Origin of the sequence: Arthrobacter glacialis (assembly GCF_002909445.1) — a bacterium.
Classification (GTDB): domain Bacteria; phylum Actinomycetota; class Actinomycetes; order Actinomycetales; family Micrococcaceae; genus Specibacter; species Specibacter glacialis.
The window spans coordinates 113,852-229,194 of sequence record NZ_PPXC01000007.1 but is presented as its reverse complement, the minus strand read 5'-3'; the positions used below and the strand labels follow the sequence as shown (position 1 = coordinate 229,194).

The 115,343-nt window shown below is 59.7% G+C and carries 105 protein-coding genes (1 of these 105 cut by a window edge); 67 read left to right on the top strand and 38 right to left on the bottom strand.

Features of this window, described 5'->3' with window-relative positions:
- Positions 1 to 468, bottom strand: the start of a protein-coding gene (locus CVS27_RS11270; protein ID WP_370739504.1) for a sugar-binding transcriptional regulator. It extends 471 nt beyond the left edge of the window; only the first 468 of its 939 coding nucleotides appear in the window; its start codon is at positions 466 to 468; the stop codon falls past the left edge of the window.
- Between the two features lie 191 nt (positions 469 to 659).
- On the opposite strand from CVS27_RS11270, the gene CVS27_RS11265 reads away from it, so the two are divergent.
- The 17 genes from CVS27_RS11265 (at position 660) to CVS27_RS11185 (ending at position 18,283) form a co-directional block, all read left to right on the top strand.
- Positions 660 to 2,435 carry a glycerol-3-phosphate dehydrogenase/oxidase gene (locus tag CVS27_RS11265; protein WP_370739503.1) on the top strand — a complete coding sequence of 592 codons (1,776 nt, stop codon included), beginning with the start codon at positions 660 to 662 and terminating at the stop codon, positions 2,433 to 2,435.
- Positions 2,436 to 2,517: 82 nt separating this feature from the next.
- Positions 2,518 to 3,267, top strand: a complete 750-nt coding sequence (locus tag CVS27_RS11260; protein ID WP_103465827.1) for an MIP/aquaporin family protein — start codon at positions 2,518 to 2,520, stop codon at positions 3,265 to 3,267.
- Between the two features lie 42 nt (positions 3,268 to 3,309).
- Positions 3,310 to 4,824, top strand: coding sequence for a glycerol kinase GlpK (gene glpK, locus CVS27_RS11255; RefSeq protein ID WP_103465826.1), 1,515 nt, complete (start codon positions 3,310 to 3,312; stop codon positions 4,822 to 4,824).
- A 316-nt stretch (positions 4,825 to 5,140) separates the two neighbouring features.
- Entirely contained in the window at positions 5,141 to 7,648 is a 2,508-nt protein-coding gene (gene leuS / locus CVS27_RS11250; RefSeq protein WP_370739505.1) for a leucine--tRNA ligase, read from the top strand.
- Between the two features lie 219 nt (positions 7,649 to 7,867).
- Positions 7,868 to 8,743: a DegV family protein gene (locus CVS27_RS11245; protein ID WP_243400141.1), complete on the top strand. Its 876-nt coding sequence runs from the start codon at positions 7,868 to 7,870 to the stop codon at positions 8,741 to 8,743.
- A gap of 60 nt (positions 8,744 to 8,803) precedes the next feature.
- Complete coding sequence (locus tag CVS27_RS11240) at positions 8,804 to 9,610, top strand: ComEA family DNA-binding protein (RefSeq protein WP_165788297.1); 807 nt, start codon at positions 8,804 to 8,806, stop codon at positions 9,608 to 9,610.
- Entirely contained in the window at positions 9,610 to 10,659 is a 1,050-nt protein-coding gene (locus CVS27_RS11235; protein ID WP_103465823.1) for a ComEC/Rec2 family competence protein, read from the top strand. Before CVS27_RS11240 ends, CVS27_RS11235 begins: the two co-directional genes overlap by 1 nt.
- A complete protein-coding gene (locus CVS27_RS11230; protein WP_103465822.1) occupies positions 10,637 to 12,190 on the top strand; it encodes a recombinase family protein in 1,554 nt (517 codons plus the stop codon). Before CVS27_RS11235 ends, CVS27_RS11230 begins: the two co-directional genes overlap by 23 nt.
- A 305-nt stretch (positions 12,191 to 12,495) precedes the next feature.
- On the top strand, positions 12,496 to 12,711 hold the full coding sequence (locus tag CVS27_RS11225) for a helix-turn-helix transcriptional regulator (RefSeq protein ID WP_103465821.1): 216 nt from the start codon (positions 12,496 to 12,498) through the stop codon (positions 12,709 to 12,711).
- A complete protein-coding gene (locus tag CVS27_RS11220; protein WP_103465820.1) occupies positions 12,711 to 13,025 on the top strand; it encodes a helix-turn-helix domain-containing protein in 315 nt (104 codons plus the stop codon). The genes CVS27_RS11225 and CVS27_RS11220 overlap by 1 nt, the downstream gene beginning before the upstream one ends.
- Positions 13,026 to 13,276: 251 nt before the next feature.
- A complete protein-coding gene (locus tag CVS27_RS20540) occupies positions 13,277 to 13,597 on the top strand; it encodes a hypothetical protein (RefSeq protein WP_133162923.1) in 321 nt (106 codons plus the stop codon).
- A 114-nt stretch (positions 13,598 to 13,711) separates the two neighbouring features.
- Positions 13,712 to 14,020, top strand: a complete 309-nt coding sequence (locus CVS27_RS11210) for a hypothetical protein (RefSeq protein WP_103465818.1) — start codon at positions 13,712 to 13,714, stop codon at positions 14,018 to 14,020.
- Between the two features lie 217 nt (positions 14,021 to 14,237).
- Positions 14,238 to 14,648 (top strand): MobC domain-containing protein, encoded by a 411-nt coding sequence (locus CVS27_RS11205; protein WP_103465817.1) that lies wholly within the window; start codon positions 14,238 to 14,240, stop codon positions 14,646 to 14,648.
- 2 nt (positions 14,649 to 14,650) lie between these two features.
- Positions 14,651 to 15,961: a relaxase/mobilization nuclease domain-containing protein gene (locus tag CVS27_RS11200; RefSeq protein WP_103465816.1), complete on the top strand. Its 1,311-nt coding sequence runs from the start codon at positions 14,651 to 14,653 to the stop codon at positions 15,959 to 15,961.
- On the top strand, positions 15,942 to 16,469 hold the full coding sequence (locus CVS27_RS11195; protein WP_103465815.1) for a hypothetical protein: 528 nt from the start codon (positions 15,942 to 15,944) through the stop codon (positions 16,467 to 16,469). Before CVS27_RS11200 ends, CVS27_RS11195 begins: the two co-directional genes overlap by 20 nt.
- Before the next feature lie 866 nt (positions 16,470 to 17,335).
- Positions 17,336 to 17,674, top strand: coding sequence for a hypothetical protein (locus CVS27_RS11190; protein ID WP_103465814.1), 339 nt, complete (start codon positions 17,336 to 17,338; stop codon positions 17,672 to 17,674).
- A 282-nt stretch (positions 17,675 to 17,956) separates the two neighbouring features.
- A complete protein-coding gene (locus CVS27_RS11185; RefSeq protein ID WP_103465813.1) occupies positions 17,957 to 18,283 on the top strand; it encodes a hypothetical protein in 327 nt (108 codons plus the stop codon).
- 109 nt (positions 18,284 to 18,392) lie between these two features.
- Here the strand turns inward: CVS27_RS11185 and CVS27_RS11180 are convergent, their stop codons facing one another.
- Entirely contained in the window at positions 18,393 to 19,049 is a 657-nt protein-coding gene (locus tag CVS27_RS11180; RefSeq protein ID WP_103465812.1) for a hypothetical protein, read from the bottom strand.
- A gap of 866 nt (positions 19,050 to 19,915) precedes the next feature.
- On the opposite strand from CVS27_RS11180, the gene CVS27_RS11175 reads away from it, so the two are divergent.
- A complete protein-coding gene (locus CVS27_RS11175; RefSeq protein WP_103465811.1) occupies positions 19,916 to 20,212 on the top strand; it encodes a hypothetical protein in 297 nt (98 codons plus the stop codon).
- A 537-nt stretch (positions 20,213 to 20,749) separates the two neighbouring features.
- A complete protein-coding gene (locus CVS27_RS11170; protein WP_103465810.1) occupies positions 20,750 to 21,046 on the top strand; it encodes a hypothetical protein in 297 nt (98 codons plus the stop codon).
- A 345-nt stretch (positions 21,047 to 21,391) separates the two neighbouring features.
- Here CVS27_RS11170 and CVS27_RS20535 read toward each other — a convergent pair whose 3' ends face one another.
- The 4 genes from CVS27_RS20535 to CVS27_RS11155 all read right to left on the bottom strand — a co-directional run bounded on the left by CVS27_RS20535 (position 21,392) and on the right by CVS27_RS11155 (position 24,411).
- Positions 21,392 to 21,622 carry a hypothetical protein gene (locus CVS27_RS20535; RefSeq protein WP_133162921.1) on the bottom strand — a complete coding sequence of 77 codons (231 nt, stop codon included), beginning with the start codon at positions 21,620 to 21,622 and terminating at the stop codon, positions 21,392 to 21,394.
- A 77-nt stretch (positions 21,623 to 21,699) separates the two neighbouring features.
- Positions 21,700 to 22,629: a hypothetical protein gene (locus tag CVS27_RS11165; protein WP_133162920.1), complete on the bottom strand. Its 930-nt coding sequence runs from the start codon at positions 22,627 to 22,629 to the stop codon at positions 21,700 to 21,702.
- A 470-nt stretch (positions 22,630 to 23,099) separates the two neighbouring features.
- Entirely contained in the window at positions 23,100 to 23,345 is a 246-nt protein-coding gene (locus CVS27_RS11160; protein ID WP_103465808.1) for a hypothetical protein, read from the bottom strand.
- Between the two features lie 418 nt (positions 23,346 to 23,763).
- Positions 23,764 to 24,411, bottom strand: a complete 648-nt coding sequence (locus CVS27_RS11155) for a helicase associated domain-containing protein (protein WP_103465807.1) — start codon at positions 24,409 to 24,411, stop codon at positions 23,764 to 23,766.
- A 360-nt stretch (positions 24,412 to 24,771) separates the two neighbouring features.
- Here CVS27_RS11155 and CVS27_RS11150 point away from each other — a divergent pair, with 360 nt between their 5' ends.
- Entirely contained in the window at positions 24,772 to 25,614 is an 843-nt protein-coding gene (locus CVS27_RS11150) for a hypothetical protein (RefSeq protein ID WP_133162919.1), read from the top strand.
- 56 nt (positions 25,615 to 25,670) lie between these two features.
- Here the strand turns inward: CVS27_RS11150 and CVS27_RS11145 are convergent, their stop codons facing one another.
- The 4 genes from CVS27_RS11145 to CVS27_RS11125 form a co-directional block, all read right to left on the bottom strand.
- Positions 25,671 to 26,540, bottom strand: a complete 870-nt coding sequence (locus CVS27_RS11145) for a GIY-YIG nuclease family protein (protein ID WP_103465805.1) — start codon at positions 26,538 to 26,540, stop codon at positions 25,671 to 25,673.
- Between the two features lie 18 nt (positions 26,541 to 26,558).
- Positions 26,559 to 27,266, bottom strand: a complete 708-nt coding sequence (locus CVS27_RS11140; RefSeq protein WP_103465804.1) for an 8-oxoguanine DNA glycosylase OGG fold protein — start codon at positions 27,264 to 27,266, stop codon at positions 26,559 to 26,561.
- 752 nt (positions 27,267 to 28,018) lie between these two features.
- Positions 28,019 to 28,993, bottom strand: a complete 975-nt coding sequence (locus CVS27_RS11130) for a hypothetical protein (protein WP_103465802.1) — start codon at positions 28,991 to 28,993, stop codon at positions 28,019 to 28,021.
- A gap of 1,999 nt (positions 28,994 to 30,992) precedes the next feature.
- The gene (locus CVS27_RS11125) at positions 30,993 to 31,598 is read right to left on the bottom strand and encodes a thermonuclease family protein (protein ID WP_165788296.1); all 606 of its coding nucleotides are present in this window, start codon (positions 31,596 to 31,598) and stop codon (positions 30,993 to 30,995) included.
- A 113-nt stretch (positions 31,599 to 31,711) separates the two neighbouring features.
- Between CVS27_RS11125 and CVS27_RS11120 the strand changes: the two genes are divergently transcribed.
- The 4 genes from CVS27_RS11120 to CVS27_RS11105 all read left to right on the top strand — a co-directional run bounded on the left by CVS27_RS11120 (position 31,712) and on the right by CVS27_RS11105 (position 38,256).
- Entirely contained in the window at positions 31,712 to 31,969 is a 258-nt protein-coding gene (locus tag CVS27_RS11120; RefSeq protein ID WP_103465800.1) for a helix-turn-helix domain-containing protein, read from the top strand.
- A 666-nt stretch (positions 31,970 to 32,635) separates the two neighbouring features.
- Positions 32,636 to 34,624 (top strand): site-specific DNA-methyltransferase, encoded by a 1,989-nt coding sequence (locus CVS27_RS11115; RefSeq protein WP_103465799.1) that lies wholly within the window; start codon positions 32,636 to 32,638, stop codon positions 34,622 to 34,624.
- Positions 34,621 to 37,215, top strand: a complete 2,595-nt coding sequence (locus tag CVS27_RS11110; RefSeq protein ID WP_103465798.1) for a DEAD/DEAH box helicase — start codon at positions 34,621 to 34,623, stop codon at positions 37,213 to 37,215. The genes CVS27_RS11115 and CVS27_RS11110 overlap by 4 nt, the downstream gene beginning before the upstream one ends.
- A gap of 321 nt (positions 37,216 to 37,536) precedes the next feature.
- The gene (locus CVS27_RS11105; protein ID WP_103465797.1) at positions 37,537 to 38,256 is read left to right on the top strand and encodes a hypothetical protein; all 720 of its coding nucleotides are present in this window, start codon (positions 37,537 to 37,539) and stop codon (positions 38,254 to 38,256) included.
- A 126-nt stretch (positions 38,257 to 38,382) separates the two neighbouring features.
- Here CVS27_RS11105 and CVS27_RS11100 read toward each other — a convergent pair whose 3' ends face one another.
- Positions 38,383 to 39,357 carry a hypothetical protein gene (locus CVS27_RS11100; RefSeq protein WP_103465796.1) on the bottom strand — a complete coding sequence of 325 codons (975 nt, stop codon included), beginning with the start codon at positions 39,355 to 39,357 and terminating at the stop codon, positions 38,383 to 38,385.
- Between the two features lie 138 nt (positions 39,358 to 39,495).
- Between CVS27_RS11100 and CVS27_RS11095 the strand changes: the two genes are divergently transcribed.
- Positions 39,496 to 40,986, top strand: a complete 1,491-nt coding sequence (locus CVS27_RS11095; protein WP_103465795.1) for a hypothetical protein — start codon at positions 39,496 to 39,498, stop codon at positions 40,984 to 40,986.
- 297 nt (positions 40,987 to 41,283) lie between these two features.
- Here CVS27_RS11095 and CVS27_RS11090 read toward each other — a convergent pair whose 3' ends face one another.
- The gene (locus CVS27_RS11090; protein ID WP_133162918.1) at positions 41,284 to 42,591 is read right to left on the bottom strand and encodes a hypothetical protein; all 1,308 of its coding nucleotides are present in this window, start codon (positions 42,589 to 42,591) and stop codon (positions 41,284 to 41,286) included.
- 577 nt (positions 42,592 to 43,168) lie between these two features.
- On the opposite strand from CVS27_RS11090, the gene CVS27_RS11085 reads away from it, so the two are divergent.
- The 4 genes from CVS27_RS11085 (at position 43,169) to holA (ending at position 48,653) form a co-directional block, all read left to right on the top strand.
- Complete coding sequence (locus tag CVS27_RS11085; RefSeq protein WP_103465793.1) at positions 43,169 to 43,570, top strand: hypothetical protein; 402 nt, start codon at positions 43,169 to 43,171, stop codon at positions 43,568 to 43,570.
- Between the two features lie 184 nt (positions 43,571 to 43,754).
- Positions 43,755 to 45,734, top strand: a complete 1,980-nt coding sequence (locus CVS27_RS11080; protein ID WP_103465792.1) for an ATP-binding protein — start codon at positions 43,755 to 43,757, stop codon at positions 45,732 to 45,734.
- A gap of 770 nt (positions 45,735 to 46,504) precedes the next feature.
- The gene (locus tag CVS27_RS11075) at positions 46,505 to 47,530 is read left to right on the top strand and encodes a ComEC/Rec2 family competence protein (protein ID WP_103465791.1); all 1,026 of its coding nucleotides are present in this window, start codon (positions 46,505 to 46,507) and stop codon (positions 47,528 to 47,530) included.
- A 115-nt stretch (positions 47,531 to 47,645) separates the two neighbouring features.
- On the top strand, positions 47,646 to 48,653 hold the full coding sequence (gene holA, locus CVS27_RS11070; protein WP_103465790.1) for a DNA polymerase III subunit delta: 1,008 nt from the start codon (positions 47,646 to 47,648) through the stop codon (positions 48,651 to 48,653).
- 113 nt (positions 48,654 to 48,766) lie between these two features.
- On the opposite strand, the gene rpsT is transcribed toward holA, so the two are convergent.
- Positions 48,767 to 49,027 (bottom strand): 30S ribosomal protein S20, encoded by a 261-nt coding sequence (gene rpsT / locus CVS27_RS11065; RefSeq protein WP_103465789.1) that lies wholly within the window; start codon positions 49,025 to 49,027, stop codon positions 48,767 to 48,769.
- A 180-nt stretch (positions 49,028 to 49,207) separates the two neighbouring features.
- A complete protein-coding gene (locus CVS27_RS11060) occupies positions 49,208 to 49,795 on the bottom strand; it encodes a type II toxin-antitoxin system PemK/MazF family toxin (protein ID WP_103465788.1) in 588 nt (195 codons plus the stop codon).
- A gap of 165 nt (positions 49,796 to 49,960) precedes the next feature.
- On the opposite strand from CVS27_RS11060, the gene lepA reads away from it, so the two are divergent.
- On the top strand, positions 49,961 to 51,817 hold the full coding sequence (gene lepA / locus CVS27_RS11055; protein ID WP_207767500.1) for a translation elongation factor 4: 1,857 nt from the start codon (positions 49,961 to 49,963) through the stop codon (positions 51,815 to 51,817).
- On the top strand, positions 51,814 to 53,043 hold the full coding sequence (hemW, locus tag CVS27_RS11050) for a radical SAM family heme chaperone HemW (RefSeq protein ID WP_103465786.1): 1,230 nt from the start codon (positions 51,814 to 51,816) through the stop codon (positions 53,041 to 53,043). The genes lepA and hemW overlap by 4 nt, the downstream gene beginning before the upstream one ends.
- Before the next feature lie 88 nt (positions 53,044 to 53,131).
- On the opposite strand, the gene CVS27_RS11045 is transcribed toward hemW, so the two are convergent.
- Positions 53,132 to 53,521 (bottom strand): DUF4870 domain-containing protein, encoded by a 390-nt coding sequence (locus CVS27_RS11045; RefSeq protein WP_243399831.1) that lies wholly within the window; start codon positions 53,519 to 53,521, stop codon positions 53,132 to 53,134.
- A gap of 55 nt (positions 53,522 to 53,576) precedes the next feature.
- On the bottom strand, positions 53,577 to 54,425 hold the full coding sequence (locus CVS27_RS11040; protein ID WP_103465785.1) for a DUF3097 domain-containing protein: 849 nt from the start codon (positions 54,423 to 54,425) through the stop codon (positions 53,577 to 53,579).
- A gap of 251 nt (positions 54,426 to 54,676) precedes the next feature.
- On the opposite strand from CVS27_RS11040, the gene hrcA reads away from it, so the two are divergent.
- From hrcA to CVS27_RS11025, 3 genes are read left to right on the top strand one after another with little or no spacing between them, the layout of a single operon-like run.
- The gene (gene hrcA / locus CVS27_RS11035; protein WP_103465784.1) at positions 54,677 to 55,690 is read left to right on the top strand and encodes a heat-inducible transcriptional repressor HrcA; all 1,014 of its coding nucleotides are present in this window, start codon (positions 54,677 to 54,679) and stop codon (positions 55,688 to 55,690) included.
- Positions 55,691 to 55,723: 33 nt separating this feature from the next.
- On the top strand, positions 55,724 to 56,860 hold the full coding sequence (dnaJ, locus tag CVS27_RS11030; RefSeq protein WP_103465783.1) for a molecular chaperone DnaJ: 1,137 nt from the start codon (positions 55,724 to 55,726) through the stop codon (positions 56,858 to 56,860).
- A gap of 5 nt (positions 56,861 to 56,865) precedes the next feature.
- Positions 56,866 to 57,642, top strand: coding sequence for a 16S rRNA (uracil(1498)-N(3))-methyltransferase (locus CVS27_RS11025; RefSeq protein ID WP_103465782.1), 777 nt, complete (start codon positions 56,866 to 56,868; stop codon positions 57,640 to 57,642).
- 154 nt (positions 57,643 to 57,796) lie between these two features.
- On the opposite strand, the gene CVS27_RS11020 is transcribed toward CVS27_RS11025, so the two are convergent.
- The gene (locus tag CVS27_RS11020; protein WP_103465781.1) at positions 57,797 to 58,795 is read right to left on the bottom strand and encodes a GerMN domain-containing protein; all 999 of its coding nucleotides are present in this window, start codon (positions 58,793 to 58,795) and stop codon (positions 57,797 to 57,799) included.
- A gap of 344 nt (positions 58,796 to 59,139) precedes the next feature.
- Between CVS27_RS11020 and CVS27_RS11015 the strand changes: the two genes are divergently transcribed.
- From CVS27_RS11015 to CVS27_RS10995, 5 genes are all read left to right on the top strand, one after another.
- On the top strand, positions 59,140 to 60,213 hold the full coding sequence (locus CVS27_RS11015) for a PhoH family protein (RefSeq protein ID WP_103465780.1): 1,074 nt from the start codon (positions 59,140 to 59,142) through the stop codon (positions 60,211 to 60,213).
- A complete protein-coding gene (ybeY, locus tag CVS27_RS11010; RefSeq protein ID WP_103465779.1) occupies positions 60,210 to 60,683 on the top strand; it encodes an rRNA maturation RNase YbeY in 474 nt (157 codons plus the stop codon). The genes CVS27_RS11015 and ybeY overlap by 4 nt, the downstream gene beginning before the upstream one ends.
- Positions 60,680 to 62,044, top strand: coding sequence for a hemolysin family protein (locus CVS27_RS11005; RefSeq protein ID WP_103465778.1), 1,365 nt, complete (start codon positions 60,680 to 60,682; stop codon positions 62,042 to 62,044). The genes ybeY and CVS27_RS11005 overlap by 4 nt, the downstream gene beginning before the upstream one ends.
- Complete coding sequence (gene era / locus CVS27_RS11000) at positions 62,037 to 63,005, top strand: GTPase Era (protein ID WP_103465777.1); 969 nt, start codon at positions 62,037 to 62,039, stop codon at positions 63,003 to 63,005. Before CVS27_RS11005 ends, era begins: the two co-directional genes overlap by 8 nt.
- A gap of 131 nt (positions 63,006 to 63,136) precedes the next feature.
- On the top strand, positions 63,137 to 64,720 hold the full coding sequence (locus CVS27_RS10995; RefSeq protein WP_103465776.1) for an LCP family protein: 1,584 nt from the start codon (positions 63,137 to 63,139) through the stop codon (positions 64,718 to 64,720).
- 96 nt (positions 64,721 to 64,816) lie between these two features.
- On the opposite strand, the gene CVS27_RS10990 is transcribed toward CVS27_RS10995, so the two are convergent.
- Positions 64,817 to 66,781, bottom strand: coding sequence for a M13 family metallopeptidase (locus CVS27_RS10990; RefSeq protein ID WP_103465775.1), 1,965 nt, complete (start codon positions 66,779 to 66,781; stop codon positions 64,817 to 64,819).
- Between the two features lie 251 nt (positions 66,782 to 67,032).
- Between CVS27_RS10990 and leuA the strand changes: the two genes are divergently transcribed.
- The 3 genes from leuA to CVS27_RS10975 all read left to right on the top strand — a co-directional run bounded on the left by leuA (position 67,033) and on the right by CVS27_RS10975 (position 70,498).
- On the top strand, positions 67,033 to 68,772 hold the full coding sequence (gene leuA / locus CVS27_RS10985) for a 2-isopropylmalate synthase (RefSeq protein WP_103465774.1): 1,740 nt from the start codon (positions 67,033 to 67,035) through the stop codon (positions 68,770 to 68,772).
- Positions 68,773 to 68,901: 129 nt separating this feature from the next.
- On the top strand, positions 68,902 to 69,654 hold the full coding sequence (gene recO, locus CVS27_RS10980) for a DNA repair protein RecO (RefSeq protein ID WP_103465855.1): 753 nt from the start codon (positions 68,902 to 68,904) through the stop codon (positions 69,652 to 69,654).
- A 10-nt stretch (positions 69,655 to 69,664) separates the two neighbouring features.
- Entirely contained in the window at positions 69,665 to 70,498 is an 834-nt protein-coding gene (locus tag CVS27_RS10975) for an isoprenyl transferase (RefSeq protein WP_370739502.1), read from the top strand.
- On the opposite strand, the gene CVS27_RS10970 is transcribed toward CVS27_RS10975, so the two are convergent.
- Complete coding sequence (locus tag CVS27_RS10970) at positions 70,499 to 71,620, bottom strand: alpha/beta hydrolase (protein WP_165788294.1); 1,122 nt, start codon at positions 71,618 to 71,620, stop codon at positions 70,499 to 70,501.
- Positions 71,617 to 73,290, bottom strand: coding sequence for an FAD-binding dehydrogenase (locus CVS27_RS10965; RefSeq protein WP_103465771.1), 1,674 nt, complete (start codon positions 73,288 to 73,290; stop codon positions 71,617 to 71,619). Before CVS27_RS10965 ends, CVS27_RS10970 begins: the two co-directional genes overlap by 4 nt.
- Positions 73,291 to 73,383: 93 nt before the next feature.
- Here CVS27_RS10965 and CVS27_RS10960 point away from each other — a divergent pair, with 93 nt between their 5' ends.
- The gene (locus tag CVS27_RS10960) at positions 73,384 to 74,451 is read left to right on the top strand and encodes a quinone-dependent dihydroorotate dehydrogenase (protein ID WP_103465770.1); all 1,068 of its coding nucleotides are present in this window, start codon (positions 73,384 to 73,386) and stop codon (positions 74,449 to 74,451) included.
- A gap of 265 nt (positions 74,452 to 74,716) precedes the next feature.
- Here the strand turns inward: CVS27_RS10960 and CVS27_RS10955 are convergent, their stop codons facing one another.
- Together CVS27_RS10955 and CVS27_RS10950 are read right to left on the bottom strand one after the other, a co-directional pair.
- The gene (locus CVS27_RS10955) at positions 74,717 to 75,721 is read right to left on the bottom strand and encodes an aldo/keto reductase family protein (protein ID WP_103465769.1); all 1,005 of its coding nucleotides are present in this window, start codon (positions 75,719 to 75,721) and stop codon (positions 74,717 to 74,719) included.
- A 107-nt stretch (positions 75,722 to 75,828) separates the two neighbouring features.
- Positions 75,829 to 76,431: a DUF3043 domain-containing protein gene (locus CVS27_RS10950; RefSeq protein WP_243399830.1), complete on the bottom strand. Its 603-nt coding sequence runs from the start codon at positions 76,429 to 76,431 to the stop codon at positions 75,829 to 75,831.
- Positions 76,432 to 76,501: 70 nt separating this feature from the next.
- Between CVS27_RS10950 and CVS27_RS10945 the strand changes: the two genes are divergently transcribed.
- The 5 genes from CVS27_RS10945 to CVS27_RS10925 all read left to right on the top strand — a co-directional run bounded on the left by CVS27_RS10945 (position 76,502) and on the right by CVS27_RS10925 (position 81,586).
- On the top strand, positions 76,502 to 77,956 hold the full coding sequence (locus tag CVS27_RS10945; protein WP_103465767.1) for a dipeptidase: 1,455 nt from the start codon (positions 76,502 to 76,504) through the stop codon (positions 77,954 to 77,956).
- Between the two features lie 65 nt (positions 77,957 to 78,021).
- A complete protein-coding gene (locus tag CVS27_RS10940) occupies positions 78,022 to 78,408 on the top strand; it encodes a HesB/IscA family protein (RefSeq protein WP_103465766.1) in 387 nt (128 codons plus the stop codon).
- 184 nt (positions 78,409 to 78,592) lie between these two features.
- Positions 78,593 to 79,471 (top strand): aa3-type cytochrome oxidase subunit II, encoded by an 879-nt coding sequence (ctaC, locus tag CVS27_RS10935; protein WP_103465765.1) that lies wholly within the window; start codon positions 78,593 to 78,595, stop codon positions 79,469 to 79,471.
- A gap of 13 nt (positions 79,472 to 79,484) precedes the next feature.
- The gene (gene ctaD, locus CVS27_RS10930; protein ID WP_103465764.1) at positions 79,485 to 81,188 is read left to right on the top strand and encodes an aa3-type cytochrome oxidase subunit I; all 1,704 of its coding nucleotides are present in this window, start codon (positions 79,485 to 79,487) and stop codon (positions 81,186 to 81,188) included.
- On the top strand, positions 81,185 to 81,586 hold the full coding sequence (locus CVS27_RS10925; RefSeq protein WP_103465763.1) for a cytochrome c oxidase subunit 4: 402 nt from the start codon (positions 81,185 to 81,187) through the stop codon (positions 81,584 to 81,586). Before ctaD ends, CVS27_RS10925 begins: the two co-directional genes overlap by 4 nt.
- 115 nt (positions 81,587 to 81,701) lie before the next feature.
- Here the strand turns inward: CVS27_RS10925 and CVS27_RS10920 are convergent, their stop codons facing one another.
- Positions 81,702 to 81,989, bottom strand: a complete 288-nt coding sequence (locus tag CVS27_RS10920; RefSeq protein WP_103465762.1) for an HPr family phosphocarrier protein — start codon at positions 81,987 to 81,989, stop codon at positions 81,702 to 81,704.
- Between the two features lie 80 nt (positions 81,990 to 82,069).
- Between CVS27_RS10920 and CVS27_RS10915 the strand changes: the two genes are divergently transcribed.
- The gene (locus CVS27_RS10915) at positions 82,070 to 82,849 is read left to right on the top strand and encodes a GntR family transcriptional regulator (protein WP_207767499.1); all 780 of its coding nucleotides are present in this window, start codon (positions 82,070 to 82,072) and stop codon (positions 82,847 to 82,849) included.
- Between the two features lie 144 nt (positions 82,850 to 82,993).
- Here CVS27_RS10915 and qcrB read toward each other — a convergent pair whose 3' ends face one another.
- The 4 genes from qcrB to ctaE form a co-directional block, all read right to left on the bottom strand.
- Positions 82,994 to 84,664 (bottom strand): cytochrome bc1 complex cytochrome b subunit, encoded by a 1,671-nt coding sequence (gene qcrB, locus CVS27_RS10910; RefSeq protein WP_103465761.1) that lies wholly within the window; start codon positions 84,662 to 84,664, stop codon positions 82,994 to 82,996.
- Positions 84,665 to 84,666: 2 nt separating this feature from the next.
- A complete protein-coding gene (gene qcrA / locus CVS27_RS10905; protein WP_103465760.1) occupies positions 84,667 to 85,695 on the bottom strand; it encodes a cytochrome bc1 complex Rieske iron-sulfur subunit in 1,029 nt (342 codons plus the stop codon).
- A 98-nt stretch (positions 85,696 to 85,793) separates the two neighbouring features.
- Complete coding sequence (gene qcrC, locus CVS27_RS10900) at positions 85,794 to 86,582, bottom strand: cytochrome bc1 complex diheme cytochrome c subunit (protein WP_103465759.1); 789 nt, start codon at positions 86,580 to 86,582, stop codon at positions 85,794 to 85,796.
- A gap of 90 nt (positions 86,583 to 86,672) precedes the next feature.
- Positions 86,673 to 87,311 (bottom strand): aa3-type cytochrome oxidase subunit III, encoded by a 639-nt coding sequence (gene ctaE, locus CVS27_RS10895; protein ID WP_207767498.1) that lies wholly within the window; start codon positions 87,309 to 87,311, stop codon positions 86,673 to 86,675.
- A gap of 186 nt (positions 87,312 to 87,497) precedes the next feature.
- Between ctaE and trpD the strand changes: the two genes are divergently transcribed.
- A complete protein-coding gene (gene trpD, locus CVS27_RS10890; protein WP_243400140.1) occupies positions 87,498 to 88,568 on the top strand; it encodes an anthranilate phosphoribosyltransferase in 1,071 nt (356 codons plus the stop codon).
- A 110-nt stretch (positions 88,569 to 88,678) separates the two neighbouring features.
- Here the strand turns inward: trpD and CVS27_RS10885 are convergent, their stop codons facing one another.
- From CVS27_RS10885 to CVS27_RS10875, 3 genes are all read right to left on the bottom strand, one after another.
- A complete protein-coding gene (locus CVS27_RS10885; protein ID WP_103465757.1) occupies positions 88,679 to 89,413 on the bottom strand; it encodes a copper homeostasis protein CutC in 735 nt (244 codons plus the stop codon).
- 8 nt (positions 89,414 to 89,421) lie between these two features.
- On the bottom strand, positions 89,422 to 89,703 hold the full coding sequence (locus CVS27_RS10880) for an Lrp/AsnC family transcriptional regulator (RefSeq protein ID WP_103465756.1): 282 nt from the start codon (positions 89,701 to 89,703) through the stop codon (positions 89,422 to 89,424).
- Between the two features lie 102 nt (positions 89,704 to 89,805).
- Positions 89,806 to 90,198, bottom strand: a complete 393-nt coding sequence (locus CVS27_RS10875) for a DUF3054 domain-containing protein (RefSeq protein WP_243399828.1) — start codon at positions 90,196 to 90,198, stop codon at positions 89,806 to 89,808.
- 94 nt (positions 90,199 to 90,292) lie between these two features.
- Between CVS27_RS10875 and CVS27_RS10870 the strand changes: the two genes are divergently transcribed.
- The 4 genes from CVS27_RS10870 (at position 90,293) to CVS27_RS10855 (ending at position 93,441) form a co-directional block, all read left to right on the top strand.
- Complete coding sequence (locus tag CVS27_RS10870) at positions 90,293 to 90,514, top strand: hypothetical protein (RefSeq protein WP_103465755.1); 222 nt, start codon at positions 90,293 to 90,295, stop codon at positions 90,512 to 90,514.
- Between the two features lie 138 nt (positions 90,515 to 90,652).
- Positions 90,653 to 91,126: a VOC family protein gene (locus CVS27_RS10865; RefSeq protein WP_103465851.1), complete on the top strand. Its 474-nt coding sequence runs from the start codon at positions 90,653 to 90,655 to the stop codon at positions 91,124 to 91,126.
- 146 nt (positions 91,127 to 91,272) lie between these two features.
- Positions 91,273 to 92,955 carry an MFS transporter gene (locus CVS27_RS10860; protein ID WP_103465754.1) on the top strand — a complete coding sequence of 561 codons (1,683 nt, stop codon included), beginning with the start codon at positions 91,273 to 91,275 and terminating at the stop codon, positions 92,953 to 92,955.
- 39 nt (positions 92,956 to 92,994) lie between these two features.
- Entirely contained in the window at positions 92,995 to 93,441 is a 447-nt protein-coding gene (locus CVS27_RS10855; RefSeq protein WP_103465753.1) for an SRPBCC family protein, read from the top strand.
- Positions 93,442 to 93,487: 46 nt separating this feature from the next.
- Here the strand turns inward: CVS27_RS10855 and CVS27_RS10850 are convergent, their stop codons facing one another.
- Positions 93,488 to 93,961: a DUF1990 family protein gene (locus CVS27_RS10850; RefSeq protein ID WP_103465752.1), complete on the bottom strand. Its 474-nt coding sequence runs from the start codon at positions 93,959 to 93,961 to the stop codon at positions 93,488 to 93,490.
- Positions 93,962 to 94,124: 163 nt separating this feature from the next.
- On the opposite strand from CVS27_RS10850, the gene CVS27_RS10845 reads away from it, so the two are divergent.
- The 6 genes from CVS27_RS10845 (at position 94,125) to CVS27_RS10820 (ending at position 98,466) form a co-directional block, all read left to right on the top strand.
- Entirely contained in the window at positions 94,125 to 94,811 is a 687-nt protein-coding gene (locus CVS27_RS10845; RefSeq protein WP_103465751.1) for a DNA alkylation repair protein, read from the top strand.
- A 292-nt stretch (positions 94,812 to 95,103) separates the two neighbouring features.
- Positions 95,104 to 96,567, top strand: coding sequence for an amino acid permease (locus CVS27_RS10840; protein ID WP_103465750.1), 1,464 nt, complete (start codon positions 95,104 to 95,106; stop codon positions 96,565 to 96,567).
- 160 nt (positions 96,568 to 96,727) lie between these two features.
- Positions 96,728 to 97,267 carry a hypothetical protein gene (locus tag CVS27_RS10835; protein ID WP_133162916.1) on the top strand — a complete coding sequence of 180 codons (540 nt, stop codon included), beginning with the start codon at positions 96,728 to 96,730 and terminating at the stop codon, positions 97,265 to 97,267.
- Complete coding sequence (locus CVS27_RS10830; protein WP_103465748.1) at positions 97,264 to 97,455, top strand: hypothetical protein; 192 nt, start codon at positions 97,264 to 97,266, stop codon at positions 97,453 to 97,455. Before CVS27_RS10835 ends, CVS27_RS10830 begins: the two co-directional genes overlap by 4 nt.
- A gap of 238 nt (positions 97,456 to 97,693) precedes the next feature.
- Positions 97,694 to 98,149: a DUF6325 family protein gene (locus CVS27_RS10825; RefSeq protein WP_243400139.1), complete on the top strand. Its 456-nt coding sequence runs from the start codon at positions 97,694 to 97,696 to the stop codon at positions 98,147 to 98,149.
- Between the two features lie 47 nt (positions 98,150 to 98,196).
- Entirely contained in the window at positions 98,197 to 98,466 is a 270-nt protein-coding gene (locus CVS27_RS10820) for an SHOCT domain-containing protein (protein ID WP_103465747.1), read from the top strand.
- Between the two features lie 1,592 nt (positions 98,467 to 100,058).
- Here CVS27_RS10820 and CVS27_RS10815 read toward each other — a convergent pair.
- Positions 100,059 to 100,838 (bottom strand): type 1 glutamine amidotransferase domain-containing protein, encoded by a 780-nt coding sequence (locus CVS27_RS10815; protein WP_103465746.1) that lies wholly within the window; start codon positions 100,836 to 100,838, stop codon positions 100,059 to 100,061.
- A 600-nt stretch (positions 100,839 to 101,438) separates the two neighbouring features.
- Positions 101,439 to 102,512, bottom strand: coding sequence for an Ig-like domain-containing protein (locus tag CVS27_RS20785; RefSeq protein WP_165788293.1), 1,074 nt, complete (start codon positions 102,510 to 102,512; stop codon positions 101,439 to 101,441).
- Positions 102,513 to 104,020: 1,508 nt separating this feature from the next.
- On the opposite strand from CVS27_RS20785, the gene CVS27_RS10795 reads away from it, so the two are divergent.
- Positions 104,021 to 104,860 (top strand): PhzF family phenazine biosynthesis protein, encoded by an 840-nt coding sequence (locus CVS27_RS10795; RefSeq protein ID WP_103465742.1) that lies wholly within the window; start codon positions 104,021 to 104,023, stop codon positions 104,858 to 104,860.
- Between the two features lie 396 nt (positions 104,861 to 105,256).
- Here the strand turns inward: CVS27_RS10795 and CVS27_RS10790 are convergent, their stop codons facing one another.
- The 4 genes from CVS27_RS10790 to CVS27_RS10775 all read right to left on the bottom strand — a co-directional run bounded on the left by CVS27_RS10790 (position 105,257) and on the right by CVS27_RS10775 (position 108,895).
- Complete coding sequence (locus CVS27_RS10790) at positions 105,257 to 105,826, bottom strand: DapH/DapD/GlmU-related protein (protein ID WP_103465741.1); 570 nt, start codon at positions 105,824 to 105,826, stop codon at positions 105,257 to 105,259.
- Positions 105,827 to 106,128: 302 nt separating this feature from the next.
- On the bottom strand, positions 106,129 to 107,085 hold the full coding sequence (locus CVS27_RS10785) for a COX15/CtaA family protein (protein ID WP_103465740.1): 957 nt from the start codon (positions 107,083 to 107,085) through the stop codon (positions 106,129 to 106,131).
- Positions 107,076 to 107,852: an ABC transporter permease gene (locus CVS27_RS10780; protein ID WP_103465739.1), complete on the bottom strand. Its 777-nt coding sequence runs from the start codon at positions 107,850 to 107,852 to the stop codon at positions 107,076 to 107,078. The genes CVS27_RS10785 and CVS27_RS10780 overlap by 10 nt, the downstream gene beginning before the upstream one ends.
- On the bottom strand, positions 107,849 to 108,895 hold the full coding sequence (locus CVS27_RS10775) for an ABC transporter ATP-binding protein (protein ID WP_243400138.1): 1,047 nt from the start codon (positions 108,893 to 108,895) through the stop codon (positions 107,849 to 107,851). Before CVS27_RS10775 ends, CVS27_RS10780 begins: the two co-directional genes overlap by 4 nt.
- Positions 108,896 to 109,046: 151 nt before the next feature.
- Between CVS27_RS10775 and CVS27_RS10770 the strand changes: the two genes are divergently transcribed.
- The 6 genes from CVS27_RS10770 to CVS27_RS10745 are packed head-to-tail and all read left to right on the top strand — an operon-like array spanning position 109,047 to position 114,163.
- Positions 109,047 to 109,820 carry a helix-turn-helix transcriptional regulator gene (locus CVS27_RS10770; RefSeq protein ID WP_103465738.1) on the top strand — a complete coding sequence of 258 codons (774 nt, stop codon included), beginning with the start codon at positions 109,047 to 109,049 and terminating at the stop codon, positions 109,818 to 109,820.
- On the top strand, positions 109,820 to 111,295 hold the full coding sequence (gene sufB / locus CVS27_RS10765; RefSeq protein WP_103465737.1) for a Fe-S cluster assembly protein SufB: 1,476 nt from the start codon (positions 109,820 to 109,822) through the stop codon (positions 111,293 to 111,295). The genes CVS27_RS10770 and sufB overlap by 1 nt, the downstream gene beginning before the upstream one ends.
- Positions 111,296 to 112,612 (top strand): Fe-S cluster assembly protein SufD, encoded by a 1,317-nt coding sequence (gene sufD / locus CVS27_RS10760; RefSeq protein WP_103465736.1) that lies wholly within the window; start codon positions 111,296 to 111,298, stop codon positions 112,610 to 112,612.
- Positions 112,609 to 112,965 (top strand): non-heme iron oxygenase ferredoxin subunit, encoded by a 357-nt coding sequence (locus CVS27_RS10755; RefSeq protein WP_103465735.1) that lies wholly within the window; start codon positions 112,609 to 112,611, stop codon positions 112,963 to 112,965. Before sufD ends, CVS27_RS10755 begins: the two co-directional genes overlap by 4 nt.
- Positions 112,966 to 113,007: 42 nt before the next feature.
- Entirely contained in the window at positions 113,008 to 113,775 is a 768-nt protein-coding gene (gene sufC, locus CVS27_RS10750; RefSeq protein WP_103465734.1) for a Fe-S cluster assembly ATPase SufC, read from the top strand.
- Positions 113,776 to 113,812: 37 nt separating this feature from the next.
- Positions 113,813 to 114,163: a metal-sulfur cluster assembly factor gene (locus CVS27_RS10745; RefSeq protein WP_103465733.1), complete on the top strand. Its 351-nt coding sequence runs from the start codon at positions 113,813 to 113,815 to the stop codon at positions 114,161 to 114,163.
- 228 nt (positions 114,164 to 114,391) lie between these two features.
- Here the strand turns inward: CVS27_RS10745 and ypfJ are convergent, their stop codons facing one another.
- A complete protein-coding gene (ypfJ, locus tag CVS27_RS10740; protein WP_103465732.1) occupies positions 114,392 to 115,297 on the bottom strand; it encodes a KPN_02809 family neutral zinc metallopeptidase in 906 nt (301 codons plus the stop codon).
- Positions 115,298 to 115,343 lie beyond the last annotated feature (46 nt).

The window sequence follows — 115,343 nt, the reverse complement described above, 5'->3', positions numbered from 1 at the left end:
AAAGAACGCGGGGACGGGGAACTGCTCCACCTTTGCGCCGTAGGCCGTGCCAAAGCGGCGGATGATCTCCGAGGCGTAGGTGATGCCCGAGGTTTGGGTGTTGCCAGCCCCGTTGAGCTGGACAATGGTGGTTCCGTGGGTGGTTTTGCGGGTCAGGTGGCGACTGACGGTGCTCACGGTGGATCCCCAAGCCACACCGATGACGGCGTTGGACCCCACCAGGGGGCCAATGGTGCGGGCCGCCTGCATGCTGACACGTTCCAGCACCTCCACTTCGCTGAGCATGTCCGATACCGGCACCACGTGAACCTCCACCTTGTGCCGGTTGCGGATGACGCGTTCCAACTCTGGAGCCCGGTCCGAAGGGGTCTTGATTTGGATCTGGACCAAACCGCTTTCCCGGGCTAAAGATAGGAGCCTGGAGACAGTGGATCGGGAGGTCCGCAATTCGCGTGCAATGGCGTCCATTGTCTGGTCCTGCAAGTAGTACATTTGTGCAGCCCGGAGCGCATCTTGCTGTCTCGTTCGCTTGGAAGCCATGGGATATCAGCCCTTTCTGCACATTTGTGCATCCCTGTTGACTATATTTTCCATCTGTTCAAACAATAATGGGAATAGGCGCGCAAGGCGCAAACCAACAGGACTCGAATGAGGTCGATGTGAGAATCCTAGGCAACGCTGGCAAGAACCATGATTCACAGGAGGTGCACCCGGCGGTGCGCGCCCAGGTGGAGGCTTTGAAAGAGCGTCCACGCGCCAGCGTGTTGATCATTGGCGGCGGCATCAACGGTGTTGGCACCTTCCGCGATCTTGCCCTGCAGGGTGTTGACGTGGCGTTGGTGGAACGCGGCGACTACTGCCAAGGTGCCTCCGGCGCCTCCTCCCACATGATCCATGGTGGCATCCGCTACCTGGAAAATGGTGAGTTCCGCCTGGTCAAGGAATCAGTCATGGAGCGCAACGGCCTGCTGAAGATCGCGCCCCATTACGTCAAGCCGCTGCAGACAACCATCCCCATCTTCAGCACCTTCTCCGGCATCCTCAGTGCCCCCATGCGTTTTTTGACCCACAAGCAGGGCAAACCCCAGGAGCGCGGTGCCTTCCTGATCAAGGTTGGCCTGTCACTGTACGATGCGTTCTCCCGCGACGGTGGCACGGTTCCCCGCCACGATTTCAAGGGCCGCAAGAAGGCCCTGACGGAGCTTCCCCAGCTGCACCCGGGCATCAAGTACGCAGCCACGTACTATGACGCGTCCGTGCACAACCCCGAGCGTCTTACCCTCGATGTCCTCCAGGACGGGGAAAAGGCAGGCCTGAGCACGGCCGGAAATTCCAAGGCCCGCGCCACCAATTACTTGGCAGTCACGGGAGTCAAGGACGACGGCGTCGAACTCACCGACCAGCTCACCGGCGAATCCTTCACCTTCAGCGCCGACGTCATCGTCAACACCACAGGTGCGTGGGTGGACATGACCAACGCGGACATGGGTGCGGCCACCCGCTTCATGGGCGGCACCAAGGGTTCACACATTGTGCTGGACCACCCCGGACTGTTGGCAGCCTGCAACGGCCGCGAAATTTTCTTCGAACACACAGATGGCCGCATCGTGTTGATCTACCCCATGGGTGACAGGGTCCTGGTGGGCACCACGGATGTCAACGCGGACATGAACGCGGATGCTGTCTGCACGGAAGAGGAGATCGACTACTTCTTCGATTTGGTGGGCCATGTGTTCCCCAATGTTCTGGTCACCCGCGAAGACATTGTCTACAGCTTTGCCGGCGTGCGGCCCCTGCCCCGCCATGACGAGACAGCCCCGGGCTTCGTATCCCGCGACTACCGCATTGAACGCGCAGACCGCACCATCGCCGGCTCAGCCGTTCCGGTGCTCAGCCTGGTGGGCGGCAAGTGGACAACGTTCCGTGCCCTGTCCGAGCACATGACCAACGACGTCCTGGCCATTCTGGGCAAGAGCCGCAAGGTCAGCACAGCGAAGCTGCCTATTGGCGGCGGTGCCAACTTCCCTGCCACCGACGCAGCCATTGAGGCCTGGATTGCCGCTCACACCAGCGAGTCGGTTGACGCCGCACGGGCCGGGGTGCTGCTGACACGCTACGGCACACGCGCCCAGGATGTTCTGACATACCTCAACGCAGGCGTTGATACTGTCTTTGATTCCACCCGCGAATTGAGCAGCCGTGAGGTTGCCTTCATGGTGGAGAACGAACAGATCGGCCACCTCATTGACGTCATGATCCGCCGGACGTCGCTGGCCTTCCGCGGCCTGGTCACCAGCGAACTGCTCGCTGAGACAGCGCAGGCACTGGCGGCTCCGCTGGGATGGGACAGCGCCAAGGAGGCGGAAGAGATCAGCCACAGCATCGAGGTTCTGGACCGTTTCCACGGCGTCCAAGTGCAAAGCTTGATTGCCTAAGCCCCCGGGGGCGAAGGGGGCTCAAGAGGGTCACACACAGGTGTGCGCCTTTTAGTGAATTACCAACCAATAGGAGTCAAAGATGTCTCTTGGAATTGTGTTCCTGTCTGAAGTGATGGGAACCATGCTGCTGACCCTGCTGGGTTGTGGTGTTGTGGCCAACGTTGCCCTGAAGGGTAATAAGGGCAACGGTGGCGGTTTTCTCATGGTCAACTGGGGTTGGGGCCTGGCCGTCATGGCCGGTGTCTTTGTAGCCGCCAAATCCGGTGCCCATTTGAACCCGGCAGTAACTGTGGGAATTTTGGCCAATGGAAGTGCCGAATACGCGCCCGGCGTGAAGGTCGATTTCGCCTCGACCATGACGTACTTTGGTGCTGAGATGCTCGGTGCCTTCATCGGCGCAGTGGTGTGCTGGCTGGCGTACAAGCAGCACTTTGATGGGGAGCCGGATGCCGCCACCAAGTTGGGTGTCTTCTCCACAGGTCCGGCCATTCGCAGCTACGGATGGAACGTTGTCACCGAGATCATCGGCACCTTTGTTCTGGTCTTCGTGATCCTCCACTTTGGTGGCGGAGTTGCCGGACTTGGCCCGCTGCCGGTTGCCCTTTTGGTTGTTGGTATCGGCGCATCCCTCGGTGGACCCACAGGCTACGCGATCAACCCTGCCCGTGACCTTGGCCCCCGCATTGCCCATGCACTGCTGCCCATCAAGGGCAAGGGTGCCAGCGACTGGAGCTACGCCTGGGTTCCTGTTGTTGGCCCGTTGATTGGTGGCGCACTGGGTGGCTTGATGACCCGATGGATGCCCGACCTGCTGGCCGCTGTCTCCTAATCCCACTACTAGTTGTCCTAGTTCTAACAAAAGGAAACAATGATGTCTCAATATGTAATTGCTATTGACCAAGGAACCACCAGCAGCCGTGCGATCGTTTTCGATCACGATGGCAACATCGTCTCCACCGGCCAGCTTGAACATGAGCAGATTTTCCCCAAGGCCGGTTGGGTGGAGCATAACGCCGCAGAGATCTGGAACAACACCCGCGAGGTGATTGGCACAGCGTTGGCCCAGGCCAACCTGACCCGTCACGACATTGTGGGTGTGGGCATCACCAACCAGCGCGAAACGGCAGTTGTCTGGGACAAGAACACCGGCGTGCCGGTTTACAACGCCATCGTGTGGCAGGACACCCGCACGCAGGACATTGTGGATGAACTGGCAGCCGACGGCGGTGTGGAGCGTTTCAAGGCCAAGGTCGGTCTTCCGCTGGCCACCTACTTCTCCGGCACCAAGATCAAGTGGATCCTTGACAACGTTGAAGGCGCCCGCGCCCGCGCCGAAGCAGGGGACCTGCTCTTTGGCAACACCGACAGCTGGGTCACCTGGAACCTGACCGGTGGTCCGGACGGCGGCGTGCACATCACGGACGTCACCAATGCCTCCCGAACCTTGTTCATGGATCTGGAGACGCTGTCCTGGGATGAAGAGATCTTGGCCATCTTTGGTGTGCCGAAGTCAATGATGCCGGCCATCAAGTCCTCATCCGAGGTCTATGGTCATGTTCACACGTCCCAGCTGCTGCGCGAAGTTCCCGTCGCGGGCATCCTGGGTGACCAGCAGGCAGCAACCTTTGGTCAGGCGGCCTTCGAGGCTGGCGAAGCCAAGAACACCTACGGCACCGGTTGCTTCCTGATCTTCAACACGGGCGAGGAAATCGTCCACTCGAAGAACGGCCTGCTCACCACGCTTGGCTACAAGCTCGGCGATGCCAAGCCCCACTACGCCCTTGAGGGTTCCATCGCCGTCACAGGTTCCTTGATCCAGTGGCTGCGCGACAACATCGGCATGATCAGCTCGGCCCCCGAAGTTGAAGAACTGGCTGCGGCGGTGGAGAACAATGGTGGCGTGTACATTGTCCCGGCGTTCTCCGGCCTGTTCGCCCCGTACTGGCGTGCCGACGCTCGTGGCGCCATTGTGGGACTCACCCGCTTTGTGAACAAGAACCACATTGCCCGTGCGGCCTTGGAGGCAACAGCTTTCCAGACCCGCGAGGTCCTTGACGCGGTCAACGCCGATTCCGGTGTGGATTTGACCGAGTTGAAGGTCGACGGCGGGATGGTCGCCAACGATGCCCTCATGCAGTTCCAGGCTGACATCCTGGGTGTGCCGGTGATCCGTCCCAAGGTCACCGAGACCACCGCGCTTGGAGCAGCCTACGCGGCTGGCCTGGCCGTTGGCTTCTGGAACGGTTTGGGCGAGTTGTCCTCCAACTGGGCTGAGGACAAGCGCTGGGAGCCGAACATGGATCCGGCAGAGCGCGACCGTCAGATGCGTCTTTGGAAGAAGGCCGTCACCAAGTCCATGGACTGGGTTGACGAGGACGTACTCTAAGCGCAAGTCATGACCGACGGCGGGCCCCACCCAGGTGGGCGTCCCGCCGTCGCGCTTTAACCCAGAACTTGTGCGTTGGACTGAATCCGGGTTCCGCGCATAAGCACTCATGCGCGGAACTCACTGCGAGTTCTCCGCATAAGTTCATGAGGGAGGGCTTTGGCTATGCGCTAAAGTAAAGGGGTGCAGACAAACCTTCTCCTTAGCTAGCCGCATTCCAAAGATGCGGTGCGCCCCTTGCTATGTCGAGGGGCTTTTGTGTGTAACGAGCTAAGAAGGTGCAATAAGGCCAATGATGAATGAAGAGGCAGGGTACGTGAGCGTGCAGTCCCAGACTGAAGAAAACAGCGAAGAGGGCGTATACAATTTCGCCGCGATGGAAGCCAAGTGGCCGGCCATCTGGGACGATCTTAAAGTCTTTACGCCCCTTGACGACGGTTCCAAGGAGCGCCGCTACGTCCTGGACATGTTCCCGTACCCCTCGGGCGACCTTCACATGGGCCACGCCGAGGCCTTTGCCATGGGCGACGTCGTTTCTCGTTATTGGCGCCAGCTCGGCTACGACGTGCTGCACCCGATCGGCTGGGACTCCTTTGGCCTGCCCGCCGAGAATGCCGCCATCAAGCGCAACGCCCACCCCAGCGAGTGGACGTACGCCAACATTGACACCCAGGCGGAGTCCTTTAAGCGCTACGCCATCTCCGTGGACTGGTCACGCCGTCTGCAGACTTCCGACCCCGAGTACTACCGGTGGACGCAGTGGCTGTTCAAGCGTTTCCACGAGCGCGGCCTGGCGTACCGGAAGAACTCCCCGGTCAACTGGTGCCCCACGGATCAGACGGTCCTCGCCAACGAGCAGGTTGTCAACGGCGCCTGTGAACGGTGCGGCACCATCGTCACCAAAAAGTCCTTGAACCAGTGGTATTTCAAGATCACCGACTACGCCGACCGCCTGCTGGACGACATGGACGCACTCAAGGGCCACTGGCCGGACCGTGTGCTGGCCATGCAGAAGAACTGGATTGGCCGCTCCGAGGGCGCCCACGTCACGTTCGTGATTGAGGAAGCCGCGGGCGCTGAAAAGCCGCAGCAGGAACTCACTGTCTTCACCACCCGCCCGGACACCTTGTACGGTGCAACATTCTTCGTGGTTGCGGCGGATGCGCCCCTGGCCCTGGACCTGGTTACAGGTGAGCACGCAGAAGCCCTGAGCGAGTACCGTGAGCAGGTCAAGGCGCTGAGCGACATTGAACGCCAATCCACCGAACGTCCCAAGACGGGTGTGTTCACCGGCCGCTACGCCATCAACCCGCTCACGGGGGAGAAGCTGCCCGTCTGGGCTGCCGACTACGTGCTGGCCGACTACGGCACCGGAGCCATCATGGCCGTGCCTGCCCACGACCAGCGCGACCTCGATTTCGCCAAGGCCTTCGACCTGCCCGTCCGAGCAGTCCTGGACACCGGCATGGAGGACCCCGCCGAAACTGGCATTGCCTCCACCGGCGAGGGCACACTCATCAACTCCGGCGAGCTCAATGGGCTCTCGAAGGCTGAGGGCATCCCGGCAGCCATCGACGTTTTGGAGAAGCTCGGCACCGGCAAGAAGTTCATCAACTTCCGCCTGCGTGACTGGCTGCTGTCCCGCCAGCGCTTCTGGGGCACCCCCATCCCCATCATTCACTGTGCTGACTGTGGCGAAGTTCCCGTGCCCGATGACCAGCTGCCTGTGCGCCTGCCGGACAACCTGCGCGGCGAGGACCTCTCCCCGAAGGGCACCTCCCCCCTGGCGGCTGCTGCCGACTGGGTCAACGTGGACTGCCCCAGTTGTGGCAAGCCCGCCAAGCGCGACACCGACACCATGGACACGTTTGTTGACTCGTCCTGGTACTTCCTGCGCTTTGCCTCCCCGGACTACACCGAGGGCCCCTTCGACCCGGCCAAGATCAACGACTGGATGCCTGTTGGCCAGTACGTGGGCGGCGTCGAGCATGCCATCTTGCACCTGCTGTACGCACGCTTCTTCACCAAGGTCATCCACGACATGGGCATGCTGGAGGCCACCGAGCCCTTTAGCGCGTTGCTGAACCAGGGCCAGGTGCTCAACGGCGGCAAGGCCATGAGCAAGTCCCTGGGCAACGGTGTTGACCTGGGCCAGCAACTGGACAAGTTCGGCGTCGACGCCGTGCGCCTGACCATGGTCTTTGCCGGTCCTCCCGAGGACGACGTCGACTGGGCGGATGTTTCGCCGTCGGGCTCGGCCAAGTTCCTGGCCCGTGCCTGGCGTTTGGCCCGCGACGTTGCCAGCGAGCCCGGCACCGACCCGGCAGCGGGCGCCCCGGCGCTGCGTTCGTTGACCCACCGCACCGTCCACGAGGCCAAGACCCTGCTGGAAGGCCACAAGTTCAATGTTGTGGTTGCCAAGCTCATGGAATTGGTCAACGCCACCCGTAAGGTCATTGACTCAGGTGCTGGTGCAACAGACCCGGCCGTTCGTGAAGCGGCGGAGGCTGTTGCCATTGTGCTGAGCCTCTTTGCGCCGTACACGGCGGAGGACATGTGGAACACACTGGGCCACCCGGCCTCGGTTGCCAATGCCGGCTTCCCGGCAGTGGACGAGGCCCTGCTGGTGGAGCAGAGCGTCACGGCCGTGGTGCAGGTCCAGGGCAAGGTCAAGGACCGCTTGGAGGTGGCCCCGGACATCACCGAGGAGGCCCTGCGCGAGTTGGCCCTGGCCTCGGAGCTGGTGCAGAAGGCCCTTGACGGCCGTGGGATCCGCACAGTGATTGTCCGTGCGCCTAAACTGGTGAATATTGTTCCTGCCTAGGCAAGAGTGACACGACCGTTTATGCCGCACGCATGAGCAACAAGTGCCCGCCTCGCCCCTACGGGCGTCGGCGGGCACTTCGTTTTTGAGAAAGGCGAACCGGTGGTACCTGACACAAGCGCTGCGCGCACCTGGATTCGTCAGCAGGTCCAACGGCTGCGCCCCAAGCCAGGGCCGGGAGAGCCGGCGCCACAACTGCCCAAGCCCAGGATCGCCGTCGTGACCGATTCTGCCGCGGGCCTGCCTGCGGAGTGGGTGGGATGGTTCGCGGAGAGCCTGCAACTGACGGTGGTGCCCATGCCCGTGATCATTGGCGAGCACGTCTATTCCGACGACGACGCCGAACTGGAGACCCATATTTCCCTCGCCCTGGCCTCGGGAACCAGCGTGAAAACCTCCAGGCCCTCGCCTGGACAGTTCGACCGGGCGTACAGGAACGCCGCGGAGGCAGGGTTTGAGGCCGTCGTGTCGATTCACATCTCCACCAAACTCTCAGGAACCTTCGACGCCGCACACCTGGCGGCGCAGCGGGCAGCACTGCCTGTGCACGTGCTGGATTCGGGCACCGTGGGCATGGGGCAGGGTATTGGTGTGCAGGCCGCCGTGGCCGCAGCCTTGGCAGGAGCCGATGCAGAAGTTGTCATGGCCGCCGCCCGGGCGGCCATTGCAGCCACGGACGTCTACTTTTATGTCCCCAGTTTGGAACAATTGCGCCGGGGCGGGCGCATCAGCTTGGCCTCATCATGGCTGGGCACAGTCCTGGACATCAAGCCAATTCTGGGCATCAGGGACGGCTCGGTGGTTCCCCTGGAGAAGGTGCGTTCAGCGGCCAAGGCCGTTGCCCGGCTGCAGGAGCTGGCAGCAGCCAACATCGCCGCCCGCGGCGCCGCGAACACGCAAATCAGCGTGCACCACTTTGGCAACGAGGACCAGGCCCGCACCCTGGATGAGGCCCTGCACCTGGCCTGTCCGGGGCTGGGTTCATCCACCCTGACCAGACTGCCCGCAGTCCTGGCCGCCCATGCCGGCCTTGGCGTGCTGGTGGTGGTTGTTGCCGACTCCCTTGTTCCTCCACAGGCAGGGCAGGAGCCCTAGTTCTGCACAGAGCCACCCTTCGGCGCCCCAGGGCGCCTCATGCGGGCCTACCGTAGCTTCATGAGTGGTATTGATGGTAATTCGACGTGGACTCCGCAGGAGTCTGGCAACGCGGCAGTGCGCGGCCAGGAGCCTGTTGCCCGGGGACCGCGCTGGATCATATCGCTGCGGGCCCTTGTTGTGGTGCTGGCCATGATGGGAGCTGCGTTGGGGGTGCTCTGGATCGAATCGGCCAGCGTGCAGAGCGCTTCGGCAGAACTCAGCGCACAGGATGTGGGGAAGGTGACGGTGCCGCCGGTAGCAGGCACGGCAGGGCCCTCTCCCTCTTCGGTGCCCTCTTTGGTTCCCTCTTCGGCGCAGAGTGGCGCCGGTGCAGCCGCCGGCGCAGCGAAACCGAGCGACGGCGCGGCTGGTGCGCCGTCCGGCGGCCTGCTGGTGCATGTGGCCGGAGCCGTCAAGAACCCGGGCGTGTACACGCTGCCAACGGGCAGCAGGGCTTTCCAGGCCGTGGAGGCGGCTGGGGGCGCCCTGCCCACGGCTGAACTGTCAGCACTCAATCTTGCCGCCCCGATCATTGACGGCCTGCAAATACTGGTTCCCGCGCAGGGGCAAGCGGCAGGCACAGCAGCTCCCGCCAGTGGTGCCGAGGCGCCGGGCCAAAAACCGGGGATGGGTGCACTGATCAATCTCAACACTGCCAGTGCCGCGGACTTTGATGCCTTGCCCGGTGTTGGCCCGGTTCTGGCTCAGCGGATAGTTGCCTGGCGAAGCGACCATGGGCCCTTTTCCTCCGTCGATGCCCTGGATGGAGTTTCGGGCATCGGGGCCAAATTGTTGGCCGGCATTCGCGACTTGGTGACTGTCTGATGAGGTCCCCTGATCCGCAGTGGGCCCGCTTTGCCAGGGCGGCCGTGGGCGAGCCTGCGCCCGTGGAGGACGCCACCCGCCGTCGACGCCTGCGCCGCGGGCTCATCGCAGTGGGCCGCCGCCTTGGGCAAGCACGCCAAGACCAGGCAATCGCCCCTGCGCGCAGACGGGCGGATATCAGGTTGCTGCCGGCCGTGGCAGCCACCTGGTGGGCGGCGGCCATGGCCATCACCGTGGAGGGGCCGTGGCTCTTGGGTGCCGCGGCGGTTCTGGGTGCCAGCCTGCTTGCCGCCGTTGCCCTGTTGTGGCTTCGCCGAACTGATCGGGGTGCTGCAAGACGGGGAAGCGGTACGGCGGGACCGCAACGGGGGCCGTGGGGAAGAGTTCGAGGATGGGTGGCGGCAGGCGCGGCTACGGTGCTTGTCGCAGCCGTCTGCGTTACTGCCGTGTTGATGGCCGTGGGATTGCGGAACGTCACCTCCGCCTCATCTGCGCTGGAGCAAGCCATCAGCCGGGGCGAGGATCTGGCACTGACCATGGAAGTGGCCAGTGTGCCCCGGCGCTTGGAATCCGGCCACGGCCCTGCCCAGCTCATCTTCGATGCTGTTGTGCTCAGGGCTATCGCCAACGGCCGCATCATGACGGGGCGGGTCACCCTTCGGGTTGTCGCTGCGCCCAACTGGGGAACCGTTCAACAGGGGGACAGGGTCTCCACAGCTGGCAAGGTTGCCTCAACGGCTGCCAACGATCACTCTGCGGGTTTTCTGCATCCGGCCACGGCGCCTCTGGACGTGACGCCCGTGGGGACGGGGACCCAGGCAGCTGTTGTGGACATGCGCACGGCGTGGGTCGAGTCTGTGACACATGTCTGGATGCCACTAAACCCCGATGCGGCGGCACTCCTTCCCGGGATGGTCATGGGGGACCGCAGCGGAATGGATGCAACACTCAACGAGGCCATGAAGGTAGTTGGGCTGACACACCTCACAGCCGTCAGTGGTGATACGGTCAGTCAAGGAGGTGGGTATGAAATCCATGATCGTACGTGAATACCTACGGGTATCTAAGGACAGTAAGGGCACGGGCAAAAGCCCGGACCAGCAGCACGATGAGAACGTCAAAGCGTTCGAACGACAAGGCTGGTTGCTGCACCAGGAGCCGCCGTACCGCGACACAGACCGCAGTGCCAGCCGCTTTGCGCGCAAGGGTCGGGAAGACTTCAAGCGGCTGATCACCGACCTAGAAGAAGACACTTTCAACGCTGATGTGCTGGCGATCTGGGAGTCAAGTCGTGGATCGCGCCGGGTTGGGGAGTGGGTGGACCTAGTTGACCTGTGCAAAGAACGCAGCGTCTGCATCTGGGTCACAACACACGGCAGATTGTACGACCCGGCCAATGCCCGTGACCGGCGGAGCTTGCTCGAAGATGCCGTCGATGCCGAGTACGAGAGTGACAAGAGCTCAGAGCGAATACAGCGCGATGTGCGTGCCGCTGCCGAGGGTGGGAGGCCTCACGGTAAGAACATGTACGGCTACCACCGCGTCTATGACCAAAAGTCCGGTGAGCTGGAACGAATTGAACCCCATTCCGAGCAGGCGCCCATTATTCAAGAAGCAGCACAGCGCATCTTGGAAGGCCAGTCATTCTACGCAGTGGCAAAGGACTTCAATGAACGCGGCATCCCGCCTCGGCGTCCGACGCGAATGCAACACCGGACGAACATTGGCTGGACACCACCGGCGGTGAAGCAAATGCTGACCATGCCTGCCTATGCCGGGAAACGCCAGCACCGTGGTGAGATTCTTGACAATGTGGAAGTCATGTGGCCAGCGCTAATCGAATATGAGTCCTGGCAGAAGTTGCAAGCGATTATGAGTCCACCAGAGCGCAAGCGAACCAACGACTGGCCGGCAAAGTATCTACTCACGGGCATCGCTATTTGTGGGGTGTGCGGAGCCCCAACGCGAATCGGGAAACAGAACGCTGGACGGCGCAAAGACAAAGCGACAGGGGAGCCTTTGCCCAGACCCATTGACGAGCACGGCAATGAATTGCCGTATCCGCACTACTACACCTATGTCTGCGTTGGTGTCCCCGGCAAGACCGGTTTTCATGTGGCAATGCGCCAAGAGCACCTGGATGAGGTTGTTACGGAGTTGGTGCTGACGCGTATTGCTGGCCCGGACTTTATGGCCGTGGCCGGGGTGCGCGGCCACGGAGTAGATGCAGAACGGCACGCAGTTTTGGCTGAGATCATTGGATACCACGAGTATCTGGACAGCGTTCGCAAGGAAGCGGCAGAAAAGCTACGATTCGACCTCCTGCTTGACCAAGAGGCTAGAATCGGGCCAAAGATCAAGGACGCACAGAAGAAGTTGGAACGGCTCACTGAGATGGACCCCCTGGTCCTTAAGCTCGCTCGGAGTGGTGCCAGTCGTCAGGCTTGGGACGCCCTCGAGCTGTCTGTTCAACGAAGAATAGTCCGCAGTGTGGTGACGCCCAGAATCAACCGGGTGAGCGGAGACGCCAAGGGGAAGAGAGGTGTCAACAGGGATCGGGTTGTTGCTGTTTGGCGGTGATAGGTACTAAACGAAAACCGCCAAGTGCCGTTTCAGCCGCAGGCCACGGAGAAGCTCAAGACGTGCGGTTGCCCATACGCAGACACATACGGTGAAGTATGAATGCAGTCGTAAATGTTTACAAACGCTGGTATCTGTGTAGACTTGTCGCCAGATGGAAGACGCCCCGAAATCAATCACAAGGGGAAGGGAGAAGAATCTCCCGCCAAGTGGATGCGCATCGCATGATGCACAGCTGACATAGCAGCCTGAAATGACTCGTCAGCTGATCCTCTTGCCGCTGAAAAGCCGCAAGGGATACATCTATGTCTTCACCAAACCCCACTTCAAGCGATCTGCTTAGACCCTCCCAGTTGGCTGAGCGCCTCAACATCACTGAGCGCACCCTCAGTGAATGGCGCATCCGTGGATATGGCCCCGCCTACATCCGACTTGGGAAGTCCATCCGGTACCGTACCGAGTCCGTTGAGACTTGGCTCTTGGCGCAAGAACATCAGAGCACCTCCGAGGAGGTGCTCTGATGGGTACCATTACGTCTATTGCTGCTCCGTACGTCGGAGTGCAAGATGCTGCTGAACGCACGGGGTTGAGTGTTGTCACCCTTCGCCGATATATCCGTGACGGACGACTGCCTGCTGTAAAAATGCGTGGCAGGGTCTTCGTCACTGAGGCAGATCTTGATGCCGCTGTTGAGCCTCGCATTATCGTCCCAAAAACTGAGAGTCTCCAGGACTGGGCCAAGCGCATGGCAGCAGATGCGCCACCGTTCAGGCCCGAGCAAGTGGACCTGATCATGTCAGCGTTCGCCACCGTTCTCGGGGGTGATCGACGATGACGGATGCAAGACCCGCGCTGAAACACTCAAGAACCAACGCTGCAGACGTTCCGGCGGCCGCTGGCCCCGACGGCTCTACGGGGATGTCAGTCAGTCCCGCGGAACCGAAAGGCGCGACTGATCGCGATACAACCGCCACCAAGCATCTCACTGCTCAGGATGAGGGATATTTTGCGGCCGCCCTCGAACTGTTCACACTCCCCAGATTCAGCGAGTTGGGTTGCGAAAACGACAGCTCTCTCCGTCGGTACATGAATGTCGGCAAACTGCCCACCTGTAAATTCTGGGGGCGGTATGGGCTGTGCCTGGCAGAGGCTGGGGCGGATGGCAAGGACCCGGGCGCCGTGGACGAAGGCGTATCGGGAGCTCTTGTTCAGCTGGACGTGGCCATGGATGGCCTAGACACCAAACGCTACGACGCCCCGCGAATCAACGGCTGTTACGAGCCCCTGGTATCGGAGTATGAGCTAGAGCGCTGGGCCAAGGGCACATATTTCGGTAGTGGGAGTTCGCGCCATTCCAGCATCGCGATGGCACCCTCACAGAAGCTGAACGTTCTCGTACGCGGCTAGCTGATTCCTGTCACGGCCGCTACTACTGGCGACGGCAAGAACTGTTTTTACTCCGATCCAGCAACTTTGGGCCTGCCCCAAACTGGCTGGCAAATCAACGCAAGGAAGCACCCAATGAGCATTGAAGATGAGATTGCGGCGGTGAAAGCTGCAGCCCAAAAGAAGCTCCAACGACTGCGCGAACGTGAGCGCAAGGAACAGCAGGCACTCGATCAGCGAGTCATCGAATTGCTGCGTAGCCAGCATTCCGTCCTCGCCGGGCAGCTTGACACAGCGGCGCGAGAGGCGCTGAAAACTGAAGCAGCCATGCGTTCAGGGCGTGCCAAAGCAGCGCGTTCCCCGGCCGCGGTCCTGTCGGTAGACACTGGCGGTGGTGATGGCCAAGTTCACAACGGTGGGCCGGGTGGGGAGTTGGTTCCGTGATGGGCGGGCACCACTTCAGGTGCGGTGAGTCCTCGGGTGCGGCAGCACTCGAGCACGGTGTCGCGTTTCGGGTTTGGGGGTCGAGGGGGAAGGGCGTAGCCCTGCCCCTCGCAAGTAGCACACTGGACGACGAGCGAAGCGGTGTCGGACAGAGTGCCTGCTTGCGTTGGCTTTCAACCGTTCATCGGATGCTTCAACAATGTAGGGAGGATGCCACTTGAGCAGCACTACGGAACAGAATGCGCCCGAGTCACGGAGTCGCCGGATCGACACGCGATTCAGCAGCGCTGAACTTGCGTTGGTCGAAAAGGTGGCGGCGTGGTGTGGGTTGCCGCCGTCGGCGTTTGTGCGAGGTGCGGCCCTTGCCGCGGCGAAGCAGGCGGATGGGCATGGCCACGGCCATGACGACGGTTCAATGGCGCTATCGGCAGCGTCGTTACTCTCGGCGGAACAGATCACGGTGTTGGATGCTGCACGGGTCGAGGTAAAGCGGATAGGCGTCAATCTCAATCAGTTGACCCGCCTTGGTCACCAGGGCGTACTTGATCTTGGGGCACTTTCTTCTGTGGTCGAAGAGTTGGCACAACAACACGGGCACATGGTTGGCGTGCTCGGTGGGAAGGGGTAGCCATGAGCATCACCACGGTATCGCCGGTCTACGATCTTGGTACCCGTGCCGACTACCTGGAGTTCGGCGTCGGGGTGAAGAAGAAGGGCCACAAGGCCGCAGACACTAACCGCCTGGCTCCGGGGTTTTACTCTGATGCCCCGAGCATCGATGTCTTTATTGCGCTGGGCAACCAGCTCGCTGAAGGGCACGGGCGGAAGGTGAAAGCTCATTCATACGTCCTCTCATTCTCACCCGACGAGCTCGATGTGAACGACCCTGATGACTTGTCACGGGCTGGCGACCTTGGATTCTTGCTGGCAAAGAAGATGCGCCCCAACAGCCCCGCCATGGTCGTCGTTCATGACGACGGAAAGGGTGGCTGTGTCCACGCACATATCACGGTGCTGAACCACGACACCGTCACGGGTAAGGCCCCCAGAGATTATCGCGTGCACTGGCAGGTTAAGCGTGCCAACGACGAGCTGATGCGGGAAGAGGGCATGCAGGTGCTCTCACCGGTGCCCATGACTTCCGAAGGTTACTGGGCGGCTAAGCGCGGTGACATGGCTGTCTTCGATCAGCAGGTTGGTGACGCGATCACAGAAGCCGCACTTGATTCCTCAACGGTGGATATGGTGACGTTCACAGCGGCGTGTGAGTCCCGGGGCGTCGAGGTCATCGCAGCAGGGCACGAGGTCAAGAACGACGGGTACCGGGGTAAGAAGCAGGGTGACACAGCCATCGGGATCATCTACAAGATGCGCGACAATTCCACGCCCGGCAAGGAGCCTAGGATGCGCAGACGCAAAGCATCAGCATTGTCGCCGGAATTCACCGCCGACGGTCTCGACGAGATATTCATCAGGAAACAGGAACTGAAGGAGCAACGGCATGGGAATCATGGACACGCTCGAACAGCAGCAGCAGCACCAACAGCAGGAGCCGAGCGAACAGCAACAGACTTCGGAGAGATTGAGCGCGTTGTTCGACCGGCTCGAAGGAATCGAGATAAACCAACGAGAAGTAGTCAAGGCCACCAACGAAACATCGCAGAACGTGAACCGGGTGTGGGTCGAGTTGGAACAGATGCAGCGGTCGATGCCGCCGCAGACGCCCTCCGACGCCTCCGCGAACGACTCGCACGCGAAGATGCTGGCAACGGTAGCCAGCGTACAGAAGGAGATCCTGGAGTTGCTGGGCGACCGGAAAAGCGTGAGGTTCACCGACGGATCGAACGTAAGCGCTGGGGACCTGTCAGCGCACACGCTAATGCAGAAAGTGATGACGCGGATCGAGGCGCTGGAGACAACGATGGGTACGGACTTGGCTAAGGAGGCCAAGCGCGTGGGTACTGTCAGCGTCAACTACGAGAAACTTGCTGGCATTCTCACGCCTCAGCTGGCTGTCCAGCTCTCGGCGCATGACCAAGCACTCCAGGCGGCTTTCGTACAGGCGAGTGCTCCGATGCTCGCCGAATTAGAGAAGGGCCGCACTGCCCTCAACGATGCTGGGGCGGTGGTCACCATGCAGGTGACGCGGGCCAGCGAACAGATTGAGAAGCTCGGTGGGGTGGTGACCTGGCGCATGGTCGGACAGATCGCGACAGTGCTCCTTCCCCTGGCACTGGCCATGTTCATGGTGTTCGGGGTGACCCAGACTATCTGGGTAGCGCTGGGGTTCCAGCCGATCCTTCAGACCATTTGGGGGTGGTTCCTGAGTGCATCGCAATGGTACTGGAAGCTGGCCATAGCTGGCGGTGCTGGCGTTGTGCTGGCAGCGTTCGGCTGTCTCACCTGGTGGATCGGTAAGAAGTTGGGCGGGTCTTACAGCAGCTACTGAGGTGGCGATGAAAAAGCAACCCCCGGCAGACGAGCCAATTCGGCGATCTGCTGGGGGTTTCTTAGTGTTAGTGGAACACCGGTCAATATGAAGAATGTGTCGACTGGGTGTTACGCGTCGCATTCTCTGGTGATGTATTGGTCGTTGTGGGTGACGATGGTGACATCGTGGTCGGGGGTTCATTGGCGGCTTCATCGTGACGACCAGGCCTCTGATTCCGAGTGGTGCTTGATGCATACCGCGGCCACGTCGTCATGGTGAGTCTCGCCAGATTGCCGGTGCTGAAGTGACTACTCTGTTGCGGGTGGTCAATGCTCAACACGAGGTGGCCCTTTCCCAAGAGCGGGCATGGTGGACAAGAACCACTGACATGGTTGTTTGGCAAACGAGCAGGAGCGGGCACGATGATGATCGTGGGCAGCCCTCATCGTGACGAGGCGGCGTTACTGGCAGGGGAAATACCCTGCCCGGGCTGTTCGGCACCGCTGCGTCCCCACGGGCACGCATGCATCCGCTCCGTCCGCGGCCTGGGCGATGCGCGGGTGACCGTGCAACCCCGTCGCGCCCGCTGCGCCGGCTGTGGCCGCACCCAGGTACTGCTGCCAGCCGCGTTGTCCGTGCGCCGGGCCGACTCCTGTTAGCTGCAACTTTAGACTGACCATAGACGGCAATCTGGGTTGACCGCGGCAGTGGTTTTGACCGGGGGCTGCAAGTTCTTTTGACCGGTTGTTGACCGTGAGTATGGCCGGGGCTTGCTGGGATTCCCTTGTCCATCCCCCGTGTACTATTCGGGCCCTGACATCTGCCAGAATATGAACTTGAAACCATGAGCCCTGACGGCTCATTCGTGTGCAGGGGAGACCACTATGAGCCAGCTCGATAATTTAGGCATATACGGCCAATTCGCCAAAAACGCGGAACAGATCATCAAGGAGATCGGTGACGCAGCTGCGGCTATTGCTGTAGGCGAGGCTGCTCCGAAACTGCGTGGCCAAGGCGCCGCCGTGGGAGTTGCGGTTACGGCTGCGGCCGCCATCAGTGTTGAGGTCTACAGGCGCAATAAGATCAAGCGCAAGGCTGTTTCGGAGGAGCGCAAAGCGAGCATGACCACAGCGACTGAAAAGCTGAAGTCAATGTTCAAGAAGGATCAGAGCCCTGACGATCCTGGCGCCGAGTCCGACGAAGACTCAGTCGACGATCGTTGAACGCCTGAAGCCTGACTGACAGGCCAAAGGGACTGCCTGACCGTGTATTCGAGAGGGCCTGCGGGTAAACATCGCGGACTCTGCGTTTCAGCGGCTTCGGGGAGTGATTATTGCTCGTCGGTTATCCCAAACCGTCCCTGCCGGTGGCTTCTCGGGACTGTGTTATAGTCTTCTCACTGCGAACGCACTAGGTGATCGCTTTACTCGACAGCATCGGCAGTCGAGGGCCCCAGCCAAGCCGGGCCCGCGACCTTCCGCGCATTTGTCGGATAGGAAAATCTCATGACCCGCAAGACTATTTTTGTCTCTGTGAACGATTCTTACGCCCTTGGTGGATCCATGACGCAACTAGCCTGGGCAGCTCATGCCGGCTGGCCGCGTACCTTCGCTTCTTGCGAAGATGTCCAGGTTCTCGTGGCGGTGAAGGACAAAATGTCGATTGGTGCCTGGTCAGTCATTGGTGTCTATCTCTCCAAAGAGACCTACACGACCCCCGGTGGCGACCGTCCGCGCATTGCTTTTGCCTTGGGTGAAAGCGTCCCACTGGACCCGACACTTCACAACGTGCCATCTGAGTTCCGTCGAGGTTGCGTGATCGCTGAGCGCTAATCAAAGCTGAGCAAAAGTCTCCGATGTGTAAAAAAGTAGCCCCTGCGCTGATACGCAGGGGCTACTTTGTAACTGAATACAGCTCCAGGGGCTAGGCGAGAAACCGCTGCTATTCGATGGGTGGTGCGTGAACCTCGCCAGTCCTCGCGTTATCTACTTGAACAACTTCGGCAGCGTCACTTCCCCAGGCTTCATAGAGTCCGGACCCTTGTCCCGCTTCAAGGGAAGCAACGTCCGTGCTTAGGAACGATTCCCTCTCGGCCAGTGTAGAAGGGCCCAGCAGCAGCGTGCTGGTGGGCAGAGACCCTTCACGAGATACATAGGGGATGGTGGTCCGGGCTAGGGAACGTCCAGCGACTACAACACCGATCCCTGCTGTTGCTCCATCCCTGGCGAGCTCCTCTACCATGCCAGACGGGCCATGCGGGTGGGAATAGCGTGAGCCGCCTCGGGTCCACTCTCTGCAGAGCGCGTCGAAATCGTCAATAAACACAATGGCAGAAATGGAGCGCCAAATGGGCGGCGCTTTCCGCGCCAAGGCGGAGAGGTTCATCCAGGAAGGGCTACGTCGCTGGGCATCCGTCAGAAATGAATCTTCGTAGACCTGGAGCTGGTTCAGCGCTGATTTCATCGAATCCCGTACATCCAATAGAAGTTCGATCGCGCCAACAGGGTCGTTGGTTTGGACCTTGAACCCTGGAGATCGGTTGGTTTCCCTGTTGAGGTAGGCGTAGACGTCGAGATGCTCGGTGGCCTGGGACGCCATGGATGCAAGCAGAGATGTCTTCCCTGAGTTGGCAGGTCCTTGGACCAACAATTTGCCCGGAGTGGATTGGCATATCCAGCTGATCGGCGTTCCGTCCCTACCGATACCTAGCTCGAGCTCCAAAATAGGGGGACCAGCCGCCTTTGCTGGTGCAGAGGGATGGTGAAGTTTGGTCTCGGATAGCCTGTGTCGGCGTCTGAGGCCTTGGAGTCCGCTGAAGTTCATTGCCCTACTTTCGCTGTGATGGGGTGCACGTTGCCCGTTGGCCGTGGACTGAATAGGACAAGACTGTCCGTGACGTCGACAACGTAGTCCTCGAAGTCGACGCGGTACACAGGGCCAGATTGCTTGCTGGGAGGTCCGCCACCGGGAAGGTGTTTCAAACACGATAGCGAATTGCGATGCCCAGCCCAGGGTGTTGAAGGTGCCGGTTACGGCCAGCCATACGCCCACTTGAGGCAACAGACTTCTGGTCGTCGTCCAGCCGAAATTGGCCACGATGTACCCACCCTTGGCAGCAGCATTCACGACCATATAGATGTCACCGGGCAGGTCTCGTTTGGCTGGCTTCTCAGTGGATCTGGCACGCTATGTGCGGCCGCTGAAGACCTTGGACGATTCTGCCAAATATTACGCAGCCGTGCTGGATGATCAACCTCAGAACGAGTTTGAAGCTGGCGCTAATTCATGAACCAACTCATCAGTTCCCGACCAACGTTGCAGCCTTCTAAACTAGGCGGATAGCCTGCTGGGGATTTTGCGGCTGCTTAGCGCTGACAGCTCCTATGGCCATCGGTTCACCGTCACCGTGGGTATGGACGGGCACCCGGTAACACGCCACAATGGAAGCACCAAGGAGGACGACGATGGCATTCAGCAGAGCATATGACCCAGAAAACAGTGATCAGGTCTTTGATATGTTGCGTCGCGAGATTCTTGCCGCTCGGCTGAAAGTTACCTTGGATAGGGAACTCAAGCGTGAGACATCCGAGATGGTCATGCGCTTGGCCGGCATGAAGCTGCCGCCGATAGTACAGATGACCCACTACTCCTGTGATGTTCAAACTTGTGCCGTTGTTAAGCAGGCCCTGGACATTCGTGCGGGGCGCCGTCAGACGATGCCGGCCGACGAAGTGAGACGCGACCTTGGCCTGGATGGTTGAGCAAGGGGATTTTGACTCTTCGGGGACACTGGATGAGGAAGGGCTCAGGGTATCAGGGCCGAGAGTCGGTGCTGCGTTCTTCGTTGGGCACAGCCTGGGTGCTGGCAGTCGGACTTCAGCTATGGAGCAGCGGGATCAGCCCTGTGCCTGCCAGACAAGCTCGTAGCCCTTAGTCAACCCATTGTTGCCCAGGGTTGTACACATCGCACCCACATTGCACCCGCAACTCCCACTGCCCATCACGCCGGTTTGCGGGACACTGATCCAGAAGATCTGTGACCAATTTCTGGCCACGTGTGCGCAGCGAACGGGTCAAAATTGGGCTTGCAGATGGTCACGGGCCCCTCGCAAAAGACTATGTCGCCGCCCTTGTAGGTCACACCGTTATGAGATCTCGAGGCTAGGCCCTGAGGTTCACCAGCGAATCATCAAGATCTTGGATGCGACTGCCGCCTCCACGATCTATCCGGCGTCGTCCCGGAGTCATAGACGGGCACCCTGCAACACGCCACAATGTAAGCACCAAGGAGGACAACGATGGCAATCAGCAGAGCATACGACCCGGAAAACAGGGATCAGGTCTTCGATACCTTGCGTCGCGAAATTCTTGCTGCCCAGGTAAAGGTGACCCTGGACAAGGAACTCAATCGTCCGACATCAGAAACTGTGAAGCGCCTGGCCGGCATGAAGCTGCCGCCGATCGTCAAGATGAACCAGTACATCTGTGTTGCTCAGGCTGATATCGCCGCTCTGAAAGTTCAGGACATTCGGGCGGGGCGCTGCCATACGGCTACCGCCGACGAAATAGGACGCGACCTTGGCGTAGATGGTTGAGCAAGGGGATTTTGACTATTCGAGGACCAGAGATGAGGCAGGGCTCTGGGTGGTAGAAACCGTAGGTACTCAAAGCGTTGGCGTGGGCCAGGATATTGGTAGGTGCCGGTTGGCACCTACGGGCGGATTTCAGAGCTGAGAGTTGGTGCTGCGTTCTTTGTTGGGCACCGTCTGGGTGCTGGTAGTCAGACTTCAGCTTGGTGGGAGCCTAGCAAGACAGGGCCGCACCAGAAGGTGCGACCCTGTCCAACGACTCTATGTGCAGGATAGTCGAGATTGTTTTCCTCGTTTGCCTTGGCGAGTGTAGCGCCAACGGGGGATAACGCTCTAACGTGCTATCTGTGACTAATCGATTTCGTTTTTCGTGCCGAAGCGTTCAATTTGAAAAAGAACAAAAAGACCACGGTTGGTACCAGCAGAGCTGTTGTGTTCGAGAACACTTCGTTTCCTGGCCACACAATAAACTGGAGGACGCAGATCGAGACGCAAAACGCCAAAAACAAAATCGTGTACTTTCGGAAGCTTGTTTTGAAGGCAATTCTGCGGATTTCGGTTGAAGACATCATGTGTCTTCACCTCACTTTCTCTGAGTAGTTCTTGAGAGAACCTTGAGGTCAAAGGCTCGGAATTATACCCTGGACCAAAGCTATCGACTAAGCGTAGCAGTTCACGATTACGGGGAATGGTGCTGTTCCCCAGTTCCCAATACGGATGCCGAGGCACTTGCCTGTGTTCTTGGCTTGGGTAGCTACAATGATCGATGCCCCGGCCAAGACGCCACAGACTGCACCAATCGGCGCAAATACTGCTGTAGCTCCGCCGCAAATGGCGATAAATCCGCCAGTGCTGGATGAAGCGGTGTTGGTCTCGCTGCGGGTGAATTCTATTGTGGAAAATGCCAGGTTCTGCTGCAGTCGCGGATCGGCAATTACGGGAAATGCAGCACCATCGAGATTGACAGTCTGCGTTAGGACATTGCCTTCAATCTCGTACTTGGTCTCGAGATAGGTGCCGTTAGCATCCTTTGCCCATGCTGGGGCAACAAGGCTCGAGGGGTTCCCGTCCTTGTCGGAAACCAAGATCGAGCCATCCTCCAGAGCAGACAGATTGGCAGGTGATCCATCAACATCGAAGGAGTAGCTGTAGTTGGAAGGTGCATCCGCTGACGTGATGATGCTGTAGCCCGCCGAAAGCCCGGCTGTCGAATCGGTGAGGACCATGGAATACCCCTGATCAGTTTTATACGTGGCCGCCCCACCTTCGACGACAGGTGCGCCCTTGATGACAGGACTCATCGTCAACTGAGTTGCACCCAGCTCGTCGACCAAATTCAGGCCGGCATCCGTGGCCACAGTATTCACAGTGCTGTTTGACTCAGATGACACCGAATCTCCCGACGGATCAGACTGAGCTTGCATACCCTTGCTAGTAGCTGCGAACGAAGGAGTCGAGTAAAGTCCGGCCGACTCAAGAACCTCCAAAGGCTCCAGTTCACTTGGTGACTGCGCCATCGCAGGTGCGCCACTGAACAGCAACCCCACCAATGTCGCTGAGCTAACTAACAATGAAGTCTTGTATCGCATTTTTCCCCATTTCTTGGGTGGCCTGTGTGACCGCCCAGCATCCACGTAACCCTCTCCTGAAGCTCAGGTCAATCTCCTAGAGCTCAGGTCAATCATTTCTGGTTTAATCAATCCATTCGACTAATCGACTACCTAGCCCAACGGGCAATGAAGGGTAACGTATGAGTCGAAAGTAGTGATTCACCTCGCTCGTGGCCCTGAGTTGCGGCCCACGTATCCATCGCCTCAACGTCTTTGGCGCCGCGATGGGGACCGGGGCACTGCCTATATGTGGAATAGCTTCCTGAACCATCCGCCGGACTCAGAAGCTGGTTCCTCAGCCGCCAGACGGTAGCGGCCGACGAGGTGCGACGCGACCCTGGCGTGGATGGTTGAGCAAAGGGATTTGGGCCTGTCTCCTCGCCCACAAAAGCTAGAGACCCCGAGGCGATTGCCTCGGGGTCTCTAGCCAGAAGTGGATGTGCCGCTTGTTATTCCTTCCCGGCGTACTGGACACGGGCGGCTTGCGCGCTGGTACCCAGGATGGCTGCGATGTTTGCCCAAGTCATGTCATCGTCTTCGCGCATGTCCTGCACCCGCAGGGCGATCAACTGCTCAGCAGCATCTCTCAGGGCCATAAAATCGCGCAGTTCGGCTTCGTCCTGGGTCATCTCAGGGTTGCCGCGCCACCAATGAAATTGCTCAGCATGGGACCGGGCGTTGCTTTCGGCGCTCATGCCTGAAACAAATCGGTAGGGAGTTGCTGGCGGAGACGATTGTGGGTTCTGCCCTTCATGGTGTGGCCTTTCGTGAGATTGGAAATCTATCCCACGGACTCCCGGGCCGTCTTTGACGGCCACGGAGACGCTGGGCCAATGTCTACGAGGGTGTGCCGCACCGATATCTGACGTTCAGGACAGCTGACCAGCCAGGTCCGCGCCACCTGGAGTTACGACAGTGCACGAAAGGGAATGGTTCTCGGAGTCCGCCGGCTACGACGTGACGAAGGCTCTAGCGTAGGAGGGGCTACACAGATACCAACGGATCACGTCCCTCTGTTCGCGAAAGCGATTAGGCAGCGTTGGCTAGAGATTAGTTACAGAGCAGCCCACACTTAGTGTGGGCTGTTCTGCTTTGGGGACACTGCAGTGGAGGTTACTGTTCGTGCAGCTCTTCACTCAATGTCACCTCCGCCGTCTTCCTCCACCCCGGCAAGGCATTGTTGAGCGCTTCCAACCGCCAGGGCAGTATCTCTTGGTGAAGTGTCTTGTGGTGCTGTGTGGCCATCCAAATTCCCAGCACATGTTCTGCCTCGGTCGTAGTCTTCGGATGTCTAGGTAGGCGACCATGCTCGGCGACGAATTCAACCACTCTGTCAAACTGTTCCCGCCATCGCCGATCCCACTCTCGCTCCAGATCTGTCGTGATCCAATCGCCCAGTATCCCCATCTCGCGGGCCTTCGCCCATCCCAAGGTCTGTGCCAAGTGCGCCTGGCGCTGGTCCGAAAGCCACCCGTAGAGAAACGCCTCACGGTCCGCCACCCCGTGGATTGTGGGATAGCAGCCGTGGGTAGCGATGAAGTCTCGAAGCTCGGCCAGATGCCTGTGCCACACCTTGGAGGGTCCTCGAGGTGCTGTCGCGCGGGCGGCAGCCAGGTCAGGATCAATGTTCCTGCGGCACTCCAGATGCCGATGGATTGTCCCGACGCGGGAGCCAGTCAGCTCGGCGATTCTGGGAACCGGGAGGCCAGCAGCGTACATCCGGTCCCACTCGTCGTGATTCGAGTCAGCGATCTGTATCACCGGCGTCCCTCTCCAAGTATCGTCGATTGGGCCTAGCCTAGCCGTGCTGACTTACCCGCGCACGGCCTTGGGAATGGAATCTTGCACTCACGGAATCAAATGAGGCTAAGGGCAGCAGGTTTCAACCTCATGGCCCAGCTTGTGAGAGCCAGGATTCGCGAGTCAGCCCTGGCTGTGTCCAGAGTTGGCCACGCGTTCCGACATGGCTCGGTTCACGGCACTTGCGTCGCTCAAGATGACCAGGATTCCGACCTATTCTGGCTTTGAAAGGGGCCGAGATGACAGTTTGCGCCCGTCCTGCCACTATGACGTCTGATGTGACTTAGGCTCTTAGCAACAACAAAATGGGAGAAGCCTACAATGACCGTTGAAATGGGACCAGCCGAACGCGCTGTTCGTGACTATGTGAACTTGGAATCACCTCAAGAAGACCAAGTAACCCTAGTTCAAAAGGTTCAATCCAAGCGAATACAGGGCAGGGTCCATGATGTGTTCGACGTGCACTGCACTGAAACGAGATGGTGGGTTATCACGGAACCAATGAACCTCTATCTCCAAAATGATTTTCCGAATGCGCAGCAAGCCCTCATCTTCCATATTGGGCTCGGTGATTTCCTCGCTGAGCGCAGTCGTATGGAAATTGATGGCGAGCATGAAAAACATATTTCCGCGGCGTGGAGAAGGTTCCGCGATGCTTTGGAGACTATGAATAGCGCCTCTGAATCAGAAGACTTTCAGTCAGTAGGTATCAAGTGCAGAGACTCGCTCATCGCCTTGGTAAAGGCCCACCAAGCCGACCCATGGGTCGGTGAAGTAGCTGAACCTCCCAAGGTCGCCGACTTCAAAGGATGGGCAAACATTTTCGCCGATCGCCTGACTGAAGATCGCCTAAGGTCTTACGTGAAGGCATTGGTCGACAGAACCTGGGATCTCACAGTTTGGCTTCAGCACTATTCCAACGCCACCCCAATGGAAGCGGACCTTGTGTTGGAGGCAACGTCGCATCTCATCACGACCTTCGGGAAGCTGATCCACCGACAAGAAATGGGTTCACCGAGCCGCTGCCCTCGTTGTGAATCCTACCGACTGCACAATGAGCTCAAACATGACGTTGATGCAAATACATATCAGGAATCAGATGTGTGTGCAGGTTGTGGTTGGAGATCCGATTGGGTGGCCGTTCATGAATTCATCAGCGAATAGTAAACAATCTCGTCAGCTAATACGAGCCCCAGAAGTCACAATTAGCGATCATGCGACTAATTTCGGTTCAGTCCGAACTGACGGCTGAGCAGCGCCCGCTTGTAGTGAGTCTCAGCTGCATCGATTTCTGCCGTTGATGCCCCTGGGCTGAAAACCCGCAGGATGCTGAACTGAAAATGGTTCCGGTGGGTCATATCCACCCCATTCAGCTCACGGAACGCGACGTTGCCGCCGTGTCCGGTCTTCGCATAGGCGCTCCAGCGCCCCAGAATCCGCTCACTACCGTCTGCCTTTCCTACATAGAGCTTTCCTTCCTTAGTGTCGGAGATCAGGTAAATTCCCTGCACAGATTTGAGAACCTGACGCCAGCTCTCATAGCGGGAGTCCTCCATGACCGATTGCAGTTCGTTGAAGGAGAGAATCAGCTGATCGAAGCCAGGAAACACAGGTGCCTGGGCATCAGCGATTTCAGTCACGGGGAAGCCGACAGCAGCCCCGCCAGCTCTGGCCCAGTTGATCGTACCGCCAGTCCAATCGATGACCAGCCGGTCCTTGAAAGAGGCCAGGCACGGGGACGGGGTCAGGTCGTAGAAGCGGTCCGTCTCAGTTCGTTCGGCCACGACTTCGCCGTTGTTCTCGTAGGCGCCAATGAACCTACAGCGGTTTCCGCCAGCGGCCGTAAAGTTCAGCCAAACGGAAGGGGGCTTCTGAGGAAATTTGCTGCCCGAGACCGCCTGAATTCGTACAAAGGCCAAGATTTTCGCGGGGGTGAGGTCCTCGGGCCCGTTAGGGCCGGGCTTGAGATTGGTGTGTCGCAGGAGCAAAATCTGGCTCGGATCAATTCCTGCCGCCGCAAAAAGATTCCCCATAGTCAGGGAACCTTCAAACGTCGGTGATGGATGCGGTTGCGTGAGTGTTGTCGTCATTGGAGAGTTCCTTGCTTTCTAACGGGCCGCAAAGGCCCAACGTTCAATCTCGTCGAAGCCGACTTGGCGGTCCGTCGTGGAGAGCTGTGTGGCCCAGTCGACCATGAGTTCAATCGCAGTTGAGTAAGTCTTGTATCCGTAGCCGCTGCCGTGCTTGGGGGTTAGCGGTTCTTCGGTGTATCGACTCAGGGTTGCCAAGACTCGATTGTCGACGATGAGGCATCGATGCTCAGGGTTGCCGGCGCCGGCGAAGTATAGGTACTTCGTGAAGAAGTTCGGTCCCAAAGATTTGATCAACGGTCTGTTGGGTTGCAGTGTCCTGAAGTCCGCTTCGGGATCTGTTCGCGACAGAGAAGCCGCAAGACGCAGTGCACTTCCGATGCCAGACACGTCCTGCTCTACTGACGCTATGCCTTGTTTGGTGTTTCTGTGGCTTGAACCAGTTCCCCAAGCGAGGGTGTGCCAGAGAAGTGCGTAGGCAGCCTCGTAGGATTCGTCCTCACAGGCAGGGTCGGCCATGGCAAACAATGACCCGCGGCTGACGCGACCTCGCTCAGTATCGCCGCCAATGCCACGGACGGGTACGCCCGGAAGGTGCCCGATGTGGCTATTCCAGTACTTGAGGTTCAGATCGAAACCATGCTGGTCGATGGCCTGGCTCCGGGGATTCGCCTGGATGAATTCAGTCAGGTCACTGGGGGCTTGAACGGGTGCGATGGTCGACATGACTTCAGACTATGGCCAGGCACCGACCTTTAGGCACAGGTGCCGTTGCGTACGGGCAGGGTTTGAATTATTTGACGGCGCCACATTATGATCATCGTAGATAGATGCCTCTGGGTAACGTCCCTCTGGTTGCGAAAGCGATTAGGCACCATTGGATAGAGATCAGTTAGAGAAGGGCCCCGCACCTTATGTGGGGCCCTTCTTCTTTCAAGGCTGCTTCTCCATTGCCATGGAAGCGCTTGTTCAAAGCCGTCGCGCCCAGTCTTAGTGCTGTACCGAGCCTGTGATTGCGGAAGCAGTCTAGTGGCTGATAACTTGCTGTGCTCGCTGATGGAGACGCCAAGGACCGTGCCTATGTCACGGACGGTCACCCCCTGGCGCCAGAGTACGACACGTTTTTGGAGCTGACGAGACGAGCCCGTTCAAGGATCTCAAGAGTCCCGCACTCGTTGTTCAGGAGTTCTTCCAGAGCGGATGAGTGACCGAGCTCTAGCCTGATGAAGGCTGCCGTTTCCGGTAGTTTGTTCCATCCGGAGGCCACGAAAGTGAGAAGATTCGCGAAGCACATGAGGATCTTCCTGCCGGAGCGCCGGCTCGTGGGGTTCACTTATGCCCGGAGGCAAGCTCGGGATCAGCCCTCCGAGCCGTACCGATGGGACGCTGCGGGCTCGGGAATCATCAGTACAGACGGCTTTTGAAAATGACAATATTTCATTGGCGGGGGAGTCCCGCTTCCTTGGAAGTGGGACACGTCAGTGATGGGTCTGCCAGGGAATGAGCCTGAACCCTTGGCGGCGTCGGTAAACGACTGGCTCTATGATCTTTAGCTCGATCAAGCGATCTAATGCCAGCCCTGTAGCGTCATCAGCCGCAGCATCCATGTCTATCGTGGACAGAATATCTGTGAAAGCAGACCTACCGCGAGATCTTCTGTCTGCGGCGGAGATGAGATTTTCCCGATACATGCCGCGATTGATGATGAAGCTGCCAGTCTCTTCGGCAAGAGCCCACTCTGTGCTTCCACTCGCTCCGTCGTTGTCAAACTCTCTGGGGCTATGGTCACCGAAATAGTCTGCGGATTCCCCTGCGGTGCTATCCAAGGCCTCTTCTTGAATGTCAGGATCATAGAGTGCCCGCAGGAAGCGGTCGGCTTTTCGCTGAGCCGCCCAAGACAAGGCGTATCCAGCAACGATGAAGAATGTCGCTAGCCCAAAAAGGGGGTAGAAGAGGGTCGGTGGTAATTCTACATCCCCGACATTGAAGTAGGTCCTAAATCCGTAGGCGGCAACTACTAATCCACCCGCCCCAGCGAACGGTAGCGCCCGTTTTTTTGTGAAATCAGACGATGCTTTGGTGGCCGTGGCCTTGACGTTTGTCCTCATCGTCGAGATTGGATCTGGACGAGGCGGGGCGATGGCCGGGGCCGGGGCGATGGCTGGGGCAGCATTCTTTTGGATGATTTCCATCATCTGACTCACGAGTGTGATGGGAACTAGTTCTGTTGAGGCCGGTGACGGTGTAGCGGCAGCGGCCTCAAGCTCACCCAGGGCACTTGTGAGAACTACTTGCCGCTGGTGCTTAAATTGTGAGTTTGTAGCACTTTGCAAGCCGCCAAGTTCGCGCGTGATAGCTTTCTTAATTGCTTCCTGGGTGAGTTCTTCACCTTCACCTTCATCTAGTTCTAGTCCTAGGCGCGCGGCAAGAGCAGTTAGTTCGGTGGGAGGCATGTCCAGAATTTACACTGACTGTTCGCAAAAACCTAGCAGACTTGTGGGAACCCTACGTTCCGGGCGAGAGTCCTTCTGAAACCGCCCAGACTTGACCTCCTCTTTCAGAGCGCCATATGCCGGCCCTGAAAAAGTGTGTCGATGCCCGGCGCCCACCCCTATGCCCTTGATGCTTTCTGCATCCATGTACTCCAGGGTTCCGGTGACATGCATGAGGGTAGGTGAGATCAATATGGATTATCTGTTCTATGTCAGACCCTGAACACATACTATTCTCGTGAATAAGTTTGATCCTGACAGCAATGCAATTCTTATGGCCATCATCGACGCCGAGAGCCGCCACCCGAAACCCACTGACGGGGCTACACGCCGCTTCCCGATCTGAGGAAAACCCCTAGTGAAGGTGAACAATATGTATGGCCACGCGTTCGCCTACACGAGCTCTTATGGCCTCATTGGCTGATGGGATGACGCGGGCAGTCACCACTTGGAGTGGTTCCCGGCTGATCTAATCCAACGGGTCAAACGCAGCGACTGGCACGGCCGCTGACAAAACACCTCCCATGGCCTAACTTGGACGCATGCCAGGTTGGGAAGTGTCGAGACACTCTGAGTGGGAGCAGATTTATGCCGCTGGAATTGCCGTCCGCGAAATCTCCGAACGAGTCGGACCTCCGCGCTCCACAGGCAGCTGCAAGTACGCGAGCGATACATGCCGGACCTTCGCGCCACACACGAAGCTGCTCTAGCTGCCCGCAGGCCAGACTGGCTTACTCACCACTGGCGGCTGCGCCTGGCTGAGCTGGGGGATTTCATCGCGACTAACGCCCGAGGCCCGCTCCGCCGAGGAAAAGCCAAAGAAGCCTCGCTTTACGGTTGGCTCTGCGGTGAACGCCATGCTCACCAAATTGGAACACTCCATCCCTCGAAATGAAGAAGCCCTCAGCCAGGCGGGGCCAGACCGGGCTCGGACAGAATAGACTGCCGGACCGGTAGGAAAAGCGCTCAGATCTTGGTCTGGAAGTGGAGGTGAAAGTCCGAGCCGCGTGGCCACTGAAAGGGATTCTCCGGATGAGTCGAGGACAGGGTATTTTCGATTCGGAAATCGCGACCGCCGTAAGTGTGCTCTCACCACCCAAACTGCCGGAGATGGAATTTGGAAATGCTCCTCTCACCGTATTGAGAACCTGCTTGAACGAACCACCGAATGCTCACAGCACTGTGCCATGAGTTGCGAGATGGCCTTCCCAGATGCAAAACGCAGTGCTCCCTTGACCATCTGACCCCTTGACGCACAACGGGCGGCCGTAGGAGGGGTATCAGGCAGCGCTGTTTGGTGATCGGCGGTAGGTGTTGGGTGGCGCGAAACAAGAGCCTTAAATCGGAACATAGCGCTGTAGGTGAGGCTGCGGCTGTCGGTGCCGAACATGAGCGAGGCCGGAAGTGTGATCGCACCGGGGAGAGGCGCGTTCATGACCGATGGCTCAGGGGAGCGGATACACAGCGGGGAGGCGCCGGCGGCAGTTTGTACCGTTTGTACCGTTTCTTCCAAAAAAAATACGGTACATTTTCCTGGGCTCGCTCAGGCCCGGATTGGCGGGGATTTTGAGGGCTCGAAGGGGGTGTTTGTCTATATTTTTAAGATCAATCAAAATAAATACGGTACACACCAAAAACCTCTTCTGATCAGGCCATATAGCCTCTGAGCAGTCAGTTGTACCGTTTGTACCGCCGATTACGTGCCTCCTGTACGCACGCACACGCCTGCGCACACGCACACGCATTGGGCTGAGAAAAACCGGTACAAACGGTACAGGGGTGTTTTTGGGTCGTTTCGCCCCGGAAACTCAACAAAAAAGCCTGTACCGTTTCTGAAAACAGAAACGGTACAGGCTTTTGGGTTGTTCAGCTGAAATCAGCGTTTGCGCAGGTCAGAGCGGGTTTTGGGTGATGTACCGTTTTTTACCCAAAAACGGTACAGGTGGCTTCGAGGCCGGTTTTAGCGGCCCACGGTGTCGCAGGTGGCCCATGAGCCGGCCTTCTCGCTCTTAGCCGCGGTTGCCGCCTTCTCGTAGCTCTCGAATCGCGTGGGCACCACTTCGTCCTCTGCGTGCCATGCTCCGGCGAATCCTGCACTGACCAGGCGTTCACCTAGGTCCGAGGATCCTGAGCTGATGTACGCCTGGGCAATCGACCCTTTGTCCTCCCGCGGCGCTTTCGCATCGAAGGTGATGATGATGCGGGCTTGTGGGTTGACGATGCGCTCGAACTCAGCCTTAGCTTCATCCCCACCGCACTGGCCGATCTCGGGGGCGTCGATACCTAGGATATTGATCGAGATGGGCTCACCCGCTGCTGAACCATCTTTTTCGCTCACACGCTGGACCTTGGCGGTGTCACCGTCGATGGCGCTCAAGAAGGTGGCGGGGAAGTCGCTGGGTTCTGCTTCAGCCGTTGGTGTAGCACTGGCGGCAACAGTTGCTGAGAGTGCGACCTCTTTGGGCTCGGCCGGCGAGCAAGCAGTGAGTCCCAGGAAGAGCGATCCAAGGGCTGCGCTGACCCCGATGAGCTTAGCGGTGCGTGTATGAGCAAATTGAGTATTCATCGGGGTAACTCCTAGTAAATATGTTGGCATCCGAGGCAAAATGGCCCCGACCATATATATCAGACCTTATATATAGGGTGTTCTATTTCGGGCCTCATTTAGAACATTGAGGGATGTTATGGAACGAGGAGGACGCGAAGCGCCTTGGCTCCACCCTGCGCAGACTACGCGAGGAGCGCGGCCTCACTCAGGAGTCGTTGGCCTTCCGCGCCGGAGTAACGAAAAACCAACTCCAATTGATCGAAGGCGCCAAGTCCTCGGGGCGGAAGGATTCTGTGGGGCACTCGAATCCCAGAATCTCGACACTGGCCGGACTTGCCGAGGTGCTTGGTCTAGAAATATCTGAGATTCTAGCCGAAGCCAACATGTAGCCCACGCTTGCACCCCAAGCCGGCACTTAAGGTCGGAGCGCACATTGGGTACTGCGCGGGGAGTGCCTTGATGTGGAGGCTGTCGGCGACATTCGATCGCACCATGGCGTCATAGAACAGTCCAATGCTGTCCCACCGATGTGGAAAAACATCAGAGGCTCCGGCACGCCTGGCTTCGGCTCGAGCGCCACCAGCATCGTCACCCTATGTTGCTAGCGGTCCAGCAACTCCGCAACTGAATCACAGTCGTCGGAATGCCACGCATGACCTTAGGAATGTGCCGCAGCCCAGCCATGTCCATATCTGACGTGCACCCACTGCCGCAAAATCCATCTTGAATGTCAGTGGTACTCGATGACTTCATAGCGGGCTTCCTGTATGAAGAGGGGCAAATGCTGGCCGCAAGGAGTATGAACGGCCGCAACGGAAATTTCTCCGTTGCGGATCGGTTACAGCCCATCTGGATGGATGCCCCACGAGCGCGGGAGTACGGAGACTGAAGCGATACTAGAGGTTTCGGACCAGCTCTGACTCGGAGCGAATCCGCCTGAGGGTTGAAATAGTGCGACATTGACCCCAGTAACCCTGCGATTTGCTGGCGCCCATCCCTTTTGCTGATAGAAATAAAGCTGGTGTCCGTCCGCGCGGCGATTTTCTAGGAGTGTCATGTCCAAAAGCATGTTCGAGGTCTACTTGAACGAGGTGACGGACGAAGGGCTCCGAGCAAGGTTGAAAGCCGAGTTCGAGCGCACCACCAAGAAGTTCGGACTCGTCTTTGAACGGCACTCTCCCGAAGGCATCCGGATGCCCCAGTCCCAGGTACGCCGAGGTCGTACAGTCATCCGCGAATCCGACGGTATATTCCACAAGGTCCGTGCCATCAGCGGTGACTCTGTGACTCTTACAGACGAGCACGGAAACGTGATCGAAGAGAAGCTATCGAACGTAACGGCTGCGCGACAGTTCGGTGAGGTGGTTTTCCCTGGCCTGAAGACCGTGGGCTCCGTGCGTACAGGCAAATCCGATGACCCGGCCCACGTTGTGATCAATGGGGAGAACTTCCACGCCCTCGAAATGCTCGGCTACACCCACCCTGAATCCGTGAATCTGATCTACATCGACCCGCCATACAACACGGGCAACAAGACGTGGCAGTACAACGACCATTATGTCGCTGAGCAGGATAGCTTCCGACACTCGAAGTGGTTGAGCTTCATGGAACGCCGGTTGACGCTGGCCAAGAAACTTCTGAAACCCACAGGTGTCATCATCGTGGCCATCGACGACAATGAACATCACCGGCTACGGATGCTCATGGATGAGATTTTTGGGTCCAACAACTTTATCTCTGATGTGGTTTGGCAAGGTGGTCGCAAGAACGACTCGCGTTATATTTCCAACGGTGCTGACTACATGCTCGTCTATGCAAAGAGCGAACCAGCCATGAGCGATGTAGATATTCGGTGGCGCGAGGAGAAGCCAGGCATCCACGAGGTCGTCGCAGCCGGAGCAGATGCTTGGGCGCAGTCCGGTGGGAACGAAAAAATCGCTGAGGGAAAAATGCGCGCCTGGTTCCGCGCGCAACCAACAGATTCGCCTACTCGCGCGCTCAGTCGGAACGTTTACTTTCTCCCGGACGGCACTTTGTGTGCAGATGGTGACCTCAGAGCTCCTGAAGCACGTCCCAACCGATGCAGGACTCCGCTAGCGAACCCAGACAGTGGCATCGAATACGCCGTCCCCTCAGATGGCTGGAGATGCGAGGAGTCGACCCTATTTCGGTACTTGGCTGAGGGACGAATTATTTTCCGAAGCGATCCGTCCACCCCGCCACGACTGAAAAAACCCCTCCAAGACACTGACGGGCAAGTGGTTGTGTCAGTTTTCGAGCGGCAGCGCACTCACAGTGGGCGGCATCTTCAAGGGATTTTCGGTGACAAGCGGTTCCCCTTTCCCAAAGATCATGAAGTCTTGATGCGCTGGATTCGGCTGGTGGCCCCCAACGACGCCGTTATCCTCGACTTCTTCGGCGGCTCGGGTACTACTGCTGAGGCCGTCATTCGGCTCAACGCCGAGGACCAAGGCACGCGTCAGTGCATCCTGGTCACCAACAATGAATTGTCGGCCAAGGACGACGCGGCGCTGCGCAAGGCTGGACATCAGCCAGGCTCCGCTGAATACGAGGCAAAGGGCGTTTTTCACCACGTCACTAAGCCGCGCGTCGAGACCGTTGTGACCGGGGTGCGCCAGGACGGCTCAACCCACTCAGATGGCGTGCCAGCAAACGTGGAGTTTCTGGATCTCGCTTACCTCGAGGAAAGCCGTGTCCACGCAGCTCTGGAGTACGAGAACCTCGCACCATTGTTCTGGTTGAAGTCCGGCGCAGTTGGGCCCGTGGTTCAACGCACTGGAGAACCCCAGGACTACGAATGGAACGTTGAGTCCTCGATGGCGGTGCTTTTCAACGCAGGCAAAGCCGCAGAATTGGCTGAGCTTCTGACCACCAAGCCCAATCAGGTCAAACATGTTTTCATCATCACCGACTCTCCCGAGCAGGGCGACCTTGCCGGTGAAGCGTTTGGGGACGAGATCACCGTTGAGCCAATCTACGGCTCCTACCTTGACGCCTTCCAGATCAACCGGAGCGATTCTTGAAATTCACCCTTGCCGACTATCAGGCCGACGTTGTTGACGAAACGCTTAACGAAATCAGCTTCGCTGCCCAACGGCACCGGACAAACAGCGACCGCAAGACTGCGATCGGCATCAGCGCTCCGACCGGCGCCGGTAAGACTGTGATTGCCTCGGCCGTTCTGGAGGGGTTGTTCTTCGGAACCGAGGAATCAGATCCGCGCCCGGAAACCACAGTCCTATGGTTGACGGACGACGCAGAACTCAATGAGCAGTCCCGCAAGAAGATCCGGGCGTCTTCTGATCGGATCAACATGAACATGCTCCGGACCGTCGAGGCAGACTTTGACCAGAACGAATTCAGCCCCGGTCTCATTTACTTCCTGAACGTCCAAAAGCTTGGAACCGGTGCAAAGCGCCACATCCAGACCGGCGACGGCCGCAGGTATTCGCTGTGGGAAACCATCGGCAACACCGTCAAGCAGCGCGGCAGCGGATTCATAGTGCTCGTCGACGAGGCCCATCGAGGAGCCACCGACCGAAGCCGGCCGACGATTCTGCGTCGTATCCTCGATGGAGCCACCATCGAGGTGCCGGGTGGCAACGACACGTTCCGCACGATCGTGAACCCGCCGGCTCCGATTGTCATCGGGTTGTCAGCAACGCCCAAGAAATTTGAGGAGGCCATGCGCGGTGCCTCCGGCCGTTCCCTGGTACAGGTAGTCGCCGATGTCCAAAAGGTGCGGGCCTCCGGTCTCATCAAGGAACGCATCAACGTCAGTTACGCGGTGGATGACCAGCCCAGCGATGACACCCTAATTCGCCAGGCTGTTGCTGATCTAGACCGATCAGATATGCAATGGCAGCAGTGGGCCCGTACCACGGGGGCTTCATCATACCCGGTGCCGCTCTTGGCGATTCAAGTCCCAGACATGACGACGGACGCCAAGATCGGCGAGATCGTCCAGACACTTACAGATGCTTCGGATGCCTTTGACGACGCGGATTCCGTGGCCCATTCGTTCGGCGAACACTCACCCATCACGACTACCACCTGGCTGAGCGGCGTTGAGATGCCTAGGGTCGTCCAGTACATTGCTCCGACCTCGATTTCGCAATCAGGGAACCTGCGTGCGGTGATCTTCAAGCAGGCCCTGACCACCGGCTGGGACTGCCCCCGCGCCGAGGTCATGGTGTCCCTGCGTACCGCGCAGGAACACACGCAAATCGCCCAGCTCATTGGGCGCATGGTGCGCAACCCGCTGGCCAAGAGCATCGAAGAGCCGGAGTTCGACGATTTGAACGCAGTCGACCTCTACCTGCCGCACTTCAACAAGGTTGAAGTGGCCATGGTCGTGAAATCCTTCATGGATTCGGCGGACATCGAAGTGCCGGTACAACTGAATCCCAAGAGTATGACGCGAAACCCTGACGTCCCAGCAGCCGTCTGGGACGCCATCGGCGGTCTCACACGGGAACAGAAGCCGGTCCGCCGGTTCACTTCGAACGTGAATCGACTGGTGCGTCTGGGCACTCTGCTGGATAACTCCGAATTCGAGCACCCAGGAGGGTCCTCTTACACCCAGGAATCACGCAACGTGGTCGTGGAAACCCTTGCCTCTGTGTACGGCCAGAACAAGCTGGCCATTGACAAAGTTGCTGGTTCGCTACTCGAGGTGAGCTTTGAAATGGCCACCTTCGACCAGTACAGCGGCACCAATACCCGGACTACCTCGCGTACAGCTGCCACCAGCCAGAAGAATCTGCGCCAGCTCCTGGAGGAAGCTAAACGACGGCTACCCGATGCCGCAGCAGCTTGGTACAGCACATCCTTGGTCATTGCCGGAGACCTAGAGTGGGATGAGGTGGTTGTCCGGACCGTTGCCCTGGCGAGGTCCGCCGAGGCTCGGGAAGCATTGGAATCCCAGTGCGGCGCGCGCGTGGAATCCTGGCGCCGCAACACAGCCGGCTCGGTGGCACGCCTGAAGCCGACCCAGCGCCAGGAATTTGAAACCATCTTCGCCCCCATCGGTTCAGCATTGAGCAACACCCTCGGTATGCCCGAGACGATCTCCCAGAAAACAGAGAGCCTGAACAAGGACTCCGGGCTGGTCGAGGAGCTGCCACTGTATGCAGGCCATCTCTACGCGCTGCCCGAGACCAAGCTGTTCCCCGAAAGATTTACCAGTTGGGAACAGAGCGTCCTTGAAGCCGAGCAAGGTTCTGGCACGCTGTTGGGCTGGTACCGAAACCCTGTCGGCGGCAGCCAAGCACTTTCTGTGCACTATCTGGATTCCGAAGTGTCCAAGAACCTGTACCCGGACTTCTTGTTCTTCCACAATGACGGTGATGACGGAGTAGCCATCGACCTGGTAGATCCACACAACCACTCCCTGGCAGACACCTCACCAAAATGGGCGGCTTTGGCTAGGTATGTCCGTGAGCACGATGGGGATTTCCGCCGGGCGGCAATTGTCATCAAAGATGCGGGGGGCGTACTGCTGGCGATTCAGCTCTCCGGTCAAAACGATGACAGCTTGGAGAGGAAGTTGGCCGAGGCAACATCCAAGGAAGCCATCGAACAGCTTTTCCGTGAAGTAGGCGGAGCCTACTAGTTAGGAATCATGGCAAGTGGGTTCGGACGAGATTACATTCAACCGCAAAATTTGAAACTCCCCAGCAGGATGAAATTCCACACCATAATGTCCGTTATGTTGTGGCCCTTAAGCCGGCGTTCGGCTTGTCGCGTTCGAGGACTCCTATAGATGGGCTTCGGCCGGCTTTCAGGAGTCGTGGACTGGCCCCTTTCAGGAAGACATAGACCACCGCGGCGTCTTACCCATCTTGCCAACGGGCATGGTTTCCCCAAGCTCCAGTGTGTAGCTGTCCCAACGCAAGGTTAGTATGCAAGTTCCAACGTGTGTCAGGCTTGTTCCATGACGCATAGGACGGGAGAAGGGGCTGAGCTGGAGAGGGTTCGGCGGAACTTTGCAGCCAAGATAGGCGCCTCGGACGATTACCTTTTGATGCTGGGAATGTGTCACTACGCGTTCATCAAAGTGACTACGTCGCTGACCTGGTCCACCTCGCTTTTGATGGGTACGATGCAGATCAGGGAGGGGCTTCTTTCAATGAACATGGTCGGTGACGGGAGCCTGCTGGAAGCCTTCACCAACACAGAGTTCAGGTGGGACGAGTTCGGCATTAGTGAAGATGCATCCGCCGTGGCCGAGCTCTTCCCTGCAGCGGTGTTTCAGCGAAACGCATGGGTCCATAGCGATTTCGTTCACGCCTTGGGGCATGGTGAGTACCTAGGACGCATGACAGACACCGGACCGGGCTACCTCGGACCTCTAGATCCCGAGTTCTTTGGCATGGTCAGTGACTGCCTGGCTGTCCTTTTGGAACACCTTGCGAGGATTCTTGAAGCGTTGCGCCCCGAGCAGGCAAGTAATTTTGCAGGCAGCGGACATCTGATTCGTAAGGACTTCTACCGAGATCTTGACCTTGGGATCTTAGACACGTTCTCAGGCCAGATCACCCGCCTTGGCCCTACGAATAGGGACATGAAAAGTGCAGTGAAGCAGTGGGTCAAAGACAATGTACCAATAGACTTCGTTTCCAAAATCGAAGGCGATGGGAACACTTCCCAATGAGTGTGTGTCATGACGGCACATCACTGTGGGGGTGGAAGCCGGAAACTATGTTGTCGGTACTCCAAGGTCCGGTATTCGCTCATTGATGATGACTTGATGGTGTCTACCCTCCGGCTGCAGCCCGTTCTATTTATCGGACTTTGACCCGCCCGGACCAGCGGAGAAGACGGTGCTGCTGGCGGGACGGCGAGGCGCCGAAATCGGGCGTTGGTATTCAATTCTTAGTCCTTTTGCAGCAGTCTCGGCTTCCATCTTCTTCATAGGCTTGGAAACGAGTGTTGCATCTGCACCGTCCGTGACGAATATTCGACCGGCACCGAAGGTGCCCCTGAGCTCCTCAATGGCGTGTTGTCCCCACTGCAGCATTATCAAGGCACTTTCTTCGGTCATGGTGCTGAGGGTTATTGTGCCGCCGCCTTCCATGGTGTGCGTGCCAACCCTGGTGTGAAACATGCTGGGGGCCCAAGCCAGCCCGTGGGCAAATCCTGAGCACAGCTGCCAGTCCGAGAAGAACTGCGTGTCCCGAGCTGTATCAACTTCTTTCAGTGCCTCCGTCCGATTGAGCTGCGCCGTCACTCTCGTCTTCTTCAGGCCAGCTTTGGCAGCAGCGTCCGCCAAATCAGCGGCAGAAATTCTGTTTTCAACCGCCCAATCATTGGCCTTGGCGCGCTGGTCGGCAGACAACGCCGGACTTTTCGAGCGATGAGCGTGAAACCTAATGGCATTGGAGTATGAGTCATAAGCGATCCGGAGCGCCCGCTCCTGCCGTCCCGATCGCTCGTGTCCTGTCAGTACCCACATACCCAGACCGGCAAGCTCAATTGCTCCGCGCACCAAAGTAGGGACCCCGACAGGGCTTAGACGACCGGCTACCGTCACGAGGGTGTAAGCCGATGCCAGATCGTCAACAGCTGCGTCCAGAAGAGTCCTGACTACGGAGGCCGTTCCAGGTACTTCAGAGATGCCCAATTCGTCGCCCGCAAGGATGGAACCTTGGGCAAGGGGATACGCGTGGGAGTCGTTGGATAGGTCCTGGACTTCGGCAATCCAGGAACCAAGCTGGCGCCAAGCATCGGAAGGGGCAGGCGTTTCGATGGTCATGTCTGAAGTATGCCAGCATCTCCCGCGCCGTTTATGATACGAACGAACTTGTGAGTCCGCCGACCGGACTAAACTACCTCCGCAGGATCAGGCCGCCCAGGTTGAGGCACTCTAGAATGTGGATGAGCAAGGAGACTGATGGCACATAGAAAGATCCAGTACATCCACTTTCGCGAGGAAGTGCGTAAGTACAACCCGCATGATTTGATCCCGTTTCTTGCCGCTCAGGCAGCGAGGGGTCAGGACTTGACCACTACCTGGGATGATAATTGGCCAAAGGGGTTCCCGCCTTGGTTCTTTGCCGCTGCCGCACGGGATTCCTTGGTGTACGGAAACAAATATCGGCACAGAGACATGACCGAAGCTGGTTACATCAACATGCGGAACCTGTTTACGGAGGCCCATGACAATCCCAAAGACGGCGCCTCGATGACTGAGGAAGATCTGGCAGTGATGCTGGGCCGATACGCCTACGAGCAGTTTCCGTATCAGAGCTCCATGATGGAGGAATTGGCCAGGCCCTACATTCTGTTTTCTGATACTGATGTGCCGGCAAATTACCGTCGACCGGGACCGGATGAGTGGCAGGAAATACTCGGCGGGACGATCGAGCAGGCACTGGGGGCTTCGTTCATCATCTTTGTGGGTGCGATGCAAAACAACGGTGTCTTTGATCCGGCCGTTTTTACAGCTGACTGGTATTCACAAGTAGAACAGGCTGTCCCGTCAGAAGTTGGGTTGCGGGTGCTTGATCTTCTTACTGCCACTGTTGAAGAAGCGAGGGACGACGGTCGCTCAGCGCCGGAGCTTCCTGACTACCTCCAGCGTTACAGCTACAACCCACTCGTTAAGACACCACTTATCGACATAGGCGACGGGCTCCGATATGCTCCCCAACCTCAGTTCGTATTGCGAGCAATGACGACAGAGAATCTGTACTATCGGGGGATTCGTCAATGGGAAGGCGACTTCGGTGCCGCACTCGGGATGCGGGTGCAGGCGTACACCGGCAGGCAGCTGCGGCACACCGGCGAACACACTGTAATAGATGAATTCCGGTGGCAACAGAAGAGGCGTGGCGGCGTGGATTCTTCTGACTGGTTCCTCATAACGCCCCAGGTCACGGTCCTTATCGAATGTAAGTCTGCCCGTCCGGGGTACACGGCTAAGGCCGGTACCCCGGACGGCATAAAGCAGGCTAATGCTGCCCTTGGAAAGGCGTTTGTGCAGATCAAGAACAACGCAGATGAAATCCGGGCCGGAAACCCCGACTACGCCCACGTTCCAGCTGACCGACCCCTCGTTGGTCTTGTCGTCACTGCTGAACCCTTTTACATGGCGAACACGCAGCCGGTGCGTAGAGTACTCCCGGATCCGGGCATACCGATCTTGACCATTTCACTGCGAGAACTGGAGCTGCTGGCGGTATTGTCGCCGTCAGAAGTGGGATCAGGTCTGGAAGCCATTGTTGCCAATGGTGATTTGTACACATGGCCGTTGATGAAGGCTCTGCCGCAGGTGCTGCCTCATCTCGCTAAGGATCGTGAAAATTCGCTCCTTAGCGAGGCATATGAATCAGCCTTCCTTCCGCTGACGGAAACGTGGCCCACTGGAGGGCAGGATCAGTAGTGCGGCAGCCACGACAGAAAACGTGTCGGTTGCCTGCACCCGCTTGTGCCGCTGGAAGTCGAGGGTCTACTACGGATTGTGGACTGTTTCACCGTGCTGACGGCGAAGGTCTCAATGGAGTTGGCGGCGTGCCTGAAGCCGTCTGACTTTGGTAAAATCCGTGGTCGTGGAATTCTCAGCAGCCACGGCCTAGACAGGGAACGCTTTTCGTCTTGCCGTCAGGTATCCGCGGCTGCGGCCCTAGCCGGCAGCGGAGGAATCGCAGCTGCCGGGTAACCTACATCGATAGGTGGGTTCTTAGAGGTTCAACTGTTGGTAGAGCGTGTTGATATTCTGTTCCGGATGCACAGGCAAAGAGACATCACCTTCAAAGGCTTCATGGTGCCCGCGGACGGTGGCTCGCCAGGTACCCGACAGCGTGGTGACGTGATTCAAGGAGATTACAACGAGATCATCGTCGTCACTAGCCCAGGGGGTTCCAGGTCTAAGCTGATCCAGTTCGATGGTGATGTGCAGGTTTTGTCCGACGTTCTTCCACTTCAGCGGATACCGAGACAATGCGGACCCGATGCCGTTGAAATTAGGCGCCAACAAGCCCAAGCCATGATCAAACGGACTTCGTCTCGTGATGACTGGGGGGAAAAGTTTTTTAGGGGTGACATCCTCGGCGTCCTCGGTATTCACCCCATACGCGTCTTTGAGCGTCAAATCGAAGCGTACCGCTTCCAAGAAGTTGGATTGGCGGTTTCCAAGCTGGATAACTAGCCCCGGAAATGCCGCCCCGGCTATTCTTCCGAGGTTCTCCTGCCATTCGGCACGGATCTGCTTTTCCCATTCGAGGGCTTGCCGATTGAAAGCCTCCGGCGACAGCGAAGAGGAGTTCAACCCCAGCAGCATCTGCGCGCTCAACCCCGCGAAAAGCGGGCTCCCTTGAGCCGCCGCTGAAGCAGGAAGTGACAGGTGCTCAGTTCTCGCCTTTTCAACCCGGCTGTCGATGAAGTGATTCAGCCGTTCCGGCGTAAGGTCGAGATGGTGGGCGTCTCCCTCCAGAGTTATCGTGAGTTCCGGCATGGGCAGGGATTTTTTGCCGGCGCGGGTCACTAAGTCGTCAATTTCAGGAGCCGTTGCTTTCCTCGTCTGCCCCTGCGCCCGGACGTAAATGTCGCCGTTGCTGAGATTGACCTTGACTTTGCCTGGCAAGGATTTTTCCCCTTGGTACTCGGCCCGGCAAAGGTAGATGGGATCACCGTCTTGGGGAGGGTCCACCAAGATAAACAGGACTTCCTGGCCAGGATTATCGGCTGGTGCCCGTTCCAGCTCCCATTGCGGTCCGCCCGGGAGTAGAAATTTGTTGATTTTCTGCTCTATGTCGAGCACTTCCGTCCCTGCTGGGACGCCTGGCAGGCCGCCCTTCTCGGCCCCAATGACCATGACCGCATAGCCGCCAAAGTGGCGATCGGCCGTCGCGGGAAGACGGTTGGCAGCGCCCAGTATGAACTTGGCTAACTTTGTGGTTTCTTCCTTTGATGAGAAATCCAGCTGCCGTTTGATTTCCAGATAGTGCTTCTCGGCAGTGTCGCCGCCTGCCAGAATCTCCGCCAGCAAGGCCTTACGCTGTCGTTCTCCGTGTGGGGGCCTGGTGGTATCCAAGAGGCAGTTCCTTTCCCGACGCTATGGTTGCGCCTGCGAGGTCTATGGCGAGCCCTCTGATTCTCTCTCATTGAGGGAGTCAATTTGCGCTGCGGCAAGCGAGTCACTCAGCGAGTTCGATGAGCTCAGGCCCGTTGTTCCGGAGTGTGCGCCCAAGGTTGGGTCTACTCAAGGTTTAGTTGACATGGGGGCTTCCACTATCCGGGATAGCTCCCAGCCGCGTCTCATAGGCTTGCAGAGCGCCAAGGCGGGAGTCGATAGTCGTCCGGCTGGATCTCTTCGGGCGTGCACGTGCTGTAGCCGACGCAACCCGGCCAATTGCTGTTGAAAGTGCGTGCTCGTTTGGTTGAGTCATGTTTCTTTCACAAGGCGCAGACCTGCTCGAACTCGATGAGGCATAGGAGGCCAACCCAATGAATCAGGCACGTGATCGACTCTGTCATCGAGGCGAGGGTGCTGTCGCTTAGGCGACTCTAAATCACAACCGGCGCGGCATCCCGTGGGCAGCTGGAATGCATGCAAGATTGTACGTATGACAACTGATTACTCTGATTTTGCGCGTGACCTCGCTGACGCCGCCAAGGTATTCGCACGAAGCCTTCGCGATGCGAACGACGCGCCCACTCACCCGGATATTGAACTGGGTGCGCAGCATCTCGATGCGATCGAGAATGACCTCTATGACCTCTATGACATTGACGAAGATGAAGTCGTGGAAATCCCGGGAATACCTGGGGTCCTTGCGGAGAGTGCTGCCGTGGCGCGTCAGGTAGTTGGTATTGTCGTTGATCGATTGCAGGGGATCGGCTGGGAAGATGCCATGACGGACTTGGAAGAGGTGGTTGATCGTGTTAAGAAAGCCGGCTTCGACGCACCTGAACCATCGAGCCTAGAGTGGTTCGGTGACGATGTACCGGATGATGGGTCCGCCTGAAAGCACCGAATTTAAAGACTGCCGTGATACGCCCCGATGCCACTCGTGGCATCGGGGCGTATCGTTGACGGATACATCCGTCGACGATTTCCTCATGGGTCACCGGGCGTCTTAAAAGATTTTCGTCTCGTAACTGAGTGAATGCTCGGGGCATCATGTCTGTGCTCAATGGAAAGATTGAGGAATGGTAAGGATTAAACTCGAAGCTGGCAATGATCTTGTTCAGCGGCTCGCTTATGAGAATGACCCGGTGAAAGCCGTCATTGAACTTGTCTGGAATAGCCTCGACGCAGACGCGCATGCCGTTGACGTTACGTTGCACCGTAATCAGGCCGAAGGTGTTATCGGTGTCGAAATCACCGACAACGGTCACGGGATGGCCCCGGAAGAGCTGGCCACCGCGTTCCGCTGGGTCGGCAATTCTTGGAAGCGGAAGGCCCAAGGAAGTAAGGGTGAGGAACGCCCACTACACGGCCGTCTCGGTCAAGGTCGACTAAGGGCGTTCGCACTGGGTACTCAAATCTCCTGGGACACCGTTGCCGACAGCACCGACGGAAAGCGCCTAAAGTCGATTATTAGGGCGAATTCCGCAAGCCGAAATGATTTCGATTCCACCGGCCCTACGAACACTGACGCACGCACGGGTACCAAATTTTTGGCCGCGGGCCGTGACTCTCTGGACCGCCTCGACAGTAACAGAGCATTGGACCGCGTTACAGCTACGCTTGCCCCATATCTCATTGCACGCCCGGACATTGACGTCACCTACAACGGAACCCGAGTTCAACCCCGTGACAACATCGAAGACGAAACAACTTATGATCTCGAGTGGGAGCACGACGGCGTCACTCGAAGTGCCGTATTGCGGATAATTGAATGGAAGGACGCTAACGAGCGTTCCATCCATCTCTGTGACGGTGCGGGCGTCCCAGTTGACACACTTGACACTGCGCCAGCTGCCGATTTCCAGTACTCTGCGTATGTTGTCTGGGACGAGATGCCTCAGCATCACAATGAGTGGATATTGGCGAGTCTGGAGACTACCTCTTCTGTTCTCGGGGTCCTCATCAACGAGATCGACCGGGTTCTCCAAGCTCACTTTGAGGCACGCCGAGCTCAGCGCCGCCGTGAACTGGTCGAGGACTGGAAATCGGGCAACGTCTACCCCTACGACGGCGAGCCAATGACTGAAGAGGAGAAGGTAGAGCGCGCGACATTCGACGTTGTAGCGACCTCGATTCGTAGGCATATACCCAAGACCAGACAACAGAAGAAATTGACCTTAGGGCTCCTGCGAGAGTCAATCCAGCAACGCCCGAGTGACGTTTCCGCTCTCCTAGACGAGTACGTCGGCCTGCCTGCCGATGAGCGCGAACAGCTCGATCGTCTGCTGAATCGCACCAGCTTGTCTCGGGTCATCCAAGCTTCGAGTAACGTCACGAATCGGCTTGAGTTCCTCAGAGCTCTCGAACTGATGGTCTTCGACCCCGAAGCTAGCAAGATGGTGGGGGAGCGGGCCCACCTCCACCAAATCCTTGAGAGCGAACTTTGGGTGTTTGGTGAGCAACACAACCTCATGATCAGCGAGCGAGGCCTCACTGCCGTCCTAGGGCGACACTTGGAAGTTCTCGGCGAAACACGCCGCGATACCACTCCCGTGAAACTACTCGATGGGAAGCAAGCCCGTGTCGACCTTTTGCTTTCGGCCGCAGCTACTGAGCACGACCGTAATCGACATCTCGTGGTCGAGTTGAAAGCCCCCAAGATTGTGGCCGGGTTGAAGGAACTTACCCAGATCAAGGCTTATGCCAAAGCCGTGGCCAGAGACCCGCAGTTTGCAAGCACAACGACCGAATGGGATTTCTGGCTTGTCACAAGCAAGATCGACGATGACGTTCGGCAAGAAGCGAATCAGGTCGGCAGGGAACGAGGTCTCGTATTCCAGCCGGATCTTCCCGACGCACCCGGTGCGAAGGTTCGTGTTTGGGTCCGTGACTGGGGTCAGATCATCGACGACGCGAAGCGAAGGCTAGACTACTTCCAGAAAAGTCTGCAACACGACCCGTCGCTCGACGATGCAAGAGACTATCTCCGCCGACACCATGGGGATGTCATCCCGCTAGGACTCCTAGCTGGAGACCAGAGTAGCGATCAAGAGAACTAACTTGGCTTACATAAGTGGTACATCCGAGGTAGGCCCCAAAAGTCAGAATTGCTCAGGTCCTGCATATTGTTGTTGGCCCGTCGATGCCTGGGTGTCCCATGGTGGGTGATACCTCAAATGTATGATGCCTAGCTACTCAAGACTTCCCCTGTCCTTCCTGAAGTTGCCCGCTGACCATCATCGTTCGGAATCCGGCATGTCTTAGCCTCTATTCAACGCCTTTTCAATGGTGGTCAGGAACCTGATGTATGTCCGTCACCTGTGCCGTGGCCTTCAATTGACGCAGAATGCGGCTACTGGTCTTATGGATGAGTCACAGCCGTAGACAACCCGTGCGAAGGGGTCAAGAGGTGAAGTCTTTTGGAGGGTGACTTTGAATGCAGGGGGCCGGACGGTCGCCGACTAGCAATTCGTAGCCAGCATCATCCACGATACAAATGTGGTTTCCTCTCGCCGTCATGGAGTACATCGAGTCTTGGTGCAACCGCCGCCGGCCTCATGCCAACAATCAGGGAAGGCCACCAGCACGAGCCCTAACCGGGTACCAAAATCAAACCGAACAAGCAGCAGCGTAAGAAGAAATACCCATCAGACGTCTCACAAACTTGACGGGCGCAAGAATCCTTGACGGCTACAAACTGAACCAGTGGGCTTGACTAAACTTTCGAAGGTGCCCCGTGTAAAGAGGTCGGAGTCTGTCCCGTGTATAACGAGGGCGCTTGCGTCCGCTGCTTGGAGAAGGTCAAGATTCCACGGGCGGATGACCGGAGATGGGAATTGTCGACGGCGCCTCTGATGGGAGCCAACGCAGTTGTGGCGGAGTCGACGTACACGCGATAGCGGGGCCTTTGGCGGGCCTACGCTGGACAGTGGCACGGGCTCGCAACTTGATCAAACTTGATCACCTAATTCACCCATCTACTTTTTCAACAGTCTCTGGGGCCAACTGCACTCTGGTGTTGGCGTCGTTGATGTTGTTGGTGCGTTCACTGCGGGTACCGCGTCCGGTGGCCTTTCTTGCCTCCGGAGCCGGGCTGGTGGGATTTGTTGTTCTCGTGGGGCCCGATCCCAGTGTGCTTCGGGCTGCAGTTATGGGTGCCATCGGGGCGGTGGCCCTGTTGGGTGGCAGACCCAAACGGGTGGGGGCCCTGCTTTGCGTGACTGTCGTGGTGTTGCTGCTTGCGGACCCGTGGCTGGCAGCGGACTATGCCTTCATCTTGTCAGTGCTGGCTACGTTGGGAATCCATCTGGTGGGGAGGCGCTGTGTTGACTGGCTGGCCGTCTGGTGGCCCGTGTGGCTGGCCCAGGCAGTGGCCATACCGCTGGCGGCACAATTGCTCTGCGCCCCGGTCATCGTCCTGCTGGCGCCACGGCTGACCCCCTACACAATTCCGGCCAACATGCTGGCAGCGCCTGTTGTGGCACTGGTAACCACAGTGGGAACTTTTGGCCTGGCCGTCGCCGCCCTGGTGCCGCTCATCGCCTCAGTCTGCGCTTTTGTCAGCGGATTGGGTGCCTGGTGGGTGGCCGCCGTCGCCCGGTGGATGTCGGAACTGCCAGCGGCAAGTTTGCCGTGGCCGGCGGGGCTGGAAGGTGTTGTCCTGATGGCAGTGTTGAACGCCGTGACGCTCGCTGCCTTGTTCGCGCTGGTGGAGCCCGAACGCGCCAAGGCAGTCACTGGGCGGCTATTGCGGTTGCTCCCGGAAAGGTGGCGTGCCCGCTTCGGCTTTGGCAGTGTGATCGTTCTTGCCGCCGTGGCCACCGCGTGGTGGTGCGCGGCCGTTTTGAGGCTGTGAGTTCGTGAGGCTGCGAACTCTTGAGGTGGTGTGCGCCGGCCCCGGTCGGGTTGGGAATCACCAGCAGGGATGGCACAGTAGATGCTGTGAATAATGCGTGGACAGGAAAGCAACCATGAGCCCGGCACCGAGGGCAGCCCAACGCCCGGCTGCGGGCGCCGATTGGCGTGATGTCCCCCTGGCCCCGGTGGTGTTGCTTTTTGGTCCGGAGGACTTTATTGCCAGCCGCGCGGTGGATGACATTCGGGCCAAACTCAGGGCGCAGAACCCCGAGCTGGAACTGACCTCGCTGGACGCTTCCCATTACACGGCCGGAGCGCTGGGCATGGTGGCCAGCCCGTCACTTTTCAGTGAGCCGAAGCTTATTCAAGTCTCGGCCCTGGCCAGCATGACCGACGATTTTTTGGTCGATGCCCTGGCTTACATCAAGGACCCGGCCCCCGATGTGACACTGGTGCTCACTCACGGCGGCGGCACGCGGGGCAAGAAGTTGCTGGATGCACTCAAGGCCCTCGGGGCCCCGCGGGTGGAGTGCCAGCCCCTGAAGAAGGACGCCGAGAAATCTTCCTTTGTCAGTGCAGAGTTTTCCAGGGCAAAGCGCCGCATCGATGCCCAGGCCGTCCACGCACTCGTGGCAGCTGTGGGGGCAAGCCTGTCCGAGCTGGCCGCGGCCTGTTCCCAGCTGATCGCTGACACCACAGGAATGGTCAGCAGTGACGACGTCGACAAGTACTACGGCGGCCGGGTGGAGGCCACAGCGTTCCGCGTCGCTGATGCCGCGTTGGCCGGCAACGCCCCGGTCGCGTTGTCCACGCTGCGTCACGCCCTTGCCACAGGAGTTGATCCGGTGCCGCTGGTGGCTGCGCTGGCCATGAAAGTCCGCCAGGTGGCCAAGGTGTTTTCCCTGCGCGGCAGCTCGGCCCAACTGGCCCGTGACTTGGGCATGTCACCGTGGCAGGTGGACGCCGCACGCCGCGATGCCGGGCACTGGAGCGGGGAGGCTCTGGTAGTGGCCATCAAGGTGCTGGCGGAGGCCGATGCCCAGGTCAAGGGTGCAGCAAAGGACCCCGTCTATGCGGTGGAACGGGCAGTCATCGTCATTGCCACCTCCGCACGGCGCTAACCCGGCCCTCAGGTTCACCAAGGCAGATTCCCTGAAAGCATGGCTTAAACACGTTGGGCCCCCACCAGATGGTGGGGGCCCAACGTTTGAGTTGCGAAGCAGATCAGCTTCTCTTAGAGGGCGTTAACCTTCTTGGAGATGGCTGACTTGCGGTTGGCAGCGTTGTTGGCGTGGATAACGCCCTTGCTGACAGCCTTGTCCAGCTTGCGGCCTGCATTCACCAGTGCAACCACAGCTGCATCCTTGTCGGCCTTGGCCACCGCCGTGTTTACTGCACGGATAGCGGTCTTCAGCTCGGACCGAACCGAGAGGTTGCGCTGACGCGCCTTCTCGTTCGTGAGGATGCGCTTCTTCTGAGACTTGATATTAGCCACGTTGTATAACTCTCTTTTGATACGTAAATTCGGTCGTAGAGGGCGTAGCTTGACCGTTGACAGCGGCGTGGGGATGCTCGAATTATGGTGAACGTCAGGTCAAGCTGCTGTACCCGCCGACCTGCACGGGCACACACTAATAAAAATTCTATCAGATCGGTGACTTGCCAGCGTGTGAGATTACTTCCAGCCGTGTCGCCGGCGCAGCCCCGTGGCCACTGCGGCAAAGCGTTTGGCATCGAGCACTGCACCCTCGCGGCGCAGATCAGCCTCGGCCACCTGCAACACCCGATCAAGCTTGACTTCGCTGGGTCGGCCCTGACGGTCCCACGCCCCGGTGCCAATGTCCACGTAGTCGTTGTCTCCCCGCCGGTCATTGCCGTGATCCTTGCTGGTGAGCATGAGTGCCAAGAGCCGTTTCCCGGAGCGGCCCACCACCAGGACGGGCCTGTCCTTGCCCTGGCTGAAGTCCTCCTCATAGGGCACCCAGGTCCACACAATCTCACCCGGGTCCGCCGCGCCGTCGGGATGGGGGGCATAGCTCACGGTTGACGTTCCGTTGAAGTCGCCCGGGTAAGGAGCGCTCAGGCCCTTAGCGAGAGTGTTCTGCGAAGGCCGCTGGGCCGGGCGCGAACCAGCCCCGGGGCTGGGCTTGCCGCTGGTCTTGCTGCCGGGGCGGGTGCGCGGCGGTGTGGTCTTGCCGGGGTTGAAAAGTGCGCGGGCAAATGAACGCAGAAGGCCAATGATGCGGTCCGTTGTTGAAGGCATGGCTTCTACAGTAGCGAATGGGCCCGTCAGTTCTCATCTAGGGCCCTAAACGTGGGAGACTTGAAGGCAATGAGTGTCCGCCTGTTCAGTGCGCGGGCACACCCCCTGCACGGTGGCGGTATATGCACTGCCATCCCTGCGTTCACGCAACAGTAAGGAACACCAGTGTCACCCATGGCCCGCACTGCTCCGGTGCCCGCCGCGACCGATCCGGCGATCATCAGGAACTTCTGCATCATCGCTCACATTGACCACGGGAAATCAACCCTGGCGGACCGGATGCTCCAGCTCACTGGAGTTGTCAAGCAGCGTGACATGAAAGCCCAGTACCTTGACCGGATGGACATTGAGCGTGAGCGCGGCATCACCATCAAGTCCCAGGCAGTGCGCATCCCTTGGGAAGTAGATGGCACCGCCTACTGCTTGAACATGATCGACACCCCGGGCCACGTTGACTTCACCTACGAGGTCTCCCGGTCGTTGGCCGCCTGTGAAGGCGCCATCCTGCTCGTTGATGCCGCCCAGGGCATTGAGGCCCAGACGCTGGCCAACCTGTACCTGGCCATGGAGAACAACCTCACCATCATTCCGGTGCTGAACAAGATTGACCTTCCGGCAGCCCAGCCGGAGAAGTACGCGCTGGAACTGGCCAACCTGATTGGCGGCAAGCCCGAGGACGTCCTGATGGTCTCCGGCAAGACCGGTGTTGGCGTTGAAGCGCTGCTGGATTTGATCGTCCGTGAGCTGCCGGCACCCGTTGGCGATCCCAACGCCCCGGCCCGCGCCATGATCTTTGACTCCGTGTATGACACTTACCGCGGCGTTGTCACCTACGTGCGCGTCATTGACGGCAGCCTGAGCCCGCGCGAAAAAATCCAGATGATGTCCACCCGCGCCACCCACGAGCTGCTGGAAATTGGTGTCAGTGCCCCGGAGCCCACCCCTTCCAAGGGTCTGGGCGTTGGTGAGGTTGGTTACTTGATCACGGGCGTGAAGGATGTGCGCCTGTCCAAGGTGGGCGACACCGTGACCACGTTCAGCAAGCCCGCATCAGAAGCCCTGGCCGGCTACCACGACGCCAAGCCCATGGTGTTCTCCGGCCTGTACCCCATGGACGGTACGGACTACCCGGTGTTGCGTGACGCGCTGGAAAAGCTCATGCTCAATGACGCTGCCCTCATTTACGAACCGGAGACCTCCGCAGCCCTAGGGTTTGGATTCCGTGTGGGCTTCCTAGGCCTGCTGCACCTGGAAATCACCCGTGAGCGTCTGGAACGCGAACACAACCTTGACCTGATCTCCACAGCCCCCAACGTGGAGTACGAGGTCACCCTTGAGGACAAGAAGGTTGTCCACGTAACGAACCCCAGCGAATATCCGTCAGGGAAAATCGCCGAGGTGCGCGAGCCCATGGTGGCCGCCACCATCTTGGCTCCCACCGAGTTTGTGGGCGCCATCATGGAATTGTGCCAGACCCGCCGCGGCATTTTGGGCGGCATGGACTACCTGTCCGAGGACCGGGTGGAGATCCGCTACCGCCTGCCTTTGGCCGAGATCGTCTTTGACTTCTTTGACATCTTGAAGTCCAAGACCCGCGGCTACGGCTCCCTTGACTGGAAGGCCGACGGCGATCAGGTCGCCGACCTGGTCAAGGTCGACATCCTGCTCCAGGGCGAGCAAGTGGATGCCTTCAGTGCCATCACCCACCGTGACAAGGCGTACTCCTACGGTGTCATGATGACCGGCAAGCTCCGCGAGCTCATCCCGCGCCAGCAGTTCGAGGTGCCCATCCAGGCTGCCATTGGTGCCCGCATCATTGCCCGTGAAAGCATCCGCGCCATCCGCAAGGACGTCCTGGCCAAGTGCTACGGCGGTGACATTTCCCGTAAGCGCAAGCTGTTGGAAAAGCAGAAGGAAGGCAAGAAGCGCATGAAGATGGTGGGCCGCGTTGAGGTTCCCCAGGAAGCCTTCATCGCCGCGCTGACAACTGCCGAAGCGCCTAAGGACAAGTCAAAGAAGTGACACCCAGCGCTTTGCCCCTTGGCGATCCGGCTCCGGCCGACGGCATCCTGCCCGCGCAGGCTGCCGTCGGTGCGGCGGACCGCAAATTCAGCCTCTACGCGCACATCCCGTTTTGCGCCGTGCGCTGCGGCTACTGCGACTTCAACACCTATACGGCCACGGAGCTTGGCGGGGGCGCCTCACAGGACGCATACGCCGAAACGGCCGTGCGCGAGGTGGAATTTGCCGCCCGGGCCATGGTTGCGTCGGGCCTGCCTGCGCGCAAGCTGAGCACCGTGTTCTTTGGCGGTGGCACGCCCACCCTCCTGCCCGCGGGCGATCTGACCCGCATTCTGGGTGCCGCCGTCGCGCAGTGGGGGCTGGAGGACGGGGCTGAGGTCACCACGGAGGCCAACCCGGACTCGGTCACCAAGGAGTCGTTGCAAGAACTGTACGACGGCGGTTTTACCCGTGTGTCCTTCGGCATGCAGTCAGCGGTGCCGCACGTTTTGAAGGTCCTTGACAGGACCCACAATCCCGACCGTGTGCCGCAGGCTGTGGCCTGGGCCCGCGAGGTTGGCCTGAACGTGAGCGTCGACTTGATCTACGGCACGCCGGGGGAGTCAGTCGCCGACTGGGAAACGTCTGTGCGGACAGCCCTGAGCTACGAGCCCGACCACATTTCTGCGTATTCGCTCATCGTTGAAGAGGGCACCAAGCTGGCCGCCCAAATTCGCCGCGGCCAGGTGCCCAACATCGACGACGACGACCATGCCCTCAAGTACGAGCTTGCCGACGCTTTGTTCACCGAGGCCGGATTGTCCTGGTACGAAGTAAGCAACTGGTCCCGGACCCCCGAGGATGCCTGCCAACACAACCTGGCGTACTGGCGGGGGGACGATTGGTGGGGGATCGGCCCCGGTGCCCACTCCCACGTTGGAGGTGTGCGCTGGTGGAATGTCAAACACCCCACGGCCTATGCCAACCGTCTGGACAAGGGTGAATCGCCTGCTGCCGGACGGGAAACCCTCGATGCGGACACCAGGGCCATGGAACGCATCATGCTGACCTCGCGCCTGTCCGAGGGTATGGCCATCAACACGCTCAGCCCTGAAGCACGCAAGGCTGTTGCCGGGCTCATTGCCCAGGAATTGGTGGAGCCGCTCAAGGCCTTTGCCGGGACCCTGGTGCTCACCCTCAAGGGCCGCCTCCTGGGCGACGCCGTGACCAGGGCCCTCCTGGACTAGCCTCAAGACCAACTGACCCGCAGAAAACGCCGAAAATCTACGCTTTTAGCGTGATTTTCGGCGTTTTCTGCGGGTCAGTTTTGGGTTACTAGAGCAGGCGCAGATTCAGGGAGTAGCGGTATGGCTGACCCTTGTTGACACTCACGGCGCCAATGACGGAGAAGGCAGTCAGGAACGCCCACACGAGAAGGGCGAGCAGGAAAAACACCGTGCCAAGCTGCGGGTTGAAGAACGTGAAAATGAATCCCAACAGATTCAGGAGTATCGCCAGGGCCGTGGGCGGCAAAGTGAAGTTCAAGGCTTCCAGGGATTCCTGGGCGGTGAACGGGCCGCGGGGCGCCACATACCTGTGGATCAGCAATGCCGGAATGCAGCCCAGAATACCGCCGCAATGGGCCATGAACGCCCACTGCTTGTCCTCTGAGGGGGTCAGCGGCGGCTTGGTCGAACCATTCTGCTGGTTTACCGGATGACTCACAATGACTGGCCTTTCAACAAGCGAAACTGCTGGCCAACATATCGCTGGCCACTCTCTAGGATACGGGTGCCGTGAGGAAGTCAATCACTTCTTCCACCCGGCCCAGCAACGAAGGCTCCAGATCGGCGTAAGAATTCACCCGTGACAGCAGCCGCTGCCACCCCAAACCAATGTCCTCAGCTGTGCTGTGGGGCCAGCCAAAAGCTTTGAGGATGCCCAGCTTCCATTCCATTGATCTCGGGATAACTGGCCAGGCGGGAATGCCCAAGGTGGCTGGTTTGATGGCCTGCCACACATCCACGTACGGGTGACCCACCACCAAAACGTTGTTGTGTGTGCCGGGTGACTTCATGAGATTGGCCACAATGCGCGATTCCTTGGACCCCGGCACCAAGTGGTCCACCAAAATGCCCAAACGGCGGTTGGGGCCGGGGGAGAAATCCGCCACGGCTGCCGCCAAGTCATCGATGCCGCGCAGGGGCTCCACCACAATCCCTTCAACGCGCAAATCGTCCCCCCAGACTTTCTCAACGAGTTCGGCGTCGTGCTTGCCCTCCACCCAGATACGACTGGCCTTGGCCACTTTGGCGCGGCTGTTGGCAACTTTCACCGAACCGGAGGCGGTGCGCAGGGTTTGCTGGGTGGCCACAACGCGCGGGGCGATGAGCTCAACGGCCGCGCCTTCATAGAGGAAACCAAATCCCAAGGGGAAGGCCCGGATTTTCTCGCGCCTGTCGGCAAGCTCCACAATGTGCATGCCGCCGGACTTTTCCAATCTGACCACCGCGCCCACCCAACCGGTTTGCTGGTCCTCCACCACAAGCCCGGAAACGGCTTCCACTTTCGGCAGGGTACGGGCGGGAGGTGGGCTCAAATCTTGGGGGCCCCACTGGTTGAATTCCACGCTAAAACCTGACTCTTCATTCTTGGGGCAACGCTCATGGCGAACGCTGCAACTGTGAAAATCCATGCTAACCGCTTCAAGGGCACAATATCCGGTTCACCATGGCCACAGAGGCACGGGAGGGGCGGCAGAAAAAGTATTAGACTTAGCACTTGGTTGGGTAGAGTGCTAACGTCCTTGTGCTGCCACAGCCGGCAGCACACCCAGTGCAAGCAAGGCGTTTGTGTGACATTGAGAAGGAGGTGACAGGTATGAGTGAACCACGGAAGTTGGAGGTCCTGCGGGCCATTGTTGAAGACTACGTACACACACGCGAACCTGTTGGCTCCAAAGCGTTGGTTGAGCGGCATCATTTGGGCGTCTCCAGCGCCACCATCCGCAATGACATGGCAGCGCTGGAAGAAGAAGGCCTGATCGCCGCCCCGCACACCAGCTCCGGGCGCATTCCCACCGACAAGGGCTACAGGCTTTTTGTTGACCAGCTGTCCGCGGTCAAACCGCTTTCTGCCGCCGAACGCCGCGCCATTGCCGTGCTGTTGGAGGGCTCCACTGATCTTGACGATGTCCTGGAACGGACAGTGCGGACCTTGGCCCAGCTGACCAACCAGGTGGCTGTGGTGCAGTACCCACGCTCGGCCGGAGCCACGGTGCGCCACATTGAATTTGTTTCGTTGGCTGCACGCCAGGTGCTTGTCGTTCTCATTTTGGCGTCCGGCAAGGTTGAGCAAAACGTGATCGACGTCGGAGCCAACGTTGATGACGCCATGCTGGCTGGGCTGCGGCAAGTGTTTTTGGGTGGCCTGCACGGGGTGACCGTGGCAAGCCTGCCCGAGGCGGTTGTCAGGATCCCGCCCACAGTCCAGCCTTCCGAGCATGGACCTGCGGTGCGCCTGGCCCAGGGTTTGGTGCTGTTGGCCGGGAATGCCCGGGAAGACAAGATTGTTATGGCTGGGACGGCCAATTTGGCCAGGTCCAACAATGACTTCCCGCTCAGCATTGGCCCTGTCCTTGATGCCTTGGAGGAACAGGTTGTGTTGTTGCGCCTTTTGGAGGCGATGGCACAAGATTCCTTGGGCATGTCAGTGGTCATTGGCCGTGAGAACCCGCACGATTCGTTGGCCGAGGCGTCAGTTGTGGCGACCAGTTACGGGCCGGGCGAAACAGCCAAGCTCGGAATTGTGGGCCCAACCCGGATGGATTACCCCAACACCATGTCCAGCGTGCGTGCCGTGGCACAGTACCTGTCTAGAATTTTGGCCGGCTAAGCGGCCACCGATTCCACTAAAGAGAGCAACACTTTGAGCAATCACTACGATTCATTGGGCGTCGCCCGCGACGCGACCGCCGAGGAGATCAAGAAGGCTTACCGCAAGCTGGCGCGTAAGCTCCACCCCGACGTCAATGACGCCCCGGATGCCCAGGACCGATTCAAGGCTGTGACACACGCCTACGAGGTCCTCTCCGACCCGCAAAAGCGGCGGGTCTATGACACCACGGGCAATGAGAACGGCAATGACAACGGTGGCGGTGGCGGCAACTTTGACGGCCAGGGTTTCGCCTTCCAGGACATCTTCGAGACGTTCTTTGGCGGCAGTGGAGGCGGTGGTGGGCGTGGTCCGGCGTCGCGCATGCGACGCGGCCAGGATGCCCTCATCACTGTCCGCATTGACTTGAAAGAGGCAGTGTTCGGCGTCAACAAGAAACTCGAAATTGACACGGCCATCACTTGTGGCACCTGTGAGGGCAGCTGCTGCCGTCCGGGCACTTCACCCACCACGTGCGATGTTTGCCACGGCAGCGGCCAGATCCAGCGCCCCGTGCGCTCCATCCTGGGCAATGTCATGACGCTGGCCACCTGCAACTCCTGCCAGGGCTTTGGCACCATGATCATTGACCCATGCAACGAGTGCATGGGTGAGGGCCGCGTGCGTGACCGCCGCAGCTTCACCATCAAGGTCCCGGCAGGCGTCAGCACAGGCACCCGCATTCAGTTGGCTCACCAGGGCGAGGCCGGTCCGGCTGGTGGACCGGCGGGTGACCTCTACGTGGAGATGAAGGTCAACAACGACCCCAACTTCCTGCGCGAAGGCGATGACCTGCACGCCACCCTCAGCGTGCCCATGACGGCTGCTGCGTTGGGCACTGAGCTGACCTTTGAAACCTTCGACGGCGAACAGCCCATCAGCATCAAGCCGGGAGCCCAGGCCGGGGAGATCATCAACTTGCGCAGCCTGGGTGTGACCCATCTGCGCGGCTTTGGCCGCGGCGATCTCAAGGTGCACATCCATGTGGAAACACCCACCAAGGTGGACGCCGCCCAGGAGGAGCTCCTGAAGCAGCTGGCCGCCTTGCGCGGTGAAACATTCACCGAAGGCAAGCTGGTCTCCAGCGGCGGCATGTTCGCCAAACTCCGCGACAAGCTCGGCAACCTCTAACGCCCATGAGCAACCCTGTCTTCTATGCCACGCCCGCCGAACTTGCCGGTCTCGGCCCGGGTGCCACGTTTTCCTTGGATGGTGCCGAGGGCAAACATGCCGTCACCGTCAAGCGGCTCACTGTCGGTGAGCCCGTTGACGTGTGCGACGGCGCAGGGTTGCGTCTTGTCTGTTCAGTCACCGGAGCCGAGAAGGGTGTGCTGAACGTTGAGGTTGCTGCCGTTATGGCCGAACCCGCGCACAACGTTCAGTTCACGCTGATTCAGGCGCTGGCCAAGGGGGACAGGGATGAACTGGCCATCGAAACCGCCACCGAGCTGGGAATTGATGCCGTAGTTCCGTGGCAAGCTGAGCGATCCATTGTGCGATGGAAAATGGACAAGGCAGTCAAGGGCCCGGAGAAGTGGCGCCAGGTGGTTGCTGCCGCGGCCAAACAAGCCCGTCGGGCCACCATTCCACAGGTCGGTGCGCTGGTCGGTACCGCCGGCATCTGCGAACTGATCAAGGCGGCCGACCTCGCCCTGATCCTGCATGAAGACGCCACCGAATCACTGGCTGTGGTGGCTCGTGCCTGGACGGCTGCACAGGCGCCCACAGAATCGCCCGCACCCTTGCAGCTTCTGATGATCGTGGGCCCGGAAGGCGGCATGAGCGACGCAGAGGTGCACGCGTTCCGCCAAGCAGGGGCGCAGACCGCCCTGTTGGGTCATCACGTGTTGAGATCCTCCACGGCCGGACCGGCCGCAGTGGTACTGCTCAGCCAAGAACTGGGCCGCTGGTAGGCCACAACCGCTCCCACAGCTCGCAAGCTCGCCGCGGGGCCCTCGCGGTTGCGGATCCACCCACGCCCTCCCTAAGTGCAGCCGCTGGCGCGTCTGGACTTAGGGGACCCTCGGGCGCGTGGGCCCAACAACCGCTCCCACAGCTTGCTGCTCTTTAGGGTTGGCTGATGGTGACGATCTTGTTGTCCAAACCGAGCTGCCGCCCCGGCACCAGCGGGTCCACAATGTAGACGGACAGCTGGTAGCTGCCTGGCGGGGGAACAAGGTTGAAGTTGAATTCCCCCAGTTCGTTGGGGCCCTGAGGTATGGACACGGTACCGGTCATATAAGTGTCGGAGACTTCGCCGCCCTTCACATGGGACAACGACCAGGCAAGGGTTCCCGTAGGCGAGACGCCCTGGCCTTTGACCTTCAGCGGAAGGGTGCGGTAGGTGGAACCGTTGGCGGGGTCAATGATCCAGACGGGCGCAACAAATGCCGGATTGCGGGTCAGAGGTTTGTCCAGCGGCACGTGGCCAAAAGCGTTGAAACCAGTATGTCCGTCAACAAGGACGGTGACCTGCACAGCGCTGGAGGCATCAATGAGTCCGGCCATGGCAGCAGCCGCCGTGGCGGTGTACACCAGCTGGGACACGGAGCGGTCGGCGATTCCCTGATCCATTTTTTGCCCAAAGGCATCGGCCGAGACGTCAAGGGTAATCACGTTCTTGGCGGAAACGGACGCCCCAAGCCGGCTCGGTGTGTTCCACAGCGAAAAATAGTCCTGGTCGCTGGGTTTGGCGCTCATCATGGTGTGCAACGCGGCGACAATGGGGTCGTCGGTTGCAGCCGTGGGGAAGAACTCCCGGAACAAAAACACGTCGTCGTTGCTGCGCCCCAGCCAATAGACAGGAAGTGTTTGCGCGGCTGTGGCCGTCTCCAAGGGAGCACTTGTCACCAGTGTTGAGGCGGTCGAGCCAGTGCTTGTGGGCATCGTGACATCGTCCTGCTCACTGATCTTCTCCGTGCAACCCGTCAGTGCCAGTGTCAAGGAAAGGCCAATGATGGCCAGGCCGTCCACCGCGGGGAAACGTCTGCTGGCGCGGCGTTCCCGACGGGCCCCGGAACCGGGCGCGCCGTGGCGTCCTGGCAGGGCGGTGGAGGGTGAGGCCATGGGGAACTGTCTCGCTGGTCTGTTGGTATGTGGAGGGCGGTACGTTCTCACGACCGTCCCTGAACGGGGCTGAGTCAAGGTTCCCCACAGTTCCTTGGACCTGTTCAAGCTTGGCACAACAGGGAACCCCGATGTCCGGTTTATGGCCCTGTGGAGCGAACTGAAACCGTATCGAAATACTTTTCCCGACATATGGCACAAAAATGTGATCAAGCATCACTGAGGTTATGGGCCGCGTTGTTGGGGCTGTGCATTAGAATCAGTAACAGGTATAAGCGGCACGAAATTCGGTGGTGACCACCGGCAAACTCGAGGAGCGATTTCAGGCTAGGAAGGCCGAAATTATGGCAGAGACAACAGCGCACCGCCACGATTCTTATCCTGATGAGGGTCCGGGGCGGCACTTTCCGCATTCCGTTGACGGAACACGCACCGAAGTGGTGCATTTTCACTCCACTGAGCAAATGGTGGCGGCGTTGGGTGCCGAGGATGAGGGCCTGCGCGTTGTTGAATCCCTTTACCCCCAAGTGAGTTTTCTTGCCCGTGGAAACGTTCTTTCCATTACAGGGCCTGCGGCCATGGTGCCGCGGATCATGCACCTCATGGAGGAAGCCCGGGGCATGGTGGCGCACAACAGCCCCATGAGTGCCAGTGTGTGGGAGCAGTTGGTGACCATGCTCAAGACCCGCCCGGATTCTTCCGTGGTGGATATTCTCAGCTATGACATCCTCTCCAGCCGGGGGCGGACCATTCGCCCCAAGACTGCCAATCAAAAGCTCTATGTTGATGCCATTGACAGGAACACGGTGGTCTTCGGGATTGGGCCGGCCGGAACAGGCAAAACCTACTTGGCCATGGCCAAGGCTGTCCAAGCCCTGCAGCGCAAGGATGTCAGCCGCATCATACTCACGCGCCCGGCCGTGGAGGCGGGGGAGCGTCTAGGCTTCCTGCCAGGAACCTTGAACGACAAGATTGATCCGTATCTGCGCCCTCTCTATGACGCCCTGCACGAGATGATGGATCCAGAGACCATTCAACGCCTCATGGCTGCCGGCACCATTGAAGTGGCACCGCTGGCCTACATGCGCGGACGCACGCTTAACGACGCCTTCATCATTTTGGATGAGGCCCAAAACACCACACCCCAACAAATGAAGATGTTCCTGACACGGCTGGGATTTGGTTCCCGAATTGTTGTCACAGGAGACATCACGCAGGTGGACCTCCCGGCCGGAAGCAAGTCGGGGCTGCGTGTCGTGAAAGAAATTTTGGAGGGCGTGGATGACATTCACTTTGCCCTCCTGGATGCCGAGGACGTAGTCCGGCACCGCCTGGTGGGCGCCATAGTCAGCGCCTACAACTCCTGGGATGAAACCCAACCCAGCCCCCCAAAAGCCAAGGAAAGCACCTCCAGATGAGCATCGAAATCAACAATGAATCAGGTGTGGACGTGCGCCAGGAAGAGCTGATCAAGCTCGTCAAGCACATCCTCACTGCCATGTTTATCCACCCCCAAACGGAGGTGTCCATTATCTTGGCCGACGTGGACACTATGGAAAAACTTCACATTGAGTGGATGGATGAACCCGGGCCCACAGATGTTCTCTCCTTCCCCATGGATGAACTTCGCCCCGGCAGTGCCGCTGCACCTACCCCCGCCGGACTTCTGGGCGACATTGTTTTGTGCCCCGTGGTTGCCCAGGAGCAGGCCGTTACTGCTGGCCATTCCATGGAAGAAGAATTGCTGTTGCTGACAACGCACGGCATGCTGCACCTGATGGGTTACGACCACCGTGAACCGGAGGAAAAGGAAGAGATGTTTGGGATTCAGCGTGAGCTGCTCTCCAGCTTCCTGGGCAAGGAAGCCCCCCGGGAGACAATGAAGTGATGCTTGTTGTTTTGCCGGTCATGGGCTTGGTTTTCATGGCCATCGCGGCTTTGCTGTCCGCGATTGAATCAGCGCTGAACTTCTTTCCCCGCCACGACGCCGAAACCGTGGCCGCCCATGGGCGTGGCACGTCCCTGTTGAAAATCCTTGCCGATCCCATGGCACACCTGAACGCCCTGCGTTTTTGGCGGGTCTGGTGCGAGATGGCGGCCGCCATTGCCGTAGCGCTTTTCCTGGTCCGACTGCTGGGCAACGAATGGTTGGCCGGGCTGGTGGCCACGGGGGTCATGGCAGTGCTTGGCTTCGTGATGGTGGGTGTTTCACCGCGCCGATTGGGCCGGCTCTACGCCACCTCGCTGGTGGGCCGCACCGCCTGGCTGGTACATTTCCTGACTCGCATTTTGGGACCGGTGCCGCATTGGCTCATCCGGGTGGGTGCCCTGTTCTCCAAGGACGCACCCACGAGGGATGAATCCTTTGTCAGCGAGGAGGAATTCCGTGAGTTCGTTGACCGCGCCAGTGAGTCTGAGATGATCGAGGATAGTGAAGCTGACCTGATCCACAGCGTTTTTGACTTGGGCGAGACAATGGTCCGTGCCGTCATGGTGCCACGCACTGACATCCTGAGCATTGAACAGGACGCCACCCTGGAAGAGGCGTTGGAAGCATTCCTGGCCTCGGGGTTCTCCCGCATCCCGGTTATTGGTGAGAGCAGTGACCACATTCTGGGCATCTTGTACCTGAAGGACTTGGTGGCCAGCCTCTACCGGCACTCTGTCGCTGACGCCCGCCCCCGGGTGGACCAATTGGCCCGCAGCGTGCGCTATGTGCCCGAATCCAAGCCGGTGGATGACCTGCTCAAGGAACTCCAACAGGAATCCACCCACGTGGCCATTGTGGTTGATGAGTACGGTGGAACAGCCGGACTTGTCACCTTGGAGGATTTGATCGAGGAAATTGTTGGCGAGATCGCCGATGAATATGACTTGGTCTCCCCAGAGGTGCAAAAGCTTGGCGAAAACAAGTACCGGATCAGTGCCCGCATGGCTGTTGATGAACTGGGCGAACTGTTCGGCAAGGACATCGACGACGACGAGGTGGACACCGTGGGCGGGTTCCTGGCCAAGCATCTTGGCAAGATCCCTTCCCTGGGCAGCAGCGTTGACGTTAACGGCATCCTGTTGGTGGCCGATCGCATGGAAGCATCACGCAACCGCGTCAGCCATGTCATTGCCAGCGTCGTGGAACCGGCCCACAATGGCAGTATTAGCAGTCAGTATGTAACAAAATTCAAGCACGACGGCGGCACAGCGGCGGCTGCCAACCCCACCCAGCAAGACCACAGGAGTGATCATGAGTAAGTCCAAAGGCAAGTTAGCCTTAATTGAAGCCAAGGGTGAGGGGTTCCGGGCAGGTTTTGCTGTTCTTGCGGGACGCCCCAACGCTGGCAAGTCCACGTTGACCAACGCATTGGTGGGACAAAAGGTTGCCATCACCTCCGCCAAGCCACAGACCACCCGCCACACGATTCGCGGAATTGTGCACCGGGACACGTTCCAGCTGGTTTTGGTGGACACTCCAGGGCTGCACAGGCCGCGCACCCTGTTGGGAAAGCGCCTCAATGACCTGGTGGCGGACACTCTCTCAGAGGTTGATGTTATTGGGTTCTGCCTGCCTGCCAATGAAAAGATTGGCCCCGGCGACCGTTTCATTGCCACCCAGTTGGGTCAAGTGGGCGGCAACAAGCCGGTCATCGCGATCGTGACCAAAACTGACACGGTGGACCGCCAAGCGGTGACGGACCAGCTCATTGCTGTTGAGAAGCTGGGCCGCGAGGTCATCGGCGAAAGGGGCTTCGCCGCCGTCGTGCCCGTCTCTGCCGTTGAAGACTTCCAGGTCAACACGCTGGCCACCGTCTTTGCCGAATACTTGCCGCTGTCCCCGGCCTTGTACCCGGATGGCGAACTCACGGACGAGCCTGAGGCTGTCATGGTGGCGGAGCTGATTCGTGAAGCCGCCTTGGAGGGTGTGCGCGATGAACTGCCGCACTCCCTGGCAGTTGTGGTCGAGGAGATCATCCCCCGTGAGGGACGCAGCGAAGATAACCCCATGTTGGATGTGCGCGTTAACCTCTATGTGGAGCGACCCTCGCAGAAGGCCATCATTATTGGCAAAGGTGGCGCCAGGTTGCGTGAAGTGGGCACCAATGCGCGCAAGGGCATTGAAGCTTTGCTGGGAACCAAAATCTATTTGGACCTGCATGTCAAGGTTGCCAAGGACTGGCAGCGAGACCCGAAACAGCTTGTTAAACTTGGTTTTTAATTAGCTCTTTGTGAAGTGGCGGTCGTCGTTCGGCCGCCACTTCTGCCCTGATCAGTGTGTGGCGTAGGGGTTGCTCCCAGAATTCGCGGCTAAACTCGTCAGAGTTAATGTTCATCTTGAAAGGTTTATACATGGGGCGACGCCGTGCCGAATCGGGGGCAGCTAGTACTGCCGGCACCCCACGGAAAAAACCGATCGAAAATGACGAGCCGGTAGGCCGGCACTACCGGCCGCACCGCAAGGCACCCCTCTGGTTGCGAATTACTGCTGTGACGCTTTCCGGCGCCCTTGTCTTGGGTGCAGGAACCGCTGGGTTGCTGTTTTACAAGCTGCAAAACAATGTCACCACGGCACCCTTGAACGCCGGGCTGACCGATCCCAATTCCACCAAGTCGCCGGTTGAAGATACCGGCTCAATGCAAATTCTGATCCTGGGCACAGATACCCGTGCCGGCAAGAACAGCGACTACGGCACTGCCGATGACTCGGCCGGTGAGGGTAAATCGGATGTGATGCTGCTCATGGACATCTCCGCAGACAACAGCCGGGTCTCCGTGTCAAGTTTCCCGCGCGACTTGATGGTGCCCATCCCCGACTGCAAGCCAGCCGGCGGCGGTGACATTGTTCCCGGCTCGCCCAGCGGGCAACTCAATGCAGCACTGGATGCGGGGCCCGGTTGCACCGTTGCCGCCATCAATGACATCACGGGCCTGACCATTGACCACTTCATGCTGGCTGACTTCACAGCCGTGAAGGAACTCTCCAACGCCTTGGGCGGTGTGGAGGTGTGTGTTGACCACGCCATGTACGACGTGAACGGTTCATTCCTCAAACTGGCCGCCGGCAAGAGCCTGATCAAGGGCGAGCAGGCCTTGGCGTTCCTCCGCACGCGGCACGCATTCGGCGATGCCAGCGACCTGGACCGGATCAAGGCCCAGCAATACTTCCTCGGCTCCATGGTCCGCAAGGTCAAGAGCGAGGGCACACTGACCAATCTGCCCCAGTTGTACAACTTGGCGGATGTGGTGACCAAGAATTTGACTATTGATGAGGGCCTGGCCAATATTCCGGCCATGATCGGCATCGCCAATAGGTTGGCAAAGATTGACTTGGCCCAGATTTCCTTTGTGACGGTGCCCAATGAGGCCTACTCGGGCGATCCCAACCGGGTGCAGCTCAAGCAGCCGGAGGCTGGCCAGTTCTTCGCGGCCCTGCGCAACGACAAGGCCCTGACGCCGGCGCCAACGCCGGCACCCAGCACCGCTGCGGCAGAAACTTCCGGGGCAACACCGGCTCCTGTTACCGCGGAGCCCGCTGCGCCAGCAGCTCCGGCTTATGACAAGGCCATTCAACCCGTCAGCGTCACCAACGCCTCAGCAGTGGTTGGACGCACAGTGGAGATCGTTCAGGCCTTGGCCCAGGCGGGCTTCAACAGCTCATGGCAGGCGGGCGACGTACCATCCAGGGCAGAGTCACAGGTGCTCTACGGTCCCGAGATGGCTGATGTTGCCGCCGATGTTGCCAAGCTGTTCAATCTGCCGGCAACGGCGGTGAAATCCGATCCAACCATCTCGGGCGTGAGCTTGGTGGTGGGCGCTGACTGGGTCTCCGGCACTGAATTTGGCAAGATCGTGGTGCCGGCGGACATTGTTGCCAGTACGGCTGATCAGGGCGGCGAGTGCCTGAGAGTGAACCCGTACTACTACACGTTCTAGGTCGAGCGCTTAACAACTGAGGCGCATAACAACTGAGGCGTTGTTACTGCCGGTAGTCACCGGCAGTAACAACGCCTCAGTTATTTAACTCAAGTTCTACCAGATCGAAACGCGGTCGCCCGGTTCGCGCCACATCTTGTCCTCCGGGCTGGTGCCGAACGCTTCGTGGAACGCGTCAAGATTGCTGACAACTGCGTTGCACCGAAGTTCCGCGGGGGAGTGCGGATCAACCGTCAGGCGACGCACGGCCTCCTCACGGCGGATCTTGGTACGCCAGCATTCGGCCCAGGAGAAGAAGAACCGCTGCGCGCCGCTGAGACCGTCAATGACGGCCGGCTCGGCGCCGTCGAGACTGATCTGGTACGCCTTGAAGCCGATGGCAAGGCCGCCCAGGTCGCCAATATTCTCACCCAGGGTCAGTTCCCCGTTGACGAACTCGTCGGGGGCGGCCATGGGGGAGAGCGCGTTGTACTGCTCCACCAGCTTGGCCGTCAGGGCCTCGAAGGCTGTCCTGTCGTCATCGCTCCACCAGTTGCGCAGGGCGCCCGTGCCGTCAAACTGGGAACCCTGGTCGTCAAAGCCGTGACCAATTTCGTGGCCAATGACCGCGCCAATGCCACCGTAGTTGGCGGCGTCGTCGGCCTGCGCGTCAAAGAACGGCGGCTGCAGGATGGCTGCCGGGAAAACAACCTCGTTCATGGTGGGGTTGTAATAGGCGTTGACGGTCTGGGGTGTCATGAACCATTCGTCGCGGTCAATGGGGGCCCCGATCTTGTTGAGCTGGCGGGACAGCTCAAAGGCGTTGCTGCGCTCAATGTTGCCCAGCAAATCACCGGCCACAATTTTCAGATCACTATAGTCGCGCCACTTGGCCGGGTAGCCGATCTTGGGGGTGAACGCGGCCAGCTTCTCCAGCGCCTTTTCCTTGGTTTCCTGGCTCATCCAGGCCAGCCCCACAATGCTGATCCGGTACGCCTCGATCAGGTTAGCCACGAGGGCTTCCATGTGGGCCTTGTGGGATTCCGGGAAGTGTTCTGCCACGTACAGCTGTCCCACAGCCTCGCCCAACACACCTTCCACGAGGGCAACGCCGCGCTTCCAGCGGTCCCGGATGGCCGGTGTGCCGCTGAGCGTAGTGCCATAGAAGGCAAAGTTGGTGTCCACAAAGTCCTTGGACAGGTACGGGGCCAGGGTGGAAATGGTGCGCATGCTCAACCAGGCCTGCCAATCGGCACAACGGTCCTGAACCAAAAGCGCCTGCTGGCCGGAGAAGAAATCGGGGGTTGCAACCACCAGCTCCGCACCTTGTGCTGCGCTGACGCCGAGGGCATCAAGCCACCATTGAAGTGCTGGCAACAGGGCCAGCACCTCGTCCCTGCCCATGAGGTTGTAGGTCTTCTGCGGATCACGCAGGGTCACCTTGTCCCAGTGTGTGGCGGCAATCTCCGTTTCCAACGCCATGATGCGCGGGGCCTTCGCGGCGGCATCGCCAACACCTGCCAGCTCCAGCATCTTTTGCACGTGCGCCACGTAGGCCTCCCGAATGGGAGCAAACTTCTCCTCACGGTAGTACGACTCGTCGGGCAGTCCCAGACCAGACTGGAAAAGGTGCAGCAGCGCGCGGTCCGGATTTCCGGCGTCGTTGTTCACATAGGCGCCAAAAAGTGTGCTGCCACCTGTCCTGTCCAGTTCGCCCATCAGACGCACGACGGCGGCAATGGAGTCTGCGCCATCGATCGCCGCCAAGAGGGGGGCCAGGGGAGTTGCGCCGGCGGACTCGATGGTGCCTTCATCCATGAAGTCGGCATACAGCTCACCAATTTTGGCGGCCAGCTCGGCGTCCGTTGCCTCAGGATTGCCCGCCTGCGTGCTGGCATGTTCAATGATGGCCTTCACGGCGGCTTCGGAAGTGTCCCGCAAGGTGATGAAAGAGCCTGTCAGTGCCCGGTCCTCCGGAATGACCTCCGCCTCAAGCCACGCACCGTTGACGTGGGCGAATAGGTCATCCTGGGGGCGGACGTTCGGGTCAATGTTGTTGAGGTTGATACCGGAGTGGCTCAAGTGAATCGGATCCCCTTCGTGGGTTGGCTGCTGTGAGGCGTTTTCACGCGTCCACAATAGTGAGTTGGTTCACCATCATCCTACGTGCCGTGTTAGGGTAAAAAAGTGCGCACTGGAATGCTTCTTCTTAGCTGCCGCGGCGAGGCCTTGAACCCGTTGAATTGATCGACGTGGATGTGGCCACCCTCGCTGCGGTGTTTGTGTTGCCCGGCCGGCCTACCCTTCGTTGAACAATATTAAGGTCACCTCCAATGCGAAATGCGCAAAAGCCCTCTGGAATGCCCGTCCACCGTTACGTTCCGTTCCAGGACCAGATATCCGTGAATTTGCCGGACCGCACCTGGCCCGACAAGGTCATCACCCAAGCTCCGCGCTGGTGTGCTGTGGATTTGCGTGACGGCAACCAGGCCCTGATTGACCCCATGAGCCCGGGCCGCAAACTGAAAATGTTCCTGCTGCTGGTCAAAATGGGCTACAAGGAAATCGAAGTCGGCTTCCCCTCCGCCTCACAGACGGACTTTGACTTTGTGCGCCAACTCATTGAGGGCGGCCACATTCCTGACGACGTCACCATCCAGGTCCTGACGCAGGCGCGCGAGCACCTGATCGAGCGCACCTATGAATCCTTGGTGGGCGCCAAGTCAGCCATTGTGCACCTCTACAACTCCACCTCGGTGCTGCAGCGCCGCGTTGTCTTCAAGCAGGACGAAGACGGCATCTTGGACATCGCCCTGCAGGGTGCGCGCCTGTGCAAGAAGTATGAAGAAACCCTCAGCGATACTGTCATTACCTACGAGTACTCGCCGGAGTCCTTCACCGGCACCGAGCCGGAATACGCCTTGCGCGTCTGCAACGCGATTGCCGACATTTTTGAGGCCTCTGCCGACAACCAGGTCATCATCAACCTGCCGGCCACCGTTGAAATGGCAACCCCCAACGTCTACGCCGATTCCATCGAATGGATGAGCCGCAACCTGCACCCGCGCGAGGGCATCATCTTGTCCCTGCACCCCCACAATGACCGCGGCACGGGCGTTGCTGCGGCGGAACTGGGCTACCTGGCCGGGGCTGACCGCATTGAGGGTTGCCTGTTTGGCAACGGCGAACGCACGGGCAATGTTGACCTGGTGACCCTGGGCCTGAACATGTTCACGCAGGGCATTGACCCCATGATCGACTTCTCCGACATTGACGAAATCCGCCGCACGGTGGAGTACTGCAACCAGCTGCCCGTGGCTGAACGCTCACCCTACGGTGGCGACCTGGTGTTCACGGCCTTCTCCGGCTCCCACCAGGATGCCATCAAGAAGGGCCTGGAAGCCCTGGAAGCAGATGCGAACGCCGCAGGTGTTCCCGTCTGTGACCAGGTCTGGGCTGTGCCGTACCTGCCTGTTGATCCCAAGGACCTGGGCCGCAGCTACGAGGCAGTCATCCGCGTCAACTCCCAGTCAGGCAAGGGCGGTGTGGCCTACCTGCTCAAGAACGAGCACAGCCTGGACCTGCCGCGCCGGGCACAGATCGAATTCTCCGGCGTCATCCAAAAGCGCACCGACACTGTCGGCGGCGAGGTCAGCGCCGGCCTGTTGTGGACCATCTTCAAGGATGAGTACCTGCCGGCCGAAGGCAGCGACAATCAGTGGGGTCGCTACCGGATCGGTTCCTTCGCCACCTCAACTGACGACGACGGCGAGATGATGCTGACCGCCAAGCTGGACATTGACGGTGCGACACACACACGCACCGGCACCGGCAACGGTCCCATCGCCGCGCTGCTGTCCATTTTGGCCGAGGACGGCATGGACGTGCGGGTACTTGACTACACCGAGCACGCACTCTCCGAAGGTGGCGACGCCCGCGCCGCCGCGTTCGTGGAATGCACGGTTGGGGAGCGTGTCCTGTGGGGCGTGGGCATCGACGCCAACACCTCCACAGCTTCCCTGAAGGCTGTCATCTCCGCCGTAAACCGGGCCATTCGGGACGCCCAAGCTTAAGCAAAGTTGCCCCGGCACGGATCCGCCTTTTTAGGGTCCGTGCCGGGGTGTTTTGCGTCTGTGCCCTAGAGCTGGCGCCGCCGGTGCGCCCACTGCCGCCAACGCCGGCAATGATGGGACAATGAGATGGTGTCTTATCAATCATTTGCCGCCCGCACCTACAGGGATGACGCCGTTATTTTGCGCACCCACAAGTTGGGTGAAGCCGACAGGATCATCACCCTGCTGACACACCACCATGGCCAGTTGCGTGCCGTGGCCAAGGGTGTGCGGCGAACCAGCAGCAAGTTCGGCGCCCGGCTGGAACCCTTCATGGTGGCGGATCTGCAACTGGTTAAGGGACGGTCCTTGGACATTGTGACCCAGGCTGTTGCCAAGGCCAGCTATGGGGACGCCATTGCCGCCAACTACGACAGATATGTTGTGGCCGCGGCCATGACCGAAACGGCTGAGCGCCTCACAGATGTTGACGGGGAAACCTCCACGGCCCACTATCTGCTCCTGGTGGGCGCCCTGTCGTCACTGAGCCGAGGCGCCCACGCCTCACAATTGATCCTGGATTCATACTTGTTGCGGGCGGTTTCAATTGCCGGCTGGGCCCCCAGCTTTACCGATTGCTCCCGCTGCGGTGAACCCGGCCCGCATGGGGCGTTCAACGCCGCGCTGGGCGGGGCCGTGTGCCATGACTGCCGGCCTCCGGGCTCGCCGGCTCCTGCACCTGAAACGATGAAACTCCTGGGCCAGCTCCTGAGTGGGGATTGGCCAGGGGCTGATGCCTCAATAAACATTCACCGCCGTGAAGCAGCCGGGCTGGTTGCCGGCTATGTGCAATGGCATTTGGAACGCACAGTGCGTTCCCTGAAACTCGTGGAGCGTGTATAAAAATATGGCAATGAAGCGCAGCGGACTCAACAGCAGCGGGCTCAAGAGCAGCCGCAGCAAGTCCAAACCCCAGGTTGTGGCACCGTGGCCCCATGCGGGAGGGGCCGCCATGCCGGACATTCCCAGGGAGTTGGTTCCGGAGCACGTGGCCATTGTCATGGATGGCAACGGTCGCTGGGCCAATGAGCGCGGGCTGCCCCGGATAGAGGGCCATAAAGCTGGCGAACCGGCGCTGCTGGACGTCATGGCCGGTGCCATTGAAATGGGCATCAAGTACGTAAGCGTCTACGCGTTCTCCACCGAAAACTGGAAGCGGTCCCCGGAGGAAATCCGGTTCCTGATGGGTTTTAACAAGGATGTGCTACGTCGCCAGCGCGACCAACTCGATGCCTGGGGTGTGCGGATTCGCTGGGCCGGGCGGCGGCCCAAGCTGTGGGGATCGGTGATCCGCGAGCTCGAGGAAGCCCAGGAACACACCAAGGACAATGACGTCATCACTTTGACCATGTGTGTTAACTACGGTGGCCGTGCCGAAATTGCCGACGCCGTTTCCGCCCTGGCCGCGGATGTTGCGGCGGGCAAACTGAGCCCCAAGTCCGTGAATGAGAAGACCGTGCAGAAGTACATGTATGTGCCAGACGTTCCCGACGTTGACCTGTTCCTGCGTTCAAGCGGGGAACAGCGCCTGTCCAACTTCTTGTTGTGGCAGTCCGCCTATGCGGAGTTTGTCTTCATGAACACCATGTGGCCGGACGTGGACAGGACCACCCTGTGGGCTGCCGTGGATGAATACGCGCGCCGGGACAGGCGCTACGGCGGCGCCGTCGACGCCGCCAAGGCTTAACTACTGGCCCACATAGCCGCGCAGCCAGCGCTCCATGCGGGCATAGCCGTCATCGCGCACGGGCTGGGGGGAGAGGAGCACCTCATGCAGGGCTCCCTCCAGCCGTTCCAGCGTGACGCTGTTGCCCAGCGACAGCGTCCTCAGTGCCAGGGAGCGCACGTCCAGAACCACATCGGCGCGGAGCATGGCATCGCTCCAAATGGGCCCCAGCATGCTCTTGGTGGACAGCAGCACCAGCACCGGCATGGGCAGTTTCAACCCTGCAGCCACTTCCTGTTGCGCAGCCAGGATCGCCTTCATCCAGCCCGCCCGGACCGGGAAGGCGTGCGGTGGGCGGAGTTTCTTATCCACTGGCCATTCGCCATAGGCCTCATCGCTGATGCCCCGCCAGTAAAACGAACGTTCGGGCACCCGCATCCGCATGAGCGGACGAAGATCCGCCAGCTGCACCAAGGGAGTGGCTGCACGCCTGATGGCAGCACCGCCCTGAATTTCCAGCCAAGGGCTGTTGAGAATCAGATGGCTCACCAAACCCGGGTGGTGATGCGCCCAGAGGGTGGCGATCAATCCTCCCGTGGAGTGGCCCATCAACAGGATCGGCACGTTGCCGCCTGCTGTGCCAGACGTGACGGAACTACCGGAAATTTCCTGGGCAATGACGGCGTGGGCGGCGAGGATCTCGGCGTCGTAATCGGCTAAATCGGCAACATAGCCGCCCAATTCGTGGGAGGTCAGGCTGCGCCCGTGATTGTGCAGGTCCAAGGCGTAGAAGGAATAGCCATGGCCGGTGAAGAACTCGGCCAGACCGGTGTTGTAGAAGTAGTCGCTCCAGCCGTGAATGAACAATACGGCAGGCTTGGTGGCAGGGGGCGACGGCGTCTCCCCTCCCTGCCGCCTGGCTGGCCGGTGCCGGACCAAGGTTGCCCGGTAGGAAACAGGTACCGGTTCCCCCTCCGCCGTCTCAGCGGGGCTGGACTGGGCCGGGGCGGTGCTGTCCCCAGGTGTTGCCGCGATGTCATTGCCGTCTTTGCTCGGAACTGCCCGTGCGCGTAAGTGCAATGTCAGGGCTTGGTAGTCGGGTCCCAGAATGTCCGCATGCCACCGCGGGGCGCTAGCCCTCACGCTCCGGCGTCGCTTGCTGCACAACGGCCGGCAATGCGGCCGGAGAACAGGCAGCCGCCCAGGAAGGTGCCCTCCAGTGACCGGTAGCCGTGCATGCCACCGCCGCCAAACCCCGCTGCTTCACCGGCTGCATACAGTCCCGGGATGGGGTTGCCCGCAGCGTCAAGAACACGCGCTGACAGATCCGTGGTCAGCCCGCCCAAACTCTTGCGGGTCAAGGTGGTCAACCGCACCGCAATGAGCGGGCCGTGCTCGGGCGCCAGCAGGGGATGGGGTGGCACCACACGCATCAACTTGTCCGTGGCGAAGCGCCGGGCTTCCCTGATGGCGTTGAGCTGGGTGTCCTTGCCCAAACCGCTGTCCACCTGGCGGTCCCGGGCCAACAACGTTTCATGCAGTTCCGCAGGATCAATCAAGTCAACACCGACCAGGGCGTTCATCTTCGCGGCAAGCTCCTGGGCCGTGGCGGCCTGCAGGAAGTCGATGCCGTGGTCCAGGAAGTTCTGCACGGGGCCGGGGGCGCCGGGGAGGGCGCGCTTGGCGAGCAATTTCACGTCCTTGCCCGTCAGGTCCGGGTTTTGTTCCGAGCCGGAGAGGGCAAATTCCTTGCCGATGATGGTTTTGTTCAGCACAAACCAGGAATGGTCGTGCCCCGTGGTTTCCAGATGCCGCAGGGTGCCCAGGGAATCAAAGCCGGGGAAGAGCGGCACCGGCAGACGCTTGCCATCCCCGTCCAACCACAGCGGAGACGGGCCGGAAAGGATCCTGATCCCGTGATTGGGCCACACCGGATCGGTGTTGTGAATGCCCTCGGGGTAGTGCCACATCCTGTCGGTGTTGATCAGGGCCCCGCCGGCGCGGGCCACCGCCTGTTGGAATTCCCCATCCACCGACGCCGGAACACCCGTCAGCATGTAGCCCGGCCCGGTGCCGTTGGGCCATTGCTCACGCACCATGGCATGGTTGCCGCCAATGCCGCCGGTCGTGACAATCACCGCGCCGGCCTGGACGCTGAAGCCGCCAACAAACTCACGGCTGCTCGCCACACCACGGGCAGCTTCTGAATCAGCCAGCACCTCGCCGAGCACTCCCGTGACGGTTCCGGCGTCGAACATCAACTCGGTGGCCCGGTGCCGGAACGCATACTGCACGCGTCCCGCGGCAACACCTTCTTCCAATTTACTCAGGAAGGGTGCCACAATCCCGGGACCGGTGCCCCACACCACATGGAAACGCGGAACAGAATTGCCGTGGCCCGCGGCATCGTAGCCGCCGCGCTCGGCCCACTGGACCAGGGGAAAAAACTTCACGCCGAGCGCATGCAGCCAGGCACGTTTCTCGCCGGCGGCAAAATTGACGTACGCCTCCGCCCAGCGTCGCGGCCAGAGATCCTCGGGCCGGTCAAAGGCGGCCGAGCCCATCCAGTCGCTCATGGCCAACTCGGCGGAATCCTTGACACCCAGATGGCGTTGCTCGGGGGAGTCCACCAGGAACAAGCCGCCAAAGGACCAATGGGCCTGTCCGCCCAGTGAAGCTTCCGGCTCCTGGTCCAGGATCAGCACCGTCCGCCCGGCGTTGTACGCCTCGGCGGCGCTGACCAGGCCGGACAGCCCGGCCCCCACCACTACAACATCCGCCTGTTGCCATGCACCGCCACCATTGGTATCCATGTGGACATGCTAACGCCCTTTGGTGCCCGCCATGCGTCAAAGATCGTGGCTCGACGTTTTGCAGATGTGAGGCAGAACCGGAAAACTAGGGGTATGCGAATTTATCCCACAGTTTTCCGGCTCTGTTTTTCTTGGATGGACGCCGAAAGAGCGCACAAGATCGGCTTCACCATGATCAAGGCGACTCACACGGTGGGAGCCGGCGCCGTCTTGCGCCGCATCTTCACCCCCGCGGCATCCCTGCAAACCGAAGCGCTCGGTATGACCTTCCCCACACCGTTTGGACTTGCCGCCGGTTTTGACAAGGAAGGAAAGGGCATCAACGCCTTGGCCAACCTTGGATTCGGCCACGTTGAGGTGGGCACCATTACGGGCCAGTCGCAACCGGGTAATCCCCAGCCGCGCCTGTTCCGCTTGGTTCAGGACCGCGCCGTGATCAACCGCATGGGCTTCAACAACGACGGCGCAGCCGCCGTTGCGCCGCGACTGGTGCAGGCGTTGGCTGAGTTGGACAAGACGTACCCGGCTGTGCGGCCCATTGTTGGTGTCAACATTGGCAAGACCAAGGCTGTGGAGCTTGAGGACGCACTGCAGGACTACCTCATCAGCGCCCGCACACTGGCTCCAGCAGCCGACTACCTGGTGGTCAACGTGAGCTCGCCCAACACCCCGGGACTGCGGTTGCTGCAGGACGTTGCAACGCTGCGCCCCCTGCTGAGCGGTGTGCGTGAAGCCGCCGATGCGGCAGCCGGGCGCCACGTGCCACTGTTGGTGAAGATCGCCCCTGATCTGGCTGACGAAGATGTGGCAGACGTCGCCGCGTTGGCGTTGGAGCTCAAACTCGACGGCATTATTTGCACCAACACCACCATCAGCCGCGAGGGTCTGTTGAGCGACCCCGCCATGGTGGCGGAAAAGGGTGCTGGCGGTCTTTCCGGTGCGCCGTTGAAAGCGCGGTCGCTGGCCGTGCTCCACCAGCTGAAGGCCGCCGTGGGGGACCAGCTGACGTTGATCTCGGTGGGCGGCGTGGAAACCGGTGCCGAGGTTCAGGAACGCCTCGACGCCGGCGCCACCTTGGTTCAGGGCTACACGGCATTCCTCTACGAGGGCCCGTTCTGGGCTGCCCGCATCAACAAGGAACTGGCTGCCCTGCGCAAATAGGCAGCACCGAAGCTTAAACGTACTTTGTCCGCTTATACGTGGTTTCTAAACCACGTATAAGCGGACAAAGTACGTTTAAGCGGAAAATGACCGCGCGACATGGGCTATGCGCCACGTCGACTTTGTCTGTGCGCAACCGTTGTGGACAGCAGTGCGCCCCTGTGACAGCTGCGCCGTGCTGGCACTTCGCTGTGCGCATGTGAAAACTAGCCAAGGGCTATGCGCCACGCCACCGTCCACGCATGCGCATAGCCCAATTCGCCTGCTACGCCACGCGGCTTGGCGGGCTCTGCGTCTTGGCCGGGTCGTTGACGATGCTCGAGGCCAGAGCGGCGTCAACGGCTGACATGAGTTCGGCTGGAATCTTCACTCCGGAGGCGGCAACGTTCTCCGCCACCTGCTCCGGGCGGGATGCGCCCACAATGGCTGTTGCCACGTTGGGATTCTGCAGAACCCAGGCAACGGCCAGTTGGGACATTTTCAGGCCCAGTTCATCGGCAATGGGGCGCAGCTTTTGCACGTTGGTCAGGATCTGCTCATCGAGGAAGCCGCTGATCATGTTCGCCCCGCCCAGTGCGTCCGTGGCGCGGGAGCCGGCAGGCAGCGGCGCGCCGGGGAGGTACTTTCCCCTGAGCACGCCCTGGGCCATGGGCGACCACACAATCTGGGACATGCCCAGCTCCAGCGAGGCGGGGACCACTTCGGGCTCAATGACGCGCCACAGGGCAGAGTACTGCGGCTGGTTGGAGACCAGTGAGAACCCGGCCTCGCGGGCCAGTGTTTGGCCGTCCCGGAGCTGCTGGGCGTTCCACTCCGAAACACCAATGTAGAGGGCCTTGCCCGCCCGGACCACGTCGGCAAACGCCGCGATGGTCTCCTCCAGCGGTGTTTCATAGTCGTAACGATGGGCCTGGTACAGGTCTACGTAGTCCATGTTCAGGCGTCGCAGGGAGTTGTTGATGCCCTCCATGATGTGCTTGCGTGACAAGCCCGTGTCATTGGGTCCCTTGGGGCCAACAGGCCAGTAAACCTTGGTGAAAACCTCCAGCGATTCGCGCCGTTCGGTGGCCAACGCGCTTCCAAGGACTTGCTCGGCGGCGCCGTTGGCGTAGGTGTCGGCCGTGTCAAAGGTGGTGATTCCGGCGTCGAGCGCGGCACGCACGCACGCCGTGGCGACGTTGTTCTCCACCTGCGAGCCGTGGGTGAGCCAGTTACCGTAGGTGATTTCGGTGATCTTCAGGCCTGAGCGGCCAAGGTAGCGGTATTCCATCCACCCAGCCTAGCGAATCTGGATGCCGAACCTCGCACCAATGACAGCTGCTTAAACAACGACGCCGGCCACTTCCGTAAGGAAGCGACCGGCGCGTTAAACCTTGGTCAGGAGGGCCATTCCCCGCGGCGAACCATGGGCTTGGGCAGACGTAGGCGGCGGAACTGCATGGAGCGCATGCAGCCGTACCAGATGACGCCGGAATCGACGGAACCAAACTTCGTAGCGATCAGGCGCTTGAGCTTGCGGCCCATGAACCAGACATCGATCGCCACAAAAGCAACCATGACCCAGAATGCTGCAAAGAGAATGATGGAGGCATTGCCGGTGGGCGGCAGTACCAGGGTTAGCAGAACAATGCCCAGGGCGGCGAACATGACGTACTCGCCAAGGCTGAACCGGGCGTCAACGTAGTCGCGGGCATAGCGCTTCTGTGGTCCCTTGTCACGCAGCGGCAAGAAGCGTTCCTCGCCGGTGTCCAGGGCGCGGCGCATGCGGGCCTGTTCATCACGGCGCGCATCACGGGCAGCGACCTTGGCGGCTGCACGGTCATTGGGTACCAGGGGGCGCTTGCGTGCCGCTTCCTGGTCCTTGCGTGAGGGAGTGGGCACACCTTTGGCAGATTGGGCATCCCTGGAAGGGGAAATCTGCTCGGAGGAGGCAGCCGTCAGCTGCGGGTCGGGGGCTTGATCTTTCTTACGTCCAAACACCCGTACAGAATACCCTGAAACGGCGCCTTGCCTTGACCGCTGGCACATTGCCGGCGGTAGTCTGGCGTTTATGACCCACAACGATCAAGGCGCCACGGCGCTGCCAGCCAAGGTAACCGACAACCTTCCCCTCGATGAGCTGCGCCACAGCGTTGCAGAGAACTTCAGCAGCACCGTTGCGGAGCTGACCAAGCTTGTTGCCATCCCCGGAATCGCCTGGGACGCCTTCGACGCCACCCACCTGGACACGAGTGCCCGGGCAGTTGCTGCGTTGATTCGCGCAGCGGGTGTTGAAGATGTGCAGATTCTGCGTGTTGCCAAGGACGACGGCGGCCCGGGCGGACCCGCTGTTGTGGGCCGAAAGGCCGCGGCTCCCGGATTCCCCACCGTTGTCCTGTACGCACACCACGACGTGCAGCCGCCGGGGGATGCGCAGCTGTGGGACAGTGATCCCTTTGTGGCGCAGGAGCGTGCGGGGCGCCTTTACGGGCGCGGGGCTGCCGACGACAAAGCCGGAATCATGGCACACATTGCCGCTTTCAGTGCGGTGGAGAAGGTACTGGGAGCCGACTTCGGAGTTGGCGTGACGTTCTTCATTGAAGGAGAAGAGGAAGCTGGTTCGCCCACGTTCCGCACATTCTTGGAAAAGTACCGGGCGCTGCTGGCCGGCGATGTCATTGTGGTGGCTGATTCGGCCAACTGGCAGGTGGGCATTCCAGCCCTGACCACCAGCCTTCGCGGCTTGGTGGATGGTGTGGTGGAGGTCAGCGTGACAAGCCACGCGGTCCATTCAGGCATGTTTGGCGGTCCGCTGCTGGATGCGCCCACCTTGCTGGCGCGCCTCATAGCCACCTTCCACGACGAGCAGGGTTCGGTGGCCATTGAGGGCCTGGTGCGCAACGAGCACAGCGACGTGGACTACGACGAGGCAACGTTCCGTGCGGACGCTGGGGTGCTCGACGGCGTGCAGCTGGCCGGGCGCGGCACCATCACCTCGCGCCTGTGGACCCAGCCGGCGTTGTCCGTCATTGGCATGGACGTGCCAAGTGTCGAGATGAGCTCCAACACCCTGCTTCCCACGGCAAGGGCCAAAATCAGTTTGCGCCTGGCGCCGGGACAGGATCCAGCCGCCGCGATGGCGGCCGTCGCGGAGCATGTGCAGTCCAACGCGCCTTTTGGCGCAAAAGTCAGTTTTGTGCCCGGTGAGGCGGGCCAGTCCTTTGCCACGGACACCCAGGCGCCTGCCGCCCAGGCGGCGCTGTGGGCACTGGGGGAGTCGTGGGGAGTACGTGCCGTTGAAACGGGCATTGGCGGGTCCATCCCCTTCATTGCGGACTTGAAGGAAATTTACCCGGGCGCGCAAATCCTCGTCACAGGGGTGGAGGATCCCGACTCCAGGGCCCACAGCGCCAACGAGTCCCTGCACCTGGGCGAATTTGAAAAGGCCATCGTGGCCCAGGCTTATCTGCTGGGCGCCATTAACAACGGCGCCCTTGCGGAACACAATCCGCGTCCAGGTAGTTGACATAAGTTAGCGCCCCTGCCGGGCTCGACGTAGCATGTACTTGTACCCCCACGTAAGGAAATGCCATGACTGCAAATGTCCACGAAGAAACTTCATCAGCAGATGTTGCCGCCGCCGAACTGCCCACCCACGGTGTGTTGATCAGCGATGTAGCTGCCGGAAAGGTGCGCAGCCTGCTGGAACAAGAAGGCCGCACCGATTTGCGCCTGCGCGTGGCAGTTCAGCCGGGCGGTTGCTCGGGCTTGATCTACCAGCTCTACTTTGATGAGCGCATGCTCGACGGCGACGCAGTCCGCGACTTTGACGGCGTCGAAGTTGTCATTGACAAGATGAGCGTCCCCTACCTGGATGGTGCCAGCATCGACTTTGAAGACACCATTTCAAAGCAGGGTTTCACCATTGACAATCCGAACGCCGGAGGCTCTTGCGCCTGCGGTGATTCGTTCCACTAAGCAAAGTTTTCTACTGGATGTAGAGCTAACTGCAGGAGATTCCTTGCGGACATCCGACGCACGCGCGGTTTTGTACGCATTTTCTGTGCCATAGCGGTAAGCTCTACATCGAGTAGTAAAACCCATTTAGCTCCTAGCGGCTCTCAATCGCCGCAGAGCGCAGTAACAAGAGGAAGGGCCGTCTGTGAGTTCGCAGGACCGAACCGGCAGCCGACGCGCAAAAGTCATCCCCATAGCTGGGATGGCGATTGCCGGAGCGTTAGCTTTGTCTGGATGTACGGCAGAGAGTAAGAACGGCTGGTTGCCAGCCGAGCGTGATACCACCAATCACACGGCGGGAATCATCGATCTATGGGTTAATTCCTGGATCACAGTCTTGATTATTGGCCTGATCACCTGGGCCTTGATCATCTGGTGCATCATCGCGTACCGCCGCCGCAAGGGTGCCACTGGCTTCCCTCGCCAGGTGAGCTACAACCTCCCGCTGGAGGTTTTTTATGTGTTGGTGCCGTTGTTCATGGTTCTGGTGTTCTTCCACTTCACAGACGTGGAGCAGAAGTCCATCAACGCCCGTGTTGACAGCCCGGATGTCACTATTGATGTCCGCGCCAAGCAGTGGTCATTTGACTTCAACTATCTTGAAGGCAACGACATCAAGGAAGCTGTTTACTCAGCTGGCGTTCAGGCCACACTGGATGGCAAGCCGATCGACAAGTCGAAGCTGCCCACCCTGTACTTGCCCGTGAACCGCTCTGTTGAGCTTCAGCTGAACTCCCGTGAAGTGATTCACTCCTTCTGGGTGCCGGCATTCTTGGACAAGAAGGACATGCTGCCCGGCAAGACCAACTACATGACCCTGACGCCGACGGCGCTGGGCACGTACGACGGTAAGTGTGCCGAACTTTGTGGTGAATACCACTCCGAAATGCTTTTCAACGTCAAGGTTGTCACGCAGGCCGAATTCGACGCGCACCTGGCTGAGCTCAAGGCCAAGGGCCAGACCGGCGCCTTGGGCGAAGAGTATGACCGCAATCCCAACGCCGCCACCACCGAGAAGAAGTAGGGGGACGAGGAAAGTGTCTACGCTCGAGTACTCAGCAACCGAAGTGAATTCGGCTGCTCCGCGGGTGGTTCCCGTATCCAAGGGGCGCATCGTCGTCAACTGGATCACCTCAACCGACCACAAGACGATCGGGTACATGTACCTGATCGCAGCATTCATCTTCTTCTGTCTCGGTGGCGTCATGGCGCTCATCATTCGGGCGGAGTTGTTTGAGCCTGGTATGCAGATCTTGCAGACCAAGGATCAGTACAACCAGTTGTTCACCATGCACGGCACCATCATGCTGCTCATGTTTGCAACCCCGTTGTTTGCCGGCTTCGCCAACGTCATCATGCCCCTGCAAATTGGTGCACCCGACGTTGCCTTCCCGCGCTTGAACGCCCTGGCTTTCTGGTTCTTCCTCTTTGGCAGCACCATCGCAGTATCCGGGTTCATCACTCCCCAGGGTGCCGCAGCGTTTGGTTGGTTTGCTTACGCACCGTTGTCCAACACCACGTTCAGCCCTGGTGTTGGTGGCGACTTGTGGGTCTTCGGTCTGGCACTGTCAGGCTTCGGAACCATCTTGGGTGCCGTCAACTTCATCACCACCATCATCTGCATGCGTGCCCCCGGCATGACCATGTGGCGCATGCCGATCTTCACCTGGAACACTTTGGTTACGGCCATCTTGGTCCTGATGGCCTTCCCGCCGTTGGCAGCTGCACTGTTCGCCCTGGGTGCTGACCGCCGATTCGGCGCGCACATCTTCGATGCCGAATACGGTGGCGCCATGCTGTGGCAGCACCTCTTCTGGTTCTTCGGACACCCAGAGGTTTACATCATCGCCTTGCCGTTCTTCGGTATTGTCTCTGAGATTTTCCCGGTCTTCAGCCGCAAACCTATCTTCGGCTACAAGGGCCTGGTGTTCGCCACCATCGCCATCGCCGCCTTGTCAGTGACCGTGTGGGCTCACCACATGTACGTCACAGGCCAGGTCATGCTGCCGTTCTTCTCCTTTATGACAATGCTCATCGCAGTGCCAACGGGTGTGAAGTTCTTCAACTGGATTGGCACCCTGTGGCGAGGGTCGCTGACCTTCGAGACCCCCATGCTGTGGAGCCTTGGCTTCATGATCACCTTCTTGTTCGGTGGTCTGACAGGCATCATCCTGGCATCGCCCCCGTTGGACTTCCATGTTTCTGACACCTACTTTGTGGTTGCTCACTTCCACTACGTGGTCTTTGGCACAGTGGTGTTCGCCATGTTCGCCGGCTTCTACTTCTGGTGGCCCAAGTTCACCGGACGGATGCTCAACGAGCGTTTGGGCAAGATCCACTTCTGGCTCTTGTTCCTGGGCTTCCACGGCACCTTCTTGATCCAGCACTGGTTGGGTGTCCTGGGCATGCCGCGTCGCTACGCCGACTACATGGTGGAGGATAACTTCACCTGGATGAACCAGTTCTCCACCATTTCCTCGTTCGTCCTGGGCGCATCGATGATCCCGTGGTTCTGGAACGTCTACATCACCTGGCGCAGTGGCAAGAAGGTTGAAGTTGATGATCCTTGGGGCTTTGGTGCTTCCTTGGAGTGGGCAACATCCTGCCCGCCGCCGCGTCACAACTTCACGTCCTTGCCGCGCATCCGTTCGGAGCGTCCGGCCCTGGATCTTCACCATCCGGAGCTTGCCCCGCACTACGTACCGGCAGCAGCAGTAACTTCGAAGGGAGCAAGCAAGTGAAGGTAGAATCTTGGTTGTTTTTGCTCACCGGCGCTTTCTTCATTCCGGTGGCCACCGTGTACGGTTTCATGACCCACTGGACGGAGCCCGTAGGCTTCCTGGGCATGTACCTGTTGTCCGGCCTGTGCATCATGGTGGGTGTTTACCTTTACTACACGGGTAACCGTGTTGGACCTCGTCCCGAGGACCGCCTTGACGCCGAAGTTCACGAAGGCTCCGGCGAACAGGGGCACTTCAGCCCCTGGAGCTGGTGGCCGCTGGTTTTGGCTCTGTCCTGTGCTGCAGGGTTCCTGGGCTTGGCAGTGGGCTGGTGGATCTTCATGGTCGGCCTGGGCCTTGCCGCTATTGCACTGGTTGGCTGGGTTTACGAATACAGCCGCGGAGACCACGCACACTAGCATTGCCCGGCTCCAGCAGCCGGTTGACTTGAACAAAGTAAAAGGGATTGTCCCTCACCACATGGTGGGGGACAATCCCTTTTTTGTGCCCGGCTGAAGCACGAGTGGGCAGAAGTTAGGAGGGGTCTGTCAGGTCCGTCGCCAGCAGCTCCGCCAAGTGGTCCACGGCAGCACGCACGGCGTCGCCATCGGCATCGCACGGGCCCACAGCCAATTCAACCTCAGTGCCGTGTTGGAAGTCGGCACTCATGACCGCCAACAGCGACCGTCCGTCAATGGCTTCCATGCCTTCTTTGGACAGGGTGATAGGCAGGCCCGTGCGGTTGACGGCCCGGACAAAAACTGCTGCCGGGCGGGCGTGCAAGCCGACGCTTGCAGCCACGGTGATCTTGCGGGTGTACATTCACTGGCTCCTAGAAAGTAGATGTTTCTGTAATGAGAGTAGTCGTGTTTTAGGCTGGTAGTTGTGAGCAAAGGAGTTTCATGAGCTATTTGGTCCCGCCGGCGAAAGAGATCCCGGGGGAGTTGGACAGGGAGTCGCCTGTCTCCGTCCATGTCCAATTGCGTGAACTGTTGCGCAACTATGTGCTGTCCTCCAACAAGTCCGGGCGGCAATTGCCTTCAGAGCGGGACATGGCGGCCCATTTTTCCGTGGCCCGCATGACCCTGCGGCACGCCGTGGAAGCTCTCGTGGAGGAGGAGCTCCTAGAACGAGTGGTGGGCGTGGGAACCTTCGTGGCCCGCACCAAGTTGGATGTGACCCTCAAACTCACTTCATACTCCGAGGAGATGGCGCGCCGTGGCATGCGACCCTCGGCGCGGGTGCTGGCCTTTGAACAGATTCGCGCCACGGCCCGCCTGGCGCGCGAACTGCAGCTGGAGGAGGGGCAGGCAGTCATCAGGCTGCGAAGGCTGCTGCTGGCCGACGACGAGCCTATGAGCGTGGATGAGAACTTCCTCCCCGCCTGGCGTGTGCCGGGCATTCTCGACGCCGGACCGCCGTCGTCCCTCTACAACGTCCTGGGCGAGCGTTACGGCCTGGTCATTGAGTGGGGTGAGGACATCATCGAAGCCAACGCCGCAACACCCTCCATTGCCCGGCTGTTGAAAGTGGATATAGGCGCCCCGGTGCTGCGCACTGAACGCCATGCCTTTGTCTCCCGATCAACCGTGGACTATTCGGTGTCCTTTTACCGGGCTGACCGTTACAAGCTCCGTGTGCCCCTGCAGCGCCCCGGCGTGCGTACCCGGCGCATGTACTAGAAGGGGGCTCCGGACGTCCACAGCGCGGCGCGGGCGGCCCGTGAAGGCATCAAATCCGGTAGGGCAACAAAAAGCAGTGGCCGGTTCCTCGAGGGAACCGGCCACTGCTTTTTGTTTCAGAACTGCTTAGTGCTTCAGAACTGCTTAGTGCTTGATGGCCTTGTCATCGTCACTGGCTTCGATGGCCTCGTGATGGTGTCCGGCTTCCAGCTCCGAAGGCGTTGCCGGGGCAACACGATCCTCGAAGAAGAATCCGCTGAGCTTGGCTCGCAGGTTTTCCTTCTTGGTGACAATCCCGTTTTCGTTCGGGATGCCCTCTTCGGCAACGGGGGACTCGTAGCCAACCAGCTTGTAGCGCTTGTAGTCATCGAGCTGTGCGTGGATTTCCTGGAACTCACCGTGCGGCAGGCGCACAATGCGGCCGGTCTCGCGGCCGTGCAGTGCAATCTCGCGGTCCTTGCGCTGAAGCGCCAAGGCAACACGCTTGGTCACAATGAAACCAAGTACCGGGCCAATGAAGAACAGTGCGCGCAACCAGTACGTGACATCGTTCAGGGAGACCTGGAAGTGTGTTGCGATCAAGTCGGAGCTTGCAGCAGCCCACATGACGCAGTAGAAGATGAATCCAGAAACGCCGATGGCCGTACGGGTCGGTACGTTGCGCGGACGGTCCAGCACGTGGTGCTCGCGGTTGTCGCGAGTTACCCAGCGCTCAATCCACGGGTAGAGGAACAATGCGGTGAAGACGATTCCGGCAGGGATCAAGGCCGGGCCAAGAACGTTGAAGGACAAGGTGTTCACGCCCCACGGGAACCGAATGTGCCACTCCATCGGGATGTTGAAGAACCAACCTGGCATGAGGCGCAAGGCACCATCCACCCAACCGATGTACCAGTCAGGCTGTGTGCCTGCTGAAACGGGGGAGGGGTCATAGGGGCCGTAGTTCCAGATGGGGTTGATGGTGAACGTTGCAGCAACGAATGCGATGATGCCGAACACGATGAAGAAGAAGCCGCCAGCCTTTGCAGCGTAAACCGGGCCGAGGGGGTAACCCACCACGTTGCGGTCATTGCGTCCCGGGCCGGGGTACTGCGTGTGCTTATGGATGACAACCATGAACAAGTGGATGGCGATCATGAGCAGGATCAGCGCCGGCACCAACATGATGTGCATCATGTACAGGCGGCCAATGATGACAGTGCCTGGGAACTCCCCGCCAAAGAGGAAGAAGGAGATGTAGGTGCCCACAATGGGAATGGACTTAACCACACCATCAATGATGCGCAGACCGTTGCCGGACAGCAGATCATCGGGGAGTGAGTAGCCGGTGAAGCCGGCAGCCATCGAGAGGATGAGCAGCACGCCGCCCACCACCCAGTTCAGTTCACGAGGCTTGCGGAATGCGCCCGTGAAGAACACGCGCAGCATGTGCACCGATACGGCAGCCACGAACAACAGGGCTGACCAGTGGTGAACCTGGCGCATAAACAAGCCGCCACGAATCTCGAAGGAGATGTCCAGTGAGGAGCTGTACGCCACGGACATTTCCACGCCCTTGAGGGGCACGTAGGAACCGTTGTAGTGGGTCTCCGCCATGGACGGGTCAAAGAAGAACGTCAGGAACGTACCTGAAAGAAGCAAGATGACGAAGGTGTACAAGGCAACTTCGCCGAACATGAAGGACCAGTGGTCAGGGAAGACCTTCCGGCCAAATTCACGCAGCATGCCCGAACCGCCCACGCGCTCATCAACAAAGTTGGTGATGCGCCCTGTGGCGGTCTTGGGCTCAAATGTGGTTTGCGGTGCTGTCGACATAATTAGCCACGCTCCCAGAAGCTCGGTCCAACAGGTTCATGGAAGTCGCTCTGGGCGACCAGGTAACCCTCGGCGTCAACCGTAATGGGCAGCTGCGGGAGCGGGCGAACAGCCGGCCCGAAGATGACCTTGCACTCCTGCGTCAAGTCAAAAGTTGACTGGTGGCAGGGGCACAGCAGGTGGTGTGTCTGCTGCTCGTACAGGGCAACAGGGCAACCGACGTGGGTGCAAATCTTGGAGTAGGCAACAATGCCGTTGTAGGCCCAGTCTTCGCGACCCTCGGAAGGGTTGAGGTCTTCCGGGTTCAAACGCATCAGCAGAACAACTGCCTTGGCCTTCTCGTTGAGCTTGCCGTGTTCGAGCTTGTTCAAGGACTCCGGAATCACGTGGAAAGCCGAACCGATGGTGACATCGGCTGCCCTGATGGGGGTGCCATCAGGATCGCGAGACAAACGCTCGCCTTCCTTCCACAGCGTGTGACGCAAGGCGTTGCCCGGCAGGGGGCCAAGATCGCGGAAGATCGCAATTGCCGGCAGGGGGGCCAGTGCGACGGCGCCGATGAGGGTATTGCGGATCAGCGGGCGACGCTTGATGCCAGTCTCGTCAACGATGTCATCGATGATCTGAATGGCTGCCAGCCGGTCTTCCTCGGAGCGCAGTTCGTGACGCTCTTCAGCAACTTCATGGTCCGGCATGAGGGCGCGGGCCCAATGCACAATTCCCGTTCCAATGCCCAGCATGGCAAATGCCACGCCTATGCCAAGGAAGGTGTTCTGCAAACGCAAAGTGTCCAAGGTGTCATCAAGACGAACGCCAAAGTAGCCAACGAAGAAAATCAGCGTGCCAACGATGGAAATGATAAATAGCCATGCCACCTGGTGCTCGGCCCGCTTTGCAGCCTTGGGGTCCGTGTCAGCTAGTCGCAAACGATGTGGTGGCAGTCCAGGGTCCTGGAACTTATCCACCTCATCGTGACCAGCCTTAGCTACGGCGTCCGAGCTTGTCGGCGTGCCGTCACTATGGTTGCCCATAATCCCCTCATCCTTCTCTTATCCCGGCGCATTCCCGGGGTCGTAATGTATGTATCTGGTGGCTGCTGGCGCAGCCAAAAACCTGTGGTTCTTGAAACTTAGGAAGTCCTGGACGTCAGCCAGATGGTGAAGCCAATGACTACGCCAAGGACGGCAGTCCAGAGGAACAAGCCCTCGGATACCGGACCGAGCGAGCCAAGCTTGGCGCCACCGGGGGAGCCCTGGTTCTCAATGGTGTTCAAGAAGGTGATGATGTCGCGCTTGCCCTCGGGGCTGATGTTGGCGTCGTTGAACACAGGCATGTTCTGCGGGCCGGTAACCATGGCGCTGTACATGTGGCTGTTGGACACGCCAGCCAGTGGCGGTGCAAACTTGCCACGGGTCAGTGCGCCACCGGCAGCGGCAGCATTGTGGCACATGGCGCAGTTCACGCGGAACAGCTCGCCACCAACAGCTGCGTCGCCGCCGCCGTCAATGAACTCCTCGGCCGGCATCGCCGGACCGTCACCCAACGTGGCTACATAAGCGGCCAGTTCACGGGTCTGTTCAGTATCGAACTGCTTGGGCTTTTCACGAGCCTGAGGCCCCTGCATCTGCATGGGCATACGGCCCGTGCCGACCTGGAAGTCTACTGCGGCCGCGCCGACGCCAGCCAAGGACGGTCCTGCGTCCGAGCCGCTGGCGCCCATCCCATGACAGGTGGCGCAGTTGGCGATAAAGAGCTTCTCGCCCTCTTCGACCTGCTGCGCGGTAAACGTGGTGGTGTCGGCCTTGGCCTCATTCATGGTTGTGACAACGGCGTATAGCCCACCTGTCAGCATGAGCCCCATCACTAGCAACGCTAGTGCAGCCAGCGGATGACGTCGCTTCTGCGAAAGTGCCTTCACTTGGTGGTTCCTTTGATCTATATCCAGCAGCCCCTAGTGAGAGCCGCAAATGCTAAGTCTTACTTGTAATAGAAGAAAGCTGTTGGCAGCTTACTTCAGGACGTAGATGACCAAGAAAAGGCCAATCCACACGACATCCACGAAGTGCCAGTAGTAAGAAGTGACGATCGCGCTGGTTGCTTCGAAGTGTCCAAACTTCTTTGCAGCATAGGCGCGGCCAATGATGAGTAGGAATGCAATGAGTCCGCCAAGGACGTGCAGGCCGTGGAAACCTGTTGTCATGTAGAAGGCTGAGCCATAGGGGTTTGAGTTCAGTGTCACGTGCTCGGAAGTCAGCATCGCGTATTCGGTCGCTTGACCGGCAACGAAGATGGCACCGAGAACGAAGGTCAACAGGAACCACTCCGTCATTCCCCACTTGGAGAACTGGAAGAGGCGTCCGGTGCGGCGAGGCCGAAGGTTCTCCGCAGCAAACACACCCATCTGGCAGCTGAATGAGCTGGAAACCAGGATGATGGTGTTCACCAAGGCGAACGGGAAGTTCAGCTTGGCCGTTTCTTCAGCCCACATCCCACCAGTGGTGGAACGCAGTGTGAAGTACATGGCAAAAAGGCCGGCAAAGAACATCAGCTCACTGGACAACCAAACTACGGTTCCTACAGAAACCATGTTCGGTCGATTCAGCGTCGGATGCGCCGGGGTACTGGGGGCATGGGTCGCAGTTGTCACATAGACATTATGTCTATAAAACTCCAGAGTTCCCAATGCAAAATGCCGTTTGCCGGATCTTTTTCTACAAACTTGCGAAATTCCGGCGGATTCACAGCCTAAACCCAGATGCGTATGCACAACACGATGCGCGTGTCAATGGTCACATTCCGAAGGCGGCGGCCGATTTCCACTAACATCTTGAGAGTGAATCCTCTCCCAAACACTGTTGCCGACACCCGCACCTGGCCAAACCTCATTGCCGCCTTGATAGCCAAGGAAGACCTCAGCCAGGACGCAACACAGTGGGCCATGAACACCATCATGGCCGGAAACGCCACCGATGTGCAGATTGCCGGGTTCCTGGTGGCCTTGCGTGCCAAGGGCGAAACGGTCGCCGAAGTGACCGGCCTGGTGGAGGCCATGCTGGCCAATGCCCGGCCCATGCATGTTTCCACGGATGCCCTCGATATTGTGGGCACCGGCGGAGACAGGCTCAATACTGTGAACATTTCCACCATGGCCTCCCTGGTCTGCGCCGGCGCAGGGGCCACGGTGGTCAAGCATGGCAACAGGGCCTCCTCCTCCGCCGCAGGCTCGGCAGACGTGCTGGAGAGCCTGGGCGTCCGTCTTGACCTTTCCTTGGAGATGGTGACGCGTGCGGCTAGCGAAGTGGGCATCACTTTTTGCTTTGCCAACTTCTTCCACCCGTCCATGCGACACGCAGCTGTTGCCCGGCGCCAGCTCGGCATTCCCACGGCGTTCAACCTGCTGGGCCCGTTGACCAATCCAGCGCGCGTGAACGCCTCAGCCATTGGTGTTGCGGACGCGCGTCTGGCACCCCTGGTGGCTGGCGTGTTGGCGGCGCGCAACGTGCGAGCCTTGGTGTTCAGGGGCAGCGATGGGCTGGATGAACTCACGACGACGGGCACCTCCACTGTCTGGGAGGTCAGGGACACGTTAGTCACGGAACTTGCTTTTGACCCCTTGGATATTGGCATCCCCAGGGCCACCATTGAAGAGTTGCGCGGCGCCGATGCAGCATTCAACGCTTCCGTTGTTCGGCGCATCCTGGACGGTGAGCGAACACCCGTCCGCGATGCCGTGGTCCTCAATGCGGCCGCGGGCCTTGTGGCCTACGACCAGTCGGCCTCAGGCACCCTGGTGGAACGCATGCACTTTGCCGCAGCCCGGGCCGAGGCGGCCATCGACGGCGGCGCTGCCGCGAACGTTCTGAAGAACTGGGTTGCACTCTCGGCTGAGGGTGCTGGCGAATAGTCTTCGCGCACCAACCCACCGGTTAAACAGGTGAAGGGCTCCCTGGAGGGCCCTTCACGTGTTGTTGGTGAACATGCTCAAGCCAGCACAACCAGGGCCGGCGCCAAGCCCTAGTTCAGAGCGCGCGCCGCGCTGGCAGCCTGCTGCACCACGTCGGCGTCGGTGGCAAAGTAGCTGTGGTCCTCGGCCTGGGCTGCTGCCGTGATGGGCTCGGGCAGGATTTGGGTGACCACGCGCTTGGCCGAGAGGTGAACGTCGCGCAAGCCGGCAGCGTGGAAGGCGGAGAAATCGCCGATGCCAACACCGCCGCCAGCCATGACATCCAACCGACCCTGGGCCGCCTCATGCATGGCCCGCAGTTGTGTCAGGCCCTCACCCGCACGGCCGGCTCCGCCAGAGCTCAGGATGCGCTGCACCCCAAGGTCGGCCAGCTGTGGAACGGCAGCTGCGGCGTCGTGAAGCTTGAGATGGTCCACTGCCCTGTGGAAGGTGATGTGCAGGCCATCCGCTGCCGCAATCAGCGTCTCAACAGTGGAGTAGCCAATGGTGTCCGCCGCGGTCAGGGCGCCAATCACAACGCCCGTGGCACCGGCGTCGCGCAGGGCCTTGATTTCCTCAACCATGAGGGCAACCGCAGCACTGTCATAAACGTAGTCACCGGGGCGCGGCCGGACCAGGGCATGAATGGGCAGGTTCGGTTCGGCGTCGCGAACGCTTTTGAGCAAACCGTGGGACGGTGTGAGCCCGCCCAGTTGCAAAGCGCAGCAGAGCTCAATCCGGTCGGCACCGTGCGCCGCTGCCAGGTGAGCTCCGGGGACATCCTGGACAGCAATTTCGAGGCGCATCCGGCGGTTCAGTGGTCGAAACCGAGGGAGAACGCTGCATCCAAATCAGTTTGCGAATAAGCGCGGAAGGAAATCTGGGTGGTGGTGGAGACAATTGACTTAACCTTGGAAAGCTTGTCGGCGATCACATCTGCCAGCTCCTCATGCTTTTGCACGCGCGCAATGGCAATCAAGTCCCATTCACCCGTCACCGAATAAACCTCACTGATTCCGGCGAGCTCAGAAATCTCTTGGGCGGCTTCGGGTATCCGGGAGGCATCAGTCTTGATCAAGACAAAAGCGGTGATCACAGGCGGGGTCCTTGTCGTGTGGCTTAAGCAGGCGGAAAAATGCTGCGCGATGTCACAAAAACGCAGTTCGTTGCCCCCATCGTAACGCAGGGGATTCGCTAATTATGGGCTTTTGGTGCCACGTGTCACACGTGTTGCAATGAGCCGGTGGCCCAGCAGGAACACGGCCAAAACAAGTGTTGCCACCACCACAAAGGGGGTCGCCGCGGTAGCGCCGGAGAGGATGCGCAAAGCCATTCCGCCGGCCACGGTGATCATCCACAGGCAGACGCCGTGCGGCCACACACGCAGCGGCTGCACCCAGGTGCGGCAAACCAGCCAGCCCACAGCCAGTGCAGCGAGAAATGGCCACGCTGTTTCCAGCACGCCACCCACGGAAAGATTTTCGCTGTGGGAGCTGCGTCCGGACAGGGCAAAGATCAGCACCAGGACAATGTCCGCGGCGATCGTGTAGAAAAGAATCTTCGAACTGGGGCGCGTCTGTGTTTGAGTCACTCATGGAAGTTTAGTCGTAAACTTGCAGAGGTGGCTGTGCCGTTGGGCCGGTCACTCCGGTTGACATTCCCCCTACCGCGACACAGGAGGCGACGTGCGGCTCTGGTTGCTGCGCCTGCTCAACATTGTCCTGGGAGTCGGTGGAGCGCTGCTTTTTCTGGCTGGCGCGATTTCCTTGACGTCCAAGCAGTGGGTGGCGGGGATCCTTCCGCCCACCCTTGCCGTGGTCCTCGGCGGCACGGCCTTTTGCCTCTGGTTGGTCCTGTCTCTGGTGATGGCCGACGCCGTCAAAGCCAAGCCCCGCCGTCGCCCTTAAGAGCGTCGCCGACGAAGAACTCGTCTCGGCGAAAGCTACCGGCAAGTAACCATTGAAGCCGGTGGCCTGCCGCTCTAGGCTCGTCCACAGACCGGAACAGTTGTCTGGTCTGTGTCTCGATGAATGGATGTGGTGGCAATGGCAGGAATTGGTACATGTTTGTGGTTTGATGGCCAGGCGGAAGAAGCAGCAAGTTTTTATGTGGGGTTGTTCCCGAATTCCCGCATTACGGACGTGGCACGTTGGGGTGAAGGCGGCCCGGGGGAGCCCGGCACTGCATTAACAGTTGCCTTCGAACTGGATGGGCGCAGTTTTCGTGGCCTGAACGGCGGCCCCATGTACTCCTTTACGGAGGCAATCTCCTTTGAGCTGTTCTTTGACAACCAGGAAGAGCTGGATGCCACGTGGAATGCCTTGACGGCCGACGGCGGCGAGGAAAGCCAATGCGGCTGGCTCAAGGACAAATTCGGGGTGTCCTGGCAATTGATTCCCGCCATGCTCACCAGTGTTCTCAATGGTCCCGACCCGGAAGGCTCACAGCGCGCCATGGCCGCCATGCTGGGCATGCAAAAGCTCGACATTGCCGCATTGCAGGCCGCTTACGACGGCTAAGCGGTCTGTGCTGGATGTTGTATTACGGCACGCTTGAATTCTTCTAACGAAATTGCGTCGTCCTGCTTAGACTGAAGATCACGTATCCCGGCTGAAGCCGGGCCGGATCTGGTGTGTGGCCGGCCGGAGGAGAGAAAGGCCTGCTGATGTCCAGTCGTCAAGTACCGGCAGGGGCCGCTGAGGCTGTTGCCCACGCGTCGTGGCTGCCACTCATTGTGGTGGTTCTAACCCAAATTCAAGCATCGTTTGCCGTGAACGCGCTGACAGTATCCATGCAGGGCATCACCACGGACCTGAACACGCCCGCCACGAACATTGGCACGGCCATCACCGCCGGAACGTTCGCCATGGCCGCGTTCATCCTGCTCGGGGCCAAGGTGGGGGCCAAGTTTGGTTCACGCAAGGTCTTCCAGATCGCCGTGGCCATCCACGGGCTCTCCATGGCTGCGGTGGCGCTAAGCGTCAGCCCGGTCATGCTCTTTGTTGCCCAGGCGCTGTCCGGAGCAGTGATCGCCTTGATTGCACCGGCCCTGGTGGTCTTCATCGCGGCCAACTTCAAGGGGGACCAGCAGGCCAAGTCCATTGGCTTCCTTGCGGCGGCCATCCCGGCAGCAGGGGTGCTGGCACTGCTGATTGCCGGATCCTTCGCCTCAACCATCGGCTGGCGCTACTCCTTTGGGCTCATTGTGCTGCTGGCAATTGTGAACTTTGCCTTGAGCTTCAAGCTCAAGAACATTGCCCCGATGCCCGAGGTGGCCATCGACTGGGTGGGGGCCATGGTTGCGGCCGTGTCCATCATTTTCCTGAGCTTCGGCTTCAGTGGCATGAACTCCTGGGGCGTGGTGATGGCCACCGAGGCCGCGCCGTTCAATGTGCTGGGCCTGTCACCGGCGCTGGTCCTGATTGTGCTGGGCATCATTGGCGGACAGGTGTTCTTCATGTGGCTGCGCAAGCAAAAGTCGCTGGGACGCCCGCAAATCTTTGACCTTGACGTGTTGAAGTCGGGGCAGGAGAAGGCCACCACGTTCGCCATGGCTGCCATGCTGTTTGTGGGCACGGCGGCGAACTTCCTGATTCCCCTGTACATCCAGATTGTGCAGGGCCGCTCAAGCTTCCAAACCTCCATCTCCATCATTCCCTACACGCTGTCCATCTTTGTGGCCAGCTCCATGGTGGCCCAGTTCTACGATAAGTTCACGCCCCGGAAGCTGGCACGCATGGGCTTTGTTGTGGTGTCACTGGGCCTCATTCTGCTGGCCTTCACCATCAGCAACAGCTGGGGCCAGATCTTCGTGGTGCTGGGCCTGATCACCCTGGGCCTGGGCCAGGGTGCCATTGTGGCCCTGGTGTTCAACACCTTGCTGTCGGCATCCCCCAAAAGGCTTGCCGGTGACGTGGGTGCCTGGCGCGGGTTGGTGCACAACATTTCCGGCTCGGTGGGCATCGCGGTGGCGAGCGTGTTCGCCGTCTCGATCCTGGCCATGAGTGTCACGGCGGGCATGAGCGCCCACGATGAGATCCCGGCCGATCTGCAGCAGCAGATTCCGTTGGACAGCGTGAATTTTGTGACCAACGACCACCTCAAGGATTTCCTGGCCACCACCTCGGCAACCGCCGCCCAGGTGGATGCCGCCGTGAAGGTTAATGAGGACGCCCGCCTGCAGGCCCTGAAGATTTCCCTCCTCGGACTGGCGGCCATCGCCATGCTGGCGATAGTGCCGGCTGGCCGGATGCCGAACAGGCTGCCGGGGGACCTGCCCGAGGACCTCTCCAGCGGCCGCCCGCCCACCACGGCGGAATTGGCCGCTGAAGCTAAACTTCGCGACTGAGTGCCTTCATGCCCGTTGGCTTCTGGGATACTGGCAACCATGCCTGCCTCCTTTGAATGTGTCACCCGAACCACCATGAGCCGAGCTGAGTTGTTTCACCTTTCTCTGAGTATTGATGCACACACGGAGTCGATGGGGCATTCGAAGGAAACGGCCGTTGCCGGAGTGACATCCGGGTCGATTGGTCTGGGGGAGGAAGTAACGTGGCGGGCCTGGCACTTCGGCGTTCCGCTGCGCATGACCTCCAGGATCACCTATCTGGAAGCGCCCAGCTGTTTTGTTGATGAGCAAGTCAACGGCCCGTTCCGCTATTTCCGGCACGTTCACGACTTTCGCGAGGACGCTGCCGGGACCACCATGACTGAGCGAATCGAATTCGCTGCCCCTTTTGGTCCGTTGGGGCGTTTGGTGGAGAAGATGGTTCTGACCCGGTACTTGAAGAAGCTCATTGAGACGCGGAACGAGTTCCTGGTTTCCGGCGCATAGCGTCCACACGAGTGCGGGGCTTGGCCACTGCGTCGTTCCAGCCGGCTCACAGCAGTGCGCGCAGGTACCGCCGTCGAACTACTAGTTGTGCGAGCAAGAGGATCGGGAACAGGGCGCGCCACGGTTGCTGCGGTGCCGCGCGGGTGAGCGATCGGATACTCAGATGCACCTGGTCTCCCTTGCGGTGGATAATGAATGCTTCCTCGCCGCTGACCGGATGCCCGGGCAGAGTCTTGTAAGCGAAACCCACCCGGTCCGGCTGCTCCACCACGGCCACTACTTCCACAGGCTCATGAACCGTTATCCCGAACATCCGTGCCGTGACGATCACACGCTGGCCGGGCGCAACAGATTCGGTTGAATCCACGGAGAATCCACTTGCGGTCTTCACTTTCCAGCGCAGCACTTCAGTTGCAGCGCGTTCCCAGACGCCGTCACCGTTTCCCACCACGGCTGTGACTTCCGAACGTCGGTACTGGGCATCGCCGTGTGGCCAGACACCTAGATCGGGGCTTGTCATGGGTTGTCCCTTTCGCGATCCAGCTGACTGTCAGGTCCTTAGAATCTAGCCCATGCCGCTCTGAGCCGAACAGAAAAGCCAAGTGCCCGGCGTCACCCGTTCTCCTGCTTGTGGGTACCTTCCGAGTACGCTGGAACCTACCCATGATGGACAGGAGCGCACGATGGCCCAGGCAACGATGATGAGTGCTGCGGCAAGCCAGGTGTTGGCCGAGTTGGCTGCGCTGGAGGATCCGAAAGCCCGCGCCGTAAACGAGAAGCATGGTGACGACCACGGTGTTAACCTGGGCAAGCTGCGCGCCATGGCGAAACGGCTGAAGACGCAGCAGGAGCTTGCCCGCGAGCTGTGGGCCACGGGCGACACCCCGGCGCGGCTGGTGGCGCTGCTGATTTGCCGCCCCAAGGATTTTGGGCGCGATGAACTGGATGCCATGATGCGCGAGGCCCGGATACCCAAGGTGAACGAGTGGCTGGTGAACTACGTGGTGAAGAAGAGCCCGCATGCCCAGGAATTGCGGGTGGCCTGGTTCACCGATCCGGACGCGTCGGTAGCCAGTGCCGGGTGGGCGCTGACCAGCGAACGGGTGGTGAAGAAGCCCCAAGGACTGGATCTTGCGGAATTGCTGGACATCATTGAAGCGCAGATGAAGGAAGCTCCGGACCGGCTGCAGTGGGCCATGAACTTTTGCTTGGCCCAGATCGGTATTGAGCACGCCGAGCACCGCGCCCGGGCCCTTGACATTGGGGAGCGTCTGGAAGTGCTCAAGGACTACCCAACTCCACCAAACTGCACCTCGCCGTTCGCACCCAGCTGGATCAACGAGATGGTGCGACGCAACAACGAAAAATAGTTGGATTGGCGGCCCGGGCTGATCCGGGTGCCGCCCAAGGTGCACCGATTCCTGCTTTGTGACAATTCCCCGTCATAATGGTCAGTGTCGTTGCGTCAGATAGGAGCTCATGGAGCCAATCTCCGCCCGACATTTCAGGGTCCAGCAGGCCCGGATCCAAGAACCTGGCACTGTCTTGATCCGTCAATGACCACCAGTCGGGAAGCCAAAAATGAGCAATATATCTGTTGCACCTCAAGAAGAATCTCCAACGAAGCCAGTCCCCGCCAGCGGAATACAGCCCGGCACTCCCATGGACCAGGCAGAGAATGAACTCAAACGAGGGCTGAGCAGCCGCCACCTCCAGATGATCGCCATCGGTGGCGCCATCGGCACCGGCCTCTTCGTAGCTTCAGGTGGAACCATTGCCCAAGCCGGCCCCGGCGGTGCACTGGTTGCCTACCTCTTGGTGGGCCTGATGGTCTTCTTGCTGATGCAGTCCCTGGGGGAAATGTCTGCAAAAATTCCCGTGGCGGGCTCATTCCAAACCTACGCAACCCGCTTCGTATCGCCGTCGTTCGGGTTCGCCATCGGCTGGAACTACTGGTTCAACTGGGCCATCACCGTGGCTGCCGAGCTGGTCGCCGCGGGAATCATCATGGACTTCTGGTTTCCCGGGGTGCCTGGGTGGCTCTGGGCCGGAGTTTTCCTTGTTCTGCTCACGGCAATGAACGCACTCTCGGCCAAGGCCTTTGGCGAAAGCGAATTCTGGCTGTCACTGATCAAGGTGGTGGCAGTCGTGCTTTTCCTGGTGGCAGGTGTGCTGATGATCTTTGGCATCCTGGGCGATAATTCACCGGGATTCAGCAACTGGCAAAACCGTGAAGATGTGTTCCACGGCGGCTGGGTTTCCATCATTTCCGTCTTCATGATCGCCGGGTTCTCCTTCCAAGGTACCGAGCTGGTGGGTGTTGCAGCAGGGGAGGCCAAGAACCCGCGCCGGGAAGTTCCCCGAGCAATCCGCTCCGTCTTCTGGCGCATCATGATCTTTTACATTGGCGCCATCTTCGTCATCGGTTGCCTGATTCCGTTCACCGACCCGAGCCTGTTGGCCTCCGGGGAAGCAGACATTGCAGCGTCCCCGTTCACCCTGGTCTTTGAACGTGCGGGAATTGCCTTTGCGGCTGCCTTGATGAATGCCGTGATCCTTACGGCCATCCTCTCCGCAGGCAATTCCGGCCTCTACGCCTCAACCCGGATGCTCTATGCAATGGCCCATGATGGCAAGGCGCCGAAGATCTTCGGCCGGACCAACTCACGCGGCGTCCCCATGGCTGCGTTATTGGCCACGGCCGCGGTGGGACTCTTTGGGTTCCTCAGTGCCATCGTCGGCCAAGGGGCCGCCTATGCGTGGCTGCTCAATGTCTCCGGATTGTGCGGCTTTATTGTCTGGGCAGGCATCGCGCTCTCGCACTACCGCTTCAGGCGCGGATTCCTCGCCCAAGGCAACAAGGTGAGCGATTTGCCCTACAAGGCGTCGTTTTTCCCGATTGGACCGCTGCTGGCATTCGCCGTCCTTATTGTGGTGGTTGCCGGGCAAAACTACCAGGCCGTTCTGGCGGGACGTGGGCTGGAAATCCTTTCTTCCTACATCGGCATTCCGATCTTCTTGGGCCTGTGGCTGGTCCACCGACACGTCACCGAATCACGAGTTGTTCCCCTCCTCGACATGGATCTCAGTGGACCGAAAGACGTTGAAGAGGACGCTTCCTCGTAGGCCTTGTGGGTCGAGGGGGATCGGCTCGGTGGCATGTTCGACGTCGGGAGCTGGCTCCGGTGAGCAACCCTCCCGTTGCAGGGTTGCATCCATGCGATGGTTCAGGTCGGTGCGGTGGTGTCGTAGGCATTTGGACACCGGTACGGCTTAGGCTGAGTTGGTGACACCTACTCCCGTTCCCAGCCCCTCAGACCCCGTGCAATGGTGGGATCTTTTCGCGTCCATCGGGCCCATGGCGATTATCTTGGGCGCTTTGGTGGCAGGGCTCGTGGGGTGGAGGACGATTCGTCAGCGCACTGTTGCTGACGCTCGCAGCGAGTGGTGGAAGCGAACGCAGTGGGCCATCGAAATGGCTCGCGAGAAGGATCCGGACGCGAGAACGCTCGGATTCTCAATCCTCACGTTGCTGGCCAAAAGCAAGCTGGCTGCCCGTGAGGAGCTGCTGTTGCTCGACGAAGCCCTGCGAACACTCAAGAACCCCACCAACGGTGAGCGGGCTGTAGTTCAGCCAATTGAGCCGGAGGCGGTGTCCGGGTCAGAGCCGGAGGCAACCCCTCTAAAGGATCAGTCAGCGTGGAAGATATTCTGGCAACGACTGACAGGGTCGGCGCCAGGCAATGAGTACGTGCAGACTGATCTGGACTCAGAGGACGACAACGGCAACAATGGAAGCAACGACGAAAATGAGGAGCTCCCGTGAGTCTGATGACACCAGCATCGAAAAAAGAGCAGGGCTTTCAGCAGGTGAGCGACCCAAATACAGCGCCAAGGTCTCTCGGTGAACAACGCGCGCAGATTGCCGCTGCACGGCTTCAGGTAACACTTGACCGCCGGCTGGGGCGCAAGTCCTCATCTGCGGACAAGGCCTTGGCCAAGAAACCGCTCTAGGCTTTCCGCCGGGCGCGGAGGGCTAGGACGGGACGGTCAACAACTTCGGGTGGAAGATATCGCCGCGGTCGGTAGCTGCCATGCGGGCGCAGAACCCCGGGTCATGCGGGTCATGGACCACCGCCATGTCCGGCCACACGAAGCCATCGCGTTCAAGAGACCCCGCCAAACGTTTGACGTGAGACTCCTTGTAGGAGCACCGGAGCTCACGTACTGTGAAGAAAATCACACTCGAACGATGCGAACGGCGGCAACCATGGCGGACAACGATGAGATCGGCCCGGTCGACTACCTAGTGGTGGAGTTTCCGGGGAATCGGATGACGGGAGAAGGGTTCCCCATCTTGGTCGACCTGGTCGATCGAGGGATTATCCGCATCCTCGATCTGGTGTTCATCCACAAGGCTTCCGACGGGGCAGTGACCGTGTTGAACGTTGCAGACTTTGATGGTGACGGCCAGCTTGATCTCGCTGTTTTCGACGGGGCTTCATCGGGTCTCCTTGACGATGACGACATCGCCGAAGCGGGTGGCGTCATCCAGGCGAATAGCTCGGCGGGCGTCGTCATTTACGAGAACCTTTGGGCAGTGCCCTTCATCGGTGCTCTACGGCGAGGGGGAGCGGAACTGGTCGCGAGCGGGCGGATCCCGTCCGCAGACCTTGTGGCTGCGCTCCAGGCCACCGACGCCGGTTAACCCACGCGGCGAATTGCACGACTCCAATCAACTAAGGAGAGACTACTATGCCAGGACTTCTCAGGGGCATCGCCCGCACCGCCATTATCTCAGGAACCGCCACCGCCGTCTCCAATAACGTCTCACGACGACAGGCCAATAGATGGTCTCAACAGGCGAGCAGCCCCGAACCACTGCCGACCGCGGCCACGCCGGCCGCCTTGCCCCCCTCTGCCGAAGACCCGGTCGTTCTGCTCACGCAGCTCGCCGAACTGTACTCCAAGGGATTACTCACCGACGAAGAGTTCACCCGCCAAAAACAAAGAATTTTGGGCTAAACCCGATACCGCTTAGTGGTTACTGGCGCCTGGGCGGGCCCGAGGCAACAAGATGCTGGTCGGTGTCGCAACTGAAGTCATGGGGCTGCTGGGGTTCGGCCGGTGCCGCATGGTCATGCTTGAAGACGCGTCCGCCGCAATCCAACATCCGTGCGTATCCCACTGCATTGCTCCAGGCCCCGCGGTGACTACCGATGGCCAAAGCGGGTACCGCCGTACCTCACGGAGTCGCAGATTGTTGTTTTGCAGTCGTCTCCAGCCCGCACTGCTGGGGCATCCAAGCTGCCTCGAATGTTCCCGGGCCGATCGCCTTGTCGCGATGCACGTGCCAACAACCCCGGCCAAGTGGAGAGCCCATAGCTGGATCCAATGCTCGATGACGCCAGGGAATCAGTCCAGTGCGAAACCTTGGGCGGGATGCCCCATCCGTGGATCCGTCAGAGCAGCACAACACTGTTCCCGTCAACCTCCAACGCCTGACCGTCACGAAGAGCCCAATAGGGTTTGCTTGCCCACGTCGACCTGGACCATTCCGTACCTGGACAAGGCCTCCACCGTCGAGTCGTACTTGTCAAGGCCCAACAGGCTTGGTGGGAGGACACAACCCCCTGCACTGATTCCGGCGCATGGAGTCATTCTCCCGACTGTTTGCGGCCATGGTTCGGCCGACAGCGATGACTTCGCGCCCTCCTAAGCGTGGTCGGGGGCTCGCCACAGTGGGCAATCGACATGTGAAAGATTCAGTCGTCAAGGTTTAGCTCGCCAATTCGATTGAAATCGGTTTGCTTGTGCTTCGCCGTGGGTAGGCTGTCATGAGCGACACGGTCCGCTCAAGACGGGCAATGACGATCTTGCATGGGGCCGGGAAACTCTCGATTGCCTGAACTCGCAGATCGACGGGTGGGTGCTCGCGAGCCCACTCGCACACGGCCTCTTTCAGGTGTTCTACCCGGCCGGGCTCGAAAAAACCACGCAGTATAACGTGTCCGGTGAAGGGGTGGCTGACTACATCCGGCGGCAGGACGGAGCACCACCTGTTGGTGGCCCTCGAGCGAGGCGAGTTGCTCCGGACCGGCCATGAAAGAACGGACCCTCGAATCTCTAGCAGGGCTTTCGGGAGGCCACTCCTTATCTGGACGGCGGCGACAATGCGCCACATGGCTGTGCTTCGGCTCAGTTCGCACCAACAAGCGTGCCACCGGGTTCCGCGTTCCAGGCGCGAGCGGAAGCGACAGAAAGGTCCTGAATGCAAAAAATACTTTTTGCATTCAGGACCTTTCCCGAGGAGCCCCAAAAACACTGTGGGGCTCCTCTTGACTACTATGAGGAGGCGTTCTAGATCGCTGAGACGATCCAAATGACCAAGGCAATGGCCACCAAAACACCTACGATTGTCCATACAAGACTGCTTCCGCGCATGTAGTAACTCCCGTTCTCTTCGTTGTCATCTCCCATAAAACTTATAAGAGACATTGTTCACTTTATAGGTACCGGGAGTGCCTCAACGCTCGAGTACACGCCAGCGCCATTAATTTTTTTTCGTGATCGTCCGCAGGGTGCCGTTACACGGATTCTCCCACGCTTGTGCGTGGTTAGTGCTCCGCGTCTGCCGCGGCTTTCTTCTTGGCGTTTTTCTCGGCGTCGTGCTCTGCGCGCAGAGCTTCCGCCTCATGTTGCTCTTCTGCCTTTTCCTGGTGGATTACCTCGGCAAAGAGCTTCTCCATCTCCTTGGCCACGCCAGCAGCTGAGGCCGGGTTTTGTCCGGTTACCAGCCGGCCGTCGACCACAACTTGCTCCTCGAAGACGTCGGCGGGGATGTGAGTGGCGCCCTGTTCCACAAGCCGGTCTGTCAGGAAGAACGGGATGACCTTGTCCTTCCCTGCCGCAACCTCCTCGTCGTTGGTGAAGGCAGCCACATTGCGGCCTTGGACGAGGCCGAGCCCGTTCGGTAATTTCACGTTCACCAGGCCGGCCGGTCCGTGGCAGACTGCGCCCACCAAGCCGCCGGAGTTGTAGACGCTGGACACCAGGTTCGCCAAGCCTTCGCTGTCCGGGAAGTCCCACATGGTGCCGTGGCCTCCCACGAGGTAGACGGCGTCGTACTGTTCGGGATCAACGACGTCGACGCGGGCGGTGTTGTAAAGGCCGGCGCGTGTGGCCTCGTCCTTGGTGAAGGCAACCTGGATGGGATCGTCGGAGTCGACTTCATCGCGAGGGGGCTGGCCGCCCTGGATGGAGGCGAAGTCAACGAAATGTCCGGAATCCTTGAAGACCTTCCAAGGATGTGCGGCCTCGGCCACGTTGTAGCCGGTCTTCTCTCCTGTATTACCGATCTCGGAAACGCTGGTCAGAACCATGAGGATTTTCTTCATGAAGTGCTCCTTTCGTCCACTTCCCACCCTAGGCGAGTGTCTGGCGACCTGCCAGTCCAATGCTGCGCCTCCCGACTTAATCTACGTCGGTGAATGTTCACCATGGAGCTCACCTGGGTCTGTGGCCCTGATAGCTTCGACGTGGAGGGGTTTCATTTCCTTGTCCACGAGATGGCCGAGCCGAGGGGAGGCCTGACCTGGATTCGCGACTAGCTTGGCAGTCGTCGCGACATCATTCAAGGACCGACACGTCATCGATTGGACCGGCGGAACACTTAATTGGACAAGAACGGGTGCGGATGCCGGCGGCTTCTTTGTCGCTGAATTCCACCGCGACGGACATAGGCGAGCATCTCCTGAAGTTGGGCTCGGGTTCTTGTGAAACCGGCGTCAGGATTCGCAGACAAGAACGCCAATGACAAGAAGGCTTTTTCGGCCCTGACCAGTTCGAGGCCCGAGGCGTCCTCGTCAATCGTGTTCCCGTGGTGAGCATTGAACGCAAAGACGGCCGGAGCGACCCCGCATTCGGGGTGTCGCGCCGGCCCTCAGTGGTTGAACCGTGAAGCAGCGTCCGCACTAGCTAACTCCGAGTCTTTCCGCTCAGTGCTGACTGCGGCGACGGGTGGACATGAACAGGCCGACAAGTCCCAACGCAAGCAGCAGCCCGCCGCCTGTAATCAGTAACTTGGCGGACGATCCTGTGGTGGCCAAGTCATCCTTGTTCGACTGTGAAGTTGAACCGTTGGTCAGGACCGCAACAGGGTTCGTCGTTGGGTTCTGTGTCGGATCCTCCATGGGGTCCGTTGTCGGATCTGTCGCGGCGTCCGTTGCCGGATCAGTGGCTGGTTCCGTCGCGGGATCAGTAGCAGCGTCTGTTGTCGGATCAGTGGCTGGTTCCGTTGAGGGAGTTGGACCGGCGTTGACCGTCACGACAACCTCGGCCCGAGCCGACAATCCGTTCCCATCGAAAAATTCGTAGTTAACCGGGGCCGTAACGCCCGTGAACTCAGGCAGCGGAGTAAATGTGACAACACCCGTGGCAGTATCAACACTCCAGGTACCCTCTCCCGGAACAACAAGGCTCTCCATCCGGTCCCCACTGATCGGATCAAGGAAGCGAACCGTTGTGGGGTCGATATCTCCTGAACCCTTGGTGTCATTACCGAGTACAGGAATGTCCACAGCTACACCAGGATTAGTCGTCTCTTCATTATTTTCAGCAACCGGAGGCATGCAACCCTCCAGCGGATCGTTGTTGGTGCCCACATTGGCGGCAGGGATTGGCACCATGCCGTTTCCGATGTCCCAGCGAAGATTCGCGGAGGATCCTTCGATTTGGTCCTGCATGTAGAGGCGGATGCCCCGAATGTTGGAGCACCTGTCCCCGACGTCAGTACTCACGTTCACGGAGACCTGCAAACCGACAGTTGAATTGCGAGCCGTTTCAGCTTCGCCAACGAAGGCGAGATTGGCGAAGGTCCGGTCTGTGGAGGCCATGAACGCGAGATATTCGGCCCGCGAGGTGTTATCTCGGCCTAGGTTGCTGGCCTCAAACGTGATCTGTCCACTGGCCGTGGCGGGGAATCTGACGTAGCCCTCCGTGATGTACCACTCGGCTGTGGTCCGTGAGATGCCGCCCACCCCGCAGGTGGCCGGGGCGATGTCTGTAACCAAGGCATCAGCGACTTCACATTTGGTGGGAGCGGCCGGCGACCAAGGGCCTCCAACAACTGGAAGGTCAGGCTGGTTGTTAGCATCGACTCCGCTGAAAATGGATGCGAGGAGGTTATCCGTTGAATGCGTTCGCTCGTTGCACGTCAGGTCCCTGGCAGCGACTGAGCTCACGCCGATGTTCTGCACAGCCTCGGTGATGCCGACGCTGGTGCCGCAGTTGGCGACAGGGGTGCCTGTACCTTCAAGTATCGCCTGCCTATTGGCTGTCTCACTCGGGTACCAGTGGTCCGCGATATCCGCGCATTGGGTTCTTAGATTCGGAGCGATGACGTTTGTGAATCCGCAAGCAACACTGGTTGCACGAACGGTCAATTTCCCATCTGCGGCTGCGGCTGCGGGTTGACTGTTGATGAATATCAACGAAGCCGCTGCTAGGAGTAGAACCAGAAAGACGGCACCGACCCGTTCGAATCTCTTAATAAGATGTGCTCGTGGTGGGCCAAAGCCCTTGTCTGTTTTTCCCTGCATCTGTAGCAAAATGGCGCACGTATCCTGGCAGCTGGTTATTCTCGTGGTTTGGGCAAAAAAATGGCCCAAAAATATCTGAACCTATAATGTAACACAATGAAAAAGAATAATTTGACACAAAGCAGCAAAGTATGGGTAGGCCAGTTTGAGTGCTTTGAGTATCATTCCGGCCACGCTGCCGGAATGGCAATACCCTGACCTGCGGATGGCGGATCGCCACGCACCTCAGACGCGGGACCCCCCTAGATCTTCAGGGCGCAGCCCTCCGAGCCGCCAGGAATCAACCATGCTCCCACGATTAGTGCAGGCAACTCCACTACTGGGGTGCGACTCCCGCAATACCGCGCCGGCCCCCTGCCTAGTCGCCAACGAGACAAACATGTGCCAACAGTGTCTTTCGGCACCTTGAAACTCATCTCAGTGACAAAAATCGAAAACTAGCCGTAGGGGCAATAATCAACTCTAGATTTGGAATAAAGCTGCGCTTTCGGACAGTGACAGGCGATGGGGGAGTGGAAATGTTGCCCAAATTTAGTTTCCAGCCCGAAAGTTTGGAGTTATTTCCTCGTAAGTTCGGCTACCCCGTGATGTGTTTTAGCCGACCGGCCTAAAATGGCGGGGTGATGGAGCTTCAACCTCGGGCCGGGTGGATTACCCAAGCTCCAATAGAGGAAGGAATTTTGCTCCCAGAAATGACTGCAGCACAATCAATGCACTGACCCGCACCGTGTCGAGGAAAACTCCACCACACCACGAGATGCTAACCTTCCTGGATCTGAGCCGCATCCAGGCCGACCCTGCGTGACGGAACTGCATCCTCACGCAGGTGCTTACTGCACTCCCACGTTGATGTCGTATGTGGCGGACATTGCCTTGGCGGGCATCCAGCCAGCTTAGGTAAATTGGCCATGTACTGGCGTGCGGCTTTGGGGTCTGATGGAGGTCGAACCCCATTGCCTTTTCCTTGAAAGGAAGCCCTCATGAGTGATTTCGCTTTCGCCCAGGTCGACGTGTTCTCTAGTTCCGCTTACCTTGGAAATCCCGTGGCCGTTGTACTGGCCGCCGACGGACTGACGGACGAAGCGATGCAGCGGGTGGCCCGCTGGACGAACTTGTCCGAAACCACTTTCATCCTGCAGCCCACAACCCCCGATGCCGACTACCGCCTGCGTATCTTCACCCCAGGGGGTGAACTGCCATTCGCCGGACATCCAACGCTTGGATCGGCCCACGCCTGGCTGGAGCGGGGCGGAAGTCCGCGATCGGGCGAACACGTCATCCAGGAATGCGCCGCGGGTCTCATCGAGCTACGCCGAAACGGCGACGCTCTCTCCTTCGCGGCCCCTCCGACGCTTCGTTCCGGCCCGGTCGAGGAATCCTATGTCACGGACATCGCCTCCGCATTCGGCATTGACCGCGACCTCATCCTGGACCACCAATGGGTCGACAATGGCCCAGGTTGGGCCGTCGTGCGACTCGCCACGGCAGCGGAGGTCCTCGCCCTGGAACCCGATCTGTCCCGGATGCCCGAGGCGATGATTGGTGTGCTTGGCGCTTGTCCCGAAGGTTCAGAGCATGCGTTTGAGCTGCGCACCTTCGCACCCGGAGTCGGCGTCGCCGAGGACCCTGTATGCGGCAGCATGAACGCCAGCGTGGGCCAGTGGCTTACCTCCACGGAAACCGAACCCACCTCCTACCGGGTATCGCAGGGTGCACGCGTCGGACGTGCCGGCAACATCGAGGTCAGTACCGACGCCAACGGCAAAGTCTGGGTCGGCGGATCCACCATCACGTGCATCCGAGGCACCATTACTCTGTAAGGACAAGCACGGGCGAGGCCACCCCTTGGTCTTCGGTGGTCAGGCGGCAGGCAGATGTCATTGGCCTCGGCATGCCGCCTTTGGTCTCAAAAAATGGGGTCTTGCCCGAACGACGTTTCAGAGAGGGCGTGCCCAACGAGGTTCTGACGGGGAATCCGTGGGGTCGCACGAGGTCCACTGAGAAGGTGACTACGCAGATGGAGGGGGCTCCTCGTCGGGAGGGCCATTGTTGAAGCGTCCGTCGCGGCGGTTCTGGGTTGCTGACGGATTGTCTCCAGACTGCTCTTCCGAAGGGAAAGCGGCCGCTTCTTTGTCGACCGACGTCTGGGACCTTGAGCGCAGATGGTGCAGAAGCAATTCCTGACCCGGCAGAATGGGGCCTGTAAACAGCCCGGTTCAGTCGGTCGCCGTGCGCACCACCCGTGCAGGGGAGCCCACGACAACGGCTCCTGCCGGCACATCTTTCGTGACGACGGAGGCGGCCGCAACCACTGCATCATCCCCGATGTGCACACCCGGAAGGATGGTGGCGTTGGAGCCGATCCACACGTTGCGGCCGATTGTCACGGGGGCAGGATGCACGTCGGCTCGGCGGCTCGGCGCGAGGTCGTGGTTCAGTGTTGCGATCACCACGTTGTGCCCGATGAGGGTGTCATCGCCGATGGTCACCCCGCCCTGGTCCTGAACCTTGCATCCTGAGTTGATGAAGATCCGTTTCCCAAGAATGATGTTCTTTCCGAAGTCGGAATTGAAGGGCGGGAAGAGCGTCACGGATTCGTCAACCGGCCTGCCCGTCAGCCGGGCCAGCAGCTCCCGAACCCGCGCCGGTTCCTGGTATCCGCCATTTAGCTCCCCCGTAATGCGAAGGGCTTCTTGGCTGACGCGGTGCATGACCTCATGCAACGGCGAGTCCCCAGCGATGGTGCGGCCGGCATTCAAAGCCTCAAGAAGGTCGTCAAGTTCCATGATGTCCTTTCAACCAGATGCGGGCACCTCCCGCTCGCTGGCCTTGGCTTTCAGCGTACCGCCCGGCCACCAAGTGTTTCGTAGGCAAGATTCAGGGGCCGAGTGCGGTTGAGGGATCCAACCGCTTCATTTCAAACTCATTGATTGGGACCGGAAATTCCGACCGTTTAGTACCTGTCATTGTTCGTACCTGCCATGTGGAAAACGCTGCAGTGCGTGCTCTTTGGCAAGCAAAAGCGGCCGGTGACCTTCAAAAAAGAAGGTCACCGGCCGCCGTCGTACTAGGGCGTGAAAAGCTAGACTTACTTGCCGCGTCGCAGGGCCAGGTCAACAATGTTGGTGCCCGCAGCGAGCATGACTGAGGAACCCAGCATGTGGAAGCCAACCAGCAGGGCGGGGATGCCGGTGAAGTACTGCCAGTAGCCAATGAAGCCTTGGAGCAGGACGCCCAGGAAGAGCAGGATGGCGGCCTGGCGCAGGATGTCGCCCTTGCCGCGGCGCCACAGCAGGACTAGCAGCAGAAGCGAAACGGCCACCAGAACGTACACGGGGACCACATGGATGCGGGTCACCAGGTAGCCGTCAAGTTCGATCCTGGGGGAGGAAGAGTCGCCGGAGTGCGGTCCGGCTCCCGTGACAAGCGTGCCCAGACTTACTGCCAGGTACGTGGCGATTGCGGCAACGACGCTGAGCCGGCGAATCAGGGGGCGGGGACGCTCGGCGTCGGACGGTGCGCTCATGCCGGTGCGCCCATAGGTTCGGTTGACCAGCAGCATGGAAACCACCACTAGTGCGGCCGAGACCAGGAAGTGCAGGCTCACCACATAGGGGTTCAGTCCGGAAAGCACGGTGATGCCGCCCAGGACGGCCTGGGCCGGGATGCTGGCCAGCAGGCCAAAGGCCAGCCAGAACAGGTCCTTGCGTTCCTTGCGCAGATTCCACAGCATGACCAGCATGGCCAAAGCGATCGCGGCCAGCAGGAAGGTCAGTGTCCTGTTGCCGAATTCGATGACACCGTGAATGCCCATGGCGGGGGTGTTGGTGATGGATTCGGCGGTGCACTTGGGCCACGTGGGGCAGCCCAGGCCCGAACCGGTCAGGCGCACCACGCCACCGGAAACAATCAGAACGCCCTGGCCAACCAGCGAGGCAATAGACAGCCGCCGCAGGGCCGGGGTGATGCTGGTGGGCAGGCGATCGGCAAAGGATCGCTTGGCGGTGGTGGGAGGTGTCACGTCATTCACATCTTTCAATTCCATTTGAACCACTTAACGGCCGCAAGCGAACAAAGTGCCGCCCAGACCAGCAGGATGACCATTGCAAAAATATCGAGCCGGCTCTCCAGGAGCGCCCCCCGCATCAAATTTCCCAGCGCGCCGGAGGGCAGCCACTGGACAAAGTCGGCCATCGACGCCGAGAACTTGCCGGCTGGCAGGACAATGCCACCCAGCGCGGCAAACAGGATCCAACCGAGGTTGGTGATGGCGAGCGTCGCCTCGGGGCGCACGGTCCCGGCAATCAACAGGCCCAGCGCTGTGAAGGTGATCGCCCCCAAAATCAGCAGGGGAATCCCCAGCAGCACACCGGCAACCGGCGGGCGCCAGCCCAGAAACGCGGCAACCGTGGAGATGATGACCACCTGGAGAGCCAGCGCCACAAGCACCGCAATGACCTTGCCGGCAATGAGGCCACCCTTGCCCAGCGGTGTTGTGGACAGGAACCGCAGCACGCCGTAGCGCCTGTCAAAACCCGTGGCAATGCCTTGGCCTGTGAACGCCGTGGACAACGCACACAAGGCAAGGATGCCCGGTGCTGCCATCTCGACGCGGCTGTACCCCATGCCGTCCAGCAGGGGAGTGGCTGTCAAGGCAATGAGGCCCAGCAGCGGCATGACAACCATCAGGACCAGTTGTTCACCGTTGCGCAGCATGGTGGCCGCCTCGTAGCGGCCCTGGCTGATGACACGGCGCAGGCGTGTCGCCGGACGTGTGGTCCTCTCGCCAGCGAAAAGTGAGGGTGTACTCATGAGAGCTCCGATTCTGCTTCTGCGCGGCTTGATTCCGTGTTGCCTGTGGTGCTGGCTGATCCACTGGCCGATGCCTCACTGGAGGGCGACGCTGCGGCTGACACGGCCAGGAAGACATCCTCAAGTGACTGGGAGGCCAGGTGCACCGAGGTGGGCATGGCGTTCGAAGCGGCACACCATTGGCCAAAAGCCGCCATGTCGGCGGGTGTGAAGGACCCAGACAGGCTGTACGCGCCGGGGCGGGTTTCCGAGCAGATCAGGCCACTGTGTTGCAAGCCAGTTGTGTCCAGGCCCGGCACCGTCTCAAACGTCATGGTGCGGTGCTTTTGCGCTGCCGTCGACTGACTCAGCAGCTGCGCCACAGTGCCCTCGGCGACAGACTCGCCGTGGTTGACAATGTAGACATAGTCGGCAAGTCGCTGCGCGTCGTCGAGCAGGTGGGTGGTCAGGATGATGGCCTTGCCGCTGTCACGCAATTCGCGGATCAGCTCAAAGACCATCAGGCGCGACTGCGGGTCCAGCCCTGCACTGGGTTCATCCAGGAACAATACCTCGGGGTTTCCCAACAGGCTCGCGGCCAGGGCAACGCGCTGCTTCTGGCCGCCGGAGAGCCGCCTAATGGTGGTGTTGGAGAATTCTGCAATCTCCAACCGGTCCACCAGGGCATCCACGGTCAGCGGATTTTCATACAAGCTGGCCACGTGCCGCAACAGGGCAATGGGCCGCGCCGATGGGGGGAGTCCGCCGTCCTGAAGCATGACACCCACGCGGGAACGCAGCACCGCGTCAGCGTTCTCGGGGTCCTGGCCCAGCAGGGAAACGGACCCGCCGGTGCGGTTTTGCAGGCCTTGGGCGCATTCAATCGTGGTGGTTTTTCCGGCGCCATTGGCTCCGAGCAGCGCTGTGACCTGGCCAAAATGGGCCCGGAGACTAATATTGGAGACGATTCTTTTCATCCGGCCGTCAAGGGCCGTGATGGGACCAACGTCTTTTATGAGCCCCTCGATGATCAGGGCAGGTTCGGGTGAGAGAGGCTGTGGCACCCGCCCATTCTACGCGAGGTAGTAGGGCGCGACGGCGGACCCCTCACCAGCGCTGCGTGGGTAGGCTCACCTTAGTGGATGTCGCGGGCTAATTACGGCATACTTGTCTTGTCTAATGTTGTGTGTTATTTCGATTGTGTGTGAGGTGTGAATGAGTCAGCAAATTGATACCGGGACATTGTCCAGTGTGGAGCCTGATGAACGTACCCGAGACCGCGTCTTAACTGCCGTACTCAAGCAAGGACCTGTCAGTGCAGCCCAGTTGGGCACGCTGCTGGGGCTGACGCCTGCTGCCGTGCGCCGACATTTGGACTCCTTGACCCGTGAAGGCTTGATCGAGATCAAGCTCATCAGCAACGCCAAGTCCGGTGCTGGCAGGCCGGCGCGCAGATATGTTGTCTCCAAGCGAGGGCAGACCGAAATTGGCGATGACTACCTGGAAATTGCCACCCTGGCGCTGCGGCAGATCGCCGACACCCGGGGCGAGGAAGGAATTGTTGAATTTGCGCAACGCCGCTTTGCCATGATGGAAGCCAAATACCAGCCGTTGGTTGATGCCGCCGGCGACGATGTTGCGGCCCGCTCCAAGGCTCTTGCCGAGGCGCTGAACGCCGATCGTTTTGTGGCCACGTCAAACTCCCTCAACGCCGGTTCCGCCATGGCTGCCGAGCAGCTGTGCCAGGGCCATTGCCCCATCCAGGAACTAGCCACCTCCTTTCCCGAATTTTGCGACGCCGAGACAAAGATATTCTCCCGACTGATCGGCGTCGATGTGCGCAGGCTCTCCACCATGGCAAGTGGCGGACATGTTTGCACCACCCATGTACCCACGGGACGCGCAGTAGTTCGCAAGTTGGGGCCCACGCCCACAACAAGCCAACGTGTCCCGAGCTCCGTTTCCAACCATCAGCAAGAAAGGCCGTGATGACGGATCAATTAGCGCAGGATGTGAGCGCCAACGGTGACGTGGCAGATGCCACCAACCACGACATCCTCGAAAGAAACCCCGAGCTGGAGGGCCTGGGCAACTATGCCTTCGGCTGGTCCGACAAAAACGCGGCCAGCGACAACGCACGTCGCGGTTTGAGCGAAGAGGTCGTCCGCGACATCTCCGCGAAAAAGAACGAGCCGCAGTGGATGCTGGACATGCGCCTGAAGGGCTTGAAGTACTTCGACCGCAAGCCCATGCCCACCTGGGGTGCAGACCTCTCCGGCATTGACTTCGATAACATCAAGTACTTTGTGCGCTCCACCGAGAAGCAGGCCACCACGTGGGAAGAATTGCCGGATGACATCCGCAACACCTACGAGAAGCTGGGCATCCCGGAAGCTGAGCGCAACCGCTTGGTTGGTGGCGTAACTGCCCAGTACGAATCTGAGGTGGTGTACCACCAGATTCGTGAGGACTTGGAAGAGAAGGGTGTCATCTTCACCGACACCGACACCGGTCTGCGCGAATACCCGGAGATCTTCCAGGAATACTTCGCCACCATGATCCCTGTGGGCGACAACAAGTTTGCGTCACTGAACACGGCCGTCTGGTCCGGCGGTTCCTTCGTGTACGTCCCCCCGGGCGTCCACGTGGACATCCCGCTGCAGGCGTACTTCCGCATCAACACCGAGAACATGGGCCAGTTTGAGCGCACGCTCATCATCGCCGATGAAGGCAGTTACGTTCACTACATTGAAGGTTGCACAGCCCCGATCTACACCTCGGACTCCCTGCACTCGGCCGTTGTGGAAATTGTGGTGAAGAAGAACGCCCGCGTTCGCTACACCACCATCCAGAACTGGTCCAACAACGTGTACAACCTGGTGACCAAGCGCGCCATTGCACACGAAGGCGCCACCATGGAGTGGGTCGATGGCAACATCGGTTCCAAGGTCACCATGAAGTACCCGGCCGTCTACCTTGTGGGCGAGCACGCCAAGGGTGAGACCCTGTCGGTGGCATTCGCCGGCGAGGGCCAGCACCAGGACACGGGCTCGAAGATGGTTCACATTGCGCCCAACACGCAGTCCTCCATCATCTCCAAGTCCGTTGCCCGCGGTGGCGGACGCGCGGCCTACCGCGGTTTGGTCCAGATCCGTGAAGGCGCAACGCACTCGGCCAACACCGTGCGCTGTGACGCCCTCCTGGTGGACAACATTTCCCGCTCCGACACGTACCCGTACGTGGACGTTCGTGAAGACGATGTCTCCATGGGCCACGAGGCAACAGTGTCCAAGGTCAGCGAAGAGCAGCTGTTCTACCTGCAGTCCCGCGGCATGCCCGAGGACGAGGCCATGGCCATGATTGTGCGCGGCTTCATCGAGCCGATCGCCAAGGAACTTCCCATGGAATACGCACTTGAACTGAACCGCCTGATCGAACTGCAGATGGAAGGGGCCGTCGGTTAAATGACCGAGCTCACAGAAGAAAAGACAACAGGCGGCAAGACTTGGTCGCAGGGATTCATCAAGGGCATGAATGAGGAAGGCGAACAGCTTTCCGAGATCAACCCTGAAACCGGCCCGCTGGGCGGCAGCGCTGCCAAGGCGCACAGCCATGGCGGCGACAGCCACGGCGGCGGCGTTGGCGTTCCCGACAGCTCCCGCGCAGGCCGTCTGACCTCTTACAAGATGGCAGACTTCCCGCTCATCACCGGCCGTGAAGAAGAATGGCGTTTCACCCCGCTCAAGCGCATGCGCGGCCTTGACCGTGTTGGTGTCAAGGGTCAGGAACTCTCCGGCCCGGCACCCGTCGTTGAGGTCTCCAAGCCCGACGGCGTCACGGTTGAGACCGTGGGGCGCGACGACTCACGCATCGGCAAGGCAGGCATCCCCGAGGACCGTGTGGCAGCTGCCGCATGGGAGAACTTCACCGAAGCCACAGTTGTCACGCTGTCGGCAGAATTTGTTGGCAACGCTGAGAACGTCACCACCTTAACCCTCACCGGCCAGGGCGACGTTCCGGCTGCAGCCCACATTGTGGTGCACGCCAAGAAGTTCGCCACCGGCGTTGTGGTCCTTGACCACCGCGGCAGTGCAGTTCTCTCCGAGAACATTGAGATTTTGGTTGAGGACGGTGCCAACCTGACGGTTGTCAGCATCCAGGATTGGAACGACGACACCGTGCACGCCAGTGCCCAGCACATTTTGGTGGGCCGCGACGCGAAAGTTAAGCACGTCGTCGTCAACCTTGGTGGCAACTTGCTGCGCACCACCCCTGCCGCCCGCTACAGCGGCACCGGTGCCGAGGTTGAAATGTACGGACTGTACTTTGCCGACGCCGGCCAGCACCTGGAACAGCGCTTGTTCGTGGATCACTCCACCAAGAACTGCAAGTCCCGCGTCACCTACAAGGGTGCACTGCAGGGCGACGGGGCACACGCTGTGTGGATTGGCGATGTCCTGATCCGCAAGCAGGCCGAAGGCACCGACACCTACGAGATGAACCGCAACCTGATCCTGACCCAGGGTGCGCGTGCCGACTCGGTGCCCAACCTGGAAATCGAGACGGGCATGATCGAAGGCGCCGGACACGCAAGTGCCACCGGCCGTTTCGATGACGAGCAATTGTTCTACCTGCAGGCTCGCGGCATTGCAGAAGATGTGGCCCGCCGTTTGGTGGTTCGTGGTTTCTTGAATGAAGTCATCCAGCACATCAAGGTTCCTGCCCTCGAAGAGCGTTTGCGCGATGCCGTGGAACGCGAATTGGCGGCGACACCACAGTGAGTGATTCCTCCACGCCTGCCGGCGTCATTGTCTGCCAAGACAGCGATGTTCAGGTCAAGTCATCCTTGCTCGTCGAGGTTGATGATTTCCCCATCGCGATTGTGCGGGACTCCTACGGAGACCTTCACGCTATTGGAGATACCTGCTCCCATGCAGAGATTTCCCTGAGCGAGGGCGACGTGGAGGACGGCACCATTGAATGCTGGGCGCACGGCAGCTCGTTCGATCTGAAATCAGGCGAACCGCTGACCCTGCCCGCATTTGAGCCCGTGCCCGTCTTTGCCTTGAGCATTCATGGCAGCGACGTCTATGTGGACGTCACCAACATTCTTAACGGCGTCAGCGCGCAGTAGCGCCGCGGCCCGCACACACAAATTTTTAGGAGAAAATAGAGTATGTCGACTCTGGAAATCAAGGACCTGCACGTCAGCATTGAGACCGAGCAGGGCGTCAAGCCCATCCTCAAGGGTGTCAGCCTGACCATCAACACCGGGGAAACCCACGCCATCATGGGCCCCAACGGCTCCGGCAAATCCACCCTCGCGGCCACCATTGCCGGCCACCCCCGCTACACAGTGGACAGCGGCTCCATCACCCTGGACGGCGAAAACGTCCTGGAGATGACAGTTGACCAGCGTGCACGCGCCGGCCTGTTCCTGGCCATGCAGTACCCCGTGGAAATCCCCGGAGTCACCATGACCAACTTCCTGCGCACCGCCAAGACTGCCATTGACGGCGAAGCCCCCAAGCTGCGCACCTGGACCAAGGACGTCAAGGCTGCCATGGCGCAGTTGCGCATCGAGCCTGAGTTTGCTGAGCGCAACGTCAACGAAGGCTTCTCCGGTGGCGAGAAGAAGCGCCACGAAATCCTCCAGCTGGAACTGCTCAAGCCCAAGTTCGCCATCCTGGACGAGACCGACTCCGGCCTGGACGTTGACGCGCTGAAGGTTGTCTCCGAAGGCGTCAACCGTTCCATCGAGGACGGCGGGCTGGGCACCTTGCTCATCACCCACTACACACGCATCCTGCGCTACATCAAGCCGCAGTTTGTGCACGTGTTCGTTGACGGCAGCATTGCCGAACAGGGCGGCCCGGAACTTGCCGACCGCTTGGAAGACGAAGGTTACGACCGCTACCAGGTTGCAGAGTCGGCAACGGCCTAACCGCCACGCCACTCTCTATATTGCCAAGAAGGTAATCATGACTGACATCAGCGAAACAAGCGCAGCGATTGTTGCTGGGCAAACCAACCTCGAAGACGTTGAGGAAGCCCTCAGGGACGTCATTGACCCGGAACTCGGCGTCAACATCGTGGACCTGGGCCTGCTCTACGGCTTGCGCTACGGCGACGACGGTGCCTTGCTGTTGGACATGACGCTGACCACAGCGGCGTGCCCCCTGCAGGACGTCATCGAGGAGCAGGTGGAGGCCTCCCTGGGTCCCATCGTTGACGAATGGCGCATCAACTGGGTGTGGATGCCGCCGTGGGGTCCCGAGCGGATCACAGACGACGGCCGCGACCAGATGCGGGCCCTCGGCTTCAACATCTAGTAGGCAGCAAGCGCACCTTCGCGCTGATCTGGTGCCCGCCCGTCCCCAGCTGCTCCCTCCACTCGCAAGCTCGCAGTGGGGCCCGCGCAGCTGTGGGCCCATCGCGGACGCCCGGAGCCGCTCCCGGCACGCACATCAGCGCCTCGGCGCACATGCTGCTTGCGCAAAGAACCGCCGTTGTCCTGGCATTTGCCCGGACGACGGCGGTTCTTTCGTTTCGGTTGTTGGCTACACCTTGGGGACTGAGAAGGTGTCGCAGGCGGCCATGTCGGCGCTTTGGTAGCCGGTGTACAACCACTTTTGACGTTGGGCGCTGGAGCCGTGACTCCAGGACTCCGGATTGGTGCGGCCCGTGGCTGCCTGCTGGATTCGGTCGTCACCCACCGAGGAGGCCGCCGAGAGGGCGTCGTTGAGGTCCTGCTGCGTCAATGCTTTAAGGAAAGGCAGCGTGGAGCCCGGCGCCGGCTGTGTTGAGGCGTAGCGCATCCACACACCCGCATAGCAATCGGCCTGCAGTTCGGTTCGCACAGCTGCGGATTGGGCGCCCGTGGCGCCCTGATTGCCCTTGTCAATGGTGCCGGTGATGTTCTGGACATGGTGGCCAAACTCGTGCGCCACAACGTACTCCTGCGCCAGTGGCCCGCCGGAGGAGCCAAACTGTTCCTCCAGCTGGGCAAAGAAGTCGGGATCGAAGTACGCCTTGTTGTCCCCGGGGCAGTAGAACGGCCCCACGGCCGAGGTGGCAGAACCACAGGCAGTGCTGACGCTGCCGGTGAAGATCACTGTTTTCGGCACTGAGTACTTGATGTTGTACTGGGCCAGATACCCGGGCCAGAAGCTGTTGAGCGAGTTGGCCGTGCCCAGGATCCGGCAGTCCAGGCGTTCATTGGCGTCCTGGCCGGTTTGGCAGCTTTCCAAGCCGCTGGCACCGCTCTGCTCAATGGCCGGCTGGGTGCCCGTGTCGCCCAACAAACCCGAGAGCAAGTCAGGGTTGATGCCCAGGAGTGCGCCAATCAGCACCACGATTCCACCACCGAGCCCCAGCCCCACCTTGCCGCCGCGCCCCATGCCCGTGCGGCCCCTGCGGTCCTCAGCCTGCGACGGGTCCAGTCGGGCACCTTCATTAAAAGTCATGGCAACAGCTTAACCTCTGCTGGTTGAGCTGTGCGGCAATTTTCCG

Bases quoted from the DNA above. Each gene is read 5' to 3' on its own strand.
- CVS27_RS11260 (WP_103465827.1), top strand. From the start codon at position 2,518: ATGTCTCTTGGAATTGTGTTCCTGTCTGAAGTGATGGGAACCATGCTG.
- glpK (WP_103465826.1), top strand. From the start codon at position 3,310: ATGTCTCAATATGTAATTGCTATTGACCAAGGAACCACCAGCAGCCGT.
- CVS27_RS11240 (WP_165788297.1), top strand. From the start codon at position 8,804: ATGAGTGGTATTGATGGTAATTCGACGTGGACTCCGCAGGAGTCTGGC.
- CVS27_RS11235 (WP_103465823.1), top strand. From the start codon at position 9,610: ATGAGGTCCCCTGATCCGCAGTGGGCCCGCTTTGCCAGGGCGGCCGTG.
- CVS27_RS11230 (WP_103465822.1), top strand. From the start codon at position 10,637: ATGAAATCCATGATCGTACGTGAATACCTACGGGTATCTAAGGACAGT.
- CVS27_RS11225 (WP_103465821.1), top strand. From the start codon at position 12,496: ATGTCTTCACCAAACCCCACTTCAAGCGATCTGCTTAGACCCTCCCAG.
- CVS27_RS11220 (WP_103465820.1), top strand. From the start codon at position 12,711: ATGGGTACCATTACGTCTATTGCTGCTCCGTACGTCGGAGTGCAAGAT.
- CVS27_RS20540 (WP_133162923.1), top strand. From the start codon at position 13,277: ATGAATGTCGGCAAACTGCCCACCTGTAAATTCTGGGGGCGGTATGGG.
- CVS27_RS11210 (WP_103465818.1), top strand. From the start codon at position 13,712: ATGAGCATTGAAGATGAGATTGCGGCGGTGAAAGCTGCAGCCCAAAAG.
- CVS27_RS11200 (WP_103465816.1), top strand. From the start codon at position 14,651: ATGAGCATCACCACGGTATCGCCGGTCTACGATCTTGGTACCCGTGCC.
- CVS27_RS11195 (WP_103465815.1), top strand. From the start codon at position 15,942: ATGGGTACGGACTTGGCTAAGGAGGCCAAGCGCGTGGGTACTGTCAGC.
- CVS27_RS11190 (WP_103465814.1), top strand. From the start codon at position 17,336: ATGAGCCAGCTCGATAATTTAGGCATATACGGCCAATTCGCCAAAAAC.
- CVS27_RS11185 (WP_103465813.1), top strand. From the start codon at position 17,957: ATGACCCGCAAGACTATTTTTGTCTCTGTGAACGATTCTTACGCCCTT.
- CVS27_RS11180 (WP_103465812.1), bottom strand. From the start codon at position 19,049: ATGGCGTCCCAGGCCACCGAGCATCTCGACGTCTACGCCTACCTCAAC.
- CVS27_RS11175 (WP_103465811.1), top strand. From the start codon at position 19,916: ATGGCATTCAGCAGAGCATATGACCCAGAAAACAGTGATCAGGTCTTT.
- CVS27_RS11170 (WP_103465810.1), top strand. From the start codon at position 20,750: ATGGCAATCAGCAGAGCATACGACCCGGAAAACAGGGATCAGGTCTTC.
- CVS27_RS11165 (WP_133162920.1), bottom strand. From the start codon at position 22,629: ATGCGATACAAGACTTCATTGTTAGTTAGCTCAGCGACATTGGTGGGG.
- CVS27_RS11160 (WP_103465808.1), bottom strand. From the start codon at position 23,345: ATGAGCGCCGAAAGCAACGCCCGGTCCCATGCTGAGCAATTTCATTGG.
- CVS27_RS11150 (WP_133162919.1), top strand. From the start codon at position 24,772: ATGACCGTTGAAATGGGACCAGCCGAACGCGCTGTTCGTGACTATGTG.
- CVS27_RS11145 (WP_103465805.1), bottom strand. From the start codon at position 26,540: ATGACGACAACACTCACGCAACCGCATCCATCACCGACGTTTGAAGGT.
- CVS27_RS11140 (WP_103465804.1), bottom strand. From the start codon at position 27,266: ATGTCGACCATCGCACCCGTTCAAGCCCCCAGTGACCTGACTGAATTC.
- CVS27_RS11130 (WP_103465802.1), bottom strand. From the start codon at position 28,993: ATGCCTCCCACCGAACTAACTGCTCTTGCCGCGCGCCTAGGACTAGAA.
- CVS27_RS11125 (WP_165788296.1), bottom strand. From the start codon at position 31,598: ATGAATACTCAATTTGCTCATACACGCACCGCTAAGCTCATCGGGGTC.
- CVS27_RS11120 (WP_103465800.1), top strand. From the start codon at position 31,712: ATGTTATGGAACGAGGAGGACGCGAAGCGCCTTGGCTCCACCCTGCGC.
- CVS27_RS11115 (WP_103465799.1), top strand. From the start codon at position 32,636: ATGTCCAAAAGCATGTTCGAGGTCTACTTGAACGAGGTGACGGACGAA.
- CVS27_RS11105 (WP_103465797.1), top strand. From the start codon at position 37,537: ATGACGCATAGGACGGGAGAAGGGGCTGAGCTGGAGAGGGTTCGGCGG.
- CVS27_RS11100 (WP_103465796.1), bottom strand. From the start codon at position 39,357: ATGACCATCGAAACGCCTGCCCCTTCCGATGCTTGGCGCCAGCTTGGT.
- CVS27_RS11095 (WP_103465795.1), top strand. From the start codon at position 39,496: ATGGCACATAGAAAGATCCAGTACATCCACTTTCGCGAGGAAGTGCGT.
- CVS27_RS11085 (WP_103465793.1), top strand. From the start codon at position 43,169: ATGACAACTGATTACTCTGATTTTGCGCGTGACCTCGCTGACGCCGCC.
- CVS27_RS11080 (WP_103465792.1), top strand. From the start codon at position 43,755: ATGGTAAGGATTAAACTCGAAGCTGGCAATGATCTTGTTCAGCGGCTC.
- CVS27_RS11075 (WP_103465791.1), top strand. From the start codon at position 46,505: ATGGGAATTGTCGACGGCGCCTCTGATGGGAGCCAACGCAGTTGTGGC.
- holA (WP_103465790.1), top strand. From the start codon at position 47,646: ATGAGCCCGGCACCGAGGGCAGCCCAACGCCCGGCTGCGGGCGCCGAT.
- CVS27_RS11060 (WP_103465788.1), bottom strand. From the start codon at position 49,795: ATGCCTTCAACAACGGACCGCATCATTGGCCTTCTGCGTTCATTTGCC.
- hrcA (WP_103465784.1), top strand. From the start codon at position 54,677: ATGAGTGAACCACGGAAGTTGGAGGTCCTGCGGGCCATTGTTGAAGAC.
- CVS27_RS11025 (WP_103465782.1), top strand. From the start codon at position 56,866: ATGAGCAACCCTGTCTTCTATGCCACGCCCGCCGAACTTGCCGGTCTC.
- CVS27_RS11020 (WP_103465781.1), bottom strand. From the start codon at position 58,795: ATGGCCTCACCCTCCACCGCCCTGCCAGGACGCCACGGCGCGCCCGGT.
- CVS27_RS11015 (WP_103465780.1), top strand. From the start codon at position 59,140: ATGGCAGAGACAACAGCGCACCGCCACGATTCTTATCCTGATGAGGGT.
- ybeY (WP_103465779.1), top strand. From the start codon at position 60,210: ATGAGCATCGAAATCAACAATGAATCAGGTGTGGACGTGCGCCAGGAA.
- era (WP_103465777.1), top strand. From the start codon at position 62,037: ATGAGTAAGTCCAAAGGCAAGTTAGCCTTAATTGAAGCCAAGGGTGAG.
- CVS27_RS10995 (WP_103465776.1), top strand. From the start codon at position 63,137: ATGGGGCGACGCCGTGCCGAATCGGGGGCAGCTAGTACTGCCGGCACC.
- leuA (WP_103465774.1), top strand. From the start codon at position 67,033: ATGCGAAATGCGCAAAAGCCCTCTGGAATGCCCGTCCACCGTTACGTT.
- CVS27_RS10975 (WP_370739502.1), top strand. From the start codon at position 69,665: ATGAAGCGCAGCGGACTCAACAGCAGCGGGCTCAAGAGCAGCCGCAGC.
- CVS27_RS10965 (WP_103465771.1), bottom strand. From the start codon at position 73,290: ATGGATACCAATGGTGGCGGTGCATGGCAACAGGCGGATGTTGTAGTG.
- CVS27_RS10960 (WP_103465770.1), top strand. From the start codon at position 73,384: ATGCGAATTTATCCCACAGTTTTCCGGCTCTGTTTTTCTTGGATGGAC.
- CVS27_RS10955 (WP_103465769.1), bottom strand. From the start codon at position 75,721: ATGGAATACCGCTACCTTGGCCGCTCAGGCCTGAAGATCACCGAAATC.
- CVS27_RS10945 (WP_103465767.1), top strand. From the start codon at position 76,502: ATGACCCACAACGATCAAGGCGCCACGGCGCTGCCAGCCAAGGTAACC.
- CVS27_RS10940 (WP_103465766.1), top strand. From the start codon at position 78,022: ATGACTGCAAATGTCCACGAAGAAACTTCATCAGCAGATGTTGCCGCC.
- CVS27_RS10920 (WP_103465762.1), bottom strand. From the start codon at position 81,989: ATGTACACCCGCAAGATCACCGTGGCTGCAAGCGTCGGCTTGCACGCC.
- CVS27_RS10915 (WP_207767499.1), top strand. From the start codon at position 82,070: ATGAGCTATTTGGTCCCGCCGGCGAAAGAGATCCCGGGGGAGTTGGAC.
- qcrB (WP_103465761.1), bottom strand. From the start codon at position 84,664: ATGTCGACAGCACCGCAAACCACATTTGAGCCCAAGACCGCCACAGGG.
- qcrA (WP_103465760.1), bottom strand. From the start codon at position 85,695: ATGGGCAACCATAGTGACGGCACGCCGACAAGCTCGGACGCCGTAGCT.
- CVS27_RS10885 (WP_103465757.1), bottom strand. From the start codon at position 89,413: ATGCGCCTCGAAATTGCTGTCCAGGATGTCCCCGGAGCTCACCTGGCA.
- CVS27_RS10865 (WP_103465851.1), top strand. From the start codon at position 90,653: ATGGCAGGAATTGGTACATGTTTGTGGTTTGATGGCCAGGCGGAAGAA.
- CVS27_RS10860 (WP_103465754.1), top strand. From the start codon at position 91,273: ATGTCCAGTCGTCAAGTACCGGCAGGGGCCGCTGAGGCTGTTGCCCAC.
- CVS27_RS10855 (WP_103465753.1), top strand. From the start codon at position 92,995: ATGCCTGCCTCCTTTGAATGTGTCACCCGAACCACCATGAGCCGAGCT.
- CVS27_RS10850 (WP_103465752.1), bottom strand. From the start codon at position 93,961: ATGACAAGCCCCGATCTAGGTGTCTGGCCACACGGCGATGCCCAGTAC.
- CVS27_RS10845 (WP_103465751.1), top strand. From the start codon at position 94,125: ATGGCCCAGGCAACGATGATGAGTGCTGCGGCAAGCCAGGTGTTGGCC.
- CVS27_RS10840 (WP_103465750.1), top strand. From the start codon at position 95,104: ATGGACCAGGCAGAGAATGAACTCAAACGAGGGCTGAGCAGCCGCCAC.
- CVS27_RS10825 (WP_243400139.1), top strand. From the start codon at position 97,694: ATGCGAACGGCGGCAACCATGGCGGACAACGATGAGATCGGCCCGGTC.
- CVS27_RS10820 (WP_103465747.1), top strand. From the start codon at position 98,197: ATGCCAGGACTTCTCAGGGGCATCGCCCGCACCGCCATTATCTCAGGA.
- CVS27_RS10815 (WP_103465746.1), bottom strand. From the start codon at position 100,838: ATGAAGAAAATCCTCATGGTTCTGACCAGCGTTTCCGAGATCGGTAAT.
- CVS27_RS10795 (WP_103465742.1), top strand. From the start codon at position 104,021: ATGAGTGATTTCGCTTTCGCCCAGGTCGACGTGTTCTCTAGTTCCGCT.
- CVS27_RS10790 (WP_103465741.1), bottom strand. From the start codon at position 105,826: ATGGAACTTGACGACCTTCTTGAGGCTTTGAATGCCGGCCGCACCATC.
- CVS27_RS10785 (WP_103465740.1), bottom strand. From the start codon at position 107,085: ATGGAATTGAAAGATGTGAATGACGTGACACCTCCCACCACCGCCAAG.
- CVS27_RS10780 (WP_103465739.1), bottom strand. From the start codon at position 107,852: ATGAGTACACCCTCACTTTTCGCTGGCGAGAGGACCACACGTCCGGCG.
- CVS27_RS10770 (WP_103465738.1), top strand. From the start codon at position 109,047: ATGAGTCAGCAAATTGATACCGGGACATTGTCCAGTGTGGAGCCTGAT.
- sufB (WP_103465737.1), top strand. From the start codon at position 109,820: ATGACGGATCAATTAGCGCAGGATGTGAGCGCCAACGGTGACGTGGCA.
- sufD (WP_103465736.1), top strand. From the start codon at position 111,296: ATGACCGAGCTCACAGAAGAAAAGACAACAGGCGGCAAGACTTGGTCG.
- sufC (WP_103465734.1), top strand. From the start codon at position 113,008: ATGTCGACTCTGGAAATCAAGGACCTGCACGTCAGCATTGAGACCGAG.
- CVS27_RS10745 (WP_103465733.1), top strand. From the start codon at position 113,813: ATGACTGACATCAGCGAAACAAGCGCAGCGATTGTTGCTGGGCAAACC.
- ypfJ (WP_103465732.1), bottom strand. From the start codon at position 115,297: ATGACTTTTAATGAAGGTGCCCGACTGGACCCGTCGCAGGCTGAGGAC.